Source organism: Bacillus sp. GC_Bacil_1 (assembly GCF_026540675.1).
In the GTDB taxonomy this organism is placed as follows: domain Bacteria; phylum Bacillota; class Bacilli; order Bacillales; family Bacillaceae_G; genus Bacillus_A; species Bacillus_A cereus.
The window spans coordinates 173,015-288,357 of sequence record NZ_JALNUG010000005.1; the positions used below are offsets into that span (position 1 = coordinate 173,015).

Sequence of the window (115,343 nt, forward strand, 5' to 3'; positions counted from 1 at the left end):
AACTGAACGTCTATCTTCTCTTCTTTTGCCATCTTTTGCAGCTTGGCCATATTTGCAGTCATTGGTGGACAAACTGTTTGACAATTTGTGAACATAAAATCTGCAACCCAAACTTTCCCTTTTAAATCTTTTGTACCAAATTGCTTTCCATCTTGATTTGTAAATTGGAAAGTTTCTAAATCCCAATTTAATGGTTTACGAAGCTTTGAACCTGATTCACTACATCCAGCAAGTACAAAGAGACAAAATACAACCATAAGACCAATTATTTTTTGATAACGCTTCATTTATAAACCTCTTTTCTCTATCCTAAATTTAAATAGGTTATGTTTATAATAACAAAAGTTAACACTACGAGAAAATTGTTTACTACATTTGTTCACGAAATCGTACGAATTTACGTATGTTACTTCTTTATTTCAAGCGAATTACTAGACAAAATATATTTTTTACTATTATTTCTATAAATAGAATTGATAAAACTAATTTTATTGTTACTTTTGTAAATACCTCTCCCTATTTTTTAACAATTCCTTAAACATTAATCCATGTTTTACACTGTATTCCTTAACAACATTTCGGTACAATACAAATACAACGATTGTAAATGAGGTGATGTTCATGGCAAAGCGCTATGAAAATATGGATAATGTTAGTACAAAAAAATCAATTCGCTCTTTTTTACGCTGGCGTAAAGAACGAAAGCAAAACAAAAAAGATTTTTCTTTCTTAGTAGAACAATCACCCGTTAAACAAAGTGCATTTTTGCAAAGTAATGTAAAAAAAACGACTGTCACATGGATTGGGCATTCTACTTTTCTTATCCAAACGAATGGACTTAATATATTAACAGATCCAGTATGGGCCAATAAATTAAAGCTAGTTACAAGACTTACAGAACCTGGACTCTCTATAGAAGCACTGCCTAAAATTGATATTGTCCTTATTTCACATGGTCATTATGATCATTTAGATTTTTCAACTCTTCGTCAGTTGAATGATGATGTTCTATATCTTGTACCTATCGGATTAAAAAAATTATTTACTCGTAAGAAATTTAAACATGTAGAAGAGTATAAATGGTGGGAAAGTACGATAATTAACGAAGTTTCTTTTCACTTCGTACCTGCTCAGCACTGGACGAGAAGATTCTTATTTGATATGAATACGTCTCACTGGGGCGGATGGATTATTGATAATGAAACGACTATGGAAACCATATATTTTTGTGGCGACAGTGGCTATTTCCAAGGTTTCAAAGAAATCGGTGAACGCTTTTTAATTGATATTGCTCTTATGCCCATTGGCGCTTATGAACCAGAATGGTTTATGAAAGTATCTCATGTTTCACCCGAAGAAGCTGTGCAAGCTTATTTAGATTTAAACGCTACGCATTTTATACCGATGCATTACGGAGCTTTTGCACTCGCCGATGAAACACCTCGTGAAGCAATAACTAGACTTCGAAATAATTGGAATTTGCGCATGTTACCATGGGAACAACTGCATGTACTCTTTTTAGGCCAAACTTTTATTTATAGTAACGCAACAAATGATAAGCAAGTAAATGAAAAAATTGAAACTTTACATGTGTAACGTAACGACTGATTTTCTATATCCAACATATAATATAGAAAATCCTATAATGAAACTTTAATCAGTGGGAGTTTCTTTATCCCCACTGATTATTAACCTTCACCAATCGGGCTTTTACGGACAGCCCGCCACCTAACCTCTTTGCTCCAGCTAAATTTTGAGGTGGGAGTTTTACTGTCCGCAAATAGCAGGATAAAGGGTGTTATCTATGAATGAATATTTACAGACTCGCTATATCATTAGCGGTAGTGCCTGTATAGCTCTTCTTATTTCTTACTTTCTATTTACATAAAAAAGCTACTTGAAATATATTTTCAAGTAGCTTTTTTATTACTCTGCTAAATACATAAATCCGATTGCACCTGGACCTGTATGAGTACTAATTATAGGCGTAGTATAGAAAATTTCTGATTGAGCAAACCCACTCACTTTTTCAACCGCCGCTTTCATACTTTCAGCTAAAGGAATTGCTTTCGCATGCGGAATTGCAACAGCCTTTACAACTTTTCCAGCTGTATCTTGCTCAAATAACTTAGCTAATGTTTTTACAATTTGGCCTTGGCTACGAACTTTCGTTACAGGATTATAAACACCGTCTTCAAGACTAGCAATTGGCTTTATATTAAGTAGCGAACCGATAAACGCTTTTCCTTTACCGATACGTCCACCCTTCACTAAGTTTTCTAATGTATCTACTACTACATATAAACGAGTATTCTTTCTTACTTCATCTACACGTTTTAAAATTTCTTCTAGTGAGCGTCCTTCATTTGCCATTTTTGCAGCTTCAATTACTTGATATGCTAAAGCATGTGTAATAAATTGAGAATCAACAACTGTTACTTTTGTATCGGTCATTGATGCAGCACTATTTGCAGTTGCTACAGTACCACTCATTCCACTTGTCATATGAATGGAAAGTACTTCGCTTCCATCTTCACCTAACTTGTCATACATTTCTACAAATGTACCCATTGCTGGTTGTGATGTTTTTGGTAGTTCCTCTGATTTAAGCATTTCTTCAATAAATTCATCTGGTTGTAGATCAACGCGATCTAAATATGTTTGTCCATTTACAGAGATTGATAATGGTAGAACATGAATGTCATACTTCTCGATTACCTCTTGTGATAAATCTGCTGTTGAATCTGTTACAATTTTAATTTTTTGCATATTATATTCTTCCCTTTCCAATACGCTCTCCTTGTTATTATACTAGTATTCCCATTGCTTTCAACAATTTGGAACGAAATTTCATCAAATTAATTATATTTTTATATCTAAAATGAAAAAGACAGAGCTCCTAACCCTGTCTCTACTCTATATCATGCATTTTTTTCAAGAGTATTTGTTTTATATACATTTAAATAATCATTCCACTTCAAACAATTTTGTAAATATTCACGGAAAGAATATGAAAATCTTGGATGTTTTTGTTTTTGAATTTTTGCAATAAATAATTGAAGACGAGACTGAATTAGAAACGATAATGGATGCTGTGCCTGTAGGACAGGGATTTCAAATATTTTAATACAATCCCCTGTTGAATGAGTGAAATAAAAACTTTTCGTAATCACAATATCAATCCTCTTTTTCATTGGATTTTTGAACTTCCTCTACTTTGCGCTGTAAGACGTTGTTTAAAGTGGAGTAAAATCAGACTTATATGATTTCTGTAGCCCTTATGGCTAGAAGATTTATACTCTATTCATCTCCACCTAATCCATCTTCCCGTCCTAAATATCCCTGAGACGGGAACCTCATTACCCATCAATTGTTTAATACATTTAGTATAAGCTTATAAAAGCGCAAAGTTTGTCTAAATTTTGGAGATTCTATAATTTTTTTCTTCTATATATTGTATACGTTTATAGCTATAGTATAACAAATAAATAAAAAAGTGCCTTTATAACGAGGCACTTTTCGACTGCATTTCTTCTCTTTTCTTTTTTCTCTTACTAACAACCTTTGATAAAGCAATACTTACTTCATAAATACAAATAAGCGGCACCGCAACTAAACTATGAGATAAAAAGTCAGGCGGTGATATGCAAGATGCAATGATAATCAACGCTACGTAAGCATACCTTCTTATTGTTATTAAAAATTCCGCCGTAAGTATTCCAATACTAGTTAAAAACATTACAACGACTGGCAATTCAAAAATCACAGCAAATGGAACTGTTAAATTAAGTACAAAATGAAAATACTTTTCTGTCGTAAACATCGTATTAAACATTTCATTACCTATAGTAGTTAAAAAGTGAAATAGAAACGGCATTACAATAAAGTATCCAAAACATAAACCTGCGATAAATAATATAGACAATACCGGTATATACATTATTGTCATCTTTTGTTCATTTGGATGTAAACCCGGTTTTACAAATAACCAAATTTGTATAGCAGCAAAAGGAATTGTACAAACGATAGCAAATACTGTAGCAATCGAGAAAAAAATCCACAATACATCACTTGGACCGAGAACAGTTAATTTCATTGGTAAATCTTTTACAAGCCAAAAATAAATATCCTTTGTAAAAGTAAATCCAATAATTAAAAATAGTACAAAGGATAACACCGTATATATTACTCTTTTTCGAAGCTCAACAATATGTTCTACTACGCTCATTTCCCGATCTTCCATCTCGTTCACCACACTTTATTTATCCATTACAAGGAAAATACATTACAGTTTTTCTTTCTTTTCCTTTTCTTGAAATGCGTCATCTGTCAATTCTTTCGTTGATTTTTTAAACTCTTTTAACGTTTCCCCTAAAGCCTTCCCGATTTCCGGCAATTTTTTAGGTCCAAATAAAATGAGTACTGCTACTAAAATTAAAATTAACCCTGGAAAGCCAATATTTGAAAACATTTCCCCATCCCCTTTATTAGTAGTTTCCTTGTCCTACTATTACATAATTTTATTTTGTCAAAAAAGTTTGAAAACGTCAACAAATCCATTGCCTTTTGTCAAAAAAATTCAAAAATATAATCAATTATACAAATTTCATTTTCTATTGCTCTTGTGTATGATATGGTAAGGGAAATGACATATTATTTTATGATAGTAGAAAGGATTTGCATTATGACTGAAAAAATGACACGAATGACCCAATTTGTAAAAGAAGAAATTGCAAATGCAATTACACATGGTATCGGTGCCATTTTAAGCATCCCTGCCTTAATCATATTGATTATTCATGCTTCTAAGCACGGTACCGCATCAGCTGTAGTCGCATTTACTGTTTATGGTGTAAGCATGTTCTTACTGTACTTGTTTTCAACATTGCTACATAGCATTCATCATCCTAAAGTAGAAAAAATATTTACTATTTTAGATCATTCAGCCATTTACTTATTGATTGCTGGCACGTATACTCCTTTTCTACTTATTACACTTCGTGGCCCATTAGGATGGACGTTGCTTGCTATAATTTGGACACTTGCAATCGGAGGTATCGTCTTCAAAATCTTCTTTGTACGTCGCTTTATAAAAGCATCAACTTTATGTTACATCATTATGGGCTGGCTCATAATCGTTGCTATTAAACCACTTTATGAAAATCTAACTGGACATGGTTTTTCACTACTTTTAGCAGGTGGAATTTTATATTCTGTCGGAGCTATATTCTTCCTTTGGGAAAAGCTACCTTTCAACCATGCCATATGGCACCTGTTCGTTTTAGGTGGTAGTACGATGATGTTCTTCTGTGTACTCTTTTATGTCTTACCTACAGCATAATAAAAAAGGTTTCAGCTTACTATAAGCTGAAACCTTTTTTATTACTTATGTAATTGTGATGCGATAACTTCCTGTGTATGCTTCGTTAATTCTTTAATATCCATATTCGCATACTCTTCAGGTGTAATCGGCTTAGAAATTGTTACTGTTGCATGAGCTGACTTCATACGATTTCCATTCGCTTCAAACATCTTATATGTACCATCTAACGTTACAGGTAAAATTGCTACACCTGATTTTACTGCAAGATGGAAACTACCAGCCTTAAACTCTCCAACTTCGCCACCTTTACTTCTCGTTCCTTCTGGGAAAATTACGATAGAATGTCCATTCTTTAATAGTTCGATTCCATCTTTAATTGCTTTAAGAGATTGACGACGATCGCTACGATCCATAAATACACAATTCATAAGTTCCATCCAAGTTGGTACAACTGGGAACTTTTTAATCTCTGCCTTTGACACGAATCCAATTGGTTTATTTAAGTAACCTAGTAAAACAGGGATATCCATATTACTTTGGTGATTACTTACAACTAGTACCGGCTTGTCTTTCGGAACATTTTCAAGCCCTTTCACTTCTACTGTCCCTCCAGCTACACGTACCATTTTCTTACCAAACCAATTTGTCGTTTTATACACAGCATTATCTTTTTCTTTTGGCGCCATCGTATTTACTTGTCTTTTAAGACGCCACATTCTCGGTGTAATCGCAATTACAATTAAAATTAAATAAAAGATTTTAAAAAACGTTTGAATCATACAGAACCCCCACCTATTATCATTCCGACCTTCATTATACTAGACAAACGAAGGAAAAAGAAGAAAAAAAGTCCAAACAGCAAGTGTTTGGACTTTTTAAGCATTCTATATTAGAAACGTTTTGCTAATTCACGAGCATTAGCAATTGCCGCTTCTTTAATTTCTTGTGCTTTTTCAGGGTTTGCATTCATACCCTCAACTGCAATATAATCAGTATCATTTACACCGACAAATCCTAATACAGTTTTTAAATGATTGCGTCCGAAGTCTACAGCTGCGTATGCTCCTTCAGAATATACGCCACCTGTTGCTTGAATGTGAAGTGCTTTTTTACCTTCTAATAAGCCGACTGGACCATTTTCAGTATATTTGAATGTTTTACCTGCGATTGCTACGTTATCTAAGTATGCTTTTACTACTGGTGGATAGCTAAAGTTCCACATTGGAGTTACGAATACATAACGATCTGCATGCATAAATGTTTCTAAGTTTGTGTTCATTGCTGCTACTTTTTGTTGTTGAGCTTCCGTTAAAGTTTCAAAGCCTTCACCTGCTGCAAATTTACCCCAAGCGGCAAATACATCTGCATCGATTGCTGGTACAGTAGTATTGAATAGATCAATTGTTACAACTTCGTCTTGTGGATGCTCGTTTTTATAAGCCTCGATGAAAGCTTCCCCTACTGCCATTCCGAAAGAACCTTCTGCTGAATTTGGATTTGCTGTGATAAATAGTACTTTTGTCATTGTATTCTCTCCCTTTTTTCTCTTTATCTTCAATTCAAGATTTGTTTTTTAAAAGTTAATAACTTACCTTATGTAAGTATAATACAAAAAGTTTTATTCAATGTCAATAAAAAATAGCTACTTTTTTTTCGTAAGTTAATGATTTATTTTGTTTCTCTAAAATTTAGTATACAGATATTAAGACTTCTCATACAAAAAGGCTACCTCTATAAATTATAGAGATAGCCTTTTATTACATATTATTTTTGAAAAACATGTTTTACTTTTTCAGCTGGAATGTTACTTCCACCTCTACCTTTTACATCTTCAATCATCATTGTAATGACCATATCTGGCGCATTCAAATCAAATGCAGCGAACCAGCCTAGTTCTTTTCCTTCGGCCTCTTTTGATACTTTTAATTCCGCTGTACCTGTTTTTCCAGCAAGAGTCATTCCATCAATTTTAGCAATTTTCCCTGTACCATCCGGATCATTAATTACTTTCGTCATAGCAGTTTTTAATATATCCTGATTTCCTTTAGAAATTACATTTTCTTTCCAAGCTTTTGGTTGTTTATCTGTTTTAATAATATACGGTGATGGAATCGTTCCATCATTTACAATTGGCGCATACGTTAAAGCTAAATGAAGAGGAGTCATTAATACTTGACCTTGTCCATATCCTGTATCAGCCATTTGAATATCATTTTTAATGCCGTCATTTGCAATTTTAGAAGCAGGGAATCCATATTCAATTGGTAGTTTCTCATCGAATCCGAATTTTTTCGCTTCACTCATAAACTTGTCTTTTCCGATTTTCAAAGCTTCTTGTGCGAAGTAAATATTATCCGAGTATTTCATCGCCTTATCAAAATCAATCGGATTTGCATCTTTCACACGCGTTACATAATAATTACCCCAAGAAGAATCTTTTGTCCATTTTAATCCTTCAATTTTCAACTCTTCTTTTGGATCGATTGTTTTCGTTTCAAGACCAATTGCAGCTGTAATTGGTTTAAATACAGAACCCGGTACCGATAATTGTGTAAAGCGATTCGTCATCGGTTTTTTCGGATCATTATTCCAAGCTTCGCGTTGCGCTTTCGATGTTCCTCGTGCAATTAAATTAGGATCATATGCTGGACTACTTACTAGTGCAATTGTTTCTCCACTTTTCGGATTGATTGCTGCACTTGAACCAGCTTCGCCCTTCATTTCATTATACGTTTTTTCTTGAACAGCACTATCAATAGTTAAAGTTACATTTTCTCCATCAACAGCATCTGTTTTTGCCAAGTTTTTAATTTCTTTTCCTTGCGCATCTTCTACAAAGACACGGCCACCTTTTTTACCGCGTAGCTTTTCCTCTAATACTTGCTCTAATCCAGCTTTACCAACTGGGTCATCAGCTTGATAGCCTTTCTTTTGTAGCGTTTTTAAATCTTCAGCATTTACCTTTCCAATATAACCAGTCAGATGAGCTGCCGCTTCCCCTAACGGATATGTACGAACATTTACAGGTTTTGTTGAAACACCTGGTAAATCAATGTACGTATTTTGCGTTGCCCCTTCAGGCAAAATTCCAATTGGTACGAGATACCCTGGTTTTACCCATTTAGCAGCTAATTTTTGATCAATTTCTTCTACAGACATATTTAATAACTTCGCTACTGTTTCTTTCGTTTGCGGAGCAGTATCGCCTAACTTTTCAGGAATCAATCCGATTTCAGAAGCTTTCCCATTCGTTGCAAGACCTTTTCCATTACGATCGTATATTTCACCACGTTTTGGCTGTGTTGTCTGCATACGCACTTTACTATCTTTCGTCATGCCAGGGAAAATAAAATCAGGAGTCCAATCTATTTTCCAAGATTCTTTATCTCCATCTTTTTCTTTCACCATTTTTGCTTCATGGCCAAAAGTAATTTTACCACCAACTGTATCCATGCTTACTTTAAAAGGAACAGGGCCTTCATCTTTTTTATCTTCTTTTATTTCCCCTGTTTCTACCTTTAAGTCTTTCACTTCGATACCAGAATAAATTTTTTCATATTTCTCAGTAAACTCTTTCTTTGAAATATCTTTTTTTGCATTTTTTGATAGTTGATCATACATATCTGCAAATTTTTGTTTATTCCACGCTTTTACATATGTATCAAACGCTTCTTGTGGTTTTTCTTCTTTACCACATCCAACTAACATGAATGTTAAGCAAAGAAAAAGAATCCCCCATATCTTTCTCAATCGATTCTCCTCCTCTTTCTATATTAGTACTTTTGAAAATTTTAGCATTTTTACATGCTACCTATCATTATAGCACTATCGAATCTCATCTATAAACTTATATTGGTGAATATAAATAAAAAGATTGATGCAAATTCTCACATCAATCTTCTTTATTATTGTTGTTTCTCATATACGTGGTAATAATACGTATACGGGTTTTTTTCATCTGTTAAACCTTTTTCTACAAAAATCTCTTTCCAATTTGTCATATCCATTTCTGGGAAGAATGTATCTCCTTCAAATGCATAATGAATTTTTGTTATATACAACTTGTCTACGTATGGTAAAAAGAGATCGTAGATTTGCGCTCCGCCAAAAATAAAAATCTCTTCTTCATTTTTACATAGTTCGAATACTTCTTCTACAGAATGAACAACTTCACATCCTTCAACGTGATATCCTTCATTACGAGTTACAATAATATTACGTCTTCCAGGCAGCGGTCTACCAATCGCTTCATAGTTCTTTCTTCCCATAATAAGCGGGTGACCCATCGTTGTTTTCTTCACGTATTGTAATTCACTCGGTAAACGCCAAGGTAAATTATTATCTTTACCAATTACTCTATTTTCGTCCATTGCGACCATAAATGAAACAATCATTTTTTCATCTCCTCTACAATTATACTGCAACCGGTGCTTTAATTGCTGGATGCGGATCGTATCCTTCAATCGTTAAATCTTCCATTTCAAAATCGAAAACAGATTTCACATCTGGATTTAATGTAAGTTTCGGGAACGGACGTGGTTCACGTGCCAATTGCTTTTCTACTTGTTCAAAATGATTTGTATAAATGTGTGCATCACCAATTGTATGAACAAATTCCCCTACTTCAAGACCACATTCGTGTGCAATTAAATGTGTTAGTAGTGAATAACTTGCGATGTTAAATGGTATTCCAAGGAATATGTCACCACTTCTTTGATATAGCTGACAAGAAAGCTTTCCGTCCGCTACATAAAACTGGAATAATGTATGACAAGGGGGTAATGCCATACTTGGTACGTCTTCAGGATTCCAAGCAGAAACGATTAAACGACGTGAGTCTGGTGTTTTTTTAATCATTTCAATTACATCTTTTAATTGATCAAGTGTCTCACCAGCTGTCGTTTTCCAAGCTCGCCACTGTTTACCGTAAACGTCTCCTAAATAACCATATTTATTTGAGAAATCATCATCTTCTAAAACGTTCTTTTTAAACAATTCCATCTGCTCATCGTACTGTACTTTAAATTCTTCATCTTGTTGTGAGCGAAGACCAAAATCCGTCATGTCAGGACCAGTATACTCATCACTTTCTACCCAGCTCTTAAACGCCCATTCATTCCAAATATTATTATTATGCTGCAATAAATAGCGAATATTTGTATCACCTTTCATAAACCAAAGTAGTTCACTTGCTACAAGGCGAAATGGTACTCTTTTTGTCGTTAATAAAGGAAATCCTTTACTCAAATCAAAACGCATTTGATATCCAAATACAGATACAGTTCCTGTCCCTGTACGATCTTCTTTCTTCGTACCATGTTCCATTACATGGCGGCATAAATTTAAGTATTCATTTTCAGCATGTTTCATATGTAGGAAAACCTTCTTTCAATCGTATATGCAATTTATCATAACATGAAAAATGGTAAATTTAATAATCCTAATTAATAAAATTTCTTCCGCTAATTCTTACAAAATTATTAACTTTCCAAATTTAAAAAGGTTTTCATTTTCTATTACCGAAAGTATAGTGCGGTAGAACAAAATTTATATTTGGAGGTTAGAAGTATGTCTAAAATTGAAACGCCTGTTATGACTTCTTTACAAACAGCGGTTGAAAAAATGATGAAGGATTTAAATGTTCCTGGTGCTGCTGTCGCTGTTATAAAAGACGGTGAAGTTATTATTTCAGAAGGTTTCGGCTATCGTAATATAGAAACAAAAGAGGCTGTTACACCGAATACCCGGTTCGCAATCGGTTCCTCAACAAAAGCATTTGGCACACTTTCATTAAGCTTGTTAGCACAGCAAAAAAAGTTTAATTGGGATACCCCTATCCAGTCTTATATACCTAACTTTACTTTATCTGAACTACTTGCTAGCTCACAAGTTACAGGACTGGATTTAGCTTCTCATCGAACTGGAGTGAGTCGTCATGAGGCTCTTTGGTATAGTTCTTCCTTATCTCGAAAAGATCTCGTTGAAAAAATAAAACATTTACCACTTGATGCACCGTTCCGGACTGCATTTCTATATAACAACTTAATGTATGCAACAATTAGCTACATTGTTGAAAACATTACAAATCAAACGTGGGAGCAATACACTACAGAACATATTTTAGAACCTTTAAATATGAGACATACAAACTTCTCTGTTAACGATTCACAAACTACAGATGATTATGCTTTACCTTACATTGAAAATGACGGTGAAATAAAAGCAGTTCCATTCCGTAACATCGATACAGTTGGCGCTGCTGGGTGTATTAATTCCACAATTGAAGATATGGCAAATTGGGTACTTCTCCACTTAAATGAAGGAAAATTTGGAGATCATGAATTAATCTCCTCTGAATTATTACAACAAATGTATACACCACACAATTCAATTCCAGACCAACCGGTTTTATCACTCCCTGAATCTCCATTAAATAGTTACGGTCTTGGTTGGTTTATTAGCGCTTATCGTGGTAAAAAAGTGATTCATCATGGCGGTAATATCGATGGATTTTCAGCGCTTGTTTCATTTATACCAACAGAAAACATAGGCCTTGTCATTTTAACGAATGCTGGAGGAACATTACTTCCTACTTATCTCGCTAATCAAATTTATGACGAACTACTTGAATTAGAATCCATTGATTGGCATAAACGTGCTGTAGAAGATACTAAAAAAATGAAGGAAATGATGAAAGAAGCAACTGAATCCCTCCCTGAACAAATTAAAGGGACTACACCTTCGCACAAGTTAGAGGATTATACTGGTACTTTTGAACATCCTGCATACGGAACATTACAAGTATACAAACGAGATGATTCGTTATATGTACAATTTATGGAAATGGATATTCAATTAGGGCATCATCATTACGACATCTTCTCTACAAAAGTTGACTTATTCCAAATGAAAATGAGCTTATTATTCGCTTATGAAATGAATGTACGTGGTGAATTCCCATCCCTTCAGTTACATGTACCTGCTATGTTAAGTACACAGCCGCTTACATTTAAGAAAATTAAATAATTATTTTGATGGTAAAAAATAAAGGTAGGTGCAAATCACACCTACCTTTTCTATTTCATATCAATCTTATCTGGTTGAAACCAACTTGGTTTTGATAACTCAAAGTTTTTATGATCTTCCAATACAATAGTAAGACGCTCTAACGTATCATCCAACATATGTGGTGCTGCTCTTAATGTCCAGACAACTGATGAGAAAACTGTCATGCCAACGTACACCGCATATAATTTCCAGAACTCCTCTGGTATTCTCCTATTAAAGTATCCTTCTATTTGTCCGATTGAATACGGAATACTAATGTCCCTTGCAAATAGTGCAATTTTCACGAAATCATGCAGTGGATCGCCCCAGTCATAACCATTAAAATCAACTACACCTACATATTTCCCATCCCGTACAATTATATTTTCTAAATGAAAATCATCGTGTTGAAATCGATTTGGGCGATCCTTTACATACATTTCATTTTCATCTATAAACTTAATAATCTTATCATCATTTTTTATTTTTATTCCGCATGTTTTGTATGCTTCTAAATATTTACTATGTTTTTTCATTGCTCTTTCATGCCATGGAAGTATATCATTAGGAGCTTCATATGTATGCATTTTTGCTAAATCTTTTCCTGCCTCTATGCCAATATCATATTGTTCTTTTGGTGAATACGTAGGCAATAGCTTCTTCGCATCTTCCCCTTCTAAATATGAAAAAATACTATAGCATACACCTTCTTCTTCCAATATACCTATTTCAATTGGCCTTTGTGCCTGTACGTTACGTTTTACCATTTCATTTAAAATTTGAAACTCTATTTTCTTTCTTTCATACTCTTTTATATCTCCTGTCCGAAATAAATATTTTTCATTATTTGCATTCGTAATTACATATTTCTTATCTGGAGAGAAACCTTTAGAAATTTCTTCAATATTCGCTACATCTTTTACAATTTGTATATTGTTTTGCCGTGCTGTAATTATCTTCATATCTATTCCCCTTACATTTCTGCATTTGGTGTATAGGCTACTTCTACAATAAATCCATTCGAATCGTAAAAATCAATCGTATAGTACCTTTTTGAATAATGATTCATTTCAATTGGACCACGTATTACCTTCACTTTCGTACTAGAAAGAAAATCTGCTACTTCATCAACTACTTCTCTATGAATAGCTTGATAACAAATATGTCTAGGACCTAACGTCCTTACGATTTCCTCATCTACTTCTTTAAAGTATATTTCACTTTCTCCCGTGCTATATGCTACTTCATTTAACTTTCTCCATCCAATTATCGGAAACAACTTATCATAATAAGAAATGGATTCCTCTAAATTTGCTACTCAAAATTCAATATGATGAATACACTCCTTGTACTACTTGCACAATTTCCATCGGCTTATGAACCATATAATCGGGTGCGTCTTTTTTCACTGTTTCAATAACATCATATCCCCAAGATACCCAAATTACATTCACCCCAGCCTTTTTACAAGCTGCTACATCTCGCTGTTCATCACCAATGTATAACATATCTTGCTCTGTTATCTTTTTCGATTTTAAAAATCTTTTTATCATTTTATCTTTACCAAACAAATTTTTAGAACAATACACTTCTTGAATATTTTCGATACCATTATTGTGCAAAAACGCCCGAATATGCTCTTCTGAGTTAGATGATATGACCGCAATACCGTATCCTGTTTTATGTAGTTCATCTAATACATCCTTCATCCCATGAAATAAAACAAGATTTTTTATAGCAGGCTGATACAATTTATAAAATTCCAAAGCTAATATCGGTAATTTATACAGTGGTACATCGAGTTGTTTACATCTCTCTGTCATCGTTAATTTACGTAAATGTTCAATTTCGTCTTCCTTTACTGCTTTATACCCATGTTTTTCAGCAAGTTGATTATAAATCGGTACAAATATATTTTGTGAATCTACTAATGTGCCATCAAAGTCAAAAACAATATATTTTTGCATCTCCATACTCCTTTTGCTTCTTTTTTCTAAACCTATGTTATTCAACAACATAGTTGTCTGTCCCTTCTATAAAAATAAAAAAGAACAAGATTTTCTCTTGTTCTTTTTAAGACAACCATTTCGGCGGTACATTCGTATTCCAATAAATATTTCCTAACTCATGATGTCCAGAGTATCCATCATCAAAACGGTGATAATGGAAATTAAAATAATAACCATCTTGCGGCGGATGATCTCTTCTTACATGGAAACGCAATAAATCATTTCCTGATTTCGTATCGTAGACGTGAAAAATCTTTTCATTATTTCCACCAGCTGGTTTTTGAGAAATCGCTAATGATTGTAGTGAATCTTCTGGTACATCACTAGCAAGCTCAGCAATTGCCTCTTCAATTTTCGGTAATATTACATCTTTAAACTCATCTTCAATTACTGGACCAATTTTAGTACCAAACTTTTGCATCGACTGCTTTTCTGCTTCTTGCATTGCATAAGTAATAAAAGTATCGGTGGTTAACCTGTCATTCGTTTCTTCATATGTATAGGACGTGCTCTCCAAACTTTGTTGCCCAGCTGTGCTCGTAGGCTTGTCCGCAGCTTTGGCATTATCAAGTAATATGGAAGGAGGCGTCACTAAACCAAATGTAAATACGGTAATTAATGCGACTAAGGTTTTTCTAAACCAATTTGGCATTTATGTTCCCTCCCCTTTCACTCATTATTTTTTTATATAACGGTGGTTTCTTCTATTATACAAAATGATTGTAATTTTTGCACTTTACAATTTTGTTAACGTTCACATATTTTTCACTTGAATATGAAATTGTAAGGTTTCATACAATATAAATACAACAATAATAAGGAGGCGATCAGATGACTTTAGATGTCATGTATTCCGCCGCAAGCATACTCGTTTTAGTATATTTTATTTATCAATGTGTTACAGACTAGAAAAAGAGCCGTCAATGGCTCTTTTTTAATGGTAAAAATACAATCCATACAATTAATAAAATAAAAATAATGCCACCAATCACAGCTGGCAATAAATAAAACTGGGCAAGTATAACTATTCCATACAAAAGTATTGCTGGTAGTAGTAAATAACGATTTGCCTTCCATCTTAACAAAAGTAAGTTCCCTTCATCACAATATAAATGAAGAAACATCTTATTCGTAAATTCATTCCAATAATCACGTGCATAGCGAGAAATTGCAACTACAGCAAATACGAGAACAATAGCTGCAATCCACCTAGGAGTCATAATTATACTTGCAGTACTGATACATACAATTTGAATATAAAATATTCGTGCAGTACTTGTACGGAAAAACTCTTTCAAAAAAGATTCGACAATACGAGCATCAGCTTTTTTCCCTAATAGTCTTTTAGAACGGGGGAACATCCACGGTTTTTTATTCGAACTACTCGGTTTAGCTGCATGACCACCAACTTGCATAATTCCGCTCGTCCAGCGCATACTTTCCTCTTTTTCTTTCTCAACTTCTTTAAAAAAGGAACTTTTATAATTCATTTTCTCTTTTACTAATACAATACTTAAGAAAATTACTAGACCGATAAATAGAATTGAATAAAATGGATTTTTATAAGTGAAAAATAGACTCATTCCAAAAAAGGATAAGCTCATAGAAAATATTACATTTTTTATAATCCATAAAACCCATCGTTTCCCGACACGTATATGTATAAATCTCGTCAACAACGACAGCATAAGTCGAAACACAGTAAAGAATACCCAAAATAATACGACTTGTATCTCTGTTACTCCGATACTTTTCATCAACACTGGTAACATAATAACAACTACTATTACATTCGTTATCGCTATTCGAACAAATGTGTACATCATGCCGTACTGGACTAATTTTCGCATATGATTTGGATATGAAATTAAAAATAAACTATCCGCTTGTTCAAAAAACGAACGAACTCCTCTCGGATATGTTATTAGATAAAATACGAGTAATCCTAATCCGAAATAAATCGTCTCTTCCATTGATAAATTTCCCATCCATAGCGATCGATAATAAATTCCCATAAGTATAAGTGCTGGAATAATAATATATAATGCAACTGTCCAATCTGTTACTGAACGTATAGACTTCCATTTCCGCTGGAGTTCATGGCGTAATCTCTTATAAAATTGTTGTTTAATCATGTTGTTCACGCCTTACAATTACATCAAAGCAGTCTAATAATGAACTACCCGGCATTTCCGCTAATATTTGAATAGATTCTAAATGTCCATCTGCGACTAATGTACCTTGTGAAATGAGTAAAAATCTTTCGCAAATTTTTTCAGCAGTATCTAATACGTGCGTACAAAGTAAAATTCCTGCCCCGCGCTCTTTTTCTTTATATAAATAACTTAAAAACTCTTTCGTAGCTACTGGATCTAAACCGATAAAGGGTTCATCAATGATATAAAAATCTGGCTCAGTTAAAAACGCCAATATTAGCATCGATTTTTGTTTCATACCTTTTGAAAACTTTGATAAATACTCATGTTTATGCTTATCCATTCGAAAAGTATGTAATAATTGTTCCGCTCGTTCTTCCCAGCTTCCCATTTCACTTCCACGAGCAGCCATTAATAATTCAATATGTTCCCAGAGCGTCAAGTAATCATAGTATGTTGGATGTTCTGGCACGTATGCATACGGATTTTTCTTTTCACCGAATGATATTTCACCGTCCATATTTACAAGTAATCCGAGCATCGTTTTTATCGTCGTACTCTTCCCAGCACCATTTGCTCCAATAAGAGCAACTAGTTCACCTTTTTCGATAGAAAAAGCTATATTATGAATTGTTTCTTCGCCTATTTCATATCCAGCTGAGCGGATATTTACTTCTAACATGTATTTCCCCTCTTTCCATTTCCAATACAATCAAGGAAAAGAATAACATATAACTATCTATATATCATTATAAAATATTTATTTTCATAGCAGGAAAAAACATTTTTTAACAGAATATTAAATGTTTGATTACATTTTATTGGAGTGGATAATATGTCTTTTCAAATTCGTGAAGCAACGATAGATGATATAGACGCACTTTGTTCTTTAACGAAAGAATTAAAAGGTTCCTCTATTTCCTATGAAGATATGAACAATCGATTACAATTCGTACAAATGAGTCCGTTTGATTTTTTATATGTTTACGAAGAAGAAGAAGAAGAAGCTATATTTGGATTACTTGGATTTCGTATACGTGAAAATTTAGAAGATGTAACACGTTATGGAGAGATTTCAATTATTAGCGTCGATTCTAACATACGACGGAAAGGCATTGGACAAGTGTTGATGGATTATGCAGAGCAATTAGCAAAGAAACATAATTGCATTGGCACATGGCTAGTTAGTGGAACAAAAAGAGTAGAAGCTCATCCTTTTTACAAAAAATTAGGGTATGAAGTAAATGGCTACCGATTTGTAAAACATTTTTAAACTACTTATAATTGAAGGGACTATAACTATGACAAACATTAAAGCAATTTTCATTGATCGTGACGGTACAATTGGTGGTGACACTACAATACATTATCCGGGATCTTTTACATTATTTCCATTCACAAAAACATCCTTGCAAAAACTAAAAGCTAAAAATATAAAAATTTTCTCTTTCACAAATCAACCTGGTATCGCAGATGGAATAGCAACTGTAGCCGATTTTGTACAAGAATTAGAAGGCTTCGGTTTTGATGATATTTATGTATGTCCTCATAAACACGGTGATGGTTGTGAATGCCGTAAACCAAGTACAGGCATGCTGCTTAAAGCAGCAAAAAAACATGGGCTTGATTTAACACAATGTGCTGTAGTTGGTGATCGCTGGACTGATATTGTTGCAGGAGCAAAAGTAAATGCAACAACGATTCTAGTCCGAACAGGCGCTGGGTATGATGCTTTGCATACGTACCGAGACAAATGGGCACATATTGAACCAAACTACATTGCAGATAACTTTGAAGATGCAACAAACTGGGTTTTAAATCAACTATAATACAAATGAAGATTTTGATTCACTCAAAATAATTTAAAACATAGTTAAAATAGCCTTTTTGGAAAATAATTGTCTTCCATAAAACGGATCACCTCAAAAGGTAGCAAGTTCCCTTTTGATACGCAAACATTGCAATTCAAATTTTATTTTTTATTAGTAACAGCAATTAACGTAAAGAAGGAATAGCTTAGTGGCTATCCCTTCTTTATTGACTTCTATTATTTACATTTGTTATCTTTTTTTATTGAGTATTCTCATCGTTTTTATACTCCAAAATATCCCCTGGCTGACACTCCAAAGCTTTACATATCGCTTCTAATGTTGAAAAACGAACCGCTTTTGCTTTCCCATTTTTCAAAATAGAAAGATTCGCCATCGTAATTCCAACCTTCTCCGAAAGTTCCGTTACACTCATCTTTCGTTTTGCTAACATGACGTCAATATTAATAATAATTGTCATATCCGCCACCTCAGACCGTCAAATCATTTTCTGATTTTATGTTAATTGCTTCTTGTAGAAGGCGTTGAAGAATAGCAGCAAAAACAGCGATAACGAGCGAAGCAAAAACGATAATAAGTCCCACTAACCCAATAGGAGGGTCCATTTTTTTCGCTATAAAATGAAAAAGTGGCAAACTTAATACATACAAACCACTGATTGTAATTGCACAGCGCTTTATATTCTTTAACGCCTTTACAGATAATTCCGAGAACGCTGTGTTCTCATCAATGTACTGTAAAAGATTGAAAGCCTGATAAAGAGCAACGTAAAAAGGCACAGCTGCTCCATACATCACAATGAAAACAAGATATTTCATCGGAGCAATATTAGGATACAAATTTGCTGCGAAATTCGCCATTTCCGGCACTAAAAATATGCATAAAGCAAGTACTGCAATTCCAACAAGAAAAATAATTACTTTTAAGAACGTTGTTGAACTTCGTTTAAGATTCATTTACAATACCTCATTTTTTTAATGATAACATAATTTTATCATATTGTTTATCGTTTAACAATAAATAAATATCGTTTTTGTCATGTTTAATTTAGGCAAAAATAAAAAAGAATTTCTCATTACAAAGAAATTCTTTTTCTTGAAAATGTCTCTTTCAACTTAATTTTTTAAAACGTTAATTCGTAATGGAAATAACGATTATCTCTCAAATAACCATTTTCAGCATATAATCGTTGTGCTGATAAATTATCAATCTCTGTTTGCAATTTTACACCTTTTGCTCCATTCTCTAATGCGTATTCTTTAGCAGCTTCTAATAATTTTTTACCTGTTCCGGCTCCACGCTTCGCCGCTTGTACAAATAAATCATTTAAAATCCATAATTCTTTCATTGAAATGGAAGAAAATGATGGATATAGTTGTGTGAACCCAATATATTCGCCGTCTTCAACTGCTACGAAAATAACGGACTCTTTTCTCTCAATTCGATTTCGTAAAAATACTTTTGCACCTTCTAAATCAGAATCCTGCCTATAAAACATGCGATAGTTATTAAAAACTGATGCTAGTCCATCTAAATCTGCAATTGTTGCCTCATATATTCTCATTTTACTCCATTCCCCTTCCAATACTGTCTCATTATATCCGTTGCCCATTTAGGCTGGTGTATTTCTTCTTTCGGCATAAACTCTTTCATTATTGGCTTTATATCCAATATAGGAGTACCATTAATAGCATCTAATCCCTCAACAATAATTGATTTACCTTCTCTTTTGATCACCTTTACAATTGTTACACCTATGCGATTCGGGCGATTTTTTCCGCGCTGTGCAAAAATACCTACTTCAGGATAATCTTTATTATTTCTAGGATGTCTAGCAAAATACTGAATTTGCTCGTCAGTTACTTTATGAAAATAAAAAACAACTTCAATATGGGAAAAATCTTCAATCCCTTGTATACTTTCTTCTGCATACATTTCAGTTAAAGTTATACGGGATCTTACTTCTCCCCACTCATCATCTTTTATTTCCTTTCTTTCATTATGTACAAATGCGATTGGTTGAACTGAAAACATACGCATTCCCCCTTAAATGTAACCACTTACATTATAAAATATTTTCTGAATGTTTTCCAGATATATGAATTAAGTTTACATAATATAATTATAATCTATTTATCTAGAGCTATCTTGACTGCTTCAATTGCATGTATATGAGTCGTATCAAATATCGGGACAGATACGTTTTCTTGCTTTATTAATAACCCTATTTCTGTACAACCTAATATGATTCCCTGTGCTCCTTTTTGCACTAACTCTTCGATGACTCTTTTATAATATTCTCTAGATTGAGATACTATTTTTCCTAAACATAATTCTGTATATATTACTTTATTTATTTCTTTTCTATTTTTTTCTGATGGTACTATTACTTTTATATCATGCTCTTCAATACGTGACTTATAGAAATCTTGCTCCATTGTATATTTAGTTCCAAGCAGACCAACCTTTTGAATGTCTTTTCTTTTAATTTCTTTTGCAGTTGCATCGGCAATATGTAAGACTGGAATATCAATTTTCTCCTTTATTTTTCCAACTACCTTATGCATTGTATTTGTACAAATGATTATAAAGTCTGCTCCTCCCTTCTGTAATGAATACGCCGCATTCGCTAAAACTTCACCTGCTCCATTCCAATCTCCTCTAGACTGGAATCTTTCAATCTCTTCAAAGTCCACACTATTAATCAAACATTTTGCTGAATGTAGCCCTCCTAATCTCTCTTTTATTTCTTCATTAATAATTCGATAATATTCAGAAGTTGATTCCCAACTCATACCACCTATAAGACCTATCGTTTTCATACAAACACCTACCTAAACTATTTTTATAAAACTAATAACAATGTTTTATTATGTATATTATACATAATAAAACAAGACTTTAAGTTTGGAATATAAAGTCTTGTTTTAACGGAAAATACGGAAATAATAAAGAATAATTCTACTTTCATTTCCAAGGAAATTTTTATAGAATATTCTGAAATTAACAATCTGATTTTTTTATGAATTCTTTATACTTATAATTAAAACACTCTCGATACAGCTCTTTGATTTCATCATATGATGGAACACGTGGGTTATTAGCTGGGCTACCACTTTCAATTGCATCTGATGCCATTTTAGAAATAGCATTTTCAAATTCAATTTCATCGATTCCGTATTCTTTTAAATTTGGAATACGAAGATCAAAGCAAAGTTTTTTTATTTCACCAAGCGTGTAGTCTGCTACTTCCTCATCAGAATTCGAATACAAATCCTTATTTAAACTACGTCCAATTTTTGCTAACCTTTTCATTGCACTTGTTTTTGTAAACTCTAACACTGTAGGTAATAGTATGGCATTTGATATTCCATGCGGTACATGAAATAATGCTCCCACTGGCCTTGACATTCCATGAACTAATGTAACTGATGCATTAGAAAATGCAATTCCAGCTTGTAAGGAAGCAATCATCATCGCTTCTCTTGCCTCCATATTACGTCCATCTTCATATGCTATACGTAAATATTTCATAATACTTTCAATAGCTGAAAGAGCAAGTACATCTGTAAGTGGTTGTGAAACTTTAGAAATATACGCTTCAATCGCATGACATAATGCATCTATTCCTGTTGCTGCCGTAATTTGTGTTGGTAATGAACTTGTCAAAACTGGATCTATAATTGCTACTTTCGGTATAAAACTAGGATGCTTCATCATCATTTTTACATCTGTTTTTTTATTCGTTATTACTGCTACACTTGTAACTTCCGATCCAGTACCAGAAGTTGTTGGAATTGCAATAAGTGGTAGTGGATTGTTTTCTATTTCAATATCCTTTTGGACATAATCCTCAACTTCTCCACCATTTGTATATAAAACCGCTACTGCTTTCGCAGCATCAATACAACTTCCACCACCAATACCGATAATAAAATCACACTTTTCCTCTTTACAAAGAGATAACGCTTCTAACACGTGTATATTTGTAGGCTCAGCATCTACTTTATTATATGTACTAACAGTAATACTTTTCTTATTTAGTTGTTGTATACACTTTTCAACATATCCTAATTTCTCCATAATTGTATCAGTAACTATAAAAGCTCTTTTCCCTAACTTTTTTGATTGTTCCCCCAGTTTTTCAAGCGAATTCCTTCCATATAATACCGACTTTGGCATACGAAACTCAGAAACTTCTTGCAAGTACTCCACCCCTTCTTATCCTAATTAATATTTTATGATATAAATTATCGATTTGATGAATCTTTACGATTCGAATTTTTAATAGAGTCCTGTTAAAGTATAGAACGCGATAACTAAAAATACAGCAACCGTTTTCAAAATTGTGATAGCAAATATATCTTTATAGGACTGTTTATGTGTTAATCCTGTTACTGTAAGAATAGTAATAATAGCCCCGTTATGCGGTAGTGTATCCATTCCTCCTGATGCCATTGATACGATACGGTGCATAACTTCTAATGGAATATCAAATTGATTGGCCGCTGCAATAAATTTATCTCCCATTGCGCTTAATACTATTCCCATACCTCCTGATGCAGAGCCTGTAATTCCAGCTAAAATATTCGTCGTTACTGCACCATTCACTAACGGATTTGTGAAAGTAGCAGAGATACCATCTCTCATAATTGCGAAGCCTGGAAGTGCTGCAATGACACCACCGAATCCAAACTCAGCTCCTGTATTCATCGTTGCAAGTAGCGCTCCACCAATACTTGTATTCAATCCAGCTTGGAAACCTGTTACTACTCGCTTCCAATATAATAATAACGTTGTTAAGATCCCTATAATAAGTGCCAATTCTACAGACCAAATTCCTACTACTGCACTTAATTCTACTTTTCCAAATGCTTTCATACCAATTGCAGAAAAATCAAAACCGCTTGGATACCACTTCGGTATCATAATAGTAAACACTTTATTCATTACACCTACTAAAATAAGTGGTATAAATGCAATAAGTTGTTGTGCTCTTGTGATTTCAATGTTATTAATTAATGGCATATTTTTTTGTTCTAATTGCAAAGATGCTGCCATTTCAGTATTTCCGTCATTAAAACCAAAATATCCTTCACCTGCCGCTTTTGCCTTCTTACGTCTACGCTCTAAATATAGTAAACCTAATGTAAGAACAAAAATTGCTCCTACAATCCCAAGTATCGGTGCAGCATAAATATCCGTTTTAAAAAATGTTGTAGGTATTACATTTTGAATTTGTGGTGATCCAGGTAGTGCATCCATTGTAAACGTTACTGCTCCAAGAACAATCGTTCCAGGGATTAAACGTTTTGGAATATTAGCTTGTCGAAACAACTTAGCTGCGAACGGATAAACAGCAAACACTACTACATACACACTAACACCACTATACGTTAAAATAGCCCCCATTAATACAATCGCTAATATAGTACGTTTTTCACCGACTAACTCAATAATCGTTTTTGCAATAGAATCCGCAATTCCTGACATTTCCACTACTTTTCCAAATATTGCTCCTAATAAAAACACAGGAAAATATAGCTTTATAAAACCAACCATTTTCTCCATAAAGATATTAGAAAAGAAAGGTAATACATAACTAGGTTCTGTCAAAAATACTGCAAATAATGCAAATATCGGTGCGAATAAAATAACAGAAAAGCCTCTGTATGCTACGAACATAAGTAAACTTAGTGCTAATAATATAATAACTAACTCCAATTTTACCCCTCCATTAAACAGAATATTCTAAAATTTATTGATAAACTTCTACTAATCTTTTAATTCTGACATCCCTCCTCTTATTCATACAATTTTTTCATGCTAAAAATGTCTAATTATAAATATTCGATTACATATGAAAAATCCCTTTAAACAGAAACGAATTCCTCATCATACGTTAAAAAGGGATTGCTAGCATCTATATTTACTAATTTATTAAACTTTTTTCTGCACAAAAATGATACAGTTCTTCAACATCTTTCACTATGTAAGTCGCACTAACTTCAGTCAGTTCTTTCTCACAGCCATAGCCATATAAAACACCAATTGAAGCAATTCCATTCTGATTCGCACCTATTATATCGTGCTTTCTATCACCAATCATTATCATTTCTTCTTTATTTAGTTCTTCATTTGTTTGTAAAATATGAGCAATTATTTCTTCTTTTTTTATTCTCGTACCATCTAAATTACTTCCAATGATATCTTCGAAATAATTCGTTAATTGAAAATGTTCTATAACTTGTTTCGCAAATACAGTGGGCTTTGAAGTAGCTACAAATATGCGATTCCCTGAACTTTTTAATTGTTGCAAGAGCTTCAGAATCCCCTCGTATACATTATTCTCAAACAATCCACGCTGCTTTAAATACTCACGGAAATAAAAAACAGCACGTTCAAGCTCTCCTTCACTCATATTATATCTCTCTATGAATGATTGCTGAATAGGAGGACCTATAAATGAATCTAACTCACTTATATGTACTTCTTCAATTCCTACTTTTTTTAACGCATACAAAACCGAATTTACAATCCCTTCTTTCGGATCCGTTAAAGTTCCATCTAAATCAAATAGAAATGTTTTATACATGTTTCATTCCTCCACTTAATTTGCTGTATAAATAACTGCTAACATCTCTTCCACTTCTCCCTATTATACTATCATTATCTATTTTTTCGAAAAATCAATTTCCATATGTCACATACTTTCAGTTACAAAATACGATAGATATGATAAAGTAAAAAAGTTACAATTATTTTAATAGAAACTGGTGAAACAAATGTCAATTACGTTAATTTTTATAATGGCTTTCACAATTGTAATCCACGCAGTTGAAACAAGCTCTTATAGTATTCGATTAGCGGGGGTTCGTTTAAAGAAGATTGCTGTCGCATTATCCGTCGTAGGAATCGTATTACTTATTTCAAGAACGTCAAACTTACTACAAGCCTTTTTACTTGGCGGGATTGTGGACGAAGCAAAACTAGATCCTTCTATTGATTTAGAGCATATTATACGTCTTGTACTATTATCTGCTTCTATCGGTACGTTGCTTGCGATTATACTGTATCCAACTTTGACAAAACTATTTGGATATGTCATTCAAAACTTTGAAACAGACGGTTCTTTCATTCGAATGATGAAAACGAATAACATTCAAAAATTAAAGTACACAAAAAAATATGTCCGCTTTCCAAAGTTAGAAATGATTCATAGACTGCGTATCGGCGGTATTCCAAAGCGTATAATGCTTATTAACATGTTCGCTACTGCAATTTATACAGCGGGAGTTCTTTCCGCACTATATGCTTCTTTTTTAATTCCAGCTTTCGCAACAAAAGCCACTACAGCTTCTGGTCTTATTAATGGTTTTGCTACTATTTTATTAACAGTGCTACTAGATCCACGTATTGCTCTTTTAACAGAGCGAGCTCTTCAATCAGAAGAAGGTGCTGAAGCAATGAGTAAAATGTATGCTTGGCTAATGATTTCTAGACTTTTTGGTACATTACTAGCTCAACTGTTATTCATACCAGGTGCTTACTGGATTACATGGATTATAAAGCTTATGAATTAAATTTACTCTCTAAAAAAAAGCAGGTGAGATAACAAATGACTATACAAACAGAACAAGATATCATTCGCTTAATAGAAAACGACGAATGGATGATGAATGTATTACAAATGGCAAAATCACTAGAGTTACCTGATTGGTGGGTTTGTGCCGGCTTTGTTCGTTCTAAAATTTGGGATACTTTACATGACTATGAAGCTAAAACGGCTATGCCTGATGTTGATTTAATTTATTATGATAGTCTACATCAAGATGAGATATACGAACAATCATTAGAAACGAAATTAATGAATATGGATGCTACTATCCCTTGGTCTGTAAAAAATCAAGCTCGTATGCATGTAGTGAATAATATGCCACCATATTCTTCTTCTGTTGATGCTATTTCTAAATTTCCTGAAACAGCAACGGCTTTAGGAGTTACACTTGATGAACTAAACAACGTCATATTAACAGCCCCATGTGGTATTGAAGATGTCCTTTCCTTACAAGTGAGACCAACAGCTCATTTTCTTGAATCGAAAGAACGATTACATATGTACAAAAACAGAGTTATAAAAAAGAATTGGCAAAGTAAGTGGCCTAACATCACAATCACATATCCAGAAATATAGAAAGGGTGCCTCTCATTTATAGAAGCACCCTTTTCTTCATTTCAAAAAATGTATGACTGTTTCTGCAAACCTATCTGCTTCCTCATAATGAGGTGAATGACCGCTCTCTTCAAATACGATATACTTGCCGTTTCGGGCATCTTTATTAAATGTTTTAATTTGTTCTTCACACGTTACTACATCATGTTTTCCTACAATTAATAACATTTGATTCTGTACTTCTTTTATTTTATATAATAATGACGTATGACATGAGCCCTCTAATTTTAATCTATCAAAATGAATTTGAGAGCGATTTGAAAATATTTCCCACTCTTCATCACTGTATAAACTCTCATCTGTCCTATCTTCCTTATTATTGTAAATCTCCATTCTTTTTTCTTCTAATTCATTGCTTAGTCTTATATAAGCTTCTAACAACTCTTTTGAACTAGCATTGCTAGATGAATAAGCAAGAGACTCTTCTGCTACTTCTTCTTTTCCATATTTTTTTAATAAATGCCCTGTCTTTTGCAACAAAGCTCTACTTGTTAATGCAAAGTCGAAAGTTGGCCCTTCAAATATTATTTTCTCTATTGAACTTGGATATATCGACGCATATAACAATGCTAAATAGCCACCGAAAGAATGTCCAATTACAGACCACTTTTCAATTTGTAATGCTTTTCTTAGTTCCTCACAGTCTTCAATTAAATCATTTAATCCAAAAGCTTCATCCTCAGTAATTTCTTCTGAGCGACAAACACCCCTTTGATCTATCATCATTACATATAAAGAATCTTTTAAACGTTCCGCTTGATGAAATGAAAAATCATAGCAACTCTCTCCTGGTCCACCATGCAAATATAAGACTGGTTTATCTTTAGGATTTCCATGCGTTTCAACGTATAGCTTTTTCCCTCTAATATTCATGTATCTCCCTGCTTCTATCAAATTTGCCTTTATGATCATCACCTCCCTTTTTTTACTGAATATTATAACATTTAATGTTAAATAATCCCTATTACATTTAAGAAGACTATAATTATTGCAAGTGGTGCTACAAATCGAAGTAAAAATGCCCAACAAGTAAATACTTTCTTTCCATAATTACCACCTACAAAAAACTCTGCTTCTAGTACCTTCTTCTCCATTTTGAATGAAACGAAAATACTAATAAATAGTGCTCCAAGTGGCATTAATATATTACTAGATAAAAAGTCTACCGCATCAAAAATATTCTTTCCAAAAATCGTAATATCACTCCATACTCCAAATGATAACGCAGATGGTATACCTACTAAGAAAATACAGAAACCAATGATCCATGATAGTTTCGTTCTTCTTTCTTGTTCACCATTTGCTAATGCTGAAACAACTGTCTCTAACAGAGAAAATGCCGATGTTAATGTCGCAAATGTAAATAGTGCAAGAAATACTGTTAAGAAAAATCCACCGAATGGAATTTGACTAAATACAGATGGTAATACGATAAATAGTAATCCAGGTCCTTCTGTCGGCTCCATTCCTAATGAAAATACAGCCGGAAAAATAGCAAGACCCGCAAATAAAGAAACAAATAAATTCAATCCAACAATTGTTATTGCTGATTTTGGTAAACTTTCTTTTTTATTTAAATAGGAACTATACGTGACCATAATCGAAATCCCGATACTAATCGCAAAGAATGATTGCCCCATTGCGAACAAAATACTTTCCGAAGTAATCTTTGAGAAATCTGGTTGTAAGAAAAACTTCACACCTTTCATTGCATCATCAAGTGTTAACGAACGAATAATAAGAGCGACAAATAAAACGAACAATGCTGGCAACATATATTTACTTGCTTTTTCAATTCCATTTTGTACACCTTTTGATACAACCCATATCGTAATGAACATAAAAGCGAAATGTCCTATAATCGCCCAAGTGGGATTTCCAATTGTTTCAGTAAATAATGCTCCGTAATTTTGTCCCGGAGTAATAAGTTGTCCCGTTACTCCTCTGAATAAATAAATTAACACCCATCCACCTACAACGCTATAAAACGAAAGTAGTATAAAACATGTTCCAACGCCAAGTCGTCCAATCCAGTGCCATCCTGTATTTGGCGCGATACTTTTAAATGCTCCAACCGCTTGTTTCTGTGTACTGCGACCAATCATAAATTCAGCTATAAGTAGCGGTAGCCCAATTAATACAGTAAATAATATAAAGATTAAAAAGAATGCTCCTCCCCCGCTTTTCCCAGCGATATAAGGAAACTTCCATATCGCACCAAGTCCAATTGCTGATCCTGCTGCTGCCATTATAAAACCTAATTTCGAAGTCCATTGCTCCGTCTGTTTCATCTCATTTTCCTCCTAATTAAATCTTTTTATATAAATAAATAAATTTTATAGACCTATCCAAATAAACCCTCCATTTCTTCTTCCATATAATAAAAAAATGGCCTAGCATCTCTATATAAAGAGACGCTAAGCCATTTACTTAACGCGGTACCACCCTTATTGATTCCATTATGAATCCACCTTAGTAGTAATCGTTTGATTACAAACCTAATATCGAAGGTTAACCGTTAAGATTTACTAAGAATGTGATTCCGTTCCACCTTACTGCTCCTAGGCGAGTTCAGGATGTCATTTGACTATGTCGCACCAACCCATAGCTCTCTGTACAAATACATGACCTTACTACTCCTATTCAACACATTTTAATATTTAGAATATATTTTCTTTTGAAATTAATATGAAGTATATCGGTTATATTTGTAACTGTCAAGGTATCTATTAAAATTTGTTGAGAAACCTTTTTTATTTTTCATTATCCATCATCATTATCATCACCGTGATTATTAGTATCATCTTCTTGATTATTGTCATCTTGTTGTTGCGAAGACTCTTTTTTGCTTAATAATATTTTAACGTGACTTCACCTTTTATTATATGCATTCTTACATCACCCGTTAAAACGTACTTTACGATGACTTCAAAAAATAACACAACCTTTTATTTTTTCCTCTACTATCGTCGTATACTGTACATAGCCACTACAGCCTATAAAACAACAATAAAAATTTAACACTTAATGCACTTATAAAATTATAATGCTCTTTTAAATTTCTACGCTAAAACGCAAAAAAGCACTTGTTGCCTTTAATTAACAATCAAGTGCTTTAAGTTCATATGTTTTTAAGTAGCGTAAATTTGTAAGTTTTGTAGTAACAGTATTACGCCTTTTGTACATCATGACAAATACTATATTAAAACTTACGAGTTTGTACGAGCTTGTTAGTTTAATATACATTCCATGTGTTTATATTCGTCGCCCAATAAAATGTCATCTCGCCTAAGCTCGTACTTCGTTTTATATTCTCTCATTGCACACAGTACTTCATGATGGTACAACCATCATGAAGTACGTACTTTCTAACAGCCTATTCTTTTTCTTTTCACTGTAAATATACTTTATTCGCACTAATCTATATATTCTGCCGTACCAATGAAATCCAACTTGTAGGTAGTCTTATCTACGAAGTTAACAATTTTACCTTCTTTATTATAATCATAATTATAAATTAAAATGATGGTATTGTATTTAGACTTTAACTTAATGTTATTGTACTGTTGTATTAATTGATTATCATATGAAAAATCCACTAACAGCTTTTCTATGTCATCTTCAGCATCAGGAATCCAATCTTTTTCAACTAAGTCCCTATCATAATAACCTAATTTAAAATCTTTCTCAAAAATAGAGGGAATACTATCTCCATCTTCATTATATTCTATTTCAGTGTACGTTTCGAGTTCATCAAAATCACTAAAGCATCCTAACCATAAAGAAACATCGTTTTTCATTTTTTACCTCCTCAAACCTTCTGGTAAATCCATAATGCCATTTTTCATTCTATTTTCAGCCCATTCATTAAGCCCTTTAACAAAACTTTCATAGTCAGAAGCAGAATCAATAATCTTTAACATTTCATTATGTGCTTTTGTCGAGCCTCTTCTTCCATGACGACCAGGTGGATTTACAAATTCAACATCTTTAGTCAGAGACCTCATTTCTTTAATATCATCCATACTAATTCCCCACTGCTTAAATTTAGGAGTTCTCGCTACAAGATGCCACTCATGGTATCCTCCTGGGCGTCTAATCCTATCTTCTATTTTACTTCTCAACTGAGGATTATTCCACATTTCCTCAAATTCTTTTGCTGATAGATTATCAAACCATTTATTAAACTCATTGTTTCTTACTGATGGAATTTTCACATCACTTAAATGCTTACTATTCCCACTAGTACTCTTACTACCTTCACCCGTACCCTTAACACCCTTCTCTCCAACACTTTTCATATACTGATAAGCATCTTTCAGAGAATGCTGTCCCATCTCTCGGACCATTCCTACTCCAGGGATTACGTAGGCTTTTCTGGGATCCATTTGTATTCCAGTAATGTTTTTACTGCGTGCTGGATTTTTTCATTCCCCTGCAAGAAGGTTGTTTTTACGGTTGTGGTACCTTTGTTCCATAGGTTTCCGATTTTGTTTGCAAGTCCTTTTGCGGTGGAGGCTACAAAGTTTACGCCTTCTTTTACTTTTTGGCTGGCTGTTTTTATGCCATCTACAGCTGCTTTTTAGTGGATACTTTTTATTTTCTCAATCTAACAAAATATTAACTTTTTTATTATATCTTATTTCTATAATGAGACGAAAAAAGCACTTGTTGCCTTTCATAGACAATCAAGCGCTTTAAGTTCATATGTTTTTAAGCAGCATAAATTTGTAAGTTTTGTAGTAACAATATGACACTTTTTATACTTCATAACAAATACTATATTAAAACTTACGAGTTTGTACGAGTTCGTTAGTTTAATATACATTCCATTTGTTTATATTCATCGCCCAATAAAATGTCATCTCGCCTAAGCTCGTACTTCTTTTCCTATTCTATCATTGCACATAATACTCTATGATGGTACAACCATCATGAAGTACTTACTTTCAAACACTTATTTCTTTTTCTAAAACACTAATCTTTATTCTGCTGAAGGATTATAATCAACCTCTACATTTTTTAGTCCTTCTATTACTTTATTTATTCTTCTCGATAAGTCTTTTATTTCTTCTAATGTTAATTCATCTCCTGCTTCTTGTGGATTAAACATGCTTAATCTCTTTGTTATACCTTCAATGCGCCCAACAAAAACTTTCTCATGGACGATTGCAATTTCTCCAATAGCAGTATCAACAATAACATCTTCTATCTTACCTAAGTTATCAAATTCATCCGCTAGTTTTGCTATAGCATACCTATATCCCCTGTCTTCATCTAACAACTCTTCGTATGTCTCCTGAATCGCATCAAATAATTCATTATACTCCCAGTCTTTCATTAGTCTTCCCCTCCAAAAAAATTAAGTTTAAGGAATAATTCTATTACCATTGTTGTGTATGACTTCTAATTCAATATTTTTATATTTAGCAGCAAACTCTGCTATGACTTTACTGCAATTGTCGCAAGTATCCAATTCTGTAAATAACTTAATTTTCCCAGTAGCTTGTGTATTCTCTCCAAGCCTAGAAGCAATATCATTTAGTATTTTATACTCCGTATCTGTATTCCTTAAATAACTCTCTCCCTCTTTACCAACTGCTTCTGTAGCTTTAAACATTGGATTTTCAGGTTGTAAAGAAATATCAGGCACCTTATGCTCAAGATTTCCTTTGAGTTCATTTATGCTACTTTGAGCATAAAATTCAGATTTACTTATCCCACTGACATCCACTTCTGCAACAGCAAAATTACCAGATTTCTTATACCTACTTGTTAAATTCCCTCTTAGTTCTTTCACTCTATCAATTATATGCGCTTCTGTTACTGAATCTATTTGTCTCGTTGGATACACTTTTCCCGTACCCTTATTTAAAACCAAAAGCGATAATTGGATTACCAATTATCGCTTACTAAGTCAAACCATTTGATGTACTATAAAGTAACACGTATTTTATTATCTATGATAGTTCTAAAATTGGTGTAATTTCTCATCATGTTATTACCATATGCACTAACTGCTTCATTACCATACACCATACTTTCATAGTTATCTTTAAATTCTTTTTTTATTGACTCTTCCAAACTGTCATAGTATCTTTCGATAGCTTCCTCTGCCAATTCACGTGACCCGTGCTTTAATATAAAATTAATATCTACCATATAACCCTTTTGAGGATAAAAACCCCTTTCAACAACCTCTTTTACAAAGTTGTTCAAATCATTCGTGCACCTTTCTACAATTGGCATAAATACACTATTTAACCAATTGGTGAATTCGTTAACTGTCCGCTCCCACTCTTCCTCATTTGCTATGTTCCAATATAACTGATTGCTTGGTACATTGCACTGACGTGTATTAATATGAAATATTTTATCTTTAGATTTTAAAGGAAGAATTGCGCATTCACCATAAAATACTACATTTTTATCAGATATATTATTCCAACTTGTATAAAAGAATACCTTATAAATGAAATTTTTATCTTTTTTACTCATCCAATGACCCGACTTAGAATATTTCCAACCATTATCTAAATACTTTTCAGATATTAGATTACATACGCGCTCAAATACTTTATTCGCTTTCATTTTACATCTCCAATTCAAACTACCTAAGATTCATATGTTTTAAACTCAATCCTCAAATCTTGAGTATTCTTCCTAAAAACCTCTAATAATTTATTACAATTTTCAGTCGGTTTATATTTAAATCTTAAATCAAATATAAAGCCATCTACTAACTTAGCATCCGGATATACACTATAGATTTGCCCACTTTCAATAAAAGATACATAGGCATTAATTTTATCTTGTAACAATGCTAAGTGCTGAAGTTCATTTTCCCAGTCTAAATGATCTGCAATCATTAATGCTAACTTATTTTCACCCATACTCTTGCCAATTCCATCTATCTTATTTTTGTCTAATATCGACACTTGTCTCTCACCTCATTTATTCACCAAAATAAGTTGTCCCCTCAGGACGAACAATTTGCGGTCGTGTTCCACTAGGCACTTCGTATCCCCCTGAAAAATCTCCCTTTCCTTCACCTACGACTGCCCCACCAGAATTCTTCAATTCAGGGAATCCCTTTTCTTAATTAGTAGTATATGGAGCAGTAGCGGAACTTTTATATTCTTGTATAATAACATTCCCATATTCATCAGATGCAATTGCGTCAACTCTCACCTTGGTCCCTTCATGCGTAACAATGGTTATTTCTCGTTGAGCATTTTCATACTGCTGTGAAAATAGATTAAAACTTTCATCAGAAAATTCTTGCCTCTGCTCTTTAAGTGATGCCCACTTTTCACTTGCTTCTTTCCACTCCAGTGGCTCTTTAGGCGCTTCACCATTCTTGTATTTCCTTTCACAATATACATCATACTTCGTTGGCAACTCAGCATTTTTAAACCTACCGGTATTATCAAGTAGATCAGAATTCCCTTTTCCAACTTTCCCCGTACCCTTATAGTTGTGATCTCACGCTAATTTTTAATTAGGGATTTTTTCAATACACTTAACAAAAGAGACCTCAAATATGAGGTCTCTTTTGTTAAGTCTTCTTCATCTATAACTTCCTCTTTACTTATTCAATATCAGACAATCTCCCTTATTGAAATATAATAAAATCCTAATAAAAACGCGTTTTTCAAAAAGTTCTTTTTCTGCCCTTCGAATCTAGTAAAATGGCTATAAGATATTACAAATTTAAGCTACGCTTAACTTGCACTAATAAATCCATTAATCCATTTCTTTCTGGATTTTTTTCCATTTCTTTTTTCACATGTTCTTCCAAATAATTATAAAAAGTTTCAAAGTCCAAATACACTTGTTGTTCAGACTCAACAGCTGGAGAATCTAATTCAACCAACACATGCTTATCATCTAAAGGTATAGGTAGCTGTGACATATCAAATTCATCTAAATCCGACTGAAAATGAACAAATACTATTTCTTGTCCAAACCCCTCTTTTTTCACAAAAAAACTCAAAGCTCTTTCCAAGTACTTACCGTTTATAAAGTTAAAATATATTGACATTAATTCATCGTTTTTCTCTTTATCTTCAATAAATTCAAAATTACTATTCATTTTATCCTCCTATAAACATTGTATCTTATAATATCAGTCTAGAATTGGGAAAAAGTTAGTTATCTCTCCAGTATCATTTAAATAACCTCTGAACTTCAATCCATTTGAAGCAGTACCTTCAACAAGCCTACCATTTATTGTTCCCTTTTGCATTGCTTCTTTTCCCCACTGATATATCTTATCATCACTAATCATTGCTGGATCGTATATTGTTTTAGGCTCCTTAATATTTTTATACGAAACAGGTTCTGCAATATTTCCAGCCATATCTTTTCTAGGTATTTTGTATTCTATCTCATAAATCCCTTCAATTGAAGAATGTAATTTTTTAGATATAATTAAGTCTTCTACATCAACACCCTGATTTTTCAAAGCATTGTAAAATTCATCCATGTTATGTCCACCACTAACTCCTTTCTTAGTGCTTATATTCTCAACATTTTTCAAATGATTTTTAGCATTATCTCCAAATTTAAAGTTATTAGCTCCAACCGTACCCTTAACAACCTTACTCTCCATATACTGATAAGCATCTTTCAGAGAATGCTGTCCCATCTCTCGGACCATTCCTACTCCAGGCATGACATAGGCTTTTCCCAAACCTGGGATCCATTTGTACTCCAGTAATGTTTTTACTGCGTGCTGGATTTTTTCATTCCCCTGCAAGAAGGTTGTTTTTACGGTTGTGGTACCTTTGTTCCATAAGCTTCCGATTTTGTCGGCAAAGCCTTTGGCTGTGGAGGCTACAAAGTTTACACCCTCTTTTACTTTGTGGCTGGCTGTTTTTATGCCATCGACAGCTGCTTTTCCAGCTTTTCCGGCTACCATTGTTACGCCTTCGCCTAGTCTTTTTCCTGCTTTTACAATCGTCTTCCCAAAGCTAGAAGCGACATACTTTATTCCTTTTCCAGCAAGACTTGCCACTTTTCCAACAGGAACAAAGTTTAGGAGTGCCCATCCTGCGGCGATGAGTCTTTCTTTTGATGATAATTCTTTCCCTGTAATAGGGTCTTTACCGGTAACTGCACGAATTGCATCATTTACTCCAATGAATTCAGCTGTTCTTTAGAATCTATTTTCTTATACTATTTGCTGAAACAACATATGTACTTATTATTTATTATACTATCCTCTCTTCTATCTTAAAATGCAAAAAGCACTTGTTGCCTCTCATAGACAATCAAGTGCTTTAAGTTCATATGTTTTTAAGTAGCATGAATTTGTAAGTTTTGCAGTAAAAAATGTGATACCTTTTGTATGTCATAAAAACTACTACTTTAAAACTTACGAATTTATACGAGTTCATTAGTTTCATATACAATCCATGTGTTTATATTCATCGCCTAGTAAAATGTCATCTCACCTAAGCTCGTACTTCGTTTTATATTCTCTCATTGCACACAGTACTCCATAATGGTACAACCATCATGAAGTACGTACTTTCTAACAGCCTATTCTTTTTCTTTTCACTGCAAATATACTTTATTTTTTACTCATCTACATATATGCTTAACCTCTTAAATTATTTATTATAAACTATTCATCCCACTCCTCATATACAACTGATCCTTTATAAATTAAAATTAAATTTCACTTCATCTATATCTCCATCGTACTCAAAATCATATAATCTAATAAAAGAATCATAGATTCTGCCAATTCTTCTCCATAGTGTTACAATAGGTATTATCTAAAATAAAAGAGACTACCTTTAAGTAATCTCTTGGTCTACAATGATTTATTCTTTCTATTTATTCAATCGGTCCCATAAACTGAGTAATTAAATAAATATGCTCAATCAATTTAACTTTTTGCAGATTCTCTACTTTTTCTGCCCCTCCTAATCCAAGAAGAGGAACATAACCAAAACACTCATTATAAGTTGGTATTCCGTAATTTTGGATAGCTACTGAATAAGGATTCCATTCCATGTCTTCTTCTAAATATTCTTCTTCCTCAAGAAACCTTAAAAATAGCTCAAATTTAGAAGCAATGACTTTTGATTTCCCCTTACGATAATTTAATTGAATAATATATGATTTATCACCATATTTCTCAAGCAAAAGGATATCCCCCATACTTGTTGTAAATAATGGTATTGTATTTTGGTGTCTAATATATGTTTCTTTGACAATTTCAAAATAATCTTCAGGATTAATTAACCTAAGAAATCCATTCAAGGTCGTTCCAAATCCATACTCTTTCCAAATATCAGTTAATGATTCAGGAAGTGTATTAGAATATTTTTCAATTATACTTTCAGGGACTTTTTGTTCCAGTTTAAATTCCTTCATTATTTTTAATTTATGCAATTTTTTTCCTCCTTTAATGTGTTAACTTGACATTCAAATAAGTATTTTTTAGTTGTTCTGATGTCATGTTTTTTGCTATTTCCTCGATTTGTTTATCAACAATTTTGATTCTAGTCCGCCATTGACTACCTATAGAGAAATTAACCCTCTTATCTCCCATCCCTCCTATTATTTCAGGTCTTCCACCCGCAACCTGATCTGGATTATGAAGTGCTGCTTGAGTTTTCATCCATTCATTCGCTTGCGTCTTTGCTTCTTTAAGTGTTAATCCTTGTTCAAATAACTCATCAATTTTATCTCTTAATGCTCTTTCTCTTGCTGCCTGCTGGTATGCATTTCCTTCTATTGCCCTACCTTTATCAATAAATCGATTTCGATTTTCCCGGTATTCATGTACGGTTAATTCATTCATACCTTTTTCTTGATCCTTTAACTGTCTTGCAAATTCTTCTGAATCGAATTTTGTTTTGTAGTTAAATTTCACTTCAATTTCTTTTATCCTAGGTATATCATCTAAATGCTTGACTTCACCCGTACCCTATGTTGTAATCTTAAACCCTCACAACAAAAAAACAAACCATGTAAACCTTATTAAACTACTTCTTTTTCTTCCACTACCGGCAACTCATAAGCTATTTTATATTTCATCATGCCATATACAATGTTTACAAGCCTTCTCATAATACATACCAATGCTTGTCCTTTTGTTTTTCCTTCTTTTAATTTCTTTTGGTAGTACGCATGAAACACTGGATTCCGTGGCTTCTTACTTCCTTTTGCTACTTGCACTTGCTGTACTGCTAAATTATAAAATAAAGCATGTAGCGCCCTGTTTCCTTGTTTGCTTTTATGTGTCTTACCTTTCCCACCAGAACCAAAGTAAACAGGCGCAATCCCCGCAAATCGTGCTAATTTATTGGCATTTAGAAATCGTCTTATATCTCCTATCTCAGCTATTAATGCTGATGCCGTCACAAGTTCTATTCCCGGCATCGTCTCTAATTGATAATCTAGTAGATTTACTAGCTGTTTTAATTCTCTTTCGATGTATTTCATTTCTTTCTTTTTAAACTCAATCTCCCGTACAATACTTCTTACTAAAAAGTCTCGTGTGTCTTGATATTCCTTCATTGTATGTCCATCTTCTTTTACAAGTTTTAATATGTCGCTTGCTTTCTTTACTGAACATATATTGTTGCTAACATCTAATAAAAAAGCTGTTAATTGCTTTATATTAGCCCCCTCTAAACAAGAGGGTGACGGATATTGCTGCCAAAATGCTAATGCTGTTTTTCCATCTAACTCTGAGAAAAACTTTTTATAGCTTGGATAATGATGGTTTAATTGAATATGTAGTTGGTTCTTTAATGCACTTTGTGCTTTTACTAATGCATTCCTTCTTGAAACTAGTTGTTGTATCGACCAAAATAAATCGTTTGGCTTTGCATCTGGTAATTGATTTAACTTATTTATTAGTATACGGGCTACGCATTCCGCATCCCAACTATCACTTTTTTGTGTCGTCACATGGCTTTTTCGCTCTAAAAATGATAAAGCTGGATTTACTTCTTTCACTACTTGTTCATGATCTACTAAATATTTCGCTAACGCTCTTCCATAACCACCAACATCCTCTAAACCAAATACAACTGATACCCCAGCACTCACATATGTCTCTACTTCTAATAAAAACTTCGAAAATGCAGATGGTTTATTCTCAAATTGTATTTCTCCTAGTTTCTCTTGCCAACAATTAATAATAACAGCCGTATGATGCTCCTTATGTAAATCTACTCCTACATACAAATAGTTCTGTCTATTATGCATAACTCATCCCTCTATTCAATGATTTAGTCATATATAAAAATGTCGGCAACCTTAGTTCGAGCGTTCATCTTCCGATGCGCATAGGTACGCAAGCCTATCCATTTTTCATAACTCTAGTAGTATGTATAGTAAAATGAGCTAATTTTTTAAGTGAGTTTATAAAATAATTGCTGGATGTTTCCCAATTGTTTGTATTTGCCCGTATGTATATACCCCTCGATAAAAGTTTTCTCGGTCTAACATACGTTTCACTTGCACTTTCGTAAACAACTTTCCTTTCTCAGTACAATACCCTTCCCTATTTAGTCGTTCTGCCAATTGAGTTAGCGACCAATGTTTAAAAAAGTGTCTTAATTCAAATAGTCTACGTACAACTATCGCTTTCTCCGCATCTACCTCTAACACTTTTTGTCCTTTCTTTACTCTATAACCAAACATCACACCGCCCCCCGCATATCCACCTTGTTCTGCTTTTTTCTTTCTGCCTCTACTTAGCTTTAATGCAATCTCAAGACGTTAATATTGATCTAATAGCTCTAACATACCATTTACTAAAAAGTCATTTGGTTCATGCGTGTATATACTATAATTTGGTTGTTCAATTGCTTTCACATCTACCTCATATTTCTTTAGCTCTCGTTGTATTAACACTTTTGCCATATCAGAGCGCCATAACCGAGATGTATTTAGTACAATAACTTTGCTCACTTGATGATATGCAATATCCGACAATAGCTCTTGTAGACCTTCACGTTCAACTGTTAATCCATCTTCATCTACTGTCGCTCCGCTGATTCCTTTATCTTCGTATATGTGAAGCAGTTGTAATTCATTCTCGTTACAGTACCGCTGAATTTCTTCTACTTGATACGTCAAGCTGTACCCTTCACGTACTTGTCCTTCTGTTGAAACTCGTACATAACCAACAACTTTCTCCTCCATATCAAACTCCCTCTCGTTACAGCAATTAAAGTCCCTGTAACGTTTACCCGTTTTTTGCGGATAACTTGTTTGTAACATGCATCCGTTAAAACGTACTTTACGATGACTTCAAAACATAACACAACCCTTTATTTTTTCTTCTACTATCGTCGTATACTGTACATAGCCATTACAATCTATAAAATTTAACAATTAATACACTTATAAAATTATAATCCTCTTTTAAACTTTCACGTTAAAACACAAAAAAGCACTCATTGCCTTTAGTCGACAATCAAGTGCTTTAAGTAGCATTAATTTTGTAAGTTTTATTGTAACAGTATGACACCTTTTATATGTCGTGACAACTACTACGTTAAAACTTACGAGTTTGTACGAGTTCGTTAGTTTAATATACATTCCATGTGTTTATCATCATCGCCCAGTAAAATGTCATCTCGCCTAAGCTCGTACCTCGTTTTCTATTCTATCATTGCACATAACACTCTATGATGGTACAACCATCATGAAGTATGTACTTTTTAACAGCCTATTTTAAATTGCAACGTCTTGATAACCTACTTCAGTTACTTTTTCATTTAGCAAACGAATCCCTAGCCCATTTTCTGTATCCCATGTACAATTAAATGTAATTCCAATATCCCGACCGTCAAAAATACCTGCATAGGGAACAACAATCCCATCTAAACTTATCATTTCTAATATTTCATTAGTTGTTTCAACTAATGGATAGTTTTCATTTACTTCAATATCATAACCTAGTTCCTGACGCTCTTGTTTGTAATAGTCTAATATTGATTGCAAAAAGCTTTGTTGTAATTGTTCCCAATTTTGCATGAGTGAAGTATATGCTACATATTGTTCTTCATCAAACTTACCATCCTCATCACCTTTTACTATTAGTGCTATCTCGACTTCATTTCCCAAAAATTTAATGCTAGTATCCTTAGACCACACAAAATCATATTCAAGCTCACCAAAAACCGCATCATTTATTTTCATCTTACTTCTCCTTTTTATTTTTTAGCAAATCCTCCTGGCTCAAACGCCCCTGCGTTTATCTCACCTACTCCACCAAGATGCCCAAATCTTTTATTTATCTCTGTCGGTACAAGTTGCATTATTTTCACATCATTTACTTCATGCCATGTTAATTGATTTTTTGTTCGATATTTGTCTATGTCTTTCGCGGTAATCCCACCAGGTTCCATTCCAAATTGGCGAGCTAGTTCAACTGAGTCATTTAGCTTATCTGCTAACTTTTGGTCTGCTTGAGCAAAATTGTATGTCCTAGCCTTTGTACCATAATTTCCTTTTCCTCCAAGCATATAGTCAATTTCAATTTGAGCCTTTGATACTGGTGAAAAATCAGGAACTCCGTTTTTATATTGAATACCTTTAATGCCAGCTTCATCTAATATACGTTTCAATTTAGGGTCTGGTGGTGGTTTAAGCGTACTTAAAGATTCTCCTCTGATTCCTTCAAATTCAACCTTCGAATTAATTGGTGAAGGTGTCTGATTATACCTTGCTTCATAAGAACTAGCAAAATCAGTTTGTCTAAAAGCAGGTGGAACTTCAGCCTCTCTATTACCCGTACCCTTAACACCCTTCTCTCCAACACTTTTCATATACTGATAAGCATCTTTCAGAGAATGCTGTCCCATCTCTCGGACCATTCCTACTCCAGGCATGACATAGGCTTTTCCCAAACCTGGGATCCATTTGTACTCCAGTAATGTTTTTACTGCGTGCTGGATTTTTTCATTCCCCTGCAAGAAGGTTGTTTTTACGGTTGTGGTACCTTTGTTCCATAAACTTCCGATTTTGTCGGCAAAGCCTTTTGCTGTCGAGGCTACAAAGTTTACACCTTCTGTTACTTTGTGGCTGGCTGTTTTTATGCCATCAACAGCTGCTTTTCCAGCTTTTCCGGCTACCATTGTTACGCCTTCGCCTAGTCTTTTTCCTGCTTTTACAATCGTCTTCCCAAAGCTAGAAGCGACATACTTTATTCCTTTTCCAGCAAGACTTGCCACTTTTCCAACAGGAACAAAGTTTAGGAGTGTCCATCCTGCGGCGATGAGTCTTTCTTTTGATGATAATTCTTTCCCTGTAATAGGGTCTTTACCGGTAACTGCACGAATTGCATCATTTACTCCAATGAATTCAGCTGCTCCTTCTACTCCCTTTTCCCACCATGATTTTTCATGTTTCTTTTCTGTTTTATGGGTTTCTTTCAATTTTTCATTTTGTTTCTTTTGATATTCTTCATCTGCTTGACGAAACTTTTGAGCGATACGCCGTAATTCTTTTTCTGTAACTTGTAAGTTACGTATGTAAGATTCCATGAGTCTCATTGATCTCATATATTCCCCATAAAAATGCTGACTCGTTGCTCCTTGCCATTGCATTTGAATACTAAACATAGATTGATTGAGATTTTGTTGTATCGTCTGGCTGTGTGTTTGCATCTCTGATATGTTTTTGGCAATTTGTTCGAGTTGTTCAGGTTTGACCTTAATCTCCAAACCTTCTCCCACCTTCCTCTATTTTATACCAAAAAGAAATAGAACTGCATCAATTTTTACTTATTCCCTTTAGAAAAAACATCAAAAATACTGTTATCACAAACCGCTTCAATTTCTTCCTTTACAAATAATTTTTGAAATTTTGTTCCTGGGTTTAATATTACATTTGCCTCTAAATCTATCGTCTTTAATAATTCAACTGCATTCATAGAGACATACGGACATTCTTCTGGAATAACCATTTCTAAATGTTTCAAATCAGAATACAGTGGTAACATTAATCCTTCTTCCATTTCAAAATAATGAATTTGCAATTGTGTATTTTCAGTTGAAATCAAATTTCCTTCTTCATCTACAGTTGTATCGCCCTCTACCGAAGCAACAACGTACAAATTTGATTTCTGTAATATCTCATAAAAACGAACTCTTTTTTCTTCATTCTGTAAAGCCTCCACTAACGCCTCATCTAATGGACAAATTTCTAGTAAACTCATGAATTTTCACTCCTTATTTGAAATAAGTTCGCCACCTTACCTAGGGTAAGATGGCGAACTTTATTACTTTATTTTTTAGTAGCATTTTTTATCGCTTGTAGCCCATCATTTGCTTGGCTTCGAACGTCCTGCGGAACATGTTTATAATCCGCACGACTTACAAATTCGAAACACTGATATGCAGTATTTAAATCATTTCCCTTTAATGCATTTTGCCCAACAATAACCATCGTCTCTGCAATTTGTCTTATTTTCGCTTTACTTTGTTCATTTGTATATCCATTTTCAATAGCTGTATTTGCATAAACTAATGCAGTTGCAATATCTTTCACATTTGAGCTATTGCCATATTTCGCGAACGATTGACTTGCTACATTGAAATCATTCAGGTAATCAATAGAATTTCTAATTACGTCTTGGAAGCCAAGTCCTTGTGCACCAGGCGTTGTATACATTAATCGGTATAAATTCATAGCTCTTGCAGGATCAGATACTTCAAATCCACGTGCTTTATTTAATAACTTATTAAAAATGTTACTCATATCTCCTGCATTAGCTATACCACGTTCATAAGCTTGTCCATAATAATATAATGCATTCAATTGACTAGCTTCATCACTCTTACTATTTTCATAACTTGCTAAATTCAACAATTGAATACCTTCTAATTTCTTCGTTGCTTCCTTTATTTTCTCATTGAATCTTGCATCATCCACTATAGCTGATGAAATATCTTTTAAATATACAATTAATTCAAGGGATGGTTGAACAGATTTTTTAACTTCACTTTGCCATCCAGAATTCCCCTTTAAATTATTCCATTGCTCCATAGTTTGATTCCAAAGGAAGTTTGTATTTGTTTGTAATTTTTCAAATGCACGAGCATGTTTATTTCCATTACGAATAGAATTCGCCATATATAATACAGCGTTATAATAATCTTTCTCTACTAATGCCTGATCTGCCTTTACTTCTAACATTTCAGGTAAAGATAACGATTTTGCCTTTTCTCTCTGCTCAACAACTACATTTTTAACATTTAAGATAAAGTGATAATTTTGTAATGCCACTTCTGCAGATGTCTCTTCTGCTTTTGATTTTGTTAATAAGTTCTCAATTGCATTTTTCAATTGATCCCGCAATGTGTTTTGTTCTTCACCTTTTGTCTGATCAATGTATTGATCTGCTAGTACAATTGCTTCTTTCCACTTCGCTTCGTTCATATACGCTGTTACCTGTTCAATCGCCCATTGTCCAGGTGTTTTTACTTCATCTTGCTTTGTACCATCTTTATTATCTTTTTGTTCCTCATTCTTTTTATCTTCTTTATTATTTTGTGCTTCTTCTTGTTTTGCATTTTCTTTATTCGTTTGTGCTTCTTCTTGTTTTACATCTTCTTTATTTGTTTTCGATTCTTCTGGCTTCGAATTTTCTTTATTCTCTTGTTTTTCTTCACCTTTTGATTGTTGTACTTCCTTTTCAGTCATTGCTTTTTCTTCTACATTTTTCTTTTGTTCTTTTCCTTGATTTAAAACTGGTACAGTTGGAACATCAACTTTCCCTTGTACCATTTGTTTCAATTCTTTTTCAAGCATTTGATTAAAAATATCTTGCACTCGATCGTAAGCTTGTTTTTGTAAGTCTTCATCAACGCCTTGTAATACAGAAGTTAATAAATAATATTTACTTAAAGCTGCATTTACATCTCGTTCTTCTTCTCTAAGCGCCGCATTAAAAATGTCTTTAGACAACTTTTCTATAACATATTTCTTATTTTCTTTAAAGCGTTCAAATTCTTGGTCGTTAAACGCTGGATCTTGATATAAAGTTAATTGATTTCGAATATAAAATAGTTGCTCATATTTTGAACTAGCTACTTTTTCAAATTGAGCAGAATCCTGTGCTGCTAACAATAATGCTGCTTTATTGGCTTTGGCTGTCGAGGAGCTCTGAGAAATAAGCTGTAAATCATCACGTTCCGCCATTGTATTTGTCATACCATCAATTAATTTCAAATGATTTTGTGCCTTATAAAACTCTCCAAAAAACACCGCACTAGATTTCTCCCCATTTGCTGTATACCATTCTACAAGAATATCACCCGTTTTTGGTGATACTGTAATTGTGGGGTATGTTGGTTCTGGATCTGGTTTTGGTTTTTCTGTTCCAGTTCCTCCTGTTCCAGTTCCTCCTGTTCCAGTCCCTTCTGTTCCAGTTCCTCCTGTTCCAGTTCCTCCTGTTCCAGTTCCTCCTGTTCCAGTTCCTCCTGTTCCAGTTCCTCCTGTTCCAGTTCCTTCTGTTCCAGTTCCTCCTGTTCCAGTTCCTTCTGTTCCAGTTCCTCCTGTTCCAGTTCCTTCTGTTCCAGTTCCTCCTGTTCCAGTTCCTTCTGTTCCAGTTCCTCCTGTTCCAGTTCCTCCTGTTCCGGTATTAGTTTTTGGTGGTTCTACAGTAGGTGTAGGTAATTGAACATTATCATTATTTTTAACTGGCTCCACCACAGGACCACCCATATTAGTTGGCAGTTCCGGCTTTTGTGGCATTGGTGCGTCTGACAATTTAATCTGTGGATCTTTCTTTTCCACCGACACATCATCTGGCTTATACGTCACTGGTGTAATCGGTGATTTATTATTTCCGATTAAGTCTGCTAAATTAATGTTTGGTTTTTCTCCAGGTTTATCATCTTTTTTTGCAGGATCGGCAACTAAATTTGGGAACATAGACTGTAAATTACTCCCTGTAATACGGTCATCTTTTTTCTCTTCTGTATTACTTGCTAGTTTTACCGTTTCTCTTCCTGCTGTACTAAAGCCTTTGTCATACACAAGATATCCTGATGTTCCAAGTAAAGCTGCTGACATTACTGATATAGCAACTTTTTTCCCTAAATTATTATTGTTCTCTTCCATGCATTTTCCCCTTTTCCCATCTTTATTGAATCCAGCCGTTTGTTTTCATTTCTGTTAGTTTTTCTTGTGCTGCTCTTACTTCAGCTTCATTTTCATTTGCTTGTACTGTTTTTCTTAAGAAGCGGTTCGCTTCTTCATATTTTTTTTGTTTAATTTTGAACATCCCAAATGCAAAATTCACATGTGGATCTTCATCATTTTGCGAATATGCTTCTGCGAAAAATTTCTCGGCTTCATTTCCTTGTCCCACTTTATCGTATAAAATCCCTATATTCACAAGTGTATTTGTATCTCGGGTCCCACTGTTGACAACTCGATTATAAGCTTCTAATGCTTGTTGATACGCAGCATTACTTTTTCCACCATCTCGCGATTCGTAAAATTGACCAGCTTCATAATATACAATTCCTAGTTGATTTAGTAACTCTATATTTTTCATATCCTTTTGGATTGCAGCTTGTAATACTTGAGATGCTTGTTGATAATTCGCCTCTTTTTTCGCACTATCAATTAAATTTGTTTTATTCCAAAGCACATATAAGTTTGAAAGTTCAATTGTATATATAGCGTTCTTTGAATCTTGTGTAATAGCTTCTTTAAAGAACGATTCAGCTTTGTCTAACTGCACAGTTGCCGTAGCTAGTTGTCCTTTTAAATACGAAACAATCGCCTTATCTTCATTTGTTTTCGTGCTCATTTTGACGATAACGTCTTCCGCCTTTTCAAATTCTTTCATCTTCATATGACTTACAGCTAAATCTCTCATTGCATCTTTTTTATACGGTTCAATTCCTTTTGCATTATTCGCTAATGCTTGTTCGAAATTCGGAACTGCTTCTTGATATTTTCCAATGCGGAAATTTGCTGAAGCTAATAAATAGGCAGCTTCATTATTTTCTTTATCAATTTCTCTATCCTTTATTAATTTGGTAATATAGTCGATTGCAATTTTATTCTTTCCTTCAGCAACGTAAATTGTTGCTAATTGAAGATGCGCTTCGTCTTTTCCTTTCACTGCAATTGCATGACCAACAGCCTCTTCTGCAAGTTTATATTTTTTATCATGATAGGCTTGCCTTGCTTGTTCCATAAAGTGTTGATATTTAGCATTCGTTGTATAGAAGTAATACGCCGTAGCACCACCTATAACGACAATTGTAATTGAACCAATGATCAAAATACGTTTTTTATTTTTGCTCCACCATTTTGAAAAGACAGACGGTTCTTTTTGTTCATGCGTTAATGTAAGAGGTTGATTCGATGCTTTTGCATTTAAAATTTCATCATCTATATCATATTCAACTTGTTTTTTTGTTTGTTTTCGGCTCTGTAGAATGCTATTTGGAACTGTAATTGTAGCTGCTGCTTCTGTAAATGATGTTTCTTGTTCTTCTTTTATCTCCTCAATAATGCTTTCAATTTCCTTTTTTAACGCATGATCAATGTTTGGAAATTGTACGATTCGTGAATAGACGAAACAAGCAAATTCTGCATTGTTTTCTCTCTCCAATTCAGTAGCTAGTTCCAAATAACTTTGTAGCACCTTTTTTGAGTTTATTCCAGGCTCTTGACTCTCTATTGTTTGAATGATATATGCGAGTTCTTGTTTTAGAGCAGTTGATGGATTAAGTGAATTGAAAATTGTTTTATATTCATATAATGCCGCTTGCTTAAATCCTCTCTCTTCTAATAATCTTGCAATTTCCAAACATTTCGATACAAAAAGAGACTGTTCTTGTTCTGACTGCTTTTCTGTATCAATTTTTATTATCTCTCTTGCACTATTAAATGCATCGTGCCATTGTGCAAAGCTTGGACATTCTGCAAAAGTTTTACTATTCCATGCCTGCTTAAATAACTGTGCAATTTCCCCATTCCATTGATTATGTAATACTTGCTGAAGTAATGCATATCTTTCACATTCTGTCTGCATTTCTTCCGTTTTAAAGTAACTTGCATCAGTCCATTTTTTATTTCGAACTTCTTCACTACACCAACTTAATATTTCTCCTAATAATATAGCACCAGCAAATCGATCGGCTTCTTTTTGCCATACCCCACTTGTCAAATACTTTGGTGCGTAACCCGCTGAACCTGCTGGCAATAATGAAGGTCTTTTCGTTTTTGGGCCATACATTTGCTCAACATCAACAAGCTCAATACGGTGTTGACCTTCAATAGGATTTTCACTTAGAAAAGGTATTAGTACGTTACTAGATGACAAGTCATTATGAGCAATCTCATTTTCTTCCATTATCTTAAGTGTTGTTAGAAATGCCTCTGCAATAAAAAAACATTGTTGCTTTGATAGCATTCGTTGCTCTTGTAAAATATCAGCCCAAGTTGGCCCTTCAATCCAAGGCATCACAATACTATTCGCAAGATCTTCTGACTTTTCAATTACAGATGTATGTTCTTCTTTTGTAACAATGTAGCGTGAACATACTTTAAGACCCGCTAAGGAAGAAAGTGGTTTCAAAAATACTAATTGATGTTTTTCATCACGATAGCGTTCCTTAAAAACTTTTAATGCTATTCGTTCTACACTATTTTCATGTTGTAGCTGATATACCGTTCCTTGTCTACCTTCTTGCCCATATGGCATATCAATTCCCATAACTGCTGGATGCTTTGAAAAATGATACGCATCTTTATTTAAAATAATTTTTTCTCCTACTTCTGGCCTGAATCCCATTTTATCCCCTTGCTCTCATATGACGATTTTTAAAGAAAAGACCAGGAACAATAGCTCCTGGTCTTTTGCAATTGTTCTGCTATTAATATGAGCTATCCGCGTTACGGAAGTTAGTAGCAATGTTTTTCAAATCAGTAGAAATATGTTCTAGAATCGGAATGTATTTTTGCATTTCTTGTCTAGCACTTTCAAAGTTCGCTCTGAACTTATCTTGTGTTGCCCCAGACCATTGTCCCTCTAAACTCTGAATTTCATTTCCAAGGTTATTGATTTGTTGTTGAGCTTCAGCTGCTGCGTTTGTAAAGCGTCCAGCGATTTGATCAAGTTGTTCAGGTGTAATTTTAATTTCTGCCATTCTGCTTTTCCCCTTTCAATCTATTAATATCATAACAATTAGATTATAAACTATATTCACACTATTTTTAAAGGGTTAGTTTACAAAAAAATAGTATTTTTTTGCAAATTACCCCAGTTTTATATTTTTTCTGTCGATTCTAACCATTTTCTAGCAATCTTTTTTGTTAAATCATGTAGTAAATGTAGTGGTGTAAAAGCACATTTTACTTTCATAGGTTTCCTGCGTACAAAATATCCTTCCCCACTCTGGAATTCTTGATCCATTTCCGTATGCTTGAGCTTTATATTAAAGAAATACACATCATTATTTTGCGTAGTGCCTAATAAATAACTACAGCTTCGTTTTCTGATTTCCGCAAACCATTTTTCATGTGAATAATTAGTTACACTTGAAGTTGTAGCAGCTGCAACAAAATGGATCCCTTTATTTCTTCCATTTTGAACAATTTGCTCTATTTTATTTTTCGCATCAAAATCAGTAGATAATAACGCCAGCATTTGATCAATATCATCAATAACAATAATAATCCTTGAATATGGAAATTTCATTTTTTCATTTGGATTTAAAGACGGCATGACCACTTCTCTGTTATTTATTACTTCTAGCAGCTCATCTAACATTTTTTTTAATTGCATTCCGTCTGTAATTCGCTTTTTAACATGTGGTAATTCTCCAAGAGCCAAAATACCCGTTGTTTTTTCACTTAAATCAATCATGAATAATTCAATTTCTTCAGGTGCATGTTGATAGGTAAGAGAAAAAATTAGTGTTTGTAATAAAGATGTCTTACCACCTTCAATTCTTCCTCCAATGAAAATATTTGTCATTTCCTCCAATGAAAAGTTTTGCAAGCGAATATCTTCTGTTTCGATACCTACACAAATTTGTGACGATTCTGATTGCTCTAGCATGTCTTCAATAAACAACTGTTTCGGAACCATTGGAATTGATTTTGCTTTCTCTCCAGTCCATGCTCCATTCATTTTTTGAATAATTGTTTTTAATTGCTTAGAATATTCCAATTCATTTTCTCCAATGAAAGGCAATGCTGCTTGGAATAGTTCTGGGGGCTGCCCTTTCGCTAAACCACGTCCAGATGGTACATCAATTAATGGGAAGTTTGGTCTTCCAACTAAACTATAATATTCTGTTCTATCTTGTAATTCAAACGAAATTGCCATCGGAATATTGTTACGAACACGGTCAAACATATCAGTTGTTTGGTTGAGTGATAAATGAAAAGAAATACCGTACGTACTTGATTCACGTAATAATTGCTCTAAAATTTCATTTTCCTTCTCATACTCACTACGGAACCTAATATAACCATCTATCATTACGACAATAGCTGGAATCTTTGTTTCTACCATTCGGTTATACATCGCGAAAGATTTTGCTCCCCTATCAGAAAAACATTCTTTTCGATATGTGACTTCCTTCTTCAAAAAGCTAAACAACCGTTTCATTTTTTCAACTTCGTCTTCTTGTACAATTCCACCCACATGTGGTAAATCTCTAAAGTCTAAAAACATGCGACCAAAATCAACTACATAAAAGTTTACTTCCTCTGGTGTATGAGACAATGCCAGAGACATAATAATTGTTTGTAATAGAGTCGTTTTTCCTGTACCTGGCATACCGTAAATATTTAAATGCCCCTCTTGAACATCTAATTTCAAAGGATACTGCGCTTGATTTGCCACATCGTCGATTAGTCCTACCGTTAACTGCAATTTATCTTCTCTTTGCTTCCATACATCCGCATTCCAATTCTCTATTTCATAGAATTGATTTAATAATAGTTTCTCTGGTAAAGGTGCTAACCAAGGTCCTGGCAACGCTGTAATATTTTCTTTTTCGGATACGTTCTGTACATATTGAATAAAAGCTTGTAATTGCTTTGGACTATTTGTCATTGGTTTTGGGCGCTTTTTCACTTTTATTCTTTCACCCGAAAGCTTAACTTCTGTAAAATCAACAACAGCAAGAACTTTCTCTTCATCTGGATTATAAGGTGCTCCACTCCATGCAGATTGGAACAATTCCAATATTTCATTACTTCCAACCTGTAAATAACCTCTTCCCGGTACATTAATTTTAGAGGCATCTGGAATTTTTAACATTTCACGACTATCGGCGTCATCTTGTACACGTAAACAAATTCGAAAACGTGAGTTACTCCAAATCTTATCATTTACAACCCCTGAAGGTTTTTGTGTAGCTAATAATAAGTGAACTCCTAATGTCCTTCCTATTGCAGCAACACTAATTAGTTCGTCCATAAATTCTGGTTGTTCCTTTTTCATTTGAGCAAACTCATCAATGACAATAAATAAATGTGGTAAAGGTTCTTTTTCACGCCAGCTTGTTTCATAATATTCATCTAAATGTTGAACATTTCCAGCCTGAATAAACAATTTTTGTCTTCTCTCTAATTCCGCCTTTAATGATATTCTTGCACGCTCAATTAAGTTCGGATCTTCTAAGTTTGTAATAGATGCGATAATATGTGGTAATCCTGCAAACGTGTTTGACATTCCGCCACCCTTATAATCGATAAGCATAAATGCCATCTCATGAGGATGATAGGTAGCCGCTAATGCGGCTATAATAGACTGAATCACTTCACTTTTCCCTGAACCTGTTGTACCAGCCATTAAACCATGCGGACCATGTCCTTTCTTCTCAATTTTATCGTGAATATTTAGAAACACAGGTTTACTTCCTTCTCTTACACCGATTGGAACCGGCAATGAAGTCGGATATCGATTTTTATCCCATCTCTCTAGCACTTGTAACTCTTCCATTTTTTTCACTTGAAACAAATCTAAAAAAGTTAATACTTTCGGTATGTTAGCCGCTGTAGAACTTTTCATTCGAATAGGAGCAATACTTCGCGCACCTGATTCACATCGTTCGAATGAAAGTCGGTCTACTTTAAAACTAGCACGCGTTGTCCCGCTATTTTCAGCTGAGCTTGAAAATGTTTCTACTAACTCACCATTTTCTCCATTTAAGCTAATAACAAGATCACATTCCATCGGCAATCGTTCTCTCTGTTCTGCAAATATAAACGTAGATGCTCCGACACTTTCCCCTTCTCTAAGTAACATTGGAATTAGAGGATCATCCTCTAAAAACTCTCTCGCAGATAAGAAAAAGACATAAATTGGAATTAAAGGTATTTTCGCATCCGCCTGTGCAGAGGAATTATAAATTCTACGCATATTAAGTGGTGTGAACAACGCTTCAGCTAATTTCTGAGCGTCTTGTTGATTTTCAGATAGAAAACGCATACTTCTCTGCTCATCCCATACATGAGGAAGCCATCTCATCCAATCCCATTGTTTTTTCTCCTTCTCATGATAAAAGGCTGCTATTTTCACTTCATTTGGCGCATGATGTGTCATAATTTGCGTCGTTACAATTCGAATAAAGTTCAACCTATCCTCTTTATTTCCAACTACACCAATTACATCATTTTTTTTCAAAGATATTGAAATATGTCCATTAGGAATTGTAGTAAAATCCCTTTTGACATTTTGTGCTTCTGTAACTAATGGATTTTCTTCGTAGCCTTTCTGCTCAGGCACTTTCAACTCTACAAGGAATGGCCTTTCCCCCGTTCCAATACGAATATCTAAAAAATCTGGGCTTTCGGGTGTTCGCTCCCATAAGTTACTTTCTTGATTTTCAATTCTTTGCACACTTTTTAATGGACTTGGATTTTGTGTAATTAAATACTTTGCTTGTTCAACCTTTAACGTATCTAATTCCACTCGACGCTTTTGAATTTGCTCTAAGTATCTTGTTTGTAATTGTTCAACCATTTGACGATGTTCTTTCTTTCTACGTAAATGCCCCATCGATGTAAATATATATGACCCTAACATAGGAATACTAGAAACCATCATAAGAGGCATATAGCTTGAATTCATTTTCATAACCTTCATCATCACAAAGTATAATACTAGCGTCAAAATTGTCATCGCCGCTGGCAATATCATCGTTTCAATTGAAAATTTCGGCTCCTCCGGTATATTCGGTGGATCATGAATAATAACATTCCCTGTTGGTATATCTACTTTCACACGCGGAGAGCGTTGAAAATACGGTGATTTTTGCACAAAACATTTCTCCTTCCCTATCCAAAAACTATTACTCAATGATTTTCCATACATAATCTTCTTCACTAGAAGACATATCTTGTTTAACAGGTTCATTATAAACTTCTTCTGCTGGCATCATTTCAAAAGAAGGGATAATTGCTCCTTTTTTATGTAGCATTACATATTGTCCGTCCCACACATCATTATCGCGTAACGTTTCATCATTTCGAATAGAATGCCACTCTTCTTTGTCTTTTGCCACTCTAATTTCATAGATCTCGCTTAATGCTTCATCTATTTTTTCATGATGTAAAATCGCTTCAATAATTTGCACCACTTTTACGTCATTTGGAATTGCAATATCAATTTCTTCATTTGACTGTTTTATGTATGTCACAATAATCTCTTCCACATTTATTCACCTTTTTTCCATCATGTTTGTTACCAAGAAACATCTAAAAATGAAATATCATCGCTTGTCGGAGAGTTCTGTGCCCTCTCAATTTCTTTTAACACTTCCTCAAAATTATACTGCATAAGCGGCACAAGTCCGTCTGAGTGAATAACTATCCGATTAGCTTCTTGCCTAGATAATGTCTTTGAAAAAACCGCCAATTCCCCACCAATAATGCCTCGCTGTGTAGACCATCTTTTCTCTATATTTCTATTAAACTTCATTATATTCGAACAATTCTCCTTATCTTGAAACAATTGTACAAATGAATCGCCATGTGTAACTATCGTTATTTGTACTTTATCTTGATTTGGAATGAGTTCTATTTTCCCGCCAATAAACATCGTTTCACTACCTTTTGTTCGCTTTTCTTCCAAAACATCAAGTAGTAACCACGGTGTTTCTTCTGGCAAGCGAAATGCACTCACTTCCTCTGAAGCTTCTTCTATCCAATTATTTAACTGTTCATTTAATAATGTAGCAATATCCAGTCCACTTTCTTGACATGTATCAAACAAGTTTACTAACTTCATACCAAGAAATTTCGCAGCGATTTCACCATGAAAAGACATTCCTACACCATCACATAATGCAAAGGTAACACTAGTCCCATTATCTTGAAATATAAGAAAATCTTGTCCACTCTCATTTAAGTCTTGCGTTTCTTTAGCTCTTACGTAACTATATCGATATGTAAAATGTTCACCTTTCTTCTCTTGTAATACTGTTTCTTTTTCTTGCGACAGGATATACTTCACTATTTTTCTCCCTCCTATCGAACCGGCGTTGCAGCAGACATTTGAAATCCAAGTGATACTAAATCTGCATTTGTACCTGGAAACATCATCACTGCACCATCCCCAATATGAAAACCATACTCAGTCATCATCTCACGATAACTTTGAGGGATAGGAGAGGAAAGTCGTTGCAACTTTGCACCATATTCATCCGTAATTTCTGTATGTGGCATAATCCCTTCCCACTTCTTTATACTAGTAATTTGTTCTTGCATAATTTCATCCGAAATAAAGATATTTTCAATTAGTACATTTCCATCAGGTACAGACATATTCATAATTCTTCGCACAATTAATTCTGGATCTTCGCCAGTTGAAGCACCATCTGTCATATGACAAACAACAGGAGCTGGCCCGTCTTGTAAATTCGGTAATTCCTTTTGCAATAACTTCTCCACTACAGAGAAAGCCTTTGCTGTATCAGTTAAGCGATGCGTTTGAATTTTTTCTAGTGGACGTAGTCTTGCTACCTCATCTATTGTTTTCACCCCACCCAAAAGATCAAAAACTTGATCGCTATAAGCTAAAATAGATAACTTATATCTTGGAAGCAATCGACTACCTTTTGTCGAACGAAATACCATTTGGCGAATCGCTAAAGAAAGAGCATCCGTTACAATGTCAATTCTCCTTTTTTCTTCTCCCTCTACATCCATCATTTGATTCATTGATGCGCTTACATCAAGAAGATAGATTATATAAGCTGGTGTTTGTTGTGTTGCTTGAGTTTGATATAACATGTTTCATACCCTTCCATACATTATTATATGAACTTTTTTTATATTCACATTTCATTATAACTTATGAATTTTCTTTTTCTCAATTTATTATAAAATGTTCTCGATATAATTTACATATTTTCACACAAAAAGACATTTTTCTTCTCTTTAACTTATGTTTAAATATACAAAACCCTTCTATATTCATAGAAGGGTTTTAATATTATGGTATAAGACGAGTACAATCTCTCGGAAAAGCACTCGCCTCTCGTACATTTGTTAATTCTAATAGTTTATATACAATCCTTTCTAACCCAATTCCGAAACCTCCATGCGGAGGACAACCGTATCGGAATGTATTTAAATAAGATTGAAATTTCTCTGGATGTAATCCTTTTTCTTTAAACGAAGCGAGTAACATTTCATAATTATGAATTCGCTGTGCCCCTGACGTTATTTCTAGCCCTTTATATAATAAGTCGAATGAATCAGTAATAGCTGGATTCTCTTTATTTTGCATCGTATACATCGGTCTCGCTTCTTTCGGATAATGTGTAATGAAAACAAATTCACTATTATATGTTTCCTTTACATATTTCCCTAGTAACTTTTCACCTTCTGTATCTAAATCCCCTACAGGAGATTCTTTACGATACTTACTTTTCAAAATTTCTTGTGCTTCTAACAATGTAATTTTAGGTATTTCAGTAATAACAGGTACTTCTATTTGTAATAGTTGTAGTTCTATTTCACATTTTTTTGCTACTTGTTGAAACATATATTGTAAAACATCCGTTTCTAGTTGCATCACTTCATAAAAATCATGAATAAAACCAAGTTCTACGTCTAACGATATATATTCATTCAAATGACGGGAAGAATTATGATGTTCCGCTCTATATACAGGTGCAATTTCAAAAACACGTTCTAGTCCCCCAGCCACCATCATTTGCTTATAGAACTGTGGTGATTGTGCTAAATAAGCTTCTTTTTGGAAGTATGGAAGCTTAAAAACATTTGCTCCTCCTTCTGCCCCTTGCGAAACAATTTTCGGCGTAAAGATCCGTGTGAAATCGTTCTCTATAAGAAATTCACTAAAGCTCTGAACGAGTGTAGATTTCACTTTAAAAATCGCTGCGGTTCGCTCATGTCTTAATGAGAGTACCCGCTCATTAAGTAGTTGATCTAAGCCAACTTGTAACTTCTTTTTATTTATTTCAAATAGAAGTGGTTCTGCACCGTTTATTACTTTCACTTCATGAGCAAGTACTTCAACACCCAATTCTGTTTTCGACGTCTCGACTATTTCACCAATTACATGAACAACACTTTCTACATCAACTTTATATCCGGCCAATTCATTTTCTAATACACATTGAATTACTCCTGTTCTGTCCCGTAATAATAAAAAACTAATATTTCCAAGGTGCCGAATTTTTTTTACCCATCCTTGAAGTAATACAACCTTTCCACTTTGCTTTGTACATTCTTTTGTGAGTGAACGCTTCATTATTGAATCCATTATTTTTCCCTCCAGTAATTTTATATTTATTTACGTTATTGTTGTCATCGTCATCATCCACGGTCACTCACCCCCTTTCAAAGAATACAAAAATCCGCCCCTATAAATAGGGACGGATTTTTTTCCGCGGTACCACCCAAATTGTCATACTGACCATCTTAGCCCTGATAACGGTAGGTACCGTTTGCTTTTACTAATAATCACGTTCAAAGCAACACTCACAGGTGTCTTTCCATCATGCGGTATCGCAACCTTCCCAGCAACCGGCTGCTCTCTGTAGACCTTTGCATCATGTACTTTTCCTGATCATCACTTTTTATATTTACAGAGTATTCTAACTCCTCACTTTATAAAATGCAAGCCTTTTTTGAAACATTCTGACTTTCTTACTCCTAACTTCTTCTAAAGTGTGAAAAGTTAATTTTGTAATACATATTCTTATGTATCAAATTCGAAATTACACCTCTAATGCTTTTCCAATTTTTACATAAAACCCAATTCATTTACGCATATTAATAAAAAATTTTATAGCGAGGTGTGTATATGCAAAAAGCAATTAGTTTCTTTCTCCTATTGTTTTGCCTAATTGTAGTAAACGAAACATACGCCTATTCACCAAAATCTTTACCAATCTCTCAAAACTCTGATCAATGGCAAGTGAATATTGATAAACCGAAAAAAACAAACAAGAATATGCTTCAAGCTAAAAAAGATGAATTTCAAACATATCATTTTTCAGTAAAGAATGTTGGGAATAGTGAGGTATATAACGTAAACGTCGAAGTATTCCGCAACGAACCAAATAAGAAAACGAAATATGAACTCTTTTCCCTAAAGGAAAGTCGTTTAGCAAGTGGAAAAACTGGATTTGAACACGCTAATTTACCTGTTGCTACAAAAGCAGATGAAGTTGATGTTATTATTACATGGCAAGAGCACCCATTCCGATCGATGCGAAATGGTCAAAAAGTTGAATCTAGAAAATTTAAAGAGCATTTTGTTTTTAAAGAAGCTAAAAAGTAAATGGGATCCGGATATATTCACACTATCATTGATATAGCTTTATTTACTAGTACCAGTTCGTAAGCAAATTAAAAAGTCGTGGCTTATAAATGCCACGACTTTTTATATTAATTCGTACTAATGCCTCTCGCTGCCCAAATGCGATCGATATCAGCAGCATGTTGTCCGCCATATAAAAGAGCATCCGCTTGCTTAATCGCTTTCGCTCCATCACTGAATTTAGAGTTTGGTGTTAATGACCAGTGTGATTGTAAAATGATTTTTGTTGCTACATCACGGCCAAAAGCTTGTGCCATTTCGTATTGACCTTGAGCCCAAATTTCACCATCATCATGCACTTCATTCGTTATATCTTTCGGATATACTTTATTCGTATCTAATCTGCGTAAGCATGTTGGATCTGAACTAGAATAAGCTGTCGCATCCCATTCTCCAACACATGCTTTTCCGTATCCTGTAGTCGATACTGCATCTTCATATGTAGCACCTAAGAAGTCGCCAAATCCTTCTCCCATCGCTCCGCCTTCTGCTGAACTACCAAAGCCAGGAACTTGGTTATCTTGAATCGAATGCCCATATTCATGTGCGATAATACCAGCATCTTCTGCATCATCAACACCGCCAGTACCGAAAGTTAAAGCTTTTGTTGATGGAGAATAGAATGAGTTATCATCAGTTGTACCATTAACATTCACTTTTATCGAACGGTTATTAATATTTTTAAAACCTAGACTTTGAATGTAACGTTGCAATGTGTCGATATGATAGTACGACATAACATCTTCAAAGCTATCATTTGCGCGTGTATAGTTAAATTGTAAATTCGTAGATTTTGTTTTCGCTTTTGAAGAAATCGTTACATATTCTCCAATTAAAAATCCTGTTCCATCTAAACCTTTTAACGTAACAGTTTTCAGTTGGTTCGTTAGAGCTGTTGAATCTGCATCGTTATTATCTTTTAAGCCTACTTTACTACCGCTAGATACGACTGGGTTAGGTAAAAATACTTTTCCTGATCCTTCAGCTTTTCGGTTTATATCAACCTTTTTAATTAACTTTCCATTTTCTGCATCAATAAATGTTTCCCATGCACCAAATGGATTATTAGAATGGACTACAACTTTATATACTGGACGAGCAATTCCTTCTTCAACAATATATCCGAACTCTTTATCTGTAGGAGCCCATAAATTTTGCTCACTTGCTTCTCCAACATACGCCATTGATTTTTGTATTGCATCTTTTTCACTAATTTTTGTCGTTACTTCCTTCACACCTGTAACAGGCTGATAATCAGAAACAGCGAGTACTCCCTTTCCCTCTCCATTAAGAGTAACTGTAATTTGTTTTGAAAATACAGGTGCACCATTAACAACTTGTTGGAACCTAACATATGAAGCTACTGACGTTTCTGTTGTAGAAATATATTGCAAGTCTGAAAGGTCTGTTTTCAATCCATACTGCGCAGCATTTTCTTTTAAATATTCAGTTGCTTTTTTCTGTGGCGAATAAGCTTCTAACTTTACTTGCTGTTGTTTTTCCAATGCCGAAACCGTAGAAATCGTCCCCATTACTAACGGTACAGTCATTGCCATTGCCACCATTTTTTTATTAAACATAGAACCACTCCCCCTAATAAAGTAGCTCAACCTTATCCCATTACCACTAGGCAATCATTCCCCACAAAATGGGGGGATAAAAATTGAATCTACGAGTAATTCTCTATAAACACTTCTATTACCTTTTCATTTAGGGTAAGTGAAATTTTCTCAATATTTATGTGTAAAGTGAACACAATACTTTAGAAATATATTTCTAAAGCAATTCCTTAACTCTTAAACTTTTTAAATGACTTTGTAAAAAACAGGCCACTTTTTTACCTAACGGTAGGTTGAAAAAACATTAATGAATGATACGATTTATATAACCTTTTTTAGGAGGCTTTATTATGAGCAAAAGTGAAGAAACACTCTCTTCAATTATGGAAGCAAGCTATCGACTGTTTGCCGGACATGGTATTACCAAAACGACTTATTCAATGATTGCTGAAGAAGTCGGAATTGCTAAACCGTCCATTTATTATTACTTTAAATCTAAAGATGCATTAATCGAATGTATTTTCACAGAATTATGTGCTGCGATGCAGTTTTCTTCCTTCTTCCATACAGAAGAGTTTACGAAAGAAAATTTTATTGAGAAATGCATTGAAATTGGATTCAAAATAATTGATGAACAGCAGAACGATCCTTATTTTAATCGTGTGTTGCAAGAATATGTATTACTATCTTCAAGAAATGATATGTACAAAGATCGATTACTAACTGTGCAAACAGAATATTTACAAGGGTTTGAATCACTCCTTACAAAAGCAAATGAGCTGCAATTAATTGAAAATAAAAATCTAGTTTCAAAAGCTCATATGTTAGCATTAGTGCTTGATAATGTCGGGAATTTTATGATGTTACATGTGGATATAGATTATAGACAAATATGGATGGAAGCTGTAAACAGTATTTTTGAAAGAAGGGATTGAATTGAATACTAAAAAACGAATTATCGGCTTAGACTTTGCTAGGGCCTTGGCGATGTTTGGTATGCTGCTTGTTAATTTTATGGTGATAACAGGTGCAGAAGGAAATGGTCCCCCATTTTTAATAACCTTCATGTCACTTTTTGAAGGTAGAGCTTCTGCCTTGTTTGTTATACTTGCTGGAATTGGAATATCTTTAATGACTAGATCCTCTGTTGCTAGAAATGAAAAAATAAAAATTTCTAATAGCCGAAAGATCATATGGAAACGGGCACTATTCTTATTTATTTTAGGATTACTTTTATACGTAATGGAGTGGACTGGGGATATATTACACTACTATGGTGTTTACCTTTTCGTTGCTGCCTTACTCATTACAGTCCGAAAAAAAGCATTACTCTTCTTATCTATTATTATCCTACTCTTGGCACAATCTCTTCAGCTTACTTTCAATGCTTTCGAAGGTTGGGGAGGCCCTACTCCATTTATAAACTATGTAGACTTCTGGACAGTTAACGGTTTTCTTCGCAATTTATTCTTTAATGGTTATCACCCTTTTTTCCCATGGTTTTCATTCTTCTTAATCGGTATGATAATTGGCAGATTAGATCTTCATAATAAAAAGATTAGAGATAGGTTGCTCTTGCTCGGTATTACATTCACCATACTGATAGAACTTTTATCAAAAGGGCTCACGTACTACTTCATTCCACACATTGGCAAAGCAGCTGCTACATTTTTGTTTAATACAGGACCCATTTTACCAAATGTATTGTACATTTTATCTGCAACAGGATCTGCTATTGCTATATTAATACTTTGCCTCTATATCACTGAAAAATATGAAAATAATTGGTTTGTTACTTCCATTATACAAACAGGTCAATTAACATTAACTCATTATGTAAGTCATGTATTTATCGGGATCGGGACATTAATTCTATTCAATAGAATGGAACATCAAACACTACTTTTCGTTTTATTATTTACTACTGTATTTTTCATTTTCAGTATTTTGTTTAGCGTATTATGGAGAAAGAAATTTTCTAGAGGACCTATCGAATGGATTATGAGGAAATTAGCTAGTTAATTTACCTCCATACGAAAAAGGAAGTTGGAATCATTCCAACTTCCTTTTTTCTTTAATTAGCTGCACTTAATTTAATTCTAAATTTTGTTTCACCTAAAGAAAGTTCATCGTCTTCGTTCGTTAAGTGACCAAATGTAAATTGTTTAACGAGTAAGTTTTCTTCCAATAAATCTTTATGGTTCGTTAACGTTCGTTGTAGTTCTTCTTCTGTATCGAGAATAACATCGACTCGTAAATTAACTGGTAAATTCAACTGTTTACGATATTCTTGAACCGCACGAATGAATTCACGCGCTACTCCTTCTTGTAACAATTCTTCTGTTACATTCGTATCTAACATAACCGTATATTGTCCGTTAGTCGTGTTAGAGAATCCTGATTTTGCAACTTTCTCAACTAACACATCTTCAGCAGTTACAACTACTTCTTCTCCTGGTGTTGCTTCGTAAACTGCTCTTTCTGTTGATACAAAGTTTTGTACTTCTTCTTGTGATAATTGTTTTAGCCAACCATTCACTGCATTCACATTTTTACCGAATTTCGGCCCCGCTGTTTTAAAATTGAGCTTCAATTGATATGATGTGTATTTTGTTTCATCGAGTTCAACATGGAACGCTTTTACATTTAACTCATCCATAACGATATCACGATAAGATTCCCAATCCATATCATTCTCGTTATGCTCAAGTAATACAAGTTCTGCTAGCGGCTGTTTTACTTTTAAAGAATGCTGATTACGGTTACTTCTTCCAAGTTCAACAACTTGTAAAACAGCATCCATTTCCGCTTCTAATTTCGGCTGAAGTAGTGATTCATTTACAACTGGATAATCAGCTAAATGAACGCTACTTCCTTCTAAATTAAGATGAATGTCTTCCGCGACAAACGGTGTGAATGGTGCAATTAATTTACTAATTGTTACAAGTACTTCATGAAGTGTCTCATACGCAGCAGCTTTTTCAGCGTTCATACCAGATTCCCAGAAACGATTACGTGAGCGTCTTACATACCAGTTACTCACTTCATCTACAAGTGCTGCAATTTCACGAGCTGCATTCGTAAATTGATAATCATCAAGTGCTGTTCTCACTTTTTTCGCTGTACTATGCAATCTTGATAATACCCATTCGTCTAATTTCGTACGCCTTACATCATACGTTTCTTTCGGGTTATACTCATCTAAATTTGCATATAAAACGTAGAAGCTATACACATTGACTAATGTATCTACAAATTTAGATTTCGCTTCCAGTACGGTTCTTTCAGAAAAACGCTTCGCATTCCACGGGGCACTATCAACAAGTAAAGCCCATCTTAGCGCATCTGCACCAAACTTATCTACTAAATCAACTGGATCTAGTGCATTTCCTTTGCTTTTAGACATTTTCTGCCCTTCTTCATCTAAAACATGCCCTAGTGATAACACTCGTTTATACGGTACTTTTCCTGTATATAGTGCTGATACTGCTAATAAACTATAAAACCAGCCGCGTGTTTGATCAATTCCTTCTGCAATAACATCCGCTGGAAACTGCTCTTCAAATAACTCTTTATTTTCAAATGGGTAATGATATTGTGCAAATGGCATAGAACCACTATCAAACCAAACATCAATCACTTCTGGTGTACGATTCATTGTGCCTCCGCATTTTTCGCAGCGGACTTGAACTTCATCTACATAAGGCTTATGCAATTCTAAATCTTCCGGTGTTTCTTTCGTACTATGCTTTCTTAATTCGGCAATGCTTTTCGGCGCAAACTGATGATCACAACTTTCACATTCCCACACGTTTAATGGCGTTCCCCAATATCTATTTCGGCTAATATTCCAGTCCACCATATTTTCTAAAAACTTACCAAATCGTCCATGTTTCATATGATCCGGATACCAAGTAACTGAATCATTATTTTGTAAAAATGTATCTTTAATTGCAGTTGTTCGGATTAACCAACTTTCTCCTGCATAATAAAGTAGTGGTGAATCACAACGCCAGCAATGTGGGTAGCTATGTTCATATTTTTCTTTATGATATAGCAAACCTTCTTTCGCTAAATAACGAACAATGTCAACGTCACAATCTTTTACAAATTTACCTTTCAAAAATGGTACCGTTTCTGTATACTCACCTTTTTCATCTACAACGTGCAAGAATGACAATCCTTCACTTTGAACAACTCTATAATCGTCCTCTCCATATGCTGGAGCAATATGAACAAGTCCTGTACCACTATCTGCCGTTACAAAATCTGCTGCGATAACGCGGTAACCATTTGTAACTTCTTTCATCGGAAATGGCGCTGTATAAGATGTGTTTAATAATTCTTCGCCTTTATGAACAGATAATACTTCATAGTTTTCTTTTAATACTTCTTGTACACGTTCTTTCGCAACAATGTATACATGACTTTTTTGTTTTGCTTTAACATATTCCATATTTGGATGTACAGCAAGCGCTACGTTTGCTGGAAGTGTCCAAGGCGTTGTTGTCCAACCTAAGAAATACTCATTTTCACTATCTTTCACTTTAAACTTCACAGTTGCACTTAAATCTTTTACTGTTTTATACCCTTGTGCAACCTCATGTGAGCTCAATGAGGTTTGGCAGCTTGGACAGTATGGTGAAACTCTATGTCCTTTATATAACAATCCTTTTTCATGGATTGTCCCCAAAATATGCCATACACTTTCGATATATGGATTCTTTAAAGTTACATATGGATCATCCATATCTACCCAATAACCAATACTTTCAGTGAATTCACGCCACTGCTTTTCATATGTGAAAACACTCTCTTTACACTTTTGAATAAATGGTTCAATGCCATATTCTTCGATCTCATGTTTACCAGAAATACCAAGTTGCTTCTCAACACCTAGTTCTACAGGTAAACCATGTGTATCCCATCCTGCTTTTCTTACTACTTTATAACCAGCCATCGTTTTATATCTTGCTACTAAATCTTTAATTGCCCGACCAAGTGCATGGCCGACGTGTGGTAAACCGTTCGCCGTTGGTGGTCCTTCATAAAACACAAACGATTGCGCGCCTTCTCGATTCTGAATTGATTGTTCAAAAATGCTTTGTTCGTTCCACTGCTTACGAATACGTGTTTCTCTCCCTACAGCTGACTCTTTTACATCTACTTTCTTCATCTACAATCACTCCTTTGAATGTTTTAAAAGCACACAAAAAACCCGTCCCTATGAAGTAGGGACGGGTTTACCCGCGTTACCACCCTAATTCTATTAGCTTTTTCACTAATAGCGCTTAGCAACGTACTATCATACGTGTTCTTTGTAACGGTAGACATCCGTCCGGGCTTACTCACTTTCAGCCTCGGCTCCTCGGAGATGATTTTCAAATAACGTCTGCCCACCGGCTTTCAGCAATATACCGGCTCTCTGGAGAACAGTTCACTATTTTACTCTTTCTCGTCTTCAGATTTGTATACTTTGTTAAAAGTTATTTTATGCCATTTGACAACTAATTGTCAACTAATTCAAAATATATCCTTATCTTTTCCCCTATTCTTATACAATTACTTTTCAAATTCTCGCAATGCTGCTAAATTTTCATCATCCTCAATAAGTTCAGCAAAGAATCCCGATTCATCCTCACGAAGGACAATTTCAAGCTCTTCCTTCGCCTCTTCATTTCTATTTAACTGTGCTAAATAACAAGCACGATCATATCTTGCTAACAAATCATTTGCATCCATTGTTAATACTTCATTTGCTATTTTTTCTGCCTTTAGTGTTTGGCCGGCACCATGATATGAAGACGCTAAAGAAAGGAGAATTGCTGTTTCATTTGGATGATTTATAGAAGCATTTTCTAATACATGAATTGCCTCTTCAAACCTTTCTTGACTTTGATACATTTCTCCTAAAGCAAGAAATGCTCTACTTACGAATGGTGTTTGCTCCGTTAATTGTAAGGTAATCTTTTCTGCTTTTCTTTCTTCCCCTTCTTTAAAGAATACTTGTGCTTGCAGAAGAAGAGTATCATAATCATCTGGTAGTTCTCGAACCATTTGCTTCGTTAATTCCAAAGCATCTCTTAACATATCTTCTTCCTCGCACTCAATGAAAAGATTTACAAGTTGCTTTGCTACTTCATAATCCCATCTATTTTCTAGTGACGTGTGAAGAATCTCTATTGCTTCTTTATTCATCTCTACATTCTCATAAAATAGCGCAAATCGCTGTGCTGCCATACTATTTTTCGGATTTAACTTTAAAGAGATTTCATATAAATCAATTATCATAGTAACCATTGAAATTTCTTTCGCACGATTTTTCATACGATAAAAAGCTCTCGTAATGATAGATCGTTTTGGCTGTTCATGCAGCTGCCGTTCAATCCATATTTCCGTAACCGCAGCTGCAGCATACATGAATGCTGTACTTCTTTCTGCTTTTTTCACCTTTAACGTATGAAGAAAATCTCGTATGTTAGACAATTTTTTATGTTGCTCTACTGCTTTTACATAAACATCAAATATACGTTCATTATCAAAATCTTTTTGTATTACTTTCATTGCAACTTCAATTGCTTTTACATTTCTTTTTTTCACTAATACTTTTGCATAATGATATAGTACTTCTATATGCTCACCATCTAATTGTAGCGCGTATTCAATCTGTTCTTGTTCTTTATCTATTTCATTCATCGCTCCGTACACATATGCAATCGCATCTAAACGCCATATTTCAGGTACTTCGTCCGCTAATTGTTCTAGTTCCGTCAGCAATTCTTCCTGAAGATTCATATCTACTGAAAGCTGTGCCAAATATTCCATATTAATATGCAACGGCTCTTCCTTCATCGCCTGAACCATATGACTTTGTTCTTTAGAACGGTTTTCTTCTTTTTCGTATATTTCCGCAAGCTGTAAATGTACACCTACGAAATTCCCATCAAGCTCTAAACATGTTTCATACGCTTGTTTTGCTTCCGTCAATTGCCCTAATGCCATAAGTGTTTCACCAATTCGGTAATACGGTAATGCCGTGTCCTTTTGTTCTATCGCCTTATTATATCTTTTCATCGCTTGGCCATACTGTCCAATAGATTCATATAAAATACCTGCATAACAACCGTACTCACTTACTTCATTTCTTTCTTTGTGTAACGTTCTTAAAAACGCTATACCTCGTTGTACAAATTCCGTTCCTTTAATTCGATTCACATATTCATCTAACGCACTTGCTACATTATAATCACTTTTCTTTATACCATTTTCTAACTTAGATAGCGCTACTTTAAATCCTTCTTCATTTCCACCAAGTTCAATTTCAGCATCCCATAAAACCATTCCTGCATTCATGAGGAAATCTTGGCTCTTTTCAATTTGCTTCTCAAGACCAAGAATATATTCTTTTGCTTCCTTGTATTGTTCTCTTGCCATATACACTTGTGTAAGTCCGAAGTGAGAATAAACATCCTCATCATTTTCTTCTAAAGCACGCTTATACAATACTTCTGCTTCTTCCAAGCTATCATTTTGAAAATTATAGTCACCTAATTTTACGTAAAGAGGTGCTTTATCATCACAATTCTCAATACCGTTTAATAAAATTTCTTTCGTACTTTCCTCATCCTTCAAATCAGATTCGTATATTTCCGAAAGTTTCGTATAAATGTAAGGTGCATTACTATCCAAAAGAATCGCTACTTTAAGCCCTTTTATTGCTAAATATAATTTTCCTAGTTGATGTGCACATCTCGCTCGTTCATACCATACATGTGCTTCATATTTATACTCTTTTAACAAGTCATTAAAGATTTCATATGCTTCTTCATATCTTTCTAAATCTATTAATATTAAACCGTGATTCGTTAAAGTGAACCTTTCAGGACTGCGCTCTAACGCAACTTGAGAGTATTGCAATGCTTTTTCAGATTGATCAATATACATATAGGATAAAGCGAGAAAACTCCAAGCAATAGGCTGATCTGCGTCTAATTGTAACGATGAACGAAAGCTTGAAATCGCTTCTATATAACTTTCCTGCTCAAAAGCATATCTTCCATTTATCAAATGATATAATGCACGATTATTTTTCTTCTCAACGCTTGTCAGCATTTGCTCCGCTTTCTCTACTTCCTGAAGACGAATAAAACACTGTGCACCATGCAATTTAACAAAGTCCGAGTTCGGAAACTTTTCCATTAACTTATCGATACAATATAAAATAAATTCTTTATCTACTTCAACATCTAAGTGCTTTATCGTATATAGCCACGTATTTGGATTATCGCTCGTTTCTTTTAAAAATTGTACTAAGTTACTAATTCCCTCTTTGTCATGTTCATCTAAATGATCCGTAAGAGAAAAAATAGATTTAAAATAACGATTTTCTTCCTCACTTAGAAACGCTAGTTGCGCCTTCTTTTCTTTCGGAACAAACGTGATTGCTAAACAGCCTGTATAACGATATTTTTCTTGTAATTTACTATATTCTACAAGAACTGGTTCTATAAAGTTTGGATCTTGAACATAGAAAGCTTGCAATGTATCATCATATCCAGATAGAACTTGTACGTGTGAAGCATGCTCAATATCTATACTTAATAAAACAGGAATTCCTTCATCAATCAGTCTCTTATAATTCTCTTCATTCCCTTTAAAATAACGATATTCATAACCTAATTCTTCCAAATAAGAAACAGTATCTGAAAACTTCGATCCTGTCATATCAAAAATAAACTCTGCTATTTCATCTTGTGTACGTGTCCCTCCCCATATACGCAACATCATCTCTAAACTTGTCGGAACACAATAATTATCCTTTTGTACAATAGGAACTATCGGCAAGTGAACCTTTTTTCCATCCGGATTTTTTTCTAAATTATGATATAAAGATTCTTTTAAACTCTTTTCTTCTTTTAATAGCTTTTGTAAATCTGCAAATTTATTCATTTTGTACAGCGCTTCTGCACGTAAATGTACAAAGTAAGTGTTATAAGCATGATATGGCAGCTGAGTATTTATGTTATCTATTACCGCTAACATCTCTTCATATTGCTCTAAATCTAATAAATACTTTACCTTCTCAAAATGAAAATATGGTACTTGTGGGAACTTTACAATCGCATCATTAATTAACTGTATCGCACGTTTTTGTTCTCCTTTATTTGCATACAATTGTGATAATAAATAGGTAGATAACTCTTCACAATCTTCATGCTGCATGCCAGCAATAAATTGTTCTTCCGCTTTCTTCCATTCGCCTGTATGCATATAAACGTAGCCCCATTTATCAAACACTACGCGCGTACTATATTCCTCTGCTTTTTGCATATACATTAGCGCTTCTTCATTTCTTTTCATTTCTAAAAGACATCGTACTAATGTAAAATATGTTTTCGCTAAAAAATCTGCATCTATTTCTTCTTTACTTAACTCTTCTAAAGAAGATTTTAACAACTGCTCTGCTTCAAGAATTTTCCGCTCATCAATTAACTCATCACAATATAAAGAGAGCGTTCTCATATTTGGGAATTTTTTATAAGCGTAACGAATGAGGAATGAACTGTATTGGTGCATAAGCCCTTCATCAGTAAGGCGAATTAATATATCGAACTCCTTATGCGAAGTAATATTGGCAAGCCAATTCTTCACATAGGATAAAGTATTCGTTTCTTTTATATATGCAATTTCATTATTTATTTCCTGTAATCCATCTACAAATCTCTTGTCTTTTAAACAAGTTTCTAACTGCTTAAAATCTAGCATGCATTCACCTCGAATTTATATTTATACTGCTACTTGCTTAGATTTTACACACCATATAGTATGTATTCAACTAAAATCTCTTATAATGGATGGTATTAATTAATATTATTCAAATTTATAACAAAATATAGTAAAAATGATTGTTTTTCTCCGTATTTTGTTTAATTATATGGAATAACGTAACATGCGGTTTTAATCTTGTAGAAGCTGAAATTAGTACATAAAATTATATCAGCGATAATTCAAATATATCGGCGATTTTCAAATTATATCGGCATTAAACGACGATCCTTATATATCATGACTTTTAACATACTATGTCACCAAATGTAATTTTCATATTCGGAGCGTATACTAAAGAAGAATGCACATGAAATATTTTAAAAAATCGTAGTTCAGCTTCATATTGAGCTAGCGCATCATCATATGTTAATCCTCTAGCCATTAAACGTTCTACAAATTGTTGCTTATCACCCGGATCACCTGCAATCCCCTCTTCTTTTAATGATTGATACAAATCGTTTTTATCATTGTGATGCATATTTGAATCTAAAAAGTTCACTTTATCGCTTACTCTACATTCAATATTTTTCACACCTAATTCACTTAAATATATTGGTATTTTCATACCAATATTTCCATCTTTTCCACTCCTCTGCGTGTCACTTTCAAATAAATTCTGCAAAATGCCTAGCTGGATAATTTCCGATTGGTTCTCTCCATCCAAAGTGTATGAAGACATATTTGATATCCAATGTGGTTCAAAACAGATTATTTTCCCGCCACTTTTAACTGAATGAATCATTTTTTGTAGCATCGTTTTTGGTGAACTCATATGTAATAAGAAGGCATGACAAATTGCTATATCGTATGTATCGTTCAATTCAATTTCTATAGCATCTCCCTCCAGAAATTCTGACTCGTACGGAAGTGAACGAAACAACTCTCTCGCTTCAGCTAATAATGTTTCTCCACTATCAATGCCTGTATACTTTGATCCTTCTGGAAGTAAAGGCATTAATAATAAGCCTAAATAACCATATCCACAACCATAATCAACAACATGGACTGGCTCAGAAATCTTCCAAACTGAATTCACTAGAAAACTTACATAATCGCTATTGTAATATAAATCTCTCGTATTTTTTAAATACGCTAGTTTACTGTTCCAATCGTATGTTTCCAACCTCTAACGCCTCCTTTTATATACACCCCTTACAATTCTCCATTTAACAAAACATTCCTACATTTTTAACAATTACCCAAGAAATTGGTTTTAATAAGGTGAGATTACTGCTTACATGACTCCTATACCAAATAAAAAGGCATACATATCTGTAATGATACATACACCTTTTATGCTACATCTCCTCAGGAGCCTCCACCCCAAGTAAACGTAATCCTTCTTTTAATACAACCGTCACAGCATAAACCAATGCGAGTCTGCTGTCTTTTTCTTTGCTCTCTTCTAATATACGAACATTACCGTAATATTTATTGAATGATTGTGCTACATCTAATATATATTTCGAAATAATCGATGGCTCATTTTTATTGAAAGCTGCTTCAATTATTTGCGGGAATTTATTTAGTAATTTTACGACACTCCAGCTATGATTGTCTTTTAAAGCAAATGTACATGTTTCAAATTCTACACTTTCTTTTCTTAAAATAGAACAAGCACGTGCATGTGTGTACTGTACGTACGGGCCTGTTTCTCCTTCAAATTTCAGCATGTTTTCTAATGAGAATTCAATATTGTGCATACGCTCATTTTTTAAATCGTGGAAGATGATTGCACCAACACCGACTTGCTTTGCTACTACTTCTTTTTGTTTTAAGTTTGGATTTTTCTCTTCAATATTTTGTTTTGCAAGTTCGATTGCTTCTTCGAGTACTTCTTCAAGTAAAATAACTCTTCCTTTACGTGTCGACATTTTCTTACCATCTTTTAAAATGAAGCCAAACGGTACGTGTTCCATACCATCAACCCAAGTATAGCCAAGTTTTTTTAATACGGTGAAAAATTGATTGAAATGTAAGCTTTGTTCTGGACCAACAACATATAGCGCTTTATCAAACCCATAAGTGTTTTGACGATATAAAGCTGCCGTTAAGTCACGCGTTGCATAAATCGTCGCACCATCTGATTTTCTAATTAAGCAAGGCGGCATTCCTTCTTCTTCTAAATTAACGACTAATGCACCTTCTGATTCTTCAAGCAACTCATGTTCTTCTAAAATCCCAATAAAATCTTCCATTAAATTATTATAAAATGCTTCTCCCTGAAAATTAGTAAATTCTACGCCGAGAAGTTCATAAATGCGCGAAAATTCTTTAAGGGACTCATGACGGAACCAATTCCAAAGCTCTACCGCTTCTTCATCACCTTCTTCTAATTTCTTAAACCAAGCACGTCCTTCTTCTTCTAGTTCTTCGTCGTCTTTTACCTCTTCATGGAATTGGACATATAACTTAAATAGCTCACGTATTGGATCTTCTTTAACTACTGCTTCATTTCCCCATTTTTTATAAGCCGTAATTAATTTTCCAAACTGTGTTCCCCAATCTCCTATATAATTAATCCCTACAACTTCATAGCCACATTTTTCAGCGATATGTTTCAGCGAATTTCCTATCATTGTAGAACGTAAATGCCCCATCGAAAAAGGTTTCGCGATATTAGGAGAGGAATAATCAATTACTACTGTTTTTTCACAGCCAAAGTGGTTTTGACCGAACTCTTCTTTCTCCGCTAAAACTGTTTTTAATACTGCATCACTTACAGTTTCACGATTGAAAAATACATTTACATAAGGACCAACGGCTTCTACTTTCGTAAAAAACGGATCATTTAATTTCTTAGTAACTTCCTTTGCGATAAGAGCTGGTGCTTTTTTATATTGCTTCGCTAATGAAAAGCATGGGAACGCTGCATCTCCAAATTCATCTTGTTTCGGTGTTTCAATTAAATCTAAAATTTGTTTTTGCGTTAATTCATTCGTGAAAATATTAGATAAACTTTCCGCAAACTGCATTTTATAATCCATGATACAACCTCCTTATTTTTTAAAACACAAAAAACTCGTCTCTAAAAAAGAGACGAGTTTTAACCCGTGGTACCACCCTTGTTGTTCGTTACGAACCACTTTCCCGTTTATAACGAGGACAGGGGGCCTCGGCTTTCTCTACTATTCGTTCAAGAAGCATCTCCGAAGTGCGCTTCATCTTTTTCTTCCGTACTAGGCTCACACCATCCCTAGCTCGCTTTCCTTCTAAAAAAGACTACTCTCTTCATCACAGACAGTATATTTAATTAATTATTGCTTATTATACATCTTTTCAAACAATTAGCAAGGGTCAATTACACCAAAGTGAAACTTAGCACTTTTTCTTTTGTATACATGAAAATTGTGTTTTTCAAATCTAGAACTACGAAAATGATCTTTTAAAACGACACGTTTTCTCGCCACTCGTTTTGCCTCCGCAATTGTTTCGTCAGTAATATCATGATACAAAGCGAAGTGTTTTAATCCTTTAATTCCGTCAGATTCTATGACAGTTTCTTCAAACATCGGATCAAGGTAAACGACATCATAACTATTGTCTTCACATTGCGCTAAAAATGAAAAATGCTCCGTTTGCGTTACTTGGATTCTTTGCATTGCTTCATCGATTTCAGAAACAGATGAAGACCATGTTTTCAAACCATTTCTCATGATATAAGCCATATATTCATTGCCTTCAAGTCCTGTTACTGTTCCACTTTCACCAACAACATAACTAGCTACAATACTATCTGATGCCATACCGAGCGTACAATCTAACACTGTCATTCCGCTCTCTAATTTAGCAGCTTGTACAAACGGATCGTGTTCTCCACGCATTAACCTTTTCACACGAAACATCGCTGAGTTCGGATGAAAGAAAAATGATTCTTCCGTACCTTTCGGATAAATAGCTAATCGGTTCTTTCCTACGACAAGTATATCTTGTTCATACTGCTCATGTAATTTATGCACTGGTATATCATTACGTAAAATGAAAGAACGATTTAATTCTTCTGCTACCTTTTTTGCATATGCTGTCATTTCTTTGTTTGTTCTTCCTGCTGTTGTTACGATCATTGTTTCACCTCTATATAAAGAAAAGAGGGAGATTTACTCTCCCCCTTCTTTAACAATTCTTTTCGAAAGCTTGCTCTAAGTTCGTAATAATTTCGTCCATAGTTGCACCTTCAATTTCATGACGGTGAATGAAGTGAACAACTTCTTTTCCTTTTAATAATGCCATAGATGGTGAAGATGGAGGAATTTCTCCGAAGTATTCACGCATTTTTGCAGTAGCATCTTTATCTTGACCTGCGAATACAGTTACAAGATGATCAGGTTGTTTTTCAGCACGAACAACCGCTTGACCTGCTGATGGACGTGCTAAACCAGCTGCACAACCACAAACAGAGTTTACAACTACTAAAGTTGTACCTGATGTATTTTCCATAAATTCTGTTACAGCTTCTTCTGTAGTTAACTCTTCAAACCCAGAACGCACTAACTCTTGGCGCATTGGGATTACCATTTGGCGCATGTATTCTTCATAAGCATTTGACATCTTGTAATCTCTCCTTCAACTTTCATTCCAAATTCATCATATCACGCTCTATTAATAGGTGCAAAAGAAAGATAACGATGATTTCATTTTTTTGTAGGGATTTCACAAACCCCACCGCGGCAATGTCCCACTGGAACAAGTTTTCTATTATTAGCGATATAATCGTATACTTTACTTCCAAAACCAAGTACGATAGATAGCTTTATAAAAGGAACTGCAAACCAATAAGATGGAACGGCCTTTGCTAATACATCTATGCTCTGAATGCCGTCATACCACTTATTATTTTTAAAAATATACAGTCTTTGTTCCATTTTACTTTGTAGTTCTTGAGAAAGCTTATATTTCTCAACTACATCTTCATTTCGAAATGAAACAAATTTCATCTTACCCTTTTTATCTAATTTTTTCGTACGTTCTGCAACGGCCGTACACATCGGACACCAACTATCATAGAAAACAATCATACATTATTCCCCTTTACGAGACTCCGTCATTTGTTTCCATACAGAACCTTTTGCTTCTTCTCCGCCTTCAATACGCTCTAATGCTAGACGTGCTTGCATCGCTACCTCAAACTCTGAATCATCTTGCGCTGCTTTTAATGCTGGAATCGCACTTTCATCTCCAAGTTCAAATAAGAACATCGCTGCACGCCAGCGTACTAATTTACTTGGATCTTTCAGAGATTTAATCATAACGAACATCGCTGCCGGATCACCTACATCTGATAAACAATCTCCTGCAGTACGACGAACACTTACAGAGCGATCTAACAACGCTTTATATAATAACGGTAATACTTCATCACCTTTTACCATACCTAAATACGCTGTTGCTAAACGGCGTATTGAAACTTTTTCATCATCTAACGCCATCTTCAACACTGGAATATCTTCTTCAGTAGGATCCATTTGTTCTAATGCTGCAAAACGGTTTTTCCAGTCAGAATCTTTCATCATCTCTTCTGTTACTTTATATGGTTCACGCTTTTGAATCGTTACTTCAACAGCACCTGCTTGATTTAATAATTCTTTAACCGTTTCATTTACACGTTCTTCTGAATAAGCAGCAACAATCTCTTCTACTACTTCTTTCCCGATTTCTTCAAAACTACCGTAACGTGTACTTTGTTCTACCCATTTACGCTCTTTTACAACGTTTGGTGCAGACATTTGTACTTTCATAATTGTTTCTTTGAAACGTTCTGGTAAGCCAACGCGTTCTTCCGATGTTCCATCTGTTAACTTTACTTGCATTGGAATTGTAAAGAACATTTGAACAAACACTTTCACTTCTCCAAAATGAGACAGTTGTTGTTCTTCACTTTCTTCCACTACTTCTTCGCCAAAAACAGCACGAACTTGTTGTAATAATACTTTCCAGTCATACTTTGCATTTCGCTCGACTGCTAAAAAGTCAGCTACATGATACACACCTTTAATGCCTTCAATTTTCAAAATTTCTTGCACTTGCATTGGTGCTTGTTCTTTATTTTCATTTGTATAATTATTACGCGCTCCTGATGGTAATACTTCATTCAAAATAACTTTCATTGTATTTGGACTTGGCGTCGGTTCAATTGCTTTAATCTTCACGTAAAAAACTCTCCTTTATTGCGTGTTCTTAGCTGTATTGTAACATGTTATCACTATATACTCCTACTCAGGTGCTTAATTTTACTACTTTCTTCCCGCTACCATACTATTTCATTCTTTTTACATTTCAAATTAGGGATGGGATTTTAAAAGCTTTCGTTTCCGATGATTTTTATTTTTTATCCATTTCTTGAGGCATCGCCATTATTTTTGAAAAAAACACGCTAAGCAAAAAAATATAATAAGCTGTCCATATAGACAGCTTATTTACATATTTTTCGTTCTCGGAAGTTGATCTTGTAGCGCTCTTTCTCGTAATTCACTATGTTTTCCAAAGAAAATAGTGCAAGACAAGGCGATGAATACATTTGCAAAATGACAAAACTGTAAGAATACACGAGTATTTGTAAGAAAGTTCGATGTTTTCCTTTTTCTTTTTTTATTATAGTGAAAAAGAAGAACGAAATATTCTCTTATGTAGGAAAGGAAGATAATAATGATTGATTTATTAAATAAATGGATGTTAGAAAGTACAGGAAATTTCAATATCGTTGTAGGACTTACAGCACTTCTATTTTTGGGTTCAGTAATTGCACTTATTATTATTTACAAAAAAATTGGTAAACCAGATGAAAGAACAACTCCTATTTATTTTAAAATTATTTCTTGTATGTTTACTACTCAAATTCTAATGAATTGCATATTCATTTCTTTAGTTGGTAAAGATATTGAGAATTTCCGTCAAATCTTTATATTATTTGAAGCCTTTGTATTCTTCGTTGGAGCTATTTATTCGTTTAAATTATATAGACAAGAATTTAAATAATTCACTTGCAAGAAACAATAAAAAGGAGGATTCCTTACTCTCAGAAGGAATCCCTTTTTTATTTTCTATCACTCGATGCATCTTTTTATACATTCCAATACTGTGATGGGTTTTACGGTTCTCGATTGTTACTGGATTAGCCGAAAAACGTTATAAAATTTTGTATACTCTTTACTTGTTTTCCAAAAAAAGCTGGCGGTACTCCTTCTTTAAGTTTATTAAAATACTTTCCACAATTTTTTCCGTAGCTATTACTTAAAATCACCTTTTATTACGATGCCCCCTCCCGCCTTCTCTCCAAAAAGGTAATACTCTCAATCACAACTTCAGTTCTATATATTCTCTTGCCTTGTTCATCATCGTAATTACTCGTCTGAATACGCCCTGTAATCCCAACAAGTGATCCCTTCTTACAATATTCAGTTACATTCTCAGCCGATTTTCGCCAAACGACATATCTCCATAAGTATGTACTTAAACTTCATGTACATATTTATCCCTATCCAACACTATAAAAACAAGTAAATTCTAAATTTTAAGAAATTATTGTTGTACACAAAAAAGCGACAATATATTATAGATTTATACACATATCTTTCGACCAAATCCGTAAAGTTAATGTACAAAATTATGTGATTGGGGGGGACAGTAAAAATGATTACTCTACAATTAGAAAATTATAAGTTTTTCTCTATTCCTGTTTGGCTAGAATGGAATACTTCAAGTAAAGGTGATATAACAAATAAGAAATTCTCAATTATTGGACTTAAAGAAACTTCAAATGACATACACATTGTACATCCATTAAGCGATTTTATACTAAGCAATTGGAAATATAATGCTTACAATACCCAAAGAAAACATTGTAATAATACGGTTTCTTTTCTAAACTACTTATTAACTAACAAGAAACAGTTAGGGATTAATAATCTAAAAGAATTAAAACTAGTACATGGAAATGATTTTCTTAATAATCTATCTCGCAAAGAAAGAACGGTAGGTACTGTTAAAGATGCTGAAAGAACACTGACATTATTTTATATTTGGCTTCAAAAGAAAGGATGCTTACCAAAAGTAAATGAAACCCTTTTTATAAAAAAAGAGACTTATCAAAGAACATATTATTTCCAATCCCCTTTTGAAGTCATCTATCCCACCAAAACAGTCTCAAAGCAAGAACATATGTTACCAGCAAAATACATTCCTCTATTATTAGAAATTGCTACCCTAAAAACAAAGCCAATCGCATTAGGAGTCTATCTACAAATATTTGGTGGCTTAAGAAGAGGCGAGGTTGTCAATTTGAAACGTTCAAACTTAAAGAGAAAATTAAATACTGGAGATTTTCTACTCACTTTAGAAAATCAAAATTTCAGAAAGGATATTAAAGATCATTCTGGATCCAGTAGCGTAAAAAAGCCTAGAAATCAGGCCATCCTACAAATATTTGACTGGGGAAAGGTTCTTTTTACAGATCATATTAATTTATATAAAGATCATACTGACTCAGGTGCTCTCTTTATAAATAGAGATGGAAAAGCTATGTCAGGAAAAAGCTACAGTCAATATTTTAATAAACTAAAACGTAATTTTATAAATTTCTTAAAAACATACGGTAACTCAGAAGAACAAATTCTTGCGAATCATTTACTCCTTGCAGATTGGTCTACTCATATAGGGCGAGGGACTTTCACTAACCTTATTGCCGAAAATACAGATAATCCTCTTGAAATAGCTTTTCATCGTGGAGATAATAACTTATTATCCTCTTTAACATATATGGTTAAGACGGATAGAATGAGAAAAAAAATTGAAGGTAAATTCGATAATATGCATGAAAATTATATACCTCGTCTTATTGATAGAAATAAATTTGATTAATACTATATTCCCTTCAAAAAAGAGGTGAACAAATGTCTACTGAAAATAATGGCGAACTCCAATACTTAACTGTACTGGAATTTAGTAAAGCACTAGGAATTCACGAATCTACAGCTTATAAATATATTAAAAGGGGCTTTATCTCAAAGATAAAAAACATTAAAGGACGTATGTATATTGATATAGACGAGATAGAAAAAACAAAAGAAAAAGCTAACCTAAATCCTGTTGATGATAGAAACTCCTACCTAACAGTATATGAAGTTTTTGAAGTTTTAAAAAAAGACGGTTTGAGTATACGAGGAACATCATGGATTCACGAAAAGGTTTCCACTGGGTTAATAAAAAGATATATGAAATTTAAAAATAAACTTTATATTCATAAAGAAGAAATAAAAACACTAAAAATTTATTATTTCGAACATTCTAACGCACATCTTCCTTCACAAAAAATTGAGGATTACTATACAATTAATGAACTTAGCCTAGAACTGGGAATCCCCAAAGAACGAATTTACAAATACATATATGCAAATAAAATCAGCACTTTTAAACTCCCTCATTCTAAAGGAAATATATTTTTTCTAAAGTCTCATTTATCATTAATAAAAAAAAAGATTGGCTATATAGATCAATTTAACCCTAAAGAATTTCTTTCCATTAATGAAATAATAAGTCAACTTAAAAAACACCGAATTAATGTGACAGATAGCTCAATCCGACGTCTAATACACACAAAGCGAATACCAAATTATGTAATGCATCTAAATAAATATTATTGTCATAAAAACGAACTCACCAACCTATTAAATTATTTTACTAAAAAAGATTATTACACACATGTAGATACAGCAACACAGAAACAAGAAAAAAACAAACACATGACAAATTTCTTAACCGTTAAACAAGCATCAGAAAAACTACAAGCTCCAACAATTTGGCTAAGAGGGCTTTTAAAAGACTACTTCCCTAATTCTACAAAAGTGCCTGCAGCTGGTGGATACCATTGGCTAGTATCAAAAATTGATTTAGAGAATTTCCAAAAAGAATACTACTATAATCATAAAACAAGAATGCTACATTTAATTGATCATTACGATTTGAATACCCTACGCTCTATTTCAGGATTTACATTTGATAAACTACGTTTAGATATAAAAAAAGGCCTATTGACAGGTGCTATAAAAATAAATAATAGGCTCTTTATCCCTATCCAAAATGCAAATAGGTATTTAGAAAGTCTACAATATGTATTAGATACTGTTTATGATACACATAAAGCTTTAAAAGACCTACTGAACCATTATCATAACCATCCTCCTCCCACTGATTTAATAAAAACATCGTCTATTTACAAAAAATGGGTGGACATCAAGATTAATTCTAGTAATGCTAGACCATCCTCCTTAAGAGGCTATACATTAAAATTTATTAATTTATATGATAAAATGCTTTCTTATTTCCATGAGGAAATATGGACTACTTCGAATGCTAAAATAGAGCTTTTTCTTTCCAACAAAACCTTATCTAATGAACTAAAAAAAATTTTCGTTCAGTTTTTGTCATATTGTGAAAATCAAAATGGAATAAATAGAGAAAAAAAATATTTATACTACTACTCAAAAAAAGATCCTGCTTATTCAGAAAAAAATATATACTCATTTGAAGTTTATCACCAATATTATACTCACGTTCAAAACATTGAAATGCATATTACTAACGCTACTAAATGTAGATACTACGCCAATATGTGGGCGTACACAATAATTCTTCTCACCAATAATTGGAGAGGAACAGATATTGTTCATGAATTCCCTTCTATAGAACTGGATTCTATAAGAGCAGACAAGTTATCTTGGTTCAAAACCAATAAATTAACCATGGAAGAATCACAAAGTATTATTAATCAACTTTATATTAAGCTTCGAAATGCCGTCGCAAACAAAGTTTCTGTACTTTATAACTTCTATGTATCTCCAAACTTAATAGAGAGCTTAGCGCATTCACTTGTCATTTCTGAACTTCATAAAAGAAATATACAAAATTACATTGCACTTCCTGAAAATTCTCTTATACTTGGTACTTTCTTTTTTGGCAAAAAAATTGTATCAACCAGAGTATCCGGAATGGATCAGCATTTAAACTTTTTTAATCCCTCTCCTCAATTAAAAGATTTTGACTGTTTAACCATGAATAGAAGTACCATGACTTATCTTTTTTATTCAATCTTAGAAGAAGATGGTGAAGATGCTGATTTAGCCCTAGAAATTACAAAAAACACTAGATCACACAAAAATTCAGATACAACTGCTATTTACATTCAAGCAAAAAATAAAGATGGTAGCATAAATAGAGTCTCAATAAACTTGTTAAACCGTGGTATGTTTGGGTGGTTATACAACTATATTTTACTTAGATTAAAAGAAGACTTACAACATGGACAAACAATTGAAGAACGAACCGATACTATTAAAGAGCTACGTAATTCTATTTCACCTATGGAACTAGAAAAATGGGCGATCTTTTTGCAAAACATTCATACTAATAAGAACCGTGTTTTAGATGAAATCAAGTATCTTCCAATGGAAGAACTGAAAACACTTGCAATAAAATTATTTACAAATCAAATGCCTTCGAAAGAAAAAGCGGGCCAATGTCTTGTATATCCTAATTGTAAAAGAAAAAATCTAAAAACATGTTATTCTTGTGAGTATTTTATCCCTGAAAAAATGGTGTTAATTGAAGCCATTAGTGAACTTAAGCGGTTAACTAGTTCATTAGAGAACACCAAGTATGATGCTATTAGAAAAAGGGATTCGTTTTTTCTTCTCAATATTATTTTATTAATTGACGAAGCAATTAAAGGTTTTGGTATTAATGTCGTCAATTCTTTTCTTCCTTTAAAAGAAAAAACAAAAATATTAGAGAAAGTTAAACAACATTTACTTTTATAAAAAAATACTATGTAAAGGATATATATTATGCAATTAAAAAAGATAATAAATATGGGGAGCACGCTAATAGCCGTTACTGAATCTATAACTTACAACGATATTAATGTTTCCAAATTCGAAAATATCTTTAACGATTTACTTATCAATGGATATATAATAGCAAAATCTTTTGATGATGATGAATGGCTTATTCCATGTAACATCCAAAATACACCTTTTAAGCTGTCATTTCATAAATTATTTTCATATAAAAAATTATGCACCATTATTAAATGTTATCTTTTATTACGACGCGCTTCAGGTATCTCACCTTCAACTATAGAAACTGAATTCAATATACTCAGGAAAATAATTTTAGCAACCGAGGGTGTAACTTCCACAGTTCAATTCGAAAAATTACTTTCTAGTTTCAGCATACCATGGGCTTCAACATTTGCACTTGTACTTAAAGAGTTTTTGAAATTTTCACCGTTGCCAGGACATGAAAAATACATAGAAATATGCGACTCATTCCCTTCACCTAAATGGAAAAATAGAGATTTACCCAATTTTTATCATGTTCTGCTTTTTGATGAAATAATTAATGATTTTAAATATAAGATAGTCCTACCTAGATACCATAAATATTATCCTGTAATTTTATGGTGGACTATTACAAATATTATTCCCATGAGACCCAATGAATTTTTAAGAATGAAATATAATTGTCTATATGAAAAAAATGATGGTAAAACATGGATTGTTATTCCGAGATCGAAACAAAAGTTCGATACCCCCAAACAACAAGAATATTTTCAACATATTCTTATTACTGATGATATGTCTAAGGCGATTAAAGATTTTCAATATGTGTTGAATACTTATAACATCCATACAGATAATCTATTCCCACAAGAATTTTATTGTCAGTTTTTTTCTAGAGGTATTAAGAGATCCTCAAATAGAATTTTAAAACATCAATTTCAAACTTTAATGAATAACTTTTATACAGAAATAGTTGAACAGATGTATTCACAGCACTCTTTAGATAAGATTTCTCCGGGTGATACAAGGCATTTTGCAATCATTAACATGTTCTTACAAGGATTTAATGTTTTATCCATCGCCAGATTAGCTGGACAAACAACTATACAACATGCGTCAAACTATTATTCTCATGCCAAATTATTTGCTCAATCATATGTATACAGACTTACTCAAACTATAGTTGAGAAACAAGCTCAAAACAAAATGTCTGGTGGCTTTTTGGGAACTAAAAGAAAAATTTTTGATAACAGAATATTATATTCACCTAAAAACTCAGACCAGTACCAGAAAGTTGATTATGGCTACTGCACTGATAAAAATTTCCCTAATAATTGCGTTGAGGATTGTAGAATATGTGTTAATCATTACTTTTTCAATCCATCTATCGATGAATATGACGAGGCGATTAAATGGTTAGAATCATACTCAAGGGACTTAGAAAATAGAATCAATGATCATCTTGAATATATTAAAGAATTTAGTTTATCGAAGTCACATGAACGAGTGAACTATCACGAGTCTCTTCTAACTAAACATTCTAGACAACTATTAAAGTATATGGACCACAAGGCTATTGTTGATGCAAAGTTTATAGAGGAGTGAAAAAACTGATGCTAAAAGGAAGACAAAAAAATTCAGGACGACCTAGAATTTTTACTGATCAGGAATTAAAAGAACTTGCATTAGAAGTAAAAAACAGATTAGGACACGTACATTTAACTTACTCTCTTCTTGAAAAAGAGACCGGCATTGGAAGAAACACCTGGAAAAGAAGATTAGAAAAAACTATAGCTGAATTAAATAAACCTATTTATCGAACAATTGGTGTAAACAAAGATGATGAGGTATATTTTCCAAACATAGAACAAATTTTTGAAATTTATAAGGGTAATACTCCTAAAATTATTAATGCACTTCATGAATTTGAAACAATGTTTATTAAGTTGTATGAAGAACTCCATACCCTAAAAAAAGATGAACAAAAAATTATCCATATAAAGCAAATTGCTGCTGAAAAAGATTTGCAAATTAAAAAGCTTAAAGTACAAGTTGAACATTATAAAAACCTTTACGATCAATTAACTCTTTCTAGTACCTTCCCTCACTTACAAGAAAAAACAGGACTCAAAGACAATCTTTTAGATTTCAACGCTAGCGTTGATAAAAACAGTAGATTAACAAATTTTAAAACTCTATTCGAAACTTCTAAAGACTCAATAAAATCCTCAGAAAAAAATAATTTAGAGGAACCTATCAATAAACTACAAGAGATGTTTCCTGATTTTTTCAATGAAAAATAATAAAGAACATGTACCAAACAAAAAGAATCCATTTTTTAAATGGATTCTTTTATAAAAGAGATTGATTAAAAGATAAGATAAAACCTATTAAATCAATGTTTTATTGAAAAAATCAGCTTTATTTCATCGCATTTTTATTTTAAACAGTGCGACTTTATTTCAAATCTACACGAACTGTTTGTATATTAGGTATTCAAAAATTTCCTAGCGTATATCTCATTACTAGGTATTTTAAACTTATAGTTTTAATTTTAGTATACTCATTTTCTTATTTTTTAAATAATAATCATACATCATACTCGCTGGTAACATTCTATTCTGGATATTTTCAAGTCCTAAACCGTGTAGCATCGATAATTGAACATATCCTTTATCTTGAATTGAATCTTCTTCTGTTGGGAACAGGAAACAATTTTTTATATCATCTATTCCATGTTTTGAAGTGAATTCCTTATATGCCTGTTGATATAAATATTGCTTGGTGATAGATTCAATTCCAGGCTGACCACTTAATTTTTTAGAATTCAAAAATAAATTATAGTATTTTGCATCAAATATTATAAATTGGCACTTATCATCAACTAGATTAACAGAAATTAAATCGGGAATTAATGTCTTCTTGGCTGAGTGTTCATATTCTTCTCCATTTTCATCTTCAAATTTCCATATTGGCTTTTCTATTATCGAAATTAAAGTGTCACTTTTAGTATATTTCTTATCTAGTGGCTTCGGTAACTTTAAAAACGAAAGTGGCGTTTGAAGCTGATTATCCAATACTTCCGCACATATTTTTTCCCAAATTAGGTTATAGGAATTTGTTCCATACATACTAAAGCTATCCATATCAGCCAATGTACCACCATAAGAAATATATGCATACATTGTCTTTAAAAGAAGCTGCTTCCTAGTATTAAATTGAATATTCAACTCTTTTTCAATTCGGTCTAGAATATACTCTTTATCTCCAAAGTCTGAAATCTCTTCATCAGTTAACGCAACGCCCATTATGTCAAAAAGATTTAGTAAATTAGCATCGCTCAATTCTTTTGTACCCTTAGTCAATATGTATTCATGTAGACGTTTGAAATAATCAAAATCATCATTTATCCTTTTTCGTGTTAATAAATCTGGATAAATTGGTCTATTATTTGAAAGCAAAGTGAATGTTTCATTTATGGTCTTATCCCATAAAATTTCCCCTGTTCCATTAATCTCAATTATATCTTTACTGCTAATATACGACCCATACTCATAGAAATCGTTCAGTAAAAACAATATTACTGCTAAAAGATTGAAAGCGCTACTGTCACTGGTTTCATTGTACATTCTGATAATTTGTTCTTTAGAATTGTACTTTGCAATAACTTTAAGGACTATTTTCATTTCTTCAGTTGGAGTATCAATACTCAGCAAATATTTAGGATAAATTATTAATAAGCGATTATCAATCGTAATAACACCTACATACGTGAAGACGTATAAATTCTCATTTTCGCCGACCTCAACATCAGCGACTTCTATATCTTCATCTAACAAGTCAGATAAAGCTTTCTGTTCATCAGATTTTTTCACAGACTTTAAAACGCCATATTGTTTTAGTTTCTTTAAAATTGAAACTAATTCTTCTTCTGAACAACTAAAAAGTTTAACTAGCAATTCCTGATTGTATCTTTTTTGTTCTCGTAGAAAAATAGAATTCATTATTCTTCATCCTCTACAGAAAAGACAGCAAATTTATTCCGAATGCCTTCTGCGAATATTTCTATACCTCTCTTATCAAAATCACTACAAATAGCCGAATATAACCTTGGATTAACTGCTCCTGAGAACAGACTAGGTCTCTTTTGTTTAGCGGCATCATCAAACAAGTACATAATCACCTTGTTCTTGAACACCTCCTTAAATATTTGGCTATCTTGCAATGCTCCTTTAGAAATGAAATGTGGACCAAGTAACTTATCTTCGTTCACATTATAGCTAAGAAGTTCTTCGTTAATTGCTTTTCTTAATTGATTCCAATTTACTTTAGCACCACTTTCGCCAAGAGAAATTTCACACTCTTTGATGTCATCTTCACCTTCATCAATTCCTTGATAAGTGAAATCCCACCTACGTTTAAATGCAGTATCCATAGGGAATACACCTTGGTCAGCACTATTCATTGAAGCCCAAATAAACATATTATCAGGTAATTTTATCTCAGAATATTCATTAGGATTTCCACCTAATTCCTTAGCAAGATATTTCTTCATATCTTCTGATGCTTGGATAGAGTATTCACTAACATTGTCATTATCTCGATCTAATAACTGGAATACATCTCCAAATACAGCGGCTACGTTAGCCCTATTAATTTCTTCAACTATCAATAGATATGGTTTAGGGTTTAAAGTCCTAGCATTTTTCAATGCCTTTACATATATTCTCATGAATGGTCCTGGAACATATTCATACGAAATTTCAGACACAATATTTTTGTTCGAAATCAAGTTCACAAACCGACGTATTGCTCTTCCGTGGTTTCGCTCAACACTATTATCCCCTGCAGCATTAGTACCATCTTTCTTGCGGGTATTAAATTTATCATCTGTATAAAGCCCGAGTAATAACGGCAAACGTGTTAAGTCACCATCTTTAAATTTATCATACAGTAGATCGTATTTTTCCTGTGCTGTTTTTTTATCATCTAATAACACAGATAAGATACTCTTTTCATCCCCGTCTACATTTAAAAGTGGGTCTGTTTCTACCATTGTTGGCTTATAAGTTCCTACAAAATTTGCATAAGAATAATCAGGATGAAATGTTACTCTTTCGCATTCACCACCATCAGAGAGTAGCTTTTTACGCTCTTTTTCCAAAGTATAACTTTTTCCTGTTCCTGGAGCTCCAAAAATAATTCGATTATGTGGAAAATCTGTTTTAAAGTTAGTTATATAATTCGAAGAAGAACTTTCTTCAGAAAAATTCTTCTCTTCAGCTTCACTATTAATATCAACTTCATTGACAATCGTATTTACTTTTTGCGACGACAACTTAAGGAAGGTCTCTACTCTTTTTTGATACTCTTCTAACTCTAGTTCTTTATCGTCAACTCCAGAAACAACCCAGTTGTTGTATGATACGTTTGGATTCAGTTCATCTTTTAGAGCAGAATTTAATATTCTTAGAGAACCTTTTGCTTCCTTATCACTTTTAATATTGACACTGGATTTTGTATCAATAAGTGCTTTGTAAATACTATTTTGGTTGAAAATAATATCATTTTCTCCATCAACCAATTTATAGATTGCACCTTCAGAAAGTATAGAAAGAATTGAAATTAATCTATCTTCGTATTTCTTTTCTTTTTCAACAGTTAGTCCAATCCAAGATAACAATACTTTATAGTACTCATCTCGGTCGTCTCCAATCACCTCGTGAATTACATCAGCATTGATGGTAAAATTAATTTCTTTTTCAAATCTTGCTCCACCTGTTCTCTCAGCACTAGCAGGCTTATCATCAATAAAATCAACTTCTGCTAACTTCCAAATCAACTCAAATACAACGATTAAAGCTTCTAATTGAGACTTGAATAGAGGATTTTTATTCACTATTTCAATAAAATCTTCTTCGGTAATACTTGCATCATTCAAAATATCCTGGTTTTTTTTCAACAATTTTGATTTCAACCTATCATCAATAATGATTTGATTACCTTGAGATTTTGAATATTTTAATTCTGATTTCCCTTCTGATGCTTCAAAAAACAAAATTGCAAGTCCTAGTGTGCTTTTAACTTCTGGTAACGATGATTTGATTCCTAACTTTAAATCAATCTCATCATACTTAGTTAATTGATAGGGACGTGTCATGTAATTATCTCCTCATGTCATTTAATATTGTCTTCGCTATAGAGTTTGCGAGCATTGGTGGTACAGCATTTCCAACCTGCTTCATTTGAGAAGTTTTTGTACCAAAGAATCTGAAGTCATCCGGAAATGATTGAATTCGTGCGGCTTCTCTTACCGTAATTGCACGATTTAGAAATGGATGAGTAAATTTACCAGACGACGGCGTATCAAAACGAGTTGTTACCGTTACAGATACTTCATCTTTTCTCATTCGAGTCCATGTTCCACTATATATGGATTTAGTCAGATGTTCTTTGGGTAATACCTCTCTTCCGGCATTCGGTGGGATTAACTTCAATCTTTCAAGAGCTACTTTAGAATGATTAGTTGCAACATGATTATATAATTGCGTACTTTTTTTTCTCATCACTTGTTGATAGAAGCTTTCTGCAGCTTTTCTATAATCCTGCACCTCATTTCCCTCACCTGATTCTAGAAAGGCGAGGTCGCTAATCGCATCCCAAATGGTATTTTTTTCATTTTTTGGTTTTGGGAATTCTGCTGGGGCGAGTCCTCTTTTTCCAATAATAACGGCCCTTTTACGATTTTGTGGCACTCCAAAATCTGCAGCATTCAAAACACCTGAACTTAGCGAATATCCCAAAGACTTAAACAAGTCATATATTTCCTTTTTAAAGTAGCCTTTTTCAGCCGTCAGCAAGTTGGGAACGTTTTCCATAACGAAATACATCGGTTTAATCAATCCAACAACCGAGACAAAATACTTAAAGAGAAAATTTCTGTCATCATTAATAGTTTTTCGCTGTCCTTTTTGAGAAAACCCTTGACATGGTGGACCACCAATTATCACATCTATTTTTCCAACGTATGGACAAAAAACATTTTTTATATCTAATTCCGCTATGTCACCGACTATCATTTTAGTGTTTCTATGATTTTTTTTATATGCATTGGCTATTGATTCGTCATATTCATTTGCTAATACAACCTCAAAACCTTCTTGTTCAAAACCAAGTGATAACCCACCAACACCCGCAAATAAATCAATTACTGTGGGTTTCATTACTCAATCTCCTCAATTCTGCTTTGTGCAATATTAAAATATTCTTGATCCAATTCAACACCAATGAAATTTCTACTAAGTCTTTTCGTAACCACACCTGTTGTGCCACTACCCATAAACGGATCAAGAACCCAATCATTGGCATTAGAAAGAAGCTCTACGAAATGTTTTATCAAACTTTCTGGTTTTTGAGTTGGATGTTTCCCGTATTTCTTTTCGGTGCTGGATGTCAAAGAAGTTTCAATAAAATCATGGAATAAGGCTCCTTCATTATTGAACGTACCAGTTCTTGTTTTATACGTAAAATAAACCCATGCTTCTGTTGAATTCACAAAATGTAAATTCATATTTCTCGGCATTGGGTTTGTTTTATGCCATATCCCAGTGGTTTTATAATAGAATCCATGTTTTTCCGCTAAACTAATTAATGTTTCAACTTTGATTATTGCCATGAAAACAATCATAGATCCGCCTTTTTTCATAACTCTAGCTGATTCTTCAAAAAAAGAGTCCATTGAATCTTTCCACTCATCAAATTCCATATCATCCCATCCAGCAGTAGCGAAAAAATTTTCCCTCATTTTTTTTAGATTGGTATCTCGGTTTCTCATAAAATTCCCAAGATTATATGGTGGATCAGTAACTATCAAATCAATTTTATTTGTTTCAATTTTTTTCATTGATTTTATGCAGTCATCATTATATAAAATGTTTTCAATCATGATTATACTTTCCTTCCCCTTGCATTTAACTAAAATGCACTTTTGCCACTTTTTATCCATTCATCAAGCTCAGAACACTTAAACTTCCACATTCTTCCGACTTTATGAGCCGGAATATCACAATTTTCATTTTTTATCCAATTACGCAGAGTAACCGTTTTTATACCTAAATATTTTGCAGCGTCATCTATGTTGATGTAGCTATCATTAATTTTTTCATTCATGGTTTTCACTCCAATGCTATTAAAAAAATAACTCTCATATTATACCCTTAAGTCACTCTGTTTTACAATATATTTTAATATTAGTTGATATTAGTTGATATTTAAATCCTATTGTTTTTATACAGTAACACCCCATTCTAATTTAAATACTCCTTTAGAAAAAAATTATAAAACTATCTCTTCCTCTAAATGTAAACCAAAATAAAAAGGCTTCAGATTCCGCATAGGCTCTGAAACCTTTAATTCAAGCACTCTCTGCTAATTTTACATTGTATTAAATTACCTATTAATATTTCAATGTAAATCATATCTACTGAATTACTATAATTATTTTGTAAATGGCGTAATACTTCTAAATTATCCCCATGAAAAATAAATTTTCACTATTTTTATTTTCATCGGAAGTGATTATGTTGGTTTGGAATAAAGCTCAATTAAAATCATTCTACTATGGAATAGCATATTTAATTCTTGGATTAACTTTTAAAACGTTCACTCTAAGTATAAATGTAGGTTTATACTAAATTTTGCTTAGTGTACAAACTTCACGTTTTGTTGTCGATATGCCCTACACCCAACTAGACAATTCTGTTTGATTTTTGGTAAAAAGACATCTAAACATTTCATTTAATTAGATTATTATTAATATTTAATATATAAAGTCACTGTACCTCTAATGAACTATTGAAGAAAGATGATTTCTATCAAAATTTATTATAAATTATCAATTTTTTTATAAAACCACAAATTATATTACTTGCAATATTTTTAATTTATTATATATAGGTTTATTTTATTATGTACAATTATATATCATGATGACCTATACTTTTTGTACATGTTATTAATTTTGTACAGCTACCTATTTCAGTTCAACGTTAATACTGCTAATAGATGGGATTAAAAATACAATTATGTACATTAGAGATTATGGAGATATTATCACACAATTAATAAAATCGACTTGTTGTTCACCTAAACTATTTCGAAATCCTCTATTCACCGCAATACATATTCTTGCATAAGCAACGCCTTGTTTTGTGTAGTATAATTCTGGCTCCTTTGTCAATCTACCGATTAATACAACTCGATTCATCATAAGTTATACCACCTCACATATTTTTCTTCATTGTAAGGAGAAGTATTTGAATAGTAAAAAGCACAAAATGATATATCCGTAAGTAAAAAGTATTATTTTAGACCTTACAAAACAAAAAAAGAAACCATACATAGTTCAAACATGTATGGTTTCAAAATTTATTACACTTCAGTACAAGATATGTAATATCCTCCGCGAGCCATCTTTATTTCAGCACGGTACATTACATTTTCTAAGTAAAAAGTAATCGGTTTAACTTTACTCTCAAATTTTAGTCTTTCATTGCATTCAGTTGCATATCCTTCAATCGCTGAAGTAATAACTTCAGATGATGGATACGTTAAAGCTTCATCTAGTTCTATGAAAAAACTTTTAGAAAATAGTTTTTTCATAATCCCCTTCTTCTCTTTCATCATATTCCATCTCCTTCAATTCAAGTTGATAACATCCATATTATACCATACGTTCAATATATCTTTGAAAATAAAAAAAACCTGCATTTTTCATGCAGGTTTTTTTTATTAGTCATTTTTCGTAAAGTAAGAAACGAAACGAAGAATTTCTAAGTATAACCAAACTAATGTAAGCATTAGTCCCATTGCAGTGTACCACTCCATATATTTCGGAGCTTGACTACGTACACCATTTTCGATTAAATCGAAATCTAGTAATAAGTTTAATGCAGCAACTACAATAACAACTGCACTAATAATAATACCGATTGTACCACCTTGGTGAATGTATGGAACAGTTACACCAAACATATTTAGTAGGAATACGACTAAATACATAACCATAATTCCGAGTGTTGCTGCCATAACGCCTGTACGGAATTTATCCGTTACTTTTACTACGCGTGTTGCATATAACACTAACATTGCAAATAGAATTGAGATTGTTAGTAATACAGCATTTAAAACGATAGAATCGCCAAATTTCATTGTATAAACTGCTGAAATACTTCCTAACACAACCCCTTCTACCGCCGCATAGATTGGTGCACCAAAAGGTGAAATACGCGGGAAGAACATAGACGCAAATGCGATGATTGCCGCAACGATTAAAGCACCAATTAATACTGGCATCTTCATCGTCCCCTGCATCATCTGTATGTATGAATAGACAGACGTTGCAAGTAGCAAGATAAGCATAATGAACGTTTTGCCTACTGTTCCGCCAATCGTCATCGCAGAAGCGCTTGCTCCCTCTTTACGGAATGCCTCTTTTTTCAACATTGGATTAGATGTTCTCATTTTTTCCCTCCTAAAATAGGTTCTACCAATAGTGTAAAGTTTTTCTCTTTACTTTTCAATATATGCAGCTTGTTTTTATTTTAATCCTTCAACGATGTCTGATAGTTCACTCCATCTTTCCATCTTTTTTTCTAGCTCTTCTTCTGTTTTCTGCTGTGCTTCAGATAATTCTTGTGCCTTTGTGAAGTCAGATCCAACTTTCGCAAGTTCTTCTCCAATTGACTCAATTTTTTCTTCAAGTTCGGCAATTGTATCTTCAATCGTTTCCCATTCACGCTGCTCATTGTATGAAAGTTTACGTTTACGTTGTTGTTTTGGAGCTTCTTCTACTACTTTTTTCTCTTTTTGAACTTCCGCTTTCTCCATAAGTTCTCTCGTTTTTTCCATTTCTAAATAATCTGTATAACTACCTAGGAACTCACGCACTTCGCCTCCGCCAGTAAAGATGAACAGTTCATCTACTACTTTATCTAAGAAGTAACGGTCATGCGATACAGTTAAAACGACACCTGGGAAATCTTCTAAATAATCTTCTAGTACTGTTAATGTTTGTGTATCTAGATCATTCGTAGGTTCATCAAGTAAAAGTACGTTTGGTTCTCCCATTAAAATACGTAATAAATATAAACGTCTTCTTTCACCACCAGATAGTTTACCAAGCGGTGTACCATGTGAATGAGTCGGGAATAAGAAACGTTCTAACATTTGAGATGCACCAATTACTTTTCCATCTGTTGTATGAATAACTTCTGCAATCTCTTTAATGTATTCAATCATACGCTGATTTAAATTCATCTCTTCATTTTCTTGCGTATAATAAGCAACTTTTACAGTTTGCCCAACTTCAATTTCACCACTATCAGGAGATAACTTACCTGCAAGCATATTTAATAGCGAAGATTTCCCGCTTCCATTCGCTCCAATAATTCCGATGCGATCGCCTGGTTTCACGATATGATTAAAGTTGTTTAATACCGTTTTATCACCAAATTTTTTCGTCACATCTTTTAACTCAAGTACTTTTTTCCCAAGACGGCTACCGCTAAGTGCAATATCAACTGACTGTTTTGCAGCTGGCCCTTCTTGGCCCTTTAGCTCATCAAATCGTTGAATACGTGCCTTTTGCTTTGTTGAACGGGCTTTTGCACCGCGGCGGATCCATGCTAGTTCGCGGCGATATAAGTTTTGACGTTTTGATTCTTGCGCAATTTCTTGTTCTTCACGAAGTGCTTTCGCTTCTAAAAACGTACTGTAATTCCCTTCATAACTATACAGTTTTCCATTATCTAATTCGAAAATACGATTCGTCACACGATCTAAGAAATAACGATCATGGGTTACAAGTAATACTGCGCCATTATATCGAGCTAAATATTCCTCTAACCATTCCACTGTCTCATGATCAAGATGGTTCGTAGGCTCATCTAAAATTAATAGATCCGGTGTTTCAATAAAACATTGCGCCATCGCAATACGTTTTTTCTGTCCACCAGATAAATTTCCAACAGTTGCAGTGAAGTCCGTAATTCCTAATTTCGTTAAAAGAGATTTCGCATTTGCATTTGCTTCCCATGCACTCATTGCATCCATACGTTGCTGCACTGCAAATAATTGTTCCTGTACTTTTTCATTACTTGGATCTTTTTCAATATGTAATAGCGCCTTTTCATACTCACGAAGAAGACGAATTAAAGGAGTATCACCATGGAAGACTTGCTCTAGCACTGTTAGTTGTTCATCAAACTCTGGTTGCTGTGATAAATAACTAATTGTATACCCACGAGAATGAGTCATATCACCTGTATCAGGAATTTCTGCCCCTGCAATAATTTTTAATAACGTCGATTTACCAGTTCCGTTTACACCGATAATTCCGGCACGGTGTCCTTCTGCAATACTAAATGATAATCCATCAAATAACGGTTTTTCTCCATATGATTTTGATAAGTTTTCCACAGTTAACATTTTCATATTTGTGCATTCCACTCTTTCATAAATTGTTCAATAAACTGTTCCATATAACGATGACGAACTTCCGCCTCTTGTTTTGCTGCGTTCGTGTTCATTAAGTCTTTTAATTTCAAAAGTTTTTCATAAAAATGATTTAAAGATGGATCGTTATTTTTTCTATATTCATCTTTCGTCATCACTTCACGCGGAGGAATAGTTGGATCATACATTAATCTCCCTTTCGCTCCACCATACGCAAATGTGCGAGCTATTCCAATTGCTCCAAGGGCGTCTAAGCGATCCGCATCTTGAACAAGCTTCCCTTCAAGTGAATCCACTTTACCGCCATGACCACCTTTATAAGACATATTGGCGATGATATGAAGAACATGTTTACTTTCCTCTTCTTCCACATGTAACTCTTCTAACCAATCAGAAACTTTTTTCATTCCTTCTTCTTCACTTTCATTTAACTTCTCATCTGCCACATCGTGAAGTAATGCTGCCATTTCAATTATAAAACGATTTCCCCCTTCTTGCTCGGATAAAGAAATCGCCAGTTTATGTACGCGTTCAATATGATACCAATCATGCCCACTCGCATCTTTTTCTAAAATATGTTTTACAAAAGTAATTGTTTTTTGAATCTTTTCTTGTTTTGTCATTTTATCTTCACCCAGTTACTTATTGTAACACGCCCGCATTTTTTCATCACATATTTTCTTGTCCGCCCATACACTGAGTGGTAAGCATCATCATGAAGGAGGAATAAATATGTTCTATAATAATCAACCGCCTTATCCAAGGCAACCATTTTACCCTCAACAACAAGAACAAAGATACACAGAACAATACGAAGAACAAGAGTTACAACAGCAAGAACAACAATATGACGAAAACCCATATGCAACAACGCAAAATCAAGAAACTGAATTTCAACAAAATCCATATGAAACACGTCCAAATTATGAATATCCTCAAAATCCATATGCGGTACCACAAAACCAAGAACAACCATATCAACAAAATCCATATGCAGCACCACAAAACCAAGAACAACCATATCAACAAAATCCATATGCAGCACCACAAAACCAAGAACAACCATATCAACAAAATCCATATGCAGCACCACAAAACCCATACACAACTCAACCACAACAACCGCAATACCAACAACAAATGTATCAACCAAGCTACGACGCACGTGTCTCACCACCTAAACCACCAACAATAGATCCAACGCAGCCACAAATTTTACCGCCAGGACCAACATTAGACATTACACAACCACAAATCTTACCACCTGGACCAATTACTGAACCAACACAACAACAAATTCAACAAGTTGTCGGTACACAGTTTTTACCTTTCAAGAAACCCGTACTAGATTTCGTAAAACCATGGGTAGATTACGGTTTAAATGAAGCAAAACATACATCACACGAACACGCATTAACAGAAGTTGCTGCGATTATGTTTTTAGTTGGTAAAGGCTTCAATCCGACGATTGCTCATTATATCGTAGAATCTTGGGAGAAGAATGAACAGTTTTAGGGTTGTTTATTTTATGTTCAGAAAAACTATAAAAGCGTCGCAAATGCCTGTTATACAAGCATTTGCGACGCTTTTTATTTGTTATATTATATTCTACTTCAAAAGGGTATTTCATATTTTTTCACATGTTTTTATATTATTTGTGAGCAAATAATAACCTTTTAATTAAACTGTATTAGATCCCCTTGATAAATAAACATTCCCCTTCCATTTGTTGAACTTGTGTTCTAAAAATATACTTTCATATTATATAGTTTCATTTCGTTTCATAGGTCTTATTAAATACGTCTTTATTTGATAAGGTTTTTCTACGATATCACTACTTATTATTAATTCGTGGCTGTTTTTATTCTTGATATTAAGACTGTTTTTATGAGCATTTCGTATAAGTATGATGTAACTGATTAAAGCTATTTTCAAAGACGACATATCGGCGATACTTTATGTCTATTTCTTATAGGTGTTAGCAAGTTCGTTTGCAAACTTGTTAGCACTTTTTTATATTTCTTCTATAAATAAATGCCCCTTAATATAATCTAAATTTTATATATTTACTTTTCTTCTATTTATCTTATAATCTTAATTGGGAGAGGGAGGAAAATATATATATGTCTAAAAATGCAAATGTACTATTAAGTCAAATCAAGATAGTAATTGAAATTACAAAAAATAAACAAAAAGAAAAAGAAGATCCATTCTATGAAGATTTACTAAAACGATTAAATCGTTTAGCTAATTATCTGCAAAGTAACGATTATACTAATGACGGATTAGAATCTCGTCGAATTAAAGGCGCAGTGAGAGCCTATACTGATACCGGTCTCGTAAAAAGCTTTGACGACCCTCTACTTATTGAATTAGATAAATTAGAGACTATGCTAAATGAAAATTAACAATTCCTTTCAAAGTATATTAATTGTAAATAAATAAAAATAGACCACCTATTACAGGTGGTCTATTAGAATCTTGGGAAAAGAATGAGCAGTTTTAAGGGTGTTTATTTTTAAGTATCTAGAACACTCGCTAAGTTTAAGGAGAACTTAACAGACATGCGTCCGGCATAATGCCATGTCCACACCCAAGGATCGGTTACATAAAATAACGTATCTAACATCGGAAGTCTATTGGTCTTTCCCCCTTATAGTAACACTCTCTTCTACTAAGACCTTTTCTTTCTAGGGCCTACAATTAATTTAATCGCTGTTCTTTCTTCATTATTGATAGAAATCTCTTGAAACGCTGGAACAAAAGCTAAGTCAATACCACTTGGAGCGACGAACCCTCTTGCAATCGCAATTGCTTTAATCGCTTGATTTATAGCTCCAGCCCCAATCGCTTGAATTTCCACATTACCACTTGTTCTTAGTACACCCGCTATTGCACCCGCGACTGAATTTGGGCTTGATTTTGAAGATACCTTTAATATATTTTCCATGTAAGTTGCTCCTTCTATTATTTAATCTCTCTTTCGTTACAATTTTAAATATTTTAGCGTATCTTTAATTACTATTCACACCAAAAACAAACGATGCTTCATATGTATATTTATTCTATATTTTCTGACTTCTTCCTGCCCAGCTACACAAATAAAAAAATAAACTAAATAATCTAATATACATACGATTAAATATCATAACTTCACCAAACGATAACATCCAAACAGCAAAAGATAATATTGCTGTTTGTCAGACGAAATTAATATAGTAAAGTGAAACTTTACTCAGTGGGGGTTTTGTTCATCCCCCAACTAACTTCTTTGCTTTCACTGAATTTTGAGATGGGGGTCTTACTGCCCGGAAAATAGCGGGATAAACGTTTCCTCGTTACTTTAATCCATTTAGAAATCCCATTCATTTTTCTATCAAATTATGAACCTTATCATCTTCAAAAAGTGTTACAGGTAATACCCCAATACTATATTTCATCATTTGAGCACTTTCTATTCTAAATCTATCTCCTTTTATAGTACAAGCATACACGCCAATTGTGATTCATTTTCATAAACTATTATGTGTTTTACATTTATTAAGAATAGGAGGTAATATATTGGGTTCATACTATCATTCTTCAAACTCGTATAAAAAATGCTCATGTAAATCTTCTTCCAGTTCAAATAAAAAATGTTCATGTGACCATTCAAATAAACGAAGCTGTCCTGCATACGGAACTTTTTGGCAAACTGAATTTATAACTGTTCCTTTTGGAAACCCTTTTCCATTTAATCACGTTGGACCTTTAGCTGGAGGCGTTTCCTTACTAAACCCTACTACTATACAATTTAGACAAGCTGGTGATTATAGAGTTTCGTTCATTTCCAGTATTAATACTACTTTAAATCCTGTATTTCCACATATCCCAGTCATAACTATATTTTTAAATAACAATCCACTTGCTAATAGTCAAGGTGACTTCGCTATTCAAATGAATACTTCATCAAATAACGAATGTCTTCAACTCGTTGGCGAAACGATTGTTACAGTGCCAGCTAATTCAACTCTTCAACTTAGAAATAATAGTGGCTTTAATCGTCAAAGTATTGTAACTTGTGACAATGGTATAAATTCAGTTGAATTAACAGTTACAAAACTAAGTTAATATTATTTCTTCACATTCAGATGCTATTTCAGCATCTTTTTTTATTGAATAACAGTTTTCTTCGACTTTTATTATCTCTCATCACGCAAAAAAAGTGCAGAATTCTTTCTAACACAAGATTTCTGCACTTTTATATTATGCTTATTTATTCTTCCTTATTTCTCTACATAAACCGACTTAACAATCGTACGATTATATGGTTTTCCTTCTTTATTCATCCCTTTTATATCCATCGTAACGTTATATACTCCCGGTTGTTTTATATCTTTCAAAGCACCTGTAAATGTATTCGTATTAACATTTTGTAATTCATTAAATTCAGAGACTAACTTACCTTCTTTATTAACGACTCTTACTGTTATGGATAGATCCCCTTTCATTTCAGGTGCCACTGGTGATTTTTTCAGTTTATACTCAGGTTTATTTACTTTAACCTTTGTAGGCATTTGAAGAACAAATGGCGCGTCATTCTTGTAATCGCTTACAACTAAATATGCATCTTTCGACTGCTTCGCCATCATTTTGATTTTCCATTCGCCTACTTCCAATTTATCAAACTTGAATGTTCTAATTGTCGCCCCATTAAAGAAAGATTCGCCTTCACCAGTAGTTATAGCGCTATCTTTGTTTGCATAGATTTTTCCTTTTGGAGATACCATTTGTACTTCTACATCAGAAGAAGCAGTTAGTACAGAAACTATTCCTTCAGCCTTTTTATCAACAGAAATACTTTGCTCTATCCACTGATTTTGTGGTAATTCGCCTCCTAAAATATTTTGATTTGAAGTTGTATTTAATTGTTCTAGATTTTCATTTGAACTAGTGCTGGATGCTACTAAAGCTGGTAATCCCACATTTGTCGTACGTAAATATGGTTCAATTCGTGCAAAAACAGCTGATCCTTTTCTTATATTGTCATGATCAAATCTGGAATCTGTAAATAAATGTGTACCGTACGATAGCTTCGCACTCCATTCATTTACTAGTCCATCATTTGAACCGTACGACGATAAATATAACCCGCCCATAGATAATGCAGAAAATGTTGGCCCCCAGCTAGTCCCAGTAGCCGTATAGTAACGGTTTAATTTAGCTGCTGGGTTGTTATCTATTGTTGAACGAAACTTTGCCATTTCACCTATTTGTAACGAATACGTACCATCATCTTTTTGACCTAATATAGAAGCAAGCCACCCTGCCCACCAACTATATGATAAATCTGCTAAATTTGAGCCGTGATGCGGTGTAGCAAGTGTAATAACATTTCCAACAAATCGATTCGCACCATATTCAACTAATGCGGCTTGTGTATCAATACCACCTTTACTATGCGCTACAATATTAACTTTTTTACCGAAATGATTATATATTTCTTCAAGTTTTTGTGCTAACAATTTTCCGTTATCCCACTGACTAGCCGAACCTTTCCCAGCAGCATCATACAATTGTATAAACACTGTTTGATAGCCTGCTTTTAAAGCATAATCATACATATCATTTATATCATGATATACTGTCTTTCCATACCAACTATCAGCATTACCATTTCTTCCTTGTACAAAGAGAATTGGCGGTTTATTCTCATCATAATTAGCAGGTTTTTGGCCTAAAAACCATTCTCCAGGTGTGAATACTTCTGTGTCAGGAAACCCCTTTCCAAGCTCTTTTACAACTTCTGCCTGTACATTTGTGCTAATCGTTGGAGCCATGATAAAAAATACAATTAGTAAGACCACAAATCTTCTCATCAGTCGCATATTACTCCCCCTATTTTTTTGAAAGAAGGTGTTCTTTATAATATTTTTATATTTTCCCTTCCTTAATAATAGCTAATCTTTTATTTTAAAAAGATGTTAGCCCTATTTTTAGAAGGTTACTAGTTGTGTACCCTCTTCCTTAACTCTCGTTATTCTCTTTGTTTCTACCTCTTCCTTTTGATAGAATACGACAAAAAAGTTTCTCAATAATTGTTAACTTCGCTACATCCAGATATTTTTTAAATCATTATTGTTTATATAAAGCATACAAATCTTGAAAAAATTTTAGTAAAAAAACATTTTATTACTAGTTAGTTATTTAAAAATATAATAAAGATATGTACTTTCTTTTCATTAAATACAAACTAATTTTAAAGGAGCTTATATTATAAGACTTTCCTACGATTAAAAATTAAACTGAAATTTCAGAATATAAAATCACATTTCCAGAAATATATATTATGATAATTTCCGCGCACTTGAATTAACTTTTTAGAAGTACTAACCTATCGGTGAGCAGAAGAAAATTCTGTAAAAAGAAAGGAGAATACTTTATGATGACTAATTTACAAAAGGAGTTTTTTAAACGCTTAAAAATTCCTGCAAAAGAAATAACATTTGATGATTTAGATGAAATTCTCTTAAAAATGGGAATGATTCTCCCCTATGAAAATCTTGATATTATGGCTGGTACTATTAAAAATATCTCAAAAGATAACTTAATAGAAAAGTTACTTATTCAAAAACGAGGTGGACTTTGTTATGAATTAAACTCCTTATTGTATTATTTCTTAATTGATTGTGGGTTTCAAGTATACAAAGTAGCCGGTACTGTTTATGATCTGTACGATAATAAATGGAAACCCGATGATGGTCATGTCATTATCATATTAAGTCATGAGGATAAAGATTATGTTGTGGATGCAGGTTTTGCATCTCATCTCCCTTTACGTCCAGTACCTTTTAACGGAGAAGTCATCTCCTCTCAAACAGGAGAATATCGAATTCGTAAGCGAAATACTCGAAAAGGTACGCATATTTTAGAAATGAGAAAAGGAGCTAACGGAGAATCTACAAGTTTCTTACAATCTGAACCTTCAAACGAATGGAAAATAGGCTATGCTTTCACTGTAGATCCAATAGATGAGAAAAAAGTGAATAATATTCAAAAAGTGATTGTAGAGCATAAAGAATCTCCTTTTAATAAAGGAGCTATCACTTGTAAATTAACTACTTATGGTCACATATCATTAACAAATAAAAATTATACAGAAACCTTTAAAGGCACCAAAAATAAACTACCAATAGAATCTAAAGATTATGCTCGCATTCTTCGTGACTCTTTTGGAATAACGCAAGAGAAATATGTAGGAAAAACACTAGAAAGAGGCTAGTTGACTACAAGTATTTCATAATAAAGCAGATTCTATATTTAGAATCTGCTTTATTTTATATTTTGTTATAAATTAATTTAATTTTGTTGTTACCCTTTAATTTTCAATTATATATTCATCATCATATTTATCGTATTGTAACCCTTTCCCTATCTTTGATTCTGTAACTTGATCTCTTAAAAACGGTGCAGCATCCATTTTGCTAGTTGCAATTTCAATTCCATATTTTTTCGTTAAATGAGCTAACTCTATTAAAAACCACTCTCTTCGCAATGTAACTGGAATATCCAATGTTTTTCTTTTCATATATAATAGCACCTCTTTTATTTTCATAGCTTAAAAACATCACTGGATGCACTTATTAAAACTACCTTTCACCTCTAACATCCAATGAAACATTATAGTATATGCATGTCCATTTCAAACGTGCTATCACAAATATGATATTTAAGTTTACATAATTATATTATGTAATAGTAGAAAAGGAAGGCATGTCCCTCCCCCTTCTACTATAGAGATTTAAATTAAGAACATCTTGGTACACCTAAAGCTAAAAATAAACCTGCTACTCCCGCAGTAATCGGTACTTTTAACGTAATAACATCGTCTACCTTCGTTACTAAAAAGTAAGCATTACCTTCTTGTAATATACAAGTTACTAACAATTGAAATTCCATTCAAATCTCCTCCTTTCAATCGATATACTATAATTTATGAAATATCTTTCAAAAAGTAATAGGAAATATATCTATTTTTCTCTATATACAAAATAATCGTTTATAAGTCTAGTAAAAATATTAATTTTCTAAATTTATATAAAACGTGTAATATCCAATAAGTTCCTATATAATCAATAAGAAAAATCTTACAAATGCAGGTATGAAAATGGCGATTTTGAGTAATATTGGTGCAGCTTTATTTTCTATTGCTTTTATTCTTTTAATCTTATGTATCATTTCATTCTTTAAGAAAAATGGAAAAGCAAAACAATATGGATGTCCTACCGTTATTCTTTTTATGATTTCTATTATATTAATAACGACCGGTACAACAAAATCGGAACACCCCGTCGTCGAGTTTTTTTCTACTTTAAGTTTCATTCTATTTATATTCTTCCTTGTTATAGCAATCTTATCTGTAATTAAGAAAACAGGTGTAGCGAAAAAACAATTTATTATTACAGCCGTATTATTTGTCATTTTTGTTGCGCTATTAGTTATTTCAGCTCCTTCTTCTGAAAAAACGACAGCAACTAGTACAAAAGTTGCCTCTAACAATGAAGAACAAAAAAATAGCGAACAGAAAAAAGAGCTAGAAAAGAAAGAGGCGGACGAAAAAACTCAAAAGCAAGAAGATGAGAAGCGTCAAGCCGAGGAACAAGCTCGTAAGCAAGAAGAACAAAAACGACAAGCTGATGAACAAGCTCGTAAACAACACGAAGAACAAAAACGTCAGGCTGACGAACAGGCTCGTAAACAACAAGAAGAGCAAAAAGCACAGCAAACTCAAACACAACCCGCTTCAGGAAATACTAGTAGTGCATACTACAAAAATTGTGCTGCAGTTAGAGCGGCTGGGAAAGCCCCTTTACATAAAGGACAACCAGGTTATGACTCACATCTTGATCGTGATGGCGATGGAGTTGCATGCGAAAAATAGTAATAAAAAAGAAGCTTCTAGTAAGCTTCTTTTTTATTATCAGAAACTATTACGACGAATTCCCCTCCCACTTCCTTTTATAAAATTCATTTTATTATCCTTAAAACTGACACATAATAAGTGATTTCAATCACCACATTGATTTTCATTTATCGCTATTCTTAATTTAGTTATTACATTCAAACTTTATGGAGGCGTTCATATGAAACATGCATTTACTGAAACTTCTATTGTCGGTGAGATCGTTACACAATTCCCGAAAGCTAGTGATCTTTTTAAATCATATAGAATAGACTTTTGTTGTGGTGGTAATAAACCACTTATTGATGCAATTCATGAAAGAAATTTATCAGCAACAGAAGTACTTACAGAATTAGATACACTTTATAATAATACGAAACGATTAAATGAATCTGAAATTGATTGGAAAAATGCTTCTTATCGTGAATTGATTGATTATGTTATAAATAAGCATCATCGCTATTTAAATGAAGAATTACCACAGTTAAGTCCGTATGTGACGAAAGTATTACGCGTCCACGGAGCAAGTCAGCCTCACTTAGCTCAAATTCATAAGCTATTTCACGAATTAAAGATGGAATTAGAACAACATTTAATTAAAGAAGAAACAGAAGATTTTCCATTAATTTTAGAATTTGAACAAAATCCAATTGAAGAAAACTATGTGAATTTACGTAAAGTAGTAGATAAGTTGGAAAATGAACATAACCACGCAGGCAACATTATTAAAGAGCTTCGTAAAGTTACAAATGACTTTACTCCTCCAGAAGGAGCTTGCGGCACTTATCGACTTGTTTACCAACGCCTTGAAGCACTAGAGTCTGATTTATTTGAGCATATTCATTTAGAAAATAACATTTTATTTCCACGTGCAATTACGAGAGTATAAATCAAGTGCAGGACATGAGTATACATACTTATGTCCTGTTTTTTCATTTGGTAAAGAATATACACATCCCTCTCGAATAAATCCGAATTTTAACAATTTGTGAATCATTATAAAAATGTGATAAATATCACATCTCCCCTTTTTTGGATTTTCTATAATAGAAATATAATCCTTTGTTCAACATTTCACAGAAAAAGGGGAAACGAAAATGAAAAAACGTTTAGTTATGATCGGAAATGGTATGGCTGGAATACGCTGTATGGAAGAAATATTAAAACATAATAGTGATTCATATGAGATTACTATTTTGGGAGATGAACCGCATCCAAACTACAATCGCATTATGCTCTCTCACGTTTTACAAGGCAAAACAAATATGCAAGATATCATTATGAATGAATACAGTTGGTATGAAGAAAACGAAATAACTTTATATACAAACGAAAGAGTTCAAATTATTAACCGAGAAGCAAAAATCATTATCACAGAAAAAAATCGTACTCTTACATATGACAAACTCATTATCGCAACAGGTTCTAGTGCTTTTATTTTACCTGTTGAAGGTTCTACTCTTCCTGGTGTAACAGGATTTCGAACAATTGAAGATACACAATTTATGATAGACACCGCTAAAGAAAAGAAAAAGGCCGTTGTTATTGGTGGTGGGTTACTTGGTTTAGAAGCCGCAAGAGGTCTTATTGACTTAGGGATGGACGTACATGTTGTTCATTTAATGCCAAACTTAATGGAGCAGCAACTAGATACGAAAGCAGCTTCTCTATTACGCGAAGATTTGGAAGCGCAAGGCATGAAATTTCTAATGGAAAAGAAAACTGTAAAAATTCTTGGTACAGACCATGTTGAGGGCATTCAATTTGAAGATGGTGAAGTTGTAGATTGTGATTTAGTCGTAATGGCTGTCGGAATACGCCCAAATACGCAAATAGCAAAAGATGCTGGTTTAATTGTAAATCGCGGTATTGTAGTCAATGACTATATGCTAACAAATGATGAGTCCATTTATGCAGTTGGAGAATGTGCAGAGCATGACGGTATCGCATATGGACTTGTTGCTCCTCTTTATGAACAAGGTGCGATATTAGCAAAACATATAACAAATTTACAAACTGATGGATATTCGGGCAGTATCGTCGGTACGCAATTAAAAGTTGCAGGTTGTGATTTATTCTCTGCTGGTCAAATTTATGAAGATGCTCAAACGAAAGCAATATCAATCTTTGATGAATGTAAACGTTCCTATAAAAAAGTATTAATTCGTGACAATAAAGTCATCGGTATCGTTTTATATGGTGACACAGCTGACGGAACACGCCTCTTTAGCATGTTAAAGAAAGAAGAAGATATACAAGAATATACAGCCGCTTCTCTTCTTCACAAAGCTGGTGAAGAAAGTGAACTTAACGTTGCTACTATGAGTGCTGATGACACGATTTGCGGATGTAATGGTGTTACGAAAGGTACAATCGTTCACGCCATTTTAGAACAAGAGTTAACGACTTTTGAAGAAGTTAAAGGCTGTACGAAAGCCGCAGGGTCTTGTGGTAAATGTCGTCCGCTTGTGGAACAAGTTTTATCTCATACACTTGGAGATGCTTTTGATGCCTCAGCGCAATCTGCCGGTATGTGTGGATGTACACCTTTATCCCGTGATGAAGTCGTAGCGGCCATTCACGAGAAAGGCTTAAAATCTCCAAAAGAAGTACGAAATGTTCTTGGTTTTGCACATGAAGACGGCTGTTCGAAATGCCGCCCTGCTTTAAACTACTATTTACGTATGGCGATTCCAGAAGAATATGAAGATGATAAATCGTCCCGTTTCGTTAATGAAAGAATGAATGGTAACATCCAGCACGATGGTACATTCTCTGTTATTCCACGTATGTACGGAGGCGTTACAACAGCAGACGATTTAATGAAAATTGCTGAAGTTGCGAAGAAGTATGATGTTCCACTTGTGAAAATTACCGGTGCAAGCCGAATTGGCTTATACGGTGTCAAGAAACAAGATTTACCTAACGTATGGGCTGACTTAAATATGACTTCTGGATATGCGTATTCAAAATCTCTTCGTAATGTAAAATCATGTGTTGGCTCTCGTTTTTGCCGTTTCGGTACGAAAGATTCATTAGGACTTGGTATGTTGCTTGAACAATCATTAGAAATGGTAGATACACCTCATAAAATGAAAATGGGTGTAACTGGTTGTCCGCGTAACTGTGCGGAAGTACTGACGAAAGATTTTGGCGTTGTTTGTGTCGAAAATGGATATCAACTTTATATTGGCGGAAATGGTGGTACAGAAGTACGTGAAGCTGATTTTGTAATGATTGTCCCTACTGAAGATGATGTCCTTCGCATCGCTACAGCTTACATGCAATATTATCGTGAAACTGGTATTTACGGAGAGCGTACTGCCTACTGGACAGAACGTTTAGGCTTCGATCACATAAAAGAAATACTGCAAGATGCAAATATGGTTACTACGTTAAATGAACGTTTCCAAAAAGCTCGTGGCACATATAAAGAAGCATGGGGACAAGCACTAGAAACGAAATCATTAAAAGCGATGTATGAAGTAGAAACTGTGAAATAAGGAGCTGTGACCTATATGATACAAACGAAAGAAAAAATAAAAGTTATGCGTGCAGAAGACCTTCCTATTCAAATCGGTAAAGAGGTGCAAATGAAAGGTATGTCTTTCGCCCTATTCCGCCTTTCAAATGGCGATATTCGAGCTGTAGAAAATCGTTGTCCTCATAAAAACGGGCCATTAGCGGAAGGTATTGTATCTGGAGAATTCGTCTTTTGTCCACTACATGATTGGAAAATTTCACTACTAACAGGTGAAGTTCAAAAACCTGATGACGGTTGTATTCAAACGTATGAAGTAGAAGTTATTGACGGAGATATTTATATATACATGTAATTTACAAAAGGAAGCCTCCCCTGGCTTCCTTTTAAATAAAAATAGACGAGGTGCGAATATGAACGGATATGTATATTTAGTTGGTGCAGGACCAGGTGATGAAGGGCTTATTACAAAAAAAGCGATAGAGTGCTTAAATCGTGCAGATATCGTCTTATATGACCGCTTATTAAACCCTTCCTTTCTTAATTATACAAAAGAAACATGTGAACTTATTTATTGCGGAAAAATGCCAAAGAATCATACTATGCGTCAAGAAATGATTAACTCACACCTCCTTCAATTTGCGAAAGAAGGAAAAATCGTAGTCCGCTTAAAAGGCGGAGATCCATCTATTTTTGGCCGTGTTGGTGAAGAAGCAGAAACTTTAGCATCAGCAAATATTCCATATGAAATTGTACCAGGTATTACATCTAGCATCGCCGCTAGTATCTATGCAGGTATTCCCCTCACCCACCGTGACTACAGTAATAGTGTCACTTTATTAACCGGACATGCAAAAGGTCCTTTAAGCGATCATGGAAAATATAATTCATCTTACAATAGCGACACGATTGCCTACTACATGGGTATAAAAAACTTACCTACAATTTGTGAAAACTTACTACAAGCAGGAAAAAAAGAAGATACGCCAGTAGCAGTCATTGAATGGGGTACAACTGGTAAACAGCGCGTTGTCACAGGGACACTGTCTACCATTGTTTCTATTGTCAAAAACGAAAATATTTCTAATCCTTCTATGACAATTGTTGGTGATGTCGTTTCCTTACGTAATCAAATCTCTTGGAAAGAACGCAAGCCATTGCACAGCAAGAAAGTTTTATTTGCATCTGCAACAAATAAAAAAAGCGCAATAAAGCAAATGTTACAAGAGTCCGGTGCAGAAATATATCAAATTCCAACTTTCAAAAAGAAAGAATACACATTAACCTCTGAACAAATCAATAAGATTTTCAGCGTTGATCGTCTTGTATTTTGTTCCGCTGACAGTGTAGACATCTTAATGCACTCATGCAGTAAATATCATAAAGATATTCGTTCCTTACAGGCAGAACTTCAGTATATGAACCTTTCTATTCAAGAAAAGCTCATGCAATATGGATTGTTAAGTAAACCTGCGCAATTTTCTTCGAATTCAACGATTTATTTAGGACGAAACATTAACCGAATTGCTGTTATTCAAGAAAAAATTGGTGCTGGTTCCTATATGATGACTCATGAGTACACAATTGATCATCGCTTCGATGAAATTCATTCACGTATGCTTTCTGAATTCTCATGGGATAGCATTGTATTTGAAGGTCGTGCTTCTATTGATACGTTTCTAGCAGAAATAAAACGCCTTGGCTTTATCAATATTCTTACTCTCCCATTCTCGTATACCGACGTTCCAACTTTATACTATGCAAATAAAGTTGGGTTTCATAACGTAGATCATCAATTACAAGAAACTCTTATGAGGAAAGACATGGTGAGACAATGAAAGGAATTGTATATGTTGGACATGGGAGCCGGCTACAAGAAGGTAATGAACAATTCATTCAATTTATTCAATCTGTTATGAAAGAGCGAAACGAAAGAATTCAAAAAATAGCTTTTCTAGAACTAACGACACCTACTATTTCGGATGCAGTTACAGAAACGATAATAGAGGGAGTAACTGAAATAATGATTGTACCTGTTTTATTATTTGCAGCAGTTCACTATAAACGTGATATTCCTTTTGAAATAGAGCAACTACAAAAGAAATATCCACAAATAACATTTTCAGTTGTACCTCCTTTTAGTACACATCCACATATGGTGGAACTTGTAGTGAAAAGAATACGTGAAGCTATGCCAATGCAAAATAGTAGTATTTTACTCGTAGGACGAGGCAGCAGTGATCCACAACCGATACATGAATTACAACAAATCGGAGCAGCTGTCGAACGCAAACTCGGTATGCCAGTATCCTGTTCCTTTTTAACGAAAGGAACTCCCTCTTTTACTGCCGAGCTCAAGGCTATAACATCGACTGCGTCCCACGTATATGTCATGCCGTACCTTCTCTTTACCGGATTATTACTTCAAAAAATTAAATTGCATACAAAAAAATATAATCACGTTACGACTTGTAACTGTCTTCAGTTTGATACATACATGAAGTTAACATTATTAGAACGAATGGAGGAATGCATATATGTATAACATGTACCCTCTTATGTTTAATCTACAAAATAAAGTGGTCGTTATCATTGGTGGAGGTAAAATTGCATATCGAAAAGCGTCTGGATTAAAAGATACAGGTGCTTTCGTCACTGTTGTCAGCCCAGAAATTTGCGAGGAAATGAAGGAACTTTCTTATATTACTTGGAAGCAAAAAACTTTTAGTAATGATGATATTAAAGATGCTCATCTTATTTATGCAGCTACAAATCAACATGCTGTAAATATGATGGTCAAACAGGCCGCTCATGATTTCCAGTGGGTTAACGTTGTAAGTGGTAGTACAGCATCATCTTTTCACACACCTGGTGTCATTCGAAATGATGAATATGTTGTCACTATTTCAACTTCCGGTAAGGACCCATCGTTTACGAAGCGCATGAAGCAAGAATTAACATCTATACTTCCTAAACTTATAAAAAAACTTTCTCATACTCGCAAATTGTAATCTATCACTCAGCTAAAATAGTAATTAACTTTGAACAAACGTTTTTAGAGGCGTTTGTTCTTTTTGCTTTAGTTTCGTTTTTTAGGCTCAGACAAGCAATTGGACAAGAATCTGTGAAGAAAAATAACGACAACAATTACGGACATAAAAAACAGTTGCTTGAGAGCAACTGCTTCAATACAGGTTTTATATTGGATATTCATTCAACCAAATTAGCGCTTGTTCATAATCATCAAAAAATCTCACAGATTCTTTCGTATTAGATTGTTGTAAATAATCCATTATCTCCCCCTCTTCAAGGAGAAATGCAATTGCCTTACTGTGATTCAAAATGGTTTCATTGAAAAACTTCTCTTTCCATACTTTTTGAACAGAAAAATGATTTGGCGTGTATCCTTTTCTATCCACCAACAATTTGTATTTCCGCCCTTCGGAAATGAATTGCTGACAAACCTGCTCGAAACCATTAAACCATTCATACACATCATCTGTTTTTATATTACCAACTAGATGGGTAACAATTATATCTCCTGAAACTGTTGTGCTGATATTCTGTTTACTCAACTTGGAATCATCCCCCTTATTTACAATAATACGGAAAAACTACATGGAATCAATAAAGATAAAATTCTTACTTGACGCTCCCCCATCACTATCAACCTAAGCTCATGTAACGTCAATTATAAGCGAGATTATGTCTTTTTTCGCAAATCTATATGTAGATGCTTTAAAGATTTACATACGAAATAACCCCTAATGAGTTTCCTTTTTTTGAATTAAGCCACTTGATTATCAGACATAGTACAATTGTAAACGACACTCAATATATTTAAGACTGTTTTCTTCTCATATCGATGGGATTTCCGTCCATCATTTACCACCTCAAATCTATTCGTTTTTTGCACGTACATTCAAAACAAAATATATGACAAATAAATAACGACAGTTACTGTAATAATGCTGAAAAGTGTTGAAAATAAAACGATTTGTGCATGTAATTCAGGTTCTATTTGATACTCCATAGCAATGGTTGATGTATTTCTTGACGTAGGAAAAGAACTTGCAATAAATAATGATTGTGCAACAATACCATCCATGTTTAGTAGATATATCATAGCAAGTGCTAATAATGGTCCCATCAGTAACCTTCCAATTAAAGCCCATGTTATGACTCGATGGAAAAAATTAAGCTTAATGTTGGATAATTGTGCCCCTAGCAATATGAGTGCTATTGCAACAAAACCATTCGCAAGCTGATTAAGAGGAATAAAGATAGAATTAGGTATTTGAATTGTAAAAGATTGAAAGAAAACCCCTAATACGAGTGCATGAAATACAGGCAGTCTTAGAAATGATTGAATAATACCTCCGATTGTTTTTGTTGCTGATAGTAAGTTATATATCCCATATGAATAAGTTAAAAGATTCTGGAAAATAACAATAAAAATTTGAATGGAAACCCCCACTGGATTGTGACTGAAAATCAATTGACTTACTGGTAACCCATAATTACCGGAATTCATTAACGAAATGCTATTTTTTAGAGCTGCACTTTCTCCTTTTTCTAACTTTAATATTTTTGAAATGAAATGACTTACTATGATCAGACTCAGACTATAAAGCATTAAATAGTATATTATCTGGAGCAACAAACCTGTTTCTATACGAATATCATATATATTCACAAATACAGCCGCTGGCATCAAGCAATAAGTAATAAGTGTAGATAGCTGCTTTAAGTTAAATTGAAACTTTCTTTGTAAGATTGCACCAATTAGCATCAATATTAATATTGGTAATATCACGTCTAATATAATAAAAACAAACATGTAAAACCTCATTCCAAATATATTATAGTTGGATTAAACTCTTTACTAAATATGGACCACATTTAATTAGTCTGAAAACACCCTCAGTTCTTAATAACCAGAAAACTTAAATCAATAATATGAAAATGCTCATCAAAAATTCTTATTTCATTTCCCTCCCCTCTCTTTTCTTTAACATATCAAATATAACTCATAAAGAAAATTATGGATTGTTTATACAAATTCATAATTTTATCTTATCAACCTAAACGGTATTTTTTATTTTAAGTATTCTTTTTCACAATATCCATTAGCCTTACCAAAAAATCTGGCCCTAGAAAAATCTGATACTGCAGTTACTATGCGAAGAATACTTACATCAATTCCATACTTGTCGCTTAAAACACCTAACATACCTGATACTTGTTTATCTTGAGTGGACTTATATTTTTTTCATCTAAACATCCCGATTCAATTAAATATTTGCATTCTAAAAATGAGTTCGATCTTTAGAATAGATTTAAGATTTCCTTCACTAATCTACCCTTTAATTGAATAACTTTTGACTTCTATATTTTAAAATAAAATTCCATAAACCTTCTGTTTTTCATTTTAAAAACACATTCTTTTAGAAAACGAGCGTTTGTTGAGATAGCAATAAAAACATGTTGAAGCCTATTACAAAAAGAACCATCCCAAAATACTTTGGGACAGTTCTTTTTCCTTATTAATGATTCTTTAACATCACTAACAATTTCTCTTGGCTATACATCCATACTGTAATGATTAAACAAGCAAGTGCGACTTCTGATAACGCCATAAATCCAATTGCATAATGACCTGTTAATTGGAATAGTAACGTTAAAATTAGCGGTGGGAAGAATCCTCCTAGTCCACCTAAAGCTGATACGAGACCATTTACAATACCAGCTTGTTCTGAGAAATACATTGGAACGAGTTTAAAGATTGTACCATTACCTATACCTGCACAAAATGCGACTAGTAGGCAACCAAATGTATACACGTTCATGCTAGGCATAAATGATAAAATAATACCTGAAAGTGTTAAACCGATAAATACAAAGATTAATATTTTAAATGGATTAAACTTATCACCGAGCCAACCACCAATTGGGCGCATAATTGTTGCGAGTACGATGAATCCAGCTGTCCGCATACCTGCATCTACTTTCTCTAATCCGAAGTGAGATACTAAAAAGTTTGGTAAGTATACGGTAAATGCGACAAATGATCCGAATGTTAAAAAGTAAAAGATACATAAAAACCAAAGTTTTTCATTTTTATATACACCTTTTATTTGTTCCATTAATGGTGTATTCACCTTTTTCTCTTTACAATCGCCTAATAAAAAATTCATAAGTGCAAATGCTGCAAGTAAAACCAAATAACATTGTACTGTCGCTCTCCAGCCAACTGAAGTTGCGATAACAGGCGCTAAAAATGAAGTAATTGCTGTTCCGGCATTACCTACACCGTAAATACCATTTACAAAACCGTGACTCTCTTTCGGAAAGTATTTTGGTAAAGAAGTTACCCCTACAGAGAATACAGCACCACCGATTCCGACAAATAATCCACCAATAATTAAATCCATCATAGAATTGGCAACACTAATATAAAAGACAGGAAATAATAATAAAATAAAACTAATAAAGAATAATTTTCTTGCTCCGAAACGATTTGTCCAATAACCAATTGGAATGCGAAGAACAGAACCTAAAATAACCGGTACTGCTGTTACCATAGAAATTTGTCCCGCAGTTAATGGAATATCCGCTTTAATATAAGGCATTAATGATGATAAAATGACCCATACCATAAAACCGATAACTAGATTAGAAGTTTGTAAAATTAATTGAAAATTAGGACTTTTCATCTTGTTCCCTCCTATGTATGCATAGTTATATTTATTCTCTCCAGCCTAATCACGTCCTAACATGATTAGGCTGAGAAGAATCAACCACCACTTACTGGCGGAATCATTGCTACGACATCGCCAACTTGAATGATGTCATCCTCATTTGCATACTCTTCATTTATCGCGACCATAATCTCGTTTGAAATTGCTACATTATATTCCTTAATCAGAACTTCCTTCAGCTTCGCAACTGTAATATTTTCACAATCTATGTGTAATGCTGGCTTACTTACTTCTTCTTGTAAATGTGCAAATAATAGTACTTCAATCATATACTCCTCTCCTTTCCAGGCTCACCATTTGCATATGTTACCTTCTCTAACTGATCACCTATCCATGACTCACCATCTTCCCAAAACTCTTTCTTCCAAATTGGAACAATTTGTTTAATACGCTCCATAATATATTCGTTCGCCTCATATGCAGCTTTCCGGTGTGGTGTAGAAACAGCGACAACAACAGCAAGATCAGAAATTTGTAATGTACCAATACGATGTGTAATAGCGACATATGTCCCCGGCCACTTCTCTCCTACTTCAGTGCCAATTCTCTCAAGTTGTTTCTCCGCCATTGTCTTATAAGCTACATACTCTAAACAAAGTGTACGTCGACCTTTCGTAAATTCTCTAACAGTACCAATAAAAGTAGTAACCGCACCACACTCACGACGAATTACTTTGTTTGTAACTTCTTCAATTGAAATAGGTGTATCAATTACTTCATAATACGTATGTGTCATCTTGCACCTCTGATCCTTATATAAGTTAGCAATCTCTTTTTCTATTACTTGTATGATCGAAGCGGCTCTTCCCACGGCCACTCACTTCCGACGTTCGATTCTAATAACAGTACCGAAACGGTTATTCCTGTTTCAAATCCTCTTGTTCCTCCCGGCAGAACGATAAATGCATTCGCTTCTGCAATTGAAGAAATTGCGCTAGATTTATCTAAACCGACTGGTGTAACTTGCAATTGCCCATCTACAATTTCTACTCTCCCTCTTACAAAACGAGTAAACGGATTTGCTTTCGAAATGTCTTTCTGTAAAATTGCCTCTGCACGATATATGTGCGGATCTTTCCTATGCAAGTATGTTCCAATGACAGGTCGAACATACAATTCACATCCGACATAACAAGCAGAAGGATTACCAGATAGACCAAATAATAGTTTTCCCTCTAACTCAGCTACAGTTGTCACACTTCCTGGTCGCATCGCTATTTTGTTAAAAAGTACATTAGCTTGTAATCTCTCATAAATAGCCGGTAAATAATCATAGTCTCCTACTGAAACGCCACCGGTTGTAATTAATATATCAACTTCTTTTATCGCTTTTTTTACAGTGTTATAACACGTCTCAAAATTGTCAGCGAATTGCCCATAATACTGTACAATTCCACCTGCTCGTTCAATTTGAGCAGCTACCATATAAGAGTTACTATTTCGAATCTTCCCTGGCTTTAATTGTTCATGTACTTCGAGCAGTTCACTTCCTGTCGTTACAATTCCAATGACTGGCTGTTTTACAACATATACCGTACTATAACCAAACGTAGCAAGAAGTGCTGCAACTCCAGGATTAATAACAGTCCCTTTTTTCACCAGAATGCTATTTTGTTTTACATCTTCTCCTTTAAAAGAAATGTTATCCCCAGCAACAAAGGAGCGTTTCAATTTCATATAAGTCTTTTCGTTTTCTTCAAATCCTTCCGTTAGCTCTAACATAACTACTGCATTACACCCCGCAGGAATTGCCGCACCTGTCATAATACGGACAGCTTGAAATGCTTTCACATCTTCTGTAAAAACAAAACCTGCTCCAATTTCACCAATCACTTCAAACAGAATGGGATTACTGCTACTTGCTTCTTTTGTGTCTTCCGCTCGAATCGCAAACCCGTCGTACGGAGAGCGATCAAAATGCGGGACATCATGATCTGCAATAACATCTTTTCCAAGCGTTCTACCGTAGCTTTCTATAAGAGAAACCTCTTCTATTTCACCCTGATAAGCATATTCCATTACTCGTGCAACTGCTTCTGCCACTGGAATTGGATTACGTTTTAATAACATTCTTTTTCACCTCGTTTTTGGAAAGTGAAACTCACTTTCTATTCAGCCTATATATTTTGCGTATAATCGTTTTGCTATTTTCACATCATTTGTTCCATGAATAAATGCCCTACCGTCTGTAAATAAAACGAAACGATATTCATCAATTAGAAATGATAGTAAGTAAGGCGTTTTTTGGACAAGTACACTTTTTTGTAATCGTTTTTGAACTTCCTCTAAATGAAGAACACGTTTTACCCCTGAACGGATTTGAACCGTATTCCGTCCGCATAGCACTTCCATTTTCATCTGTGCTTCAAATGTTAAACTTGGGTACGTGCGTGTATTTCCACAAGATGGACATGTATTTTTCTTCTGTCTATTTACTTTTAATGAGAGATATTGATTGTTCCAAATATCAAATGATAACATTGTTCCTCTTAGCGCCTCGAAATCATCCACCAATATTTTCATCGCCTCTGTTACTTGATGAGTAACGACCATTTGTACAGCTGGTTGAATGATTCCTGCTGTATCGCATGTTGCACTGCCCATAGGATGATCCATTAAGCAGCGAAAACATGGTGTTTTCCCTGGAAGAATTGTATACGTTACACCGTAACTTCCAATACATCCACCGTATATCCAAGGTATATTTTCTTTTTGTGAAATGTCATTTATAAGTAGGCGCGTATCAAAATTGTCAGTCGCATCTAATATGAGATCCACTTCTTTTGTTAACTCTTTTATTTCTTGCAGTGTGACATCCGATACTACTGGTACAATTTCCACTTCAGAATTAATCTTTCTTAAATGCTCTGCCGCTGCAATTGCTTTCGGTTTGCACTGCTGTGCATCTTCTTCTGTATATAACTGTTGCCGTTGTAAATTACTCCATTCGACGTAGTCACGGTCAGCAATTGTCAATTTCCCAATTCCCATTCTAACAAGAGCTTCTGC

104 protein-coding genes, 7 pseudogenes and 4 other annotated features (2 of these 115 running past the window's edge) are annotated in these 115,343 nt (G+C 33.8%); of the genes and pseudogenes, 26 read left to right on the forward strand and 85 right to left on the reverse strand.

Annotation, left to right across the window (positions count from 1 at the left end):
- Window positions 1-287, reverse strand: partial view of an SCO family protein gene (locus tag OXT04_RS10070; RefSeq protein WP_000833332.1) — the 5' portion only. The gene continues 301 nt to the left of window position 1, outside the view; only the first 287 of its 588 coding nucleotides appear in the window; the start codon lies at window positions 285-287; its stop codon lies beyond the left edge, outside the window.
- A 334-nt stretch (window positions 288-621) separates the two neighbouring features.
- On the opposite strand from OXT04_RS10070, the gene OXT04_RS10075 reads away from it, so the two are divergent.
- On the forward strand, window positions 622-1,596 hold the full coding sequence (locus OXT04_RS10075; RefSeq protein ID WP_001129640.1) for an MBL fold metallo-hydrolase: 975 nt from the start codon (window positions 622-624) through the stop codon (window positions 1,594-1,596).
- 330 nt (window positions 1,597-1,926) lie between these two features.
- On the opposite strand, the gene OXT04_RS10080 is transcribed toward OXT04_RS10075, so the two are convergent.
- From OXT04_RS10080 to OXT04_RS10095, 4 genes are all read right to left on the reverse strand, one after another.
- Window positions 1,927-2,769: a DegV family protein gene (locus OXT04_RS10080; protein ID WP_021036079.1), complete on the reverse strand. Its 843-nt coding sequence runs from the start codon at window positions 2,767-2,769 to the stop codon at window positions 1,927-1,929.
- A gap of 152 nt (window positions 2,770-2,921) precedes the next feature.
- Window positions 2,922-3,173 (reverse strand): DUF2535 family protein, encoded by a 252-nt coding sequence (locus tag OXT04_RS10085; RefSeq protein WP_000629012.1) that lies wholly within the window; start codon window positions 3,171-3,173, stop codon window positions 2,922-2,924.
- 329 nt (window positions 3,174-3,502) lie between these two features.
- Complete coding sequence (gene tatC, locus OXT04_RS10090; RefSeq protein ID WP_023521829.1) at window positions 3,503-4,243, reverse strand: twin-arginine translocase subunit TatC; 741 nt, start codon at window positions 4,241-4,243, stop codon at window positions 3,503-3,505.
- Between the two features lie 42 nt (window positions 4,244-4,285).
- Window positions 4,286-4,471: a twin-arginine translocase TatA/TatE family subunit gene (locus tag OXT04_RS10095; protein ID WP_000492442.1), complete on the reverse strand. Its 186-nt coding sequence runs from the start codon at window positions 4,469-4,471 to the stop codon at window positions 4,286-4,288.
- A gap of 213 nt (window positions 4,472-4,684) precedes the next feature.
- Between OXT04_RS10095 and trhA the strand changes: the two genes are divergently transcribed.
- A complete protein-coding gene (gene trhA / locus OXT04_RS10100; protein WP_000136890.1) occupies window positions 4,685-5,341 on the forward strand; it encodes a PAQR family membrane homeostasis protein TrhA in 657 nt (218 codons plus the stop codon).
- 41 nt (window positions 5,342-5,382) lie between these two features.
- On the opposite strand, the gene OXT04_RS10105 is transcribed toward trhA, so the two are convergent.
- The 5 genes from OXT04_RS10105 to OXT04_RS10125 all read right to left on the reverse strand — a co-directional run bounded on the left by OXT04_RS10105 (window position 5,383) and on the right by OXT04_RS10125 (window position 10,693).
- Window positions 5,383-6,102 (reverse strand): lysophospholipid acyltransferase family protein, encoded by a 720-nt coding sequence (locus OXT04_RS10105; RefSeq protein WP_000616582.1) that lies wholly within the window; start codon window positions 6,100-6,102, stop codon window positions 5,383-5,385.
- Between the two features lie 110 nt (window positions 6,103-6,212).
- Complete coding sequence (locus OXT04_RS10110) at window positions 6,213-6,848, reverse strand: FMN-dependent NADH-azoreductase (protein ID WP_000170028.1); 636 nt, start codon at window positions 6,846-6,848, stop codon at window positions 6,213-6,215.
- A gap of 239 nt (window positions 6,849-7,087) precedes the next feature.
- The gene (gene pbpC, locus OXT04_RS10115; protein ID WP_001227231.1) at window positions 7,088-9,073 is read right to left on the reverse strand and encodes a penicillin-binding protein 3; all 1,986 of its coding nucleotides are present in this window, start codon (window positions 9,071-9,073) and stop codon (window positions 7,088-7,090) included.
- Between the two features lie 155 nt (window positions 9,074-9,228).
- Window positions 9,229-9,717 carry a dihydrofolate reductase gene (locus OXT04_RS10120; protein WP_000637207.1) on the reverse strand — a complete coding sequence of 163 codons (489 nt, stop codon included), beginning with the start codon at window positions 9,715-9,717 and terminating at the stop codon, window positions 9,229-9,231.
- 19 nt (window positions 9,718-9,736) lie between these two features.
- Window positions 9,737-10,693, reverse strand: coding sequence for a thymidylate synthase (locus OXT04_RS10125; protein WP_000679600.1), 957 nt, complete (start codon window positions 10,691-10,693; stop codon window positions 9,737-9,739).
- Between the two features lie 198 nt (window positions 10,694-10,891).
- Between OXT04_RS10125 and OXT04_RS10130 the strand changes: the two genes are divergently transcribed.
- Window positions 10,892-12,349: a serine hydrolase gene (locus OXT04_RS10130; protein ID WP_097996668.1), complete on the forward strand. Its 1,458-nt coding sequence runs from the start codon at window positions 10,892-10,894 to the stop codon at window positions 12,347-12,349.
- A gap of 50 nt (window positions 12,350-12,399) precedes the next feature.
- On the opposite strand, the gene OXT04_RS10135 is transcribed toward OXT04_RS10130, so the two are convergent.
- The 6 genes and pseudogenes from OXT04_RS10135 to OXT04_RS10160 all read right to left on the reverse strand — a co-directional run bounded on the left by OXT04_RS10135 (window position 12,400) and on the right by OXT04_RS10160 (window position 17,217).
- Window positions 12,400-13,332, reverse strand: a complete 933-nt coding sequence (locus tag OXT04_RS10135) for an aminoglycoside phosphotransferase family protein (protein ID WP_267414250.1) — start codon at window positions 13,330-13,332, stop codon at window positions 12,400-12,402.
- Between the two features lie 11 nt (window positions 13,333-13,343).
- A pseudogene (locus OXT04_RS10140) lies at window positions 13,344-13,709 on the reverse strand (VOC family protein).
- Window positions 13,696-14,337, reverse strand: a complete 642-nt coding sequence (locus OXT04_RS10145; protein ID WP_001174995.1) for an HAD family hydrolase — start codon at window positions 14,335-14,337, stop codon at window positions 13,696-13,698. Before OXT04_RS10145 ends, OXT04_RS10140 begins: the two are co-directional and overlap by 14 nt.
- 106 nt (window positions 14,338-14,443) lie before the next feature.
- Window positions 14,444-15,031, reverse strand: coding sequence for a YpjP family protein (locus OXT04_RS10150; protein ID WP_001134421.1), 588 nt, complete (start codon window positions 15,029-15,031; stop codon window positions 14,444-14,446).
- A gap of 268 nt (window positions 15,032-15,299) precedes the next feature.
- Window positions 15,300-16,514, reverse strand: coding sequence for an ABC transporter permease (locus OXT04_RS10155; RefSeq protein ID WP_267414254.1), 1,215 nt, complete (start codon window positions 16,512-16,514; stop codon window positions 15,300-15,302).
- On the reverse strand, window positions 16,507-17,217 hold the full coding sequence (locus tag OXT04_RS10160; RefSeq protein WP_267414256.1) for an ABC transporter ATP-binding protein: 711 nt from the start codon (window positions 17,215-17,217) through the stop codon (window positions 16,507-16,509). Before OXT04_RS10160 ends, OXT04_RS10155 begins: the two co-directional genes overlap by 8 nt.
- Window positions 17,218-17,370: 153 nt before the next feature.
- Here OXT04_RS10160 and OXT04_RS10165 point away from each other — a divergent pair, with 153 nt between their 5' ends.
- Window positions 17,371-17,808 carry a GNAT family N-acetyltransferase gene (locus OXT04_RS10165; RefSeq protein ID WP_078400563.1) on the forward strand — a complete coding sequence of 146 codons (438 nt, stop codon included), beginning with the start codon at window positions 17,371-17,373 and terminating at the stop codon, window positions 17,806-17,808.
- Window positions 17,809-17,836: 28 nt separating this feature from the next.
- Complete coding sequence (locus OXT04_RS10170; protein WP_000181782.1) at window positions 17,837-18,364, forward strand: HAD-IIIA family hydrolase; 528 nt, start codon at window positions 17,837-17,839, stop codon at window positions 18,362-18,364.
- Window positions 18,365-18,605: 241 nt separating this feature from the next.
- On the opposite strand, the gene OXT04_RS10175 is transcribed toward OXT04_RS10170, so the two are convergent.
- From OXT04_RS10175 to OXT04_RS10210, 8 genes are all read right to left on the reverse strand, one after another.
- Window positions 18,606-18,824 carry a helix-turn-helix domain-containing protein gene (locus OXT04_RS10175; protein WP_000152534.1) on the reverse strand — a complete coding sequence of 73 codons (219 nt, stop codon included), beginning with the start codon at window positions 18,822-18,824 and terminating at the stop codon, window positions 18,606-18,608.
- 10 nt (window positions 18,825-18,834) lie between these two features.
- Complete coding sequence (locus OXT04_RS10180; protein ID WP_023521825.1) at window positions 18,835-19,320, reverse strand: DUF2975 domain-containing protein; 486 nt, start codon at window positions 19,318-19,320, stop codon at window positions 18,835-18,837.
- 167 nt (window positions 19,321-19,487) lie between these two features.
- Window positions 19,488-19,928, reverse strand: coding sequence for a GNAT family N-acetyltransferase (locus OXT04_RS10185; protein ID WP_023521824.1), 441 nt, complete (start codon window positions 19,926-19,928; stop codon window positions 19,488-19,490).
- Window positions 19,925-20,398, reverse strand: a complete 474-nt coding sequence (locus tag OXT04_RS10190; RefSeq protein ID WP_000493252.1) for an SAM-dependent methyltransferase — start codon at window positions 20,396-20,398, stop codon at window positions 19,925-19,927. The genes OXT04_RS10185 and OXT04_RS10190 overlap by 4 nt, the downstream gene beginning before the upstream one ends.
- 95 nt (window positions 20,399-20,493) lie before the next feature.
- On the reverse strand, window positions 20,494-21,186 hold the full coding sequence (locus OXT04_RS10195; protein WP_000848576.1) for an aspartate/glutamate racemase family protein: 693 nt from the start codon (window positions 21,184-21,186) through the stop codon (window positions 20,494-20,496).
- Between the two features lie 181 nt (window positions 21,187-21,367).
- Complete coding sequence (locus tag OXT04_RS10200) at window positions 21,368-22,570, reverse strand: iron-containing alcohol dehydrogenase (protein WP_098256948.1); 1,203 nt, start codon at window positions 22,568-22,570, stop codon at window positions 21,368-21,370.
- A 78-nt stretch (window positions 22,571-22,648) separates the two neighbouring features.
- The gene (locus tag OXT04_RS10205; protein WP_098256949.1) at window positions 22,649-24,088 is read right to left on the reverse strand and encodes a GntP family permease; all 1,440 of its coding nucleotides are present in this window, start codon (window positions 24,086-24,088) and stop codon (window positions 22,649-22,651) included.
- A gap of 208 nt (window positions 24,089-24,296) precedes the next feature.
- Window positions 24,297-24,959 (reverse strand): HAD family hydrolase, encoded by a 663-nt coding sequence (locus OXT04_RS10210; RefSeq protein WP_000278475.1) that lies wholly within the window; start codon window positions 24,957-24,959, stop codon window positions 24,297-24,299.
- A 190-nt stretch (window positions 24,960-25,149) separates the two neighbouring features.
- On the opposite strand from OXT04_RS10210, the gene OXT04_RS10215 reads away from it, so the two are divergent.
- A complete protein-coding gene (locus OXT04_RS10215; RefSeq protein ID WP_000028911.1) occupies window positions 25,150-25,947 on the forward strand; it encodes a lipid II flippase Amj family protein in 798 nt (265 codons plus the stop codon).
- Window positions 25,948-25,982: 35 nt separating this feature from the next.
- Window positions 25,983-26,558 carry a nucleotidyltransferase family protein gene (locus OXT04_RS10220; RefSeq protein WP_000155289.1) on the forward strand — a complete coding sequence of 192 codons (576 nt, stop codon included), beginning with the start codon at window positions 25,983-25,985 and terminating at the stop codon, window positions 26,556-26,558.
- A 36-nt stretch (window positions 26,559-26,594) separates the two neighbouring features.
- Here the strand turns inward: OXT04_RS10220 and OXT04_RS10225 are convergent, their stop codons facing one another.
- The 29 genes and pseudogenes from OXT04_RS10225 to aspS form a co-directional block, all read right to left on the reverse strand.
- Complete coding sequence (locus OXT04_RS10225; RefSeq protein WP_000584227.1) at window positions 26,595-27,509, reverse strand: alpha/beta fold hydrolase; 915 nt, start codon at window positions 27,507-27,509, stop codon at window positions 26,595-26,597.
- 38 nt (window positions 27,510-27,547) lie between these two features.
- Window positions 27,548-28,888 carry a sodium-dependent transporter gene (locus OXT04_RS10230; protein ID WP_000814553.1) on the reverse strand — a complete coding sequence of 447 codons (1,341 nt, stop codon included), beginning with the start codon at window positions 28,886-28,888 and terminating at the stop codon, window positions 27,548-27,550.
- Window positions 28,889-29,004: 116 nt separating this feature from the next.
- Window positions 29,005-29,253: a binding site (T-box leader), on the reverse strand.
- A gap of 760 nt (window positions 29,254-30,013) precedes the next feature.
- The gene (locus tag OXT04_RS10235; RefSeq protein ID WP_025118714.1) at window positions 30,014-30,397 is read right to left on the reverse strand and encodes an immunity 22 family protein; all 384 of its coding nucleotides are present in this window, start codon (window positions 30,395-30,397) and stop codon (window positions 30,014-30,016) included.
- A 3-nt stretch (window positions 30,398-30,400) separates the two neighbouring features.
- Window positions 30,401-30,814 (reverse strand): hypothetical protein, encoded by a 414-nt coding sequence (locus OXT04_RS29905; protein ID WP_087095005.1) that lies wholly within the window; start codon window positions 30,812-30,814, stop codon window positions 30,401-30,403.
- A pseudogene (locus OXT04_RS29910) lies at window positions 30,809-31,179 on the reverse strand (WXG100 family type VII secretion target); the annotation flags it as partial. The gene OXT04_RS29905 and the pseudogene OXT04_RS29910, both read right to left, overlap by 6 nt.
- A 402-nt stretch (window positions 31,180-31,581) precedes the next feature.
- Window positions 31,582-31,938: an Imm3 family immunity protein gene (locus OXT04_RS10245; protein WP_097822664.1), complete on the reverse strand. Its 357-nt coding sequence runs from the start codon at window positions 31,936-31,938 to the stop codon at window positions 31,582-31,584.
- Between the two features lie 27 nt (window positions 31,939-31,965).
- Window positions 31,966-32,451, reverse strand: a complete 486-nt coding sequence (locus tag OXT04_RS10250; RefSeq protein ID WP_141526281.1) for a deaminase domain-containing protein — start codon at window positions 32,449-32,451, stop codon at window positions 31,966-31,968.
- An 80-nt stretch (window positions 32,452-32,531) separates the two neighbouring features.
- Window positions 32,532-33,188, reverse strand: a complete 657-nt coding sequence (locus OXT04_RS10255; RefSeq protein ID WP_097822666.1) for a hypothetical protein — start codon at window positions 33,186-33,188, stop codon at window positions 32,532-32,534.
- Between the two features lie 23 nt (window positions 33,189-33,211).
- A complete protein-coding gene (locus tag OXT04_RS10260) occupies window positions 33,212-33,535 on the reverse strand; it encodes a DUF6572 domain-containing protein (RefSeq protein ID WP_000025254.1) in 324 nt (107 codons plus the stop codon).
- Window positions 33,536-33,551: 16 nt separating this feature from the next.
- Window positions 33,552-33,677: a hypothetical protein gene (locus OXT04_RS10265; protein WP_255264701.1), complete on the reverse strand. Its 126-nt coding sequence runs from the start codon at window positions 33,675-33,677 to the stop codon at window positions 33,552-33,554.
- A gap of 18 nt (window positions 33,678-33,695) precedes the next feature.
- Entirely contained in the window at window positions 33,696-33,998 is a 303-nt protein-coding gene (locus tag OXT04_RS10270) for a hypothetical protein (protein WP_255264702.1), read from the reverse strand.
- 304 nt (window positions 33,999-34,302) lie between these two features.
- Window positions 34,303-34,692, reverse strand: a complete 390-nt coding sequence (locus OXT04_RS10275; protein ID WP_097822667.1) for a hypothetical protein — start codon at window positions 34,690-34,692, stop codon at window positions 34,303-34,305.
- 33 nt (window positions 34,693-34,725) lie between these two features.
- Entirely contained in the window at window positions 34,726-35,316 is a 591-nt protein-coding gene (locus OXT04_RS10280) for a CdiA family toxin C-terminal domain-containing protein (protein WP_306802042.1), read from the reverse strand.
- Window positions 35,317-35,646: 330 nt separating this feature from the next.
- A pseudogene (locus OXT04_RS29855) lies at window positions 35,647-35,742 on the reverse strand (pre-toxin TG domain-containing protein); the annotation flags it as partial.
- A 701-nt stretch (window positions 35,743-36,443) separates the two neighbouring features.
- Window positions 36,444-36,986: a T6SS immunity protein Tdi1 domain-containing protein gene (locus tag OXT04_RS10290; protein ID WP_029948785.1), complete on the reverse strand. Its 543-nt coding sequence runs from the start codon at window positions 36,984-36,986 to the stop codon at window positions 36,444-36,446.
- Window positions 36,987-37,017: 31 nt separating this feature from the next.
- Window positions 37,018-37,488: a polymorphic toxin type 15 domain-containing protein gene (locus OXT04_RS10295; protein ID WP_000671527.1), complete on the reverse strand. Its 471-nt coding sequence runs from the start codon at window positions 37,486-37,488 to the stop codon at window positions 37,018-37,020.
- Window positions 37,489-37,595: 107 nt separating this feature from the next.
- Complete coding sequence (locus tag OXT04_RS10300; RefSeq protein WP_097822701.1) at window positions 37,596-38,831, reverse strand: IS110 family RNA-guided transposase; 1,236 nt, start codon at window positions 38,829-38,831, stop codon at window positions 37,596-37,598.
- Window positions 38,832-38,987: 156 nt separating this feature from the next.
- Window positions 38,988-39,773 (reverse strand): annotated as a pseudogene (locus OXT04_RS10305) (recombinase family protein).
- Between the two features lie 534 nt (window positions 39,774-40,307).
- Window positions 40,308-40,775 carry a DUF2004 domain-containing protein gene (locus OXT04_RS10310; protein WP_000700048.1) on the reverse strand — a complete coding sequence of 156 codons (468 nt, stop codon included), beginning with the start codon at window positions 40,773-40,775 and terminating at the stop codon, window positions 40,308-40,310.
- 14 nt (window positions 40,776-40,789) lie between these two features.
- Complete coding sequence (locus tag OXT04_RS10315) at window positions 40,790-42,301, reverse strand: WXG100 family type VII secretion target (RefSeq protein WP_267414293.1); 1,512 nt, start codon at window positions 42,299-42,301, stop codon at window positions 40,790-40,792.
- A 56-nt stretch (window positions 42,302-42,357) separates the two neighbouring features.
- Window positions 42,358-42,795 carry an SseB family protein gene (locus tag OXT04_RS10320; protein ID WP_061660129.1) on the reverse strand — a complete coding sequence of 146 codons (438 nt, stop codon included), beginning with the start codon at window positions 42,793-42,795 and terminating at the stop codon, window positions 42,358-42,360.
- A gap of 68 nt (window positions 42,796-42,863) precedes the next feature.
- Entirely contained in the window at window positions 42,864-45,704 is a 2,841-nt protein-coding gene (locus OXT04_RS10325) for a hypothetical protein (RefSeq protein ID WP_267414296.1), read from the reverse strand.
- A gap of 22 nt (window positions 45,705-45,726) precedes the next feature.
- A complete protein-coding gene (locus OXT04_RS10330; RefSeq protein WP_097821799.1) occupies window positions 45,727-48,399 on the reverse strand; it encodes a tetratricopeptide repeat protein in 2,673 nt (890 codons plus the stop codon).
- An 82-nt stretch (window positions 48,400-48,481) separates the two neighbouring features.
- Window positions 48,482-48,754 (reverse strand): WXG100 family type VII secretion target, encoded by a 273-nt coding sequence (locus OXT04_RS10335; RefSeq protein WP_000807833.1) that lies wholly within the window; start codon window positions 48,752-48,754, stop codon window positions 48,482-48,484.
- Between the two features lie 119 nt (window positions 48,755-48,873).
- Window positions 48,874-52,884, reverse strand: a complete 4,011-nt coding sequence (essC, locus tag OXT04_RS10340; RefSeq protein ID WP_267414301.1) for a type VII secretion protein EssC — start codon at window positions 52,882-52,884, stop codon at window positions 48,874-48,876.
- Window positions 52,885-52,915: 31 nt separating this feature from the next.
- Entirely contained in the window at window positions 52,916-53,278 is a 363-nt protein-coding gene (locus OXT04_RS10345; RefSeq protein ID WP_000391139.1) for a ubiquitin family protein, read from the reverse strand.
- 29 nt (window positions 53,279-53,307) lie between these two features.
- Window positions 53,308-54,081 (reverse strand): hypothetical protein, encoded by a 774-nt coding sequence (locus OXT04_RS10350; protein ID WP_065228769.1) that lies wholly within the window; start codon window positions 54,079-54,081, stop codon window positions 53,308-53,310.
- Window positions 54,082-54,092: 11 nt separating this feature from the next.
- Window positions 54,093-54,857, reverse strand: a complete 765-nt coding sequence (locus OXT04_RS10355) for a vWA domain-containing protein (protein ID WP_000966848.1) — start codon at window positions 54,855-54,857, stop codon at window positions 54,093-54,095.
- Window positions 54,858-55,059: 202 nt separating this feature from the next.
- Window positions 55,060-56,358 carry an aspartate--tRNA(Asn) ligase gene (aspS, locus tag OXT04_RS10360; RefSeq protein WP_090976423.1) on the reverse strand — a complete coding sequence of 433 codons (1,299 nt, stop codon included), beginning with the start codon at window positions 56,356-56,358 and terminating at the stop codon, window positions 55,060-55,062.
- A gap of 105 nt (window positions 56,359-56,463) precedes the next feature.
- Window positions 56,464-56,677 (reverse strand) — a binding site (T-box leader).
- Window positions 56,678-56,901: 224 nt separating this feature from the next.
- Between aspS and OXT04_RS10365 the strand changes: the two genes are divergently transcribed.
- The gene (locus OXT04_RS10365; protein ID WP_001167912.1) at window positions 56,902-57,381 is read left to right on the forward strand and encodes a hypothetical protein; all 480 of its coding nucleotides are present in this window, start codon (window positions 56,902-56,904) and stop codon (window positions 57,379-57,381) included.
- A gap of 107 nt (window positions 57,382-57,488) precedes the next feature.
- Here the strand turns inward: OXT04_RS10365 and OXT04_RS10370 are convergent, their stop codons facing one another.
- On the reverse strand, window positions 57,489-59,000 hold the full coding sequence (locus OXT04_RS10370; protein WP_000482274.1) for a M36 family metallopeptidase: 1,512 nt from the start codon (window positions 58,998-59,000) through the stop codon (window positions 57,489-57,491).
- Window positions 59,001-59,329: 329 nt separating this feature from the next.
- Between OXT04_RS10370 and OXT04_RS10375 the strand changes: the two genes are divergently transcribed.
- Both OXT04_RS10375 and OXT04_RS10380 read left to right on the forward strand, forming a co-directional pair.
- Complete coding sequence (locus OXT04_RS10375; protein WP_000045218.1) at window positions 59,330-59,914, forward strand: TetR/AcrR family transcriptional regulator; 585 nt, start codon at window positions 59,330-59,332, stop codon at window positions 59,912-59,914.
- A 1-nt stretch (window position 59,915) separates the two neighbouring features.
- Window positions 59,916-61,001: a DUF418 domain-containing protein gene (locus OXT04_RS10380; protein ID WP_141505484.1), complete on the forward strand. Its 1,086-nt coding sequence runs from the start codon at window positions 59,916-59,918 to the stop codon at window positions 60,999-61,001.
- 52 nt (window positions 61,002-61,053) lie between these two features.
- Here OXT04_RS10380 and ileS read toward each other — a convergent pair whose 3' ends face one another.
- The 9 genes and pseudogenes from ileS to OXT04_RS29915 all read right to left on the reverse strand — a co-directional run.
- A complete protein-coding gene (ileS, locus tag OXT04_RS10385; RefSeq protein WP_267414310.1) occupies window positions 61,054-64,155 on the reverse strand; it encodes an isoleucine--tRNA ligase in 3,102 nt (1,033 codons plus the stop codon).
- A gap of 54 nt (window positions 64,156-64,209) precedes the next feature.
- Window positions 64,210-64,450: a binding site (T-box leader), on the reverse strand.
- A gap of 91 nt (window positions 64,451-64,541) precedes the next feature.
- On the reverse strand, window positions 64,542-68,744 hold the full coding sequence (locus OXT04_RS10390; protein ID WP_267414311.1) for a bacteriocin-processing peptidase family protein: 4,203 nt from the start codon (window positions 68,742-68,744) through the stop codon (window positions 64,542-64,544).
- A gap of 307 nt (window positions 68,745-69,051) precedes the next feature.
- Window positions 69,052-69,930: a class I SAM-dependent methyltransferase gene (locus OXT04_RS10395; protein WP_053564639.1), complete on the reverse strand. Its 879-nt coding sequence runs from the start codon at window positions 69,928-69,930 to the stop codon at window positions 69,052-69,054.
- A 175-nt stretch (window positions 69,931-70,105) separates the two neighbouring features.
- Window positions 70,106-71,794 carry an arginine--tRNA ligase gene (argS, locus tag OXT04_RS10400; protein WP_016512888.1) on the reverse strand — a complete coding sequence of 563 codons (1,689 nt, stop codon included), beginning with the start codon at window positions 71,792-71,794 and terminating at the stop codon, window positions 70,106-70,108.
- 45 nt (window positions 71,795-71,839) lie between these two features.
- Window positions 71,840-72,054: a binding site (T-box leader), on the reverse strand.
- Window positions 72,055-72,094: 40 nt separating this feature from the next.
- Complete coding sequence (locus tag OXT04_RS10405) at window positions 72,095-72,871, reverse strand: class I SAM-dependent methyltransferase (RefSeq protein WP_053564641.1); 777 nt, start codon at window positions 72,869-72,871, stop codon at window positions 72,095-72,097.
- Between the two features lie 49 nt (window positions 72,872-72,920).
- Entirely contained in the window at window positions 72,921-73,355 is a 435-nt protein-coding gene (locus OXT04_RS10410) for a BrxA/BrxB family bacilliredoxin (RefSeq protein WP_000063706.1), read from the reverse strand.
- 83 nt (window positions 73,356-73,438) lie between these two features.
- Complete coding sequence (locus tag OXT04_RS10415; protein ID WP_000634891.1) at window positions 73,439-73,822, reverse strand: thiol-disulfide oxidoreductase DCC family protein; 384 nt, start codon at window positions 73,820-73,822, stop codon at window positions 73,439-73,441.
- A gap of 3 nt (window positions 73,823-73,825) precedes the next feature.
- Window positions 73,826-74,953 (reverse strand): conserved virulence factor C family protein, encoded by a 1,128-nt coding sequence (locus OXT04_RS10420; RefSeq protein ID WP_267414315.1) that lies wholly within the window; start codon window positions 74,951-74,953, stop codon window positions 73,826-73,828.
- Window positions 74,954-75,235: 282 nt separating this feature from the next.
- Window positions 75,236-75,310 (reverse strand): annotated as a pseudogene (locus OXT04_RS29915) (transposase); the annotation flags it as partial.
- Between the two features lie 139 nt (window positions 75,311-75,449).
- On the opposite strand from OXT04_RS29915, the gene OXT04_RS10425 reads away from it, so the two are divergent.
- A complete protein-coding gene (locus tag OXT04_RS10425; protein ID WP_000566285.1) occupies window positions 75,450-75,779 on the forward strand; it encodes a hypothetical protein in 330 nt (109 codons plus the stop codon).
- Window positions 75,780-76,050: 271 nt separating this feature from the next.
- Here the strand turns inward: OXT04_RS10425 and ssb are convergent.
- A pseudogene (ssb, locus tag OXT04_RS10430) lies at window positions 76,051-76,236 on the reverse strand (single-stranded DNA-binding protein); the annotation flags it as partial.
- A 197-nt stretch (window positions 76,237-76,433) separates the two neighbouring features.
- Between ssb and OXT04_RS10435 the strand changes: the two are divergent.
- Genes OXT04_RS10435 through OXT04_RS10450 form a run of 4 tightly spaced genes read left to right on the forward strand, consistent with a single transcriptional unit; the run spans window position 76,434 to window position 82,941 of the window.
- Complete coding sequence (locus OXT04_RS10435; RefSeq protein ID WP_267414318.1) at window positions 76,434-77,660, forward strand: hypothetical protein; 1,227 nt, start codon at window positions 76,434-76,436, stop codon at window positions 77,658-77,660.
- A gap of 32 nt (window positions 77,661-77,692) precedes the next feature.
- A complete protein-coding gene (locus OXT04_RS10440; RefSeq protein ID WP_267414319.1) occupies window positions 77,693-80,614 on the forward strand; it encodes a helix-turn-helix domain-containing protein in 2,922 nt (973 codons plus the stop codon).
- Between the two features lie 27 nt (window positions 80,615-80,641).
- Entirely contained in the window at window positions 80,642-82,243 is a 1,602-nt protein-coding gene (locus OXT04_RS10445; protein WP_267414321.1) for a site-specific integrase, read from the forward strand.
- Window positions 82,244-82,251: 8 nt separating this feature from the next.
- Window positions 82,252-82,941: a hypothetical protein gene (locus OXT04_RS10450; RefSeq protein WP_267414323.1), complete on the forward strand. Its 690-nt coding sequence runs from the start codon at window positions 82,252-82,254 to the stop codon at window positions 82,939-82,941.
- Window positions 82,942-83,178: 237 nt separating this feature from the next.
- On the opposite strand, the gene OXT04_RS10455 is transcribed toward OXT04_RS10450, so the two are convergent.
- The 10 genes and pseudogenes from OXT04_RS10455 to OXT04_RS10500 form a co-directional block, all read right to left on the reverse strand.
- A complete protein-coding gene (locus OXT04_RS10455; RefSeq protein ID WP_267414324.1) occupies window positions 83,179-84,642 on the reverse strand; it encodes an LlaJI family restriction endonuclease in 1,464 nt (487 codons plus the stop codon).
- Window positions 84,642-86,798, reverse strand: coding sequence for an AAA family ATPase (locus OXT04_RS10460; RefSeq protein WP_267414326.1), 2,157 nt, complete (start codon window positions 86,796-86,798; stop codon window positions 84,642-84,644). Before OXT04_RS10460 ends, OXT04_RS10455 begins: the two co-directional genes overlap by 1 nt.
- A gap of 4 nt (window positions 86,799-86,802) precedes the next feature.
- Window positions 86,803-87,861, reverse strand: a complete 1,059-nt coding sequence (locus OXT04_RS10465; RefSeq protein WP_267414328.1) for a DNA cytosine methyltransferase — start codon at window positions 87,859-87,861, stop codon at window positions 86,803-86,805.
- Window positions 87,861-88,583 (reverse strand): DNA-methyltransferase, encoded by a 723-nt coding sequence (locus tag OXT04_RS10470; protein WP_001992829.1) that lies wholly within the window; start codon window positions 88,581-88,583, stop codon window positions 87,861-87,863. The genes OXT04_RS10465 and OXT04_RS10470 overlap by 1 nt, the downstream gene beginning before the upstream one ends.
- A gap of 29 nt (window positions 88,584-88,612) precedes the next feature.
- Window positions 88,613-88,807 carry a helix-turn-helix domain-containing protein gene (locus tag OXT04_RS10475; protein ID WP_001992799.1) on the reverse strand — a complete coding sequence of 65 codons (195 nt, stop codon included), beginning with the start codon at window positions 88,805-88,807 and terminating at the stop codon, window positions 88,613-88,615.
- Between the two features lie 940 nt (window positions 88,808-89,747).
- Window positions 89,748-89,906 (reverse strand): annotated as a pseudogene (locus tag OXT04_RS10480) (single-stranded DNA-binding protein); the annotation flags it as partial.
- A 161-nt stretch (window positions 89,907-90,067) separates the two neighbouring features.
- A complete protein-coding gene (locus tag OXT04_RS10485) occupies window positions 90,068-90,322 on the reverse strand; it encodes a DUF4318 domain-containing protein (protein WP_000975133.1) in 255 nt (84 codons plus the stop codon).
- 105 nt (window positions 90,323-90,427) lie between these two features.
- Window positions 90,428-91,159 (reverse strand): Bax inhibitor-1/YccA family protein, encoded by a 732-nt coding sequence (locus OXT04_RS10490; protein WP_001260655.1) that lies wholly within the window; start codon window positions 91,157-91,159, stop codon window positions 90,428-90,430.
- Between the two features lie 75 nt (window positions 91,160-91,234).
- The gene (locus OXT04_RS10495) at window positions 91,235-93,130 is read right to left on the reverse strand and encodes an ABC-F family ATP-binding cassette domain-containing protein (RefSeq protein ID WP_000783191.1); all 1,896 of its coding nucleotides are present in this window, start codon (window positions 93,128-93,130) and stop codon (window positions 91,235-91,237) included.
- Entirely contained in the window at window positions 93,127-93,774 is a 648-nt protein-coding gene (locus OXT04_RS10500) for an HD domain-containing protein (protein ID WP_000165961.1), read from the reverse strand. The genes OXT04_RS10495 and OXT04_RS10500 overlap by 4 nt, the downstream gene beginning before the upstream one ends.
- A gap of 109 nt (window positions 93,775-93,883) precedes the next feature.
- Here OXT04_RS10500 and OXT04_RS10505 point away from each other — a divergent pair, with 109 nt between their 5' ends.
- Both OXT04_RS10505 and OXT04_RS10510 read left to right on the forward strand, forming a co-directional pair.
- A complete protein-coding gene (locus tag OXT04_RS10505) occupies window positions 93,884-94,666 on the forward strand; it encodes a hypothetical protein (protein ID WP_267414333.1) in 783 nt (260 codons plus the stop codon).
- A 608-nt stretch (window positions 94,667-95,274) separates the two neighbouring features.
- The gene (locus tag OXT04_RS10510; RefSeq protein ID WP_023521790.1) at window positions 95,275-95,559 is read left to right on the forward strand and encodes a hypothetical protein; all 285 of its coding nucleotides are present in this window, start codon (window positions 95,275-95,277) and stop codon (window positions 95,557-95,559) included.
- Window positions 95,560-95,825: 266 nt separating this feature from the next.
- Here the strand turns inward: OXT04_RS10510 and OXT04_RS10515 are convergent, their stop codons facing one another.
- Window positions 95,826-96,101 (reverse strand): stage V sporulation protein S, encoded by a 276-nt coding sequence (locus OXT04_RS10515; protein WP_000427801.1) that lies wholly within the window; start codon window positions 96,099-96,101, stop codon window positions 95,826-95,828.
- Window positions 96,102-96,712: 611 nt separating this feature from the next.
- Here OXT04_RS10515 and OXT04_RS10520 point away from each other — a divergent pair.
- A complete protein-coding gene (locus OXT04_RS10520) occupies window positions 96,713-97,261 on the forward strand; it encodes a hypothetical protein (protein ID WP_000536160.1) in 549 nt (182 codons plus the stop codon).
- Window positions 97,262-97,416: 155 nt separating this feature from the next.
- On the opposite strand, the gene OXT04_RS10525 is transcribed toward OXT04_RS10520, so the two are convergent.
- Window positions 97,417-99,018, reverse strand: coding sequence for an esterase/lipase family protein (locus tag OXT04_RS10525; protein WP_001238730.1), 1,602 nt, complete (start codon window positions 99,016-99,018; stop codon window positions 97,417-97,419).
- A 554-nt stretch (window positions 99,019-99,572) separates the two neighbouring features.
- On the opposite strand from OXT04_RS10525, the gene OXT04_RS10530 reads away from it, so the two are divergent.
- Window positions 99,573-100,412 (forward strand): arylamine N-acetyltransferase family protein, encoded by an 840-nt coding sequence (locus OXT04_RS10530; RefSeq protein ID WP_000988904.1) that lies wholly within the window; start codon window positions 99,573-99,575, stop codon window positions 100,410-100,412.
- Window positions 100,413-100,508: 96 nt separating this feature from the next.
- On the opposite strand, the gene OXT04_RS10535 is transcribed toward OXT04_RS10530, so the two are convergent.
- Window positions 100,509-100,718, reverse strand: coding sequence for a hypothetical protein (locus OXT04_RS10535; RefSeq protein WP_000824207.1), 210 nt, complete (start codon window positions 100,716-100,718; stop codon window positions 100,509-100,511).
- Between the two features lie 218 nt (window positions 100,719-100,936).
- Window positions 100,937-101,089, reverse strand: a complete 153-nt coding sequence (gene exsG / locus OXT04_RS10540; RefSeq protein ID WP_000395679.1) for an exosporium protein ExsG — start codon at window positions 101,087-101,089, stop codon at window positions 100,937-100,939.
- Window positions 101,090-101,297: 208 nt separating this feature from the next.
- Here exsG and OXT04_RS10545 point away from each other — a divergent pair, with 208 nt between their 5' ends.
- From OXT04_RS10545 to OXT04_RS10575, 7 genes are all read left to right on the forward strand, one after another.
- Entirely contained in the window at window positions 101,298-102,071 is a 774-nt protein-coding gene (locus OXT04_RS10545) for an excalibur calcium-binding domain-containing protein (protein ID WP_097877413.1), read from the forward strand.
- 202 nt (window positions 102,072-102,273) lie between these two features.
- On the forward strand, window positions 102,274-102,981 hold the full coding sequence (gene ric / locus OXT04_RS10550; protein ID WP_267414339.1) for an iron-sulfur cluster repair di-iron protein: 708 nt from the start codon (window positions 102,274-102,276) through the stop codon (window positions 102,979-102,981).
- 208 nt (window positions 102,982-103,189) lie between these two features.
- A complete protein-coding gene (gene nirB / locus OXT04_RS10555) occupies window positions 103,190-105,595 on the forward strand; it encodes an NADPH-nitrite reductase large subunit (protein WP_061661178.1) in 2,406 nt (801 codons plus the stop codon).
- 15 nt (window positions 105,596-105,610) lie between these two features.
- Window positions 105,611-105,928, forward strand: coding sequence for a nitrite reductase small subunit NirD (gene nirD, locus OXT04_RS10560; protein WP_000616683.1), 318 nt, complete (start codon window positions 105,611-105,613; stop codon window positions 105,926-105,928).
- A gap of 58 nt (window positions 105,929-105,986) precedes the next feature.
- Window positions 105,987-107,411, forward strand: coding sequence for a uroporphyrin-III C-methyltransferase (locus OXT04_RS10565; RefSeq protein ID WP_267414345.1), 1,425 nt, complete (start codon window positions 105,987-105,989; stop codon window positions 107,409-107,411).
- Window positions 107,408-108,118, forward strand: coding sequence for a sirohydrochlorin chelatase (locus OXT04_RS10570; protein WP_061661181.1), 711 nt, complete (start codon window positions 107,408-107,410; stop codon window positions 108,116-108,118). The genes OXT04_RS10565 and OXT04_RS10570 overlap by 4 nt, the downstream gene beginning before the upstream one ends.
- Window positions 108,111-108,584 carry a precorrin-2 dehydrogenase gene (locus tag OXT04_RS10575; RefSeq protein WP_061661182.1) on the forward strand — a complete coding sequence of 158 codons (474 nt, stop codon included), beginning with the start codon at window positions 108,111-108,113 and terminating at the stop codon, window positions 108,582-108,584. The genes OXT04_RS10570 and OXT04_RS10575 overlap by 8 nt, the downstream gene beginning before the upstream one ends.
- Before the next feature lie 186 nt (window positions 108,585-108,770).
- On the opposite strand, the gene OXT04_RS10580 is transcribed toward OXT04_RS10575, so the two are convergent.
- The 7 genes from OXT04_RS10580 to OXT04_RS10615 form a co-directional block, all read right to left on the reverse strand.
- Entirely contained in the window at window positions 108,771-109,178 is a 408-nt protein-coding gene (locus OXT04_RS10580; RefSeq protein ID WP_232292659.1) for an STAS/SEC14 domain-containing protein, read from the reverse strand.
- A gap of 317 nt (window positions 109,179-109,495) precedes the next feature.
- The gene (locus OXT04_RS10585; RefSeq protein ID WP_000497496.1) at window positions 109,496-110,413 is read right to left on the reverse strand and encodes an AEC family transporter; all 918 of its coding nucleotides are present in this window, start codon (window positions 110,411-110,413) and stop codon (window positions 109,496-109,498) included.
- Between the two features lie 706 nt (window positions 110,414-111,119).
- The gene (gene narK / locus OXT04_RS10595) at window positions 111,120-112,289 is read right to left on the reverse strand and encodes a nitrate transporter NarK (protein WP_258131633.1); all 1,170 of its coding nucleotides are present in this window, start codon (window positions 112,287-112,289) and stop codon (window positions 111,120-111,122) included.
- Between the two features lie 80 nt (window positions 112,290-112,369).
- Window positions 112,370-112,603, reverse strand: coding sequence for a molybdopterin converting factor subunit 1 (moaD, locus tag OXT04_RS10600; protein WP_000573676.1), 234 nt, complete (start codon window positions 112,601-112,603; stop codon window positions 112,370-112,372).
- A complete protein-coding gene (gene moaE / locus OXT04_RS10605) occupies window positions 112,600-113,070 on the reverse strand; it encodes a molybdopterin synthase catalytic subunit MoaE (protein ID WP_016512948.1) in 471 nt (156 codons plus the stop codon). The genes moaD and moaE overlap by 4 nt, the downstream gene beginning before the upstream one ends.
- A 44-nt stretch (window positions 113,071-113,114) precedes the next feature.
- On the reverse strand, window positions 113,115-114,404 hold the full coding sequence (locus OXT04_RS10610; RefSeq protein ID WP_098851256.1) for a molybdopterin molybdotransferase MoeA: 1,290 nt from the start codon (window positions 114,402-114,404) through the stop codon (window positions 113,115-113,117).
- 42 nt (window positions 114,405-114,446) lie between these two features.
- Window positions 114,447-115,343, reverse strand: partial view of a molybdopterin-synthase adenylyltransferase MoeB gene (locus OXT04_RS10615; RefSeq protein WP_258131636.1) — the 3' portion only. 117 nt of this gene lie beyond the right edge of the window; the window shows 897 of its 1,014 coding nt (coding positions 118-1,014); the start codon falls outside the window, past its right edge; it ends in the stop codon at window positions 114,447-114,449.

Coding starts and splice junctions, on each gene's coding strand:
- OXT04_RS10075 (WP_001129640.1), top strand. CDS start 622: ATGGCAAAGCGCTATGAAAATATGGATAATGTTAGTACAAAAAAATCA.
- OXT04_RS10080 (WP_021036079.1), bottom strand. CDS start 2,769: ATGCAAAAAATTAAAATTGTAACAGATTCAACAGCAGATTTATCACAA.
- tatC (WP_023521829.1), bottom strand. CDS start 4,243: ATGGAAGATCGGGAAATGAGCGTAGTAGAACATATTGTTGAGCTTCGA.
- OXT04_RS10095 (WP_000492442.1), bottom strand. CDS start 4,471: ATGTTTTCAAATATTGGCTTTCCAGGGTTAATTTTAATTTTAGTAGCA.
- trhA (WP_000136890.1), top strand. CDS start 4,685: ATGACTGAAAAAATGACACGAATGACCCAATTTGTAAAAGAAGAAATT.
- OXT04_RS10105 (WP_000616582.1), bottom strand. CDS start 6,102: ATGATTCAAACGTTTTTTAAAATCTTTTATTTAATTTTAATTGTAATT.
- OXT04_RS10110 (WP_000170028.1), bottom strand. CDS start 6,848: ATGACAAAAGTACTATTTATCACAGCAAATCCAAATTCAGCAGAAGGT.
- OXT04_RS10120 (WP_000637207.1), bottom strand. CDS start 9,717: ATGATTGTTTCATTTATGGTCGCAATGGACGAAAATAGAGTAATTGGT.
- OXT04_RS10125 (WP_000679600.1), bottom strand. CDS start 10,693: ATGAAACATGCTGAAAATGAATACTTAAATTTATGCCGCCATGTAATG.
- OXT04_RS10130 (WP_097996668.1), top strand. CDS start 10,892: ATGTCTAAAATTGAAACGCCTGTTATGACTTCTTTACAAACAGCGGTT.
- OXT04_RS10135 (WP_267414250.1), bottom strand. CDS start 13,332: ATGAAGATAATTACAGCACGGCAAAACAATATACAAATTGTAAAAGAT.
- OXT04_RS10145 (WP_001174995.1), bottom strand. CDS start 14,337: ATGCAAAAATATATTGTTTTTGACTTTGATGGCACATTAGTAGATTCA.
- OXT04_RS10150 (WP_001134421.1), bottom strand. CDS start 15,031: ATGCCAAATTGGTTTAGAAAAACCTTAGTCGCATTAATTACCGTATTT.
- OXT04_RS10155 (WP_267414254.1), bottom strand. CDS start 16,514: ATGATTAAACAACAATTTTATAAGAGATTACGCCATGAACTCCAGCGG.
- OXT04_RS10160 (WP_267414256.1), bottom strand. CDS start 17,217: ATGTTAGAAGTAAATATCCGCTCAGCTGGATATGAAATAGGCGAAGAA.
- OXT04_RS10165 (WP_078400563.1), top strand. CDS start 17,371: ATGTCTTTTCAAATTCGTGAAGCAACGATAGATGATATAGACGCACTT.
- OXT04_RS10170 (WP_000181782.1), top strand. CDS start 17,837: ATGACAAACATTAAAGCAATTTTCATTGATCGTGACGGTACAATTGGT.
- OXT04_RS10175 (WP_000152534.1), bottom strand. CDS start 18,824: ATGACAATTATTATTAATATTGACGTCATGTTAGCAAAACGAAAGATG.
- OXT04_RS10180 (WP_023521825.1), bottom strand. CDS start 19,320: ATGAATCTTAAACGAAGTTCAACAACGTTCTTAAAAGTAATTATTTTT.
- OXT04_RS10185 (WP_023521824.1), bottom strand. CDS start 19,928: ATGAGAATATATGAGGCAACAATTGCAGATTTAGATGGACTAGCATCA.
- OXT04_RS10190 (WP_000493252.1), bottom strand. CDS start 20,398: ATGTTTTCAGTTCAACCAATCGCATTTGTACATAATGAAAGAAAGGAA.
- OXT04_RS10195 (WP_000848576.1), bottom strand. CDS start 21,186: ATGAAAACGATAGGTCTTATAGGTGGTATGAGTTGGGAATCAACTTCT.
- OXT04_RS10210 (WP_000278475.1), bottom strand. CDS start 24,959: ATGTATAAAACATTTCTATTTGATTTAGATGGAACTTTAACGGATCCG.
- OXT04_RS10215 (WP_000028911.1), top strand. CDS start 25,150: ATGTCAATTACGTTAATTTTTATAATGGCTTTCACAATTGTAATCCAC.
- OXT04_RS10220 (WP_000155289.1), top strand. CDS start 25,983: ATGACTATACAAACAGAACAAGATATCATTCGCTTAATAGAAAACGAC.
- OXT04_RS10225 (WP_000584227.1), bottom strand. CDS start 27,509: ATGATCATAAAGGCAAATTTGATAGAAGCAGGGAGATACATGAATATT.
- OXT04_RS10230 (WP_000814553.1), bottom strand. CDS start 28,888: ATGAAACAGACGGAGCAATGGACTTCGAAATTAGGTTTTATAATGGCA.
- OXT04_RS10235 (WP_025118714.1), bottom strand. CDS start 30,397: ATGAAAAACGATGTTTCTTTATGGTTAGGATGCTTTAGTGATTTTGAT.
- OXT04_RS10245 (WP_097822664.1), bottom strand. CDS start 31,938: ATGAAAGACTGGGAGTATAATGAATTATTTGATGCGATTCAGGAGACA.
- OXT04_RS10255 (WP_097822666.1), bottom strand. CDS start 33,188: ATGAAAGCGAATAAAGTATTTGAGCGCGTATGTAATCTAATATCTGAA.
- OXT04_RS10275 (WP_097822667.1), bottom strand. CDS start 34,692: ATGAATAGTAATTTTGAATTTATTGAAGATAAAGAGAAAAACGATGAA.
- OXT04_RS10290 (WP_029948785.1), bottom strand. CDS start 36,986: ATGAAGGAATTTAAACTGGAACAAAAAGTCCCTGAAAGTATAATTGAA.
- OXT04_RS10300 (WP_097822701.1), bottom strand. CDS start 38,831: ATGCATAATAGACAGAACTATTTGTATGTAGGAGTAGATTTACATAAG.
- OXT04_RS10310 (WP_000700048.1), bottom strand. CDS start 40,775: ATGAAAATAAATGATGCGGTTTTTGGTGAGCTTGAATATGATTTTGTG.
- OXT04_RS10320 (WP_061660129.1), bottom strand. CDS start 42,795: ATGAGTTTACTAGAAATTTGTCCATTAGATGAGGCGTTAGTGGAGGCT.
- OXT04_RS10325 (WP_267414296.1), bottom strand. CDS start 45,704: ATGGAAGAGAACAATAATAATTTAGGGAAAAAAGTTGCTATATCAGTA.
- OXT04_RS10330 (WP_097821799.1), bottom strand. CDS start 48,399: ATGGGATTCAGGCCAGAAGTAGGAGAAAAAATTATTTTAAATAAAGAT.
- OXT04_RS10335 (WP_000807833.1), bottom strand. CDS start 48,754: ATGGCAGAAATTAAAATTACACCTGAACAACTTGATCAAATCGCTGGA.
- OXT04_RS10355 (WP_000966848.1), bottom strand. CDS start 54,857: ATGTTATATCAAACTCAAGCAACACAACAAACACCAGCTTATATAATC.
- aspS (WP_090976423.1), bottom strand. CDS start 56,358: ATGGATTCAATAATGAAGCGTTCACTCACAAAAGAATGTACAAAGCAA.
- OXT04_RS10365 (WP_001167912.1), top strand. CDS start 56,902: ATGCAAAAAGCAATTAGTTTCTTTCTCCTATTGTTTTGCCTAATTGTA.
- OXT04_RS10370 (WP_000482274.1), bottom strand. CDS start 59,000: ATGTTTAATAAAAAAATGGTGGCAATGGCAATGACTGTACCGTTAGTA.
- OXT04_RS10375 (WP_000045218.1), top strand. CDS start 59,330: ATGAGCAAAAGTGAAGAAACACTCTCTTCAATTATGGAAGCAAGCTAT.
- ileS (WP_267414310.1), bottom strand. CDS start 64,155: ATGAAGAAAGTAGATGTAAAAGAGTCAGCTGTAGGGAGAGAAACACGT.
- OXT04_RS10390 (WP_267414311.1), bottom strand. CDS start 68,744: ATGCTAGATTTTAAGCAGTTAGAAACTTGTTTAAAAGACAAGAGATTT.
- argS (WP_016512888.1), bottom strand. CDS start 71,794: ATGGATTATAAAATGCAGTTTGCGGAAAGTTTATCTAATATTTTCACG.
- OXT04_RS10405 (WP_053564641.1), bottom strand. CDS start 72,871: ATGATCGTAACAACAGCAGGAAGAACAAACAAAGAAATGACAGCATAT.
- OXT04_RS10410 (WP_000063706.1), bottom strand. CDS start 73,355: ATGTCAAATGCTTATGAAGAATACATGCGCCAAATGGTAATCCCAATG.
- OXT04_RS10415 (WP_000634891.1), bottom strand. CDS start 73,822: ATGATTGTTTTCTATGATAGTTGGTGTCCGATGTGTACGGCCGTTGCA.
- OXT04_RS10425 (WP_000566285.1), top strand. CDS start 75,450: ATGATTGATTTATTAAATAAATGGATGTTAGAAAGTACAGGAAATTTC.
- OXT04_RS10435 (WP_267414318.1), top strand. CDS start 76,434: ATGATTACTCTACAATTAGAAAATTATAAGTTTTTCTCTATTCCTGTT.
- OXT04_RS10440 (WP_267414319.1), top strand. CDS start 77,693: ATGTCTACTGAAAATAATGGCGAACTCCAATACTTAACTGTACTGGAA.
- OXT04_RS10445 (WP_267414321.1), top strand. CDS start 80,642: ATGCAATTAAAAAAGATAATAAATATGGGGAGCACGCTAATAGCCGTT.
- OXT04_RS10450 (WP_267414323.1), top strand. CDS start 82,252: ATGCTAAAAGGAAGACAAAAAAATTCAGGACGACCTAGAATTTTTACT.
- OXT04_RS10455 (WP_267414324.1), bottom strand. CDS start 84,642: ATGAATTCTATTTTTCTACGAGAACAAAAAAGATACAATCAGGAATTG.
- OXT04_RS10460 (WP_267414326.1), bottom strand. CDS start 86,798: ATGACACGTCCCTATCAATTAACTAAGTATGATGAGATTGATTTAAAG.
- OXT04_RS10465 (WP_267414328.1), bottom strand. CDS start 87,861: ATGAAACCCACAGTAATTGATTTATTTGCGGGTGTTGGTGGGTTATCA.
- OXT04_RS10470 (WP_001992829.1), bottom strand. CDS start 88,583: ATGATTGAAAACATTTTATATAATGATGACTGCATAAAATCAATGAAA.
- OXT04_RS10475 (WP_001992799.1), bottom strand. CDS start 88,807: ATGAATGAAAAAATTAATGATAGCTACATCAACATAGATGACGCTGCA.
- OXT04_RS10485 (WP_000975133.1), bottom strand. CDS start 90,322: ATGATGAAAGAGAAGAAGGGGATTATGAAAAAACTATTTTCTAAAAGT.
- OXT04_RS10490 (WP_001260655.1), bottom strand. CDS start 91,159: ATGAGAACATCTAATCCAATGTTGAAAAAAGAGGCATTCCGTAAAGAG.
- OXT04_RS10495 (WP_000783191.1), bottom strand. CDS start 93,130: ATGAAAATGTTAACTGTGGAAAACTTATCAAAATCATATGGAGAAAAA.
- OXT04_RS10500 (WP_000165961.1), bottom strand. CDS start 93,774: ATGACAAAACAAGAAAAGATTCAAAAAACAATTACTTTTGTAAAACAT.
- OXT04_RS10505 (WP_267414333.1), top strand. CDS start 93,884: ATGTTCTATAATAATCAACCGCCTTATCCAAGGCAACCATTTTACCCT.
- OXT04_RS10510 (WP_023521790.1), top strand. CDS start 95,275: ATGTCTAAAAATGCAAATGTACTATTAAGTCAAATCAAGATAGTAATT.
- OXT04_RS10515 (WP_000427801.1), bottom strand. CDS start 96,101: ATGGAAAATATATTAAAGGTATCTTCAAAATCAAGCCCAAATTCAGTC.
- OXT04_RS10525 (WP_001238730.1), bottom strand. CDS start 99,018: ATGCGACTGATGAGAAGATTTGTGGTCTTACTAATTGTATTTTTTATC.
- OXT04_RS10530 (WP_000988904.1), top strand. CDS start 99,573: ATGATGACTAATTTACAAAAGGAGTTTTTTAAACGCTTAAAAATTCCT.
- OXT04_RS10535 (WP_000824207.1), bottom strand. CDS start 100,718: ATGAAAAGAAAAACATTGGATATTCCAGTTACATTGCGAAGAGAGTGG.
- exsG (WP_000395679.1), bottom strand. CDS start 101,089: ATGGAATTTCAATTGTTAGTAACTTGTATATTACAAGAAGGTAATGCT.
- OXT04_RS10545 (WP_097877413.1), top strand. CDS start 101,298: ATGGCGATTTTGAGTAATATTGGTGCAGCTTTATTTTCTATTGCTTTT.
- ric (WP_267414339.1), top strand. CDS start 102,274: ATGAAACATGCATTTACTGAAACTTCTATTGTCGGTGAGATCGTTACA.
- nirB (WP_061661178.1), top strand. CDS start 103,190: ATGAAAAAACGTTTAGTTATGATCGGAAATGGTATGGCTGGAATACGC.
- nirD (WP_000616683.1), top strand. CDS start 105,611: ATGATACAAACGAAAGAAAAAATAAAAGTTATGCGTGCAGAAGACCTT.
- OXT04_RS10565 (WP_267414345.1), top strand. CDS start 105,987: ATGAACGGATATGTATATTTAGTTGGTGCAGGACCAGGTGATGAAGGG.
- OXT04_RS10570 (WP_061661181.1), top strand. CDS start 107,408: ATGAAAGGAATTGTATATGTTGGACATGGGAGCCGGCTACAAGAAGGT.
- OXT04_RS10575 (WP_061661182.1), top strand. CDS start 108,111: ATGTATAACATGTACCCTCTTATGTTTAATCTACAAAATAAAGTGGTC.
- OXT04_RS10585 (WP_000497496.1), bottom strand. CDS start 110,413: ATGTTTGTTTTTATTATATTAGACGTGATATTACCAATATTAATATTG.
- narK (WP_258131633.1), bottom strand. CDS start 112,289: ATGAAAAGTCCTAATTTTCAATTAATTTTACAAACTTCTAATCTAGTT.
- moaD (WP_000573676.1), bottom strand. CDS start 112,603: ATGATTGAAGTACTATTATTTGCACATTTACAAGAAGAAGTAAGTAAG.
- moaE (WP_016512948.1), bottom strand. CDS start 113,070: ATGACACATACGTATTATGAAGTAATTGATACACCTATTTCAATTGAA.
- OXT04_RS10610 (WP_098851256.1), bottom strand. CDS start 114,404: ATGTTATTAAAACGTAATCCAATTCCAGTGGCAGAAGCAGTTGCACGA.